We start from the raw sequence: 113,229 nt of genomic DNA, 5'->3' as shown, positions 1-113,229 counted from the left end.
CGACCGCGGAGCCTGCCGGGCGACGCACGTCGTTGGCGCCGTACAGGTAACCTTCGCGCACTTTGCCGGAAACCGCCGAATCGTTGCCGGAGTTGGCCGGGCTGACGCCCGCCGCGCCCGGCAAACCGACCAGAATCAGTTCGGCGGCGCCCCATGGCGTTTGCTCGACCATCTTATAGCCCATGCCGCTCAGCAGCTTCAGCGTATCGGCGGAAACGCCGCGCTGTTCGTAGTACACCTCATCCGGCAACCATTGGTGATGGATGCGCGGTGCGTCCACCGCTTCCTGCGGCGCCATACCGTGGTCGATCACGTTCAACGCGGTCTGCAGGGTAATGGTGATGATGCGTGAGCCGCCCGGCGAGCCCAGCACCATAAAGATCTTGTTGTCCTTGGTCACCAGCGTCGGGCTCATCGACGATAGTGGGCGCTTACCGGGGGCAATGCTGTTGGCGGTGCCTTGCACCAGCCCGTACAGGTTTTTCTCGCCCACTTTCACCGTGAAGTCGTCCATCTCGTCGTTGAGGAAGAAGCCGGTGCCCGGTGCGATCACCACGGCGCCGAAGCGGCCGTTGACGGTATAGGTGGTGGAGACCGCGTTGCCGTCGTGGTCGACGATCGAATAATGGGTGGTTTCCGGCTTCTCATGCGGTTCCATGCCGGGCTGTACGTTTTCCGACGGCGTGGCCTTGTCCGCGACGATTTTCTTGCGGATCTGCTCGGCGTAGCTCTTGCTCACCAGCCGGTCGATCGGGTTCTTGATGAATTCCGGGTCGCCGAGGTAGGTGTTGCGATCCATGTAGGCATGGCGCATCGCTTCGGTCATGGTGTGAATGGCCGCCGCCGAGTTGAAGCCCATGCTTTTCAGGTCATAGCCTTCCACCACGTTGAGGATTTCGCACAGCGTGACGCCACCGGAGCTGGGAGGCGGCGCCGACACGAACTTGTAGCCGCGATAGCTGCAGGTGATCGGCGGCGTTTCGGTGACCTTGTAGTCGGCGAAGTCGGCGGCGGTCAAAATGCCGCCGCCCTGTTTGGCCGCCGCCTCCACCGCCTGTGGGATCTTGCCTTTGTAGAAGGCGTCGGTTCCCCCTTTGGCGATGGCTTCCAGCGTATTGGCCAGATCGGTTTGCACCAGTTTGTCCCCCGGCTGCAGCGGGCTGCCGTCCGGGCGCAGGAAGATTTTGGCCGACTCGGGATCCTGTTTGAAGCGTGCGACGGTGGTGTCGAGAATATCGGTATCGGCGCGGGTCAGCACAAAGCCTTCGCGCGCCAGCTTGATCGCCGGCGCAAGCACCTGTTCGCGGCTCAGTTTGCCGTACTTCTCACGCGCGGTTTCCATTCCCAGCACGGTGCCCGGCACGCCCGCCGCCAGATAGCCGTACAGGCTGGCGTCTTTCTTCACCTTGCCGTCGGCATCCAGATACATGTTGGCGCTGGCCGCCGCCGGCGCAGTTTCGCGGAAGTTGATGAAGGTATCGGTACCGTCCGCCAGGTGGACGGTCATAAAGCCGCCGCCGCCGATGTTGCCGCAGCAGGGGTTCACCACCGCTTGCGCATAGCCGACCGCCACGGCGGCGTCGATGGCGTTGCCGCCCATTTTCAGGATATCCACCCCGACCTGCGAAGCCAGATGCTGCGAGGTGACCACCATGCCGTTTTTGGCTTCCACCGCTGGGTTGGATGCCGCATACAGGCTGCCGCTGACCAGCAGCGCCGCCATGGTCAGGGGTTTGCTCCATTTCTGTAAAAACATAGTTATTCCTACCCTGTCAGTTTTTTATTGTGTTGTGTTTGCTTGCTGCTGTTCGCTTGCAAAGCGCGAGCCAGCGTTATTGATAGTAGCCGCAGATGGGCATTCACGCGGCGAACTGGGCGGGAAATGTGAGCGGAAACAGGGAAATAAAGCACTGAAGGCGGGCGGTCTGCCCCAAAAAGGGGCATAAAAAAACCGGCCGCGTGGGCCGGTTGATTCACTATCAGGCTGAAATTACAGCTTGGCAGCGTTTTCAGACAGGTATTTTGCCACGCCGTCTGGGGAAGCGCCCATACCTGCTTTGCCTTTTTCCCACTGAGCCGGGCACACTTCACCGTGCTCTTCGTGGAATTGCAGCGCGTCAACGGTACGGATCATTTCGTCGATGTTACGGCCGATTGGCAGGTCGTTAACAACCTGAGCACGCACGATGCCGTCTTTGTCGATCAGGAAGGAGCCGCGCAGCGCAACGCCAGCTTCCGGGTGTTCGATGCCGTAAGCTTTCTGGATTTCACGCTTAACGTCAGCAACCATTGCGTATTTCACTTCACCGATGCCGCCTTTGTCGACAGGGGTTTTACGCCATGCGTTGTGGACGAATTCTGAGTCGAAGGAAACGCCAACCACTTCAACGCCACGCTTCTGGAACTCTTCATAGCGGTGATCGAAAGCGATCAGCTCGGAAGGGCATACGAAGGTGAAGTCCATTGGCCAGAAGAACAGCACGGCTGGTTTACCGTTCAGGTGCTTCTTCAGGTTGAAGTTTTCAACGATTTCGCCGCTACCCAGTACGGCAGCTGCAGTGAAGTCAGGGGCTTGACGAGTTACCAGGACCATAATTACTCCTGTAATAGGTGTTAAAGGGTGGATGTAAAAACAAGGGCCAGTATAGGGGCCACGACTTGGCGAATAAAGGGCAAAAGACCAATCGATGAGATAGCTTTTACCTATTAAATTCATTAATTAAATTTGACAGGCTTTAAAAATAACCTTTTCCCACAAAAGGGCAAGCGGCAAAGCGTAAATTCTTGCAAGGCGCTGCAATTTCAAACGCTTGAGCTTGACCTCAGAGCGTTTTTTCCTTCGCCTGCTGCATCATTTGTGGATAAAACTGCCAGAATTGTGTTTCAAGCTGATGATAGTGTCGCTCGACGTCGGCGAACGAGCCTGCCAGGGCATCGAGGCGCGGACGGCGGCTGGCCATGCCCTGCAATACCCGGGCGATGAACGGCAATTCGGCGTAGCGTTCCAGCCAGCGTTCCGGCCACAGATAGCCGTTCAGGTTCTGAAAGCGTGGCGGCGTGAGCGGCAGGTAAGGTTCGATCTGGCTGCGGGCTTCCTGGGTAAACTGGTGCAGGTCGCGTGAGGGCTCCAACTGCTGCCAGTGGCGCGCCAAAAAATGGTCCCACACCACGTCGAGGGTGATCGGCGCCACGCGGCGGTAGGGGGCGCTGAAATAGTCGCGGCAGGCTTTGACCTGCGGCAGGCTGTCGGTCAGCACGTCGACGCGACGGTGCATCATGATGCCGGCCACCACGTCGGGCTGGTAGTCGGCGGCGGGGTTGCCGCGCACGAAATCGGCCAGCAGGTTGCCCAGCAACGAGCTGTCCGCCAACATGGCCAAATGAAGATGAGCGAGAAAATTCATCCCTCAACTATACCCGAAGTCAGGCAAATCCTCCTTATTTCTTGCCGCTGACCGCCCCCGGCTTTAGACTAGGCCGCCTGTTTTTTACCAACCAGCCCTAAATTGAAGAAGTGAATACCCATGCGCGTCGCTGATTTTTCGTTTGAACTTCCCGAATCCCTGATTGCCCACTACCCCCAGGCCGAACGCAGCGCATGCCGCCTGCTGCAGCTGGACGGGCCGAGCGGGGCGCTGACGCACGGCGTATTCACCGATCTGCTGGACAAGCTGGAAGCCGGCGACCTGCTGGTGTTCAACAATACCCGCGTGATCCCGGCGCGCATGTTCGGCCGCAAGGTCAGCGGTGGCAAGATAGAAGTGCTGGTGGAGCGCGTGCTGGACGACCATCGCGTGCTGGCGCACGTGCGCGCGTCGAAAGCGCCCAAGCCGGGGGCCGAGCTGCTGTTGGGGGATGACGAGAGCATCGCCGCCACCATGGTGGCGCGCCACGAGACGCTGTTCGAGCTGCGCTTCAACGACGAACGCGATGTATTCACCATTCTCAACGCGGCCGGCCACATGCCGCTGCCGCCTTATATCGCTCGCCCGGATGAAGACGCCGACCGTGAGCTGTATCAGACGGTCTACAGCGAGAAACCGGGCGCGGTCGCCGCGCCGACCGCCGGCCTGCACTTCGACGAACCGCTGCTGGCGGCGCTGCGCGCCAAAGGCGTGGAAATGGCGTTCGTGACGCTGCACGTCGGCGCCGGCACCTTCCAGCCGGTGCGCGTGGAAACCATCGAAGATCACGTGATGCACGCCGAATACGCCGAAGTGCCGCAGGAGGTGGTGGATGCGGTACTGGCCTGCAAAGCGCGCGGCAAGCGCGTCGTGGCGGTGGGCACCACCTCGGTGCGTTCGCTGGAAAGCGCCGCTGCGGCCAGCAAAGAGGCGCTGATTGCGCCGTTCTTCGGCGACACCAGCATCTTTATCTATCCGGGCTATCACTACCAGGTGATCGACGCGCTGGTGACCAATTTCCACCTGCCGGAGTCCACCCTGATCATGCTGGTGTCGGCCTTCGCCGGCTACAAAAATACCATGAACGCCTATCAGCAGGCGGTGGCCGAGCAGTACCGCTTTTTCAGCTACGGCGATGCGATGTTCATCAGCCGTAATCCGCAGGCGGAAAACGAGTCCGTCGGCGGTTAATTTCCCGGGCTGCGCCCACGGTGCGGCCCCGTTTCAACGACATCAGACTGTTTCTCTGATGCTGGAGGCTTTGTGAAGTACGAACTACAAACTACCGATGGCCGCGCACGCCGCGGCCGCCTGATTTTCGACCGTGGCGTGGTGGAAACCCCGGCCTTTATGCCGGTCGGCACCTACGGCACGGTCAAGGGCATGACGCCGGAAGAAGTGAAAGAAACCGGCGCGCAGATCCTGCTGGGCAACACCTTCCACCTGTGGCTGCGCCCTGGCCAGGAGATCATGAAGCTGCACGGCGATCTGCATGATTTCATGCAGTGGCCGGGCCCGATCCTCACCGACTCCGGCGGTTTTCAGGTGTTCAGCCTGGGGGCGATGCGCAAGATCAAAGAGGAAGGCGTGTACTTCCGCAACCCGATCAACGGCGACAAGGTGTTCCTGAGCCCGGAAAAATCGATGGAAATCCAGTATGACCTGGGTTCCGACATCGTGATGATTTTCGATGAATGTACGCCGTACCCGGCCGACTGGGACTACGCCAAGCGTTCGATGGAAATGTCGCTGCGTTGGGCGCAGCGCAGCCGCCAGCGTTTCGACGAGCTGGAAAATAAAAATGCGCTGTTCGGCATCATTCAGGGCGGCGTTTACGAAGATTTACGTGATGTTTCCGTCAAAGGGCTGGTGGATATCGGCTTTGACGGGTACGCTGTGGGCGGCTTGGCTGTAGGCGAGCCGAAAGAGGATATGCATCGCATTCTTGAACACGTTTGCCCGCAAATTCCGGAAGATAAGCCACGCTATTTGATGGGCGTCGGCAAGCCGGAAGATTTGGTGGAAGGCGTGCGCCGCGGCATCGACATGTTCGACTGCGTCATGCCGACCCGCAACGCCCGCAACGGCCATTTGTTCGTGACTGACGGTGTGGTAAAAATCCGTAATGCCAAGCACAAGGATGATACTTCTCCGCTGGATAAGGACTGTGATTGCTACACGTGTCGCCATTACAGCCGCGCCTACTTGCACCATCTCGACCGTTGCAACGAAATATTGGGTGCTCGACTGAACACAATTCATAACCTGCGTCACTACCAGCGCCTGATGGCGGGTTTACGCCAGGCTATCGAAGAGGGTAAATTAGAGCAGTTTGTTGCGGATTTCTATGGTCGGATCGGCAAGCCGATTCCGCCTTTAAACGCTTGATCTAATAATTGATAACTTAATGAGGGAATTTCAATGAGCTTTTTCATTTCTGACGCCGTCGCATCCGCAGGGGCTCCGGCTCAGGGAAGCCCGTACTCTCTGATCATTATGCTGGTGGTGTTCGGCCTGATCTTCTACTTCATGATCCTGCGCCCACAGCAGAAACGCGCGAAAGATCACAAGAAGCTGATGGACTCCATCGGTAAAGGCGACGAAGTGCTGACCACCGGCGGCCTGATCGGTCGTGTGACCAAAGTGGCCGACACCGGCATCATCGCCATCGCGCTGAACGACACCACGGAAGTGATGATCAAGCGTGACTTCGTGGCGGCCGTTCTGCCGAAAGGTACCATGAAGGCCCTGTAATCTTTTTTCCCGAAGGGAATTGCCGTGCTAAACCGTTATCCTTTGTGGAAGTATCTGATGTTGATCGTCGTGATCCTCGTCGGTCTGCTTTATGCGCTTCCCAACATCTACGGTGAGGATCCGGCCGTACAAATCACTGGCGCGCGCGGTGTCGCCGCCAGTGAAACTACGCTGGACCAGGTCCGTACCGTATTAGAAAAAGACAACATCGCGAGCAAGTCGATTGCGCTGGAAAATGGCGCTATCCTGGCTCGCTTTAAAGATCCTGACGTTCAGCTGCGCGCCCGCGAAGCGCTGGTGACCGAGCTGGGTGACAAATTCGTCGTGGCGCTGAACCTGGCGCCGGCCACGCCGACCTGGCTGGCCATGCTGGGCGCAGAACCGATGAAACTCGGCCTGGACCTGCGCGGCGGCGTGCACTTCCTGATGGAAGTGGACATGGACACCGCGTTGAGCAAGCTGCAGGAACAGACCATGGATACCCTGCGCAGCGAGCTGCGCGAGAAGGGCATTCCTTACGCGTCTATCCGCAAGCTGGACAACAACGGCGTGGAAGTTCGCTTCCGTGACGATGCGGCTCGCGACCAGGCCATCAGCTATATCGGCCCGCGTCAGCGCGATCTGGTGCTGTCCGCCAACGGCGCCAACACCATGAAAGCGAACCTGACGGACGCCCGTCTGAGCGAAGCGCGTGAATACGCCGTCCAGCAGAACATCACTATCCTGCGTAACCGCGTCAACCAGCTCGGCGTCGCCGAACCGCTGGTGCAGCGCCAGGGCGCTGACCGCATCGTGGTCGAGCTGCCGGGCATTCAGGACACCGCGCGCGCCAAAGAAATTCTGGGCGCCACCGCGACCCTCGAATTCCGTCTGGTGAACACCAATGCGGACGCCACCGCGGCGGCCAATGGCCGCGTGCCGGGCGATTCCGAGGTGAAATATACCCGCGACGGCCAGCCGATCGTGCTGTACAAGCGCGTGATCCTGACCGGTGACCACATCACCGACTCCACCTCGAGCACCGACGAATACAACCAGCCGCAGGTTAACATCTCGCTGGATAGCGCCGGCGGCACGTCGATGTCCAACTTCACCAAGGACAACATCGGCAAGCCGATGGCGACCCTGTTCGTGGAGTATAAGGACAGCGGTAAGAAAGACGCCAACGGCCGTGCGGTGCTGGTGAAACAGGAAGAAGTGATCAACGTGGCGAACATTCAGTCGCGTCTTGGCAACAGCTTCCGCATCACCGGTATCGGCAACCCGAACGAAGCGCGTCAGCTTTCGCTGCTGTTGCGTGCGGGTGCGCTGATCGCGCCGATTCAGATCGTTGAAGAGCGCACCATCGGTCCAACCCTGGGTCAGCAGAACATTACCCAAGGTCTGGAAGCCTGTCTGTGGGGCCTGGTGGCGTCCATCGTCTTCATGGTGGTCTGGTACCGTAAGTTCGGCGTGATCGCCACCACGGCGCTGGTCGCCAACCTGGTGCTGATCGTCGGCGTGATGTCCCTGTTGCCGGGGGCGACGCTGACCATGCCGGGCATTGCCGGGATCGTGTTGACGCTGGCGGTGGCGGTCGACGCCAACGTACTGATTAACGAACGTATCAAGGAAGAGCTGAAGAATGGCCGGTCCGTTCAGCAGGCAATCCATGAGGGCTATAAAGGCGCGTTCTCCAGTATCGTCGACGCCAACATCACCACGCTGATCACCGCGGTCATCCTGTACGCAGTGGGCACCGGTTCGATCAAAGGCTTTGCGATCACCACCGCGATCGGTGTGGCGACGTCCATGTTCACCGCGATTGTCGGTACCCGTGCCATCGTCAACCTGCTTTACGGCGGCAAACGCATTAACAAGCTGTCTATCTGAGGAGTGCGTTGTGGCACAGGATTATACTGTTGAGCAACTCAACTACGGCCGTAAAGTCTACGACTTTATGCGCTGGGACTATTTGGCCTTCGGCATCTCGTTGCTGCTGTTGGTCGCGTCGATCGTCACCATGTCGGTGCGCGGGTTTAACTGGGGTCTGGATTTCACCGGCGGTACGGTGATTGAAATCAACCTGGAGAAGCCGGCTAACCTTGACCTGATGCGCGACACGCTGGAGAAGGCCGGGTTCCAGGATCCGATCATCCAGAACTTCGGCAGCAGCCGCGACGTGATGGTGCGCATGCCACCGGCGACCGGCACCGCAGGCCAGGAACTGGGCAACAAGGTGATCGGCGTGATCAACGACTCGGTGGATAAAAACGCCACCGTGAAGCGCATCGAGTTCGTCGGCCCGAGCGTGGGCAGCGAGCTGGCGCAAACCGGCGGCATGGCGCTGCTGGTGGCGTTGATCTGTATCCTGATCTACGTCGGTTTCCGCTTCGAATGGCGCCTGGCGCTGGGGGCGGTTATCGCGCTGGCGCACGACGTGATCATCACGCTGGGCGTGCTGTCGCTGTTCCACATCGAGATTGACCTGACCATCGTCGCTTCCCTGATGTCGGTTATCGGTTACTCGCTGAACGACAGCATCGTGGTCTCCGACCGTATTCGTGAGAACTTCCGCAAGATCCGCCGCGGTACGCCTTACGAGATCATGAACGTGTCGTTGACCCAGACGCTGAGCCGTACGCTGATGACTTCCGGTACTACCCTGATGGTGGTGCTGATGCTGTACATCTTCGGTGGCGCGATGCTGCAAGGCTTCTCGCTGGCGATGCTGATCGGCGTGTCGATCGGTACCGTTTCCTCCATCTACGTCGCGTCCGCGCTGGCGTTGAAGCTGGGGATGAAACGCGAGCACATGCTGCAGCAAAAAGTGGAAAAAGAGGGCGCGGATCAGCCTTCGATTCTGCCTTAACCGCCGCAGTATTCAGCGAAATGAGAAGGAGCGCCAATGGCGCTCTTTTTTTTGCTTTGGGTTTCAGCGTTGCTGCACCACCGCCGGTTGGGCGGTGGCCACCAGACTGTGCAGACGGATATAGCCGAGCTGTTCCGGCGTCAGGCCGCTGAAGCGTAGCTCGAAGTCCTGACCGGGTTTCGGCAGCAGCGAGTCGGCGCTGGCGATCGGTTGCGACAGCGCTTCGGCGGTCAACGGCCGGCCGGTGGCTTCATCCAGTTGACCCCATTCCACCACCGCGTTGAACGGCGGCAGCGTGGCCTGTGAGAGGATGCGCACATGCAGCTGCGCCTGCGTGCCGTTGGCTTCGCTCTTGATGTGGCTCAGTGAAACGCTCAGTTCGCCGAGGCTGCTCTGCAAACGGGCGGCGTTCCGGGCTGCCGGCAGCAGGTAGACGCCGTTGTCGGAGTGCTGATTGAGCAAATTCTGCCGCTCCAGTGCGGTGGTTTGGTCGGTCAGTACGCTCACTTTCTGGTTCAGCGCGGCGACCTGATGGCGCAGCTGAGGCACGGCGGTGTTGTGCGCGCAGCCCGCCAGCAAAATGGCGGCGGCGAGCAGGGCGATTTTAGGGTAACAGGTTGTCATGACGGCGATTTCCTATGCTGAGTCTCCTGCTATCAAGCTTAGTCCGCATAGTGGTGAAAGTCATATCGCTGCCACCTTCCCGCCGCCTGTCGCAACAAATGGCCGCCGCCCTTTGTTGTGGCTGCACTTCGGGTTAAACTGCATTTATCTATAAAAAACGTTTATCAGGACGTGTTATGCATTGCCCTTTCTGCGCCGCCGTTGATACCAAAGTCATCGATTCCCGCCTGGTGGGGGACGGTTCGCAAGTGCGCCGCCGCCGCCAGTGTCTGGTATGCAATGAACGCTTCACCACCTTCGAGGTGGCCGAGCTGGTGATGCCGCGAGTGATTAAAAGCGATGAGGTGCGCGAGCCGTTCAACGAAGACAAACTGCGTCGCGGCATGCTGAAAGCGCTGGAAAAGCGCCCGGTCAGCTCGGACGATGTGGAAAACGCCCTTAATCATATCAAATCCCAACTGCGCGCCACCGGCGAACGCGAAGTGCCGACCAAGTTAGTCGGCAATCTGGTGATGGACGCGCTGAAAAAGCTGGATAAGGTGGCCTACATTCGCTTCGCGTCGGTGTACCGCAGCTTCGAAGACGTGCGCGAGTTCGGTGAAGAGATTGCCCGCCTGCAAGACTAAAGGATCTTTCATGCATCACGACGAATTTTACATGGCGCGCGCCTTCGAACTGGCGCGGCTGGGGCGTTTCACCACCGCGCCCAATCCGAACGTCGGCTGCGTTATCGTGCGCGACGGCGAAATTGTCGGTGAAGGCTATCATCTGCGCGCCGGCGAGCCGCATGCGGAAGTGCACGCGCTGCGCATGGCGGGCGACAAGGCGCGCGGCGCCACCGCCTACGTGACGCTCGAGCCGTGCAGTCACCACGGCCGCACGCCGCCCTGCGCCGATGCGCTGGTGGCCGCCGGCGTGACGCGGGTGGTCGCGGCGATGCAAGATCCCAATCCTCAGGTGGCGGGGCGCGGCTTGTACAAGCTGCAGCAAGCCGGCGTCGAAGTCCGTCATGGCCTGATGCTGGCCGAGGCCGAAGCGGTCAACCTGGGCTTCCTCAAACGCATGCGCACCGGTTTCCCCTATGTGCAGCTGAAGCTGGGCGCGTCGCTGGACGGCCGCACGGCGATGGCCTCCGGCGAAAGCCAGTGGATCACCTCACCCGAAGCGCGTCAGGACGTGCAGCGCCTGCGCGCGCAGAGCGCCGCCATTCTCAGCACCAGCGCCACCGTACTGGCGGACGATCCGTCGCTGACGGTGCGTTGGGATGAGCTGGACGCCGAGACGCAGCGCCTCTATCCGCGCGAAAATCTGCGCCAGCCGCTGCGCATCCTGCTCGACAGCCAAAATCGCATTACCCCGCAGCACCGCGTGGTGCAGCAGCCGGGCGCTACCTGGCTGGCGCGTCTGCAGGCGGATGAACAGGCCTGGCCGCAAGAGGTCGAACAGTTTATCTGCCCGGCGCACGGCGGCGGCATCGATCTGGTGGTGATGATGATGCTGTTGGCCAAGCGCCAGGTGAATTCAATCTGGGTAGAGGCGGGCGCAACGCTGGCCGGCGCGCTGCTGCAGGCTGGCCTGGTGGATGAGCTCATTTTGTACATCGCGCCGAAACTGTTGGGCGATAATAGCCGCGGCCTGTGTCATCTGCCGGGCCTGGAACGGCTGGCCGACGCGCCGGAATTCGTCTTTAGCGACGTGCGTCAGGTTGGCCCCGATCTGCGTTTGCGCCTGCGGGCGAAACACTGAATCTCGCGCCCGCGCGCCGGTTTTACAAAAGCGCCGCGCAGGCGATGAAAGAATATGATAGAATCCGCCCCCCTGCGGGGTATTGAACCCATTTTTAAGGAAAGCCCATGAAAGTTATCGAAGGTGTTGTTGCTACTCCAAATGCCCGTGTGGCGATCGCAATTGCACGTTTTAACAATTTCATCAACGACAGCCTGCTGGAAGGTGCCATCGACGCGCTGAAACGCATTGGTCAGGTTGCTGACGACAACATCACCGTTGTCTGGGTCCCGGGCGCTTACGAGCTGCCGCTGACGGCGAGCGTATTGGCCAAAACCGGCAAATACGACGCGGTTATCGCGCTGGGCACCGTTATCCGTGGGGGCACCGCGCACTTCGAATATGTAGCGGGCGAAGCCAGCTCCGGCATCGGCAACGTTGCGATGAATGCCGAAATCCCGGTTGCCTTTGGCGTGCTGACCACCGAAAGCATCGAACAGGCGATCGAACGCGCCGGCACCAAAGCGGGCAACAAGGGCGCTGAAGCCGCGCTGACCGCACTTGAAATGATTAATGTTATCAAAGCTATTAAAGCCTGAATTTAGTTAAGGGGAATTCCGTGAAACCTGCTGCTCGTCGCCGCGCTCGTGAGTGCGCTGTTCAAGCGCTTTACTCTTGGCAGTTGTCTAAAAACGACCTTGCCGATGTTGAACACCAGTTCCTGACGGAGCAGGATGTCAAAGATGTTGACGTCGCCTATTTTCGCGAGTTGCTGTCCGGCGCGGCAGTGAATGCAGGTATGCTGGACGAACTGATGGCGCCTTACCTGTCGCGTCAGCTCGAAGAGCTGGGCCAGGTGGAGCGCGCGGTGCTGCGCGTCGCGCTGTTTGAACTGAAAATGCGCGAGGATGTCCCTTATAAGGTGGCGATTAACGAAGCGATCGAGCTGGCGAAAACCTTCGGCGCGGAAGACAGCCACAAGTTTGTGAACGGGGTGCTGGATAAAGTGGCGCCAACCCTTCGCAAGAAAAAGTAAAACATTAAGGCCGGCATTCCCGGCCTTAATTTCTTCTAGTGGAATATCGATATGGCATGCGGCGAATTTGACCTCATTGCCCGCTATTTTGACCGGTTTAAGCGCGTGCGCCGGGATGTACAGTTGGGCATTGGAGATGACTGCGCACTGCTGGCAGTGCCGGAAAAACAGCTGGTGGCCGTCAGTACCGATACGCTGGTGGCGGGCATTCACTTCCTGCCGGACATCGATCCGGCCGATCTCGGTTACAAGGCGCTGGCGGTCAATCTGAGCGATCTGGCTGCGATGGGCGCCGATCCTGCGTGGCTCTCGCTGGCCCTGACCCTGCCGGAGGTGAACGAGCCGTGGCTGAAGGCCTTCAGCGACAGCCTGTTCGATCAGCTCAACTATTACGGCATGCAGCTGATTGGCGGCGATACCACGCGCGGCCCGCTGAGCATGACGTTGACCATTCAGGGGCTGATCCCGGCCGGCCGGGCGCTGACCCGCAGCGGCGCGCGCATCGGCGACTGGATCTATGTGACCGGCACGCTGGGCGACAGCGCCGCCGGTCTGGCGATCCTGCAGGATCGCCTGGCGGTGACGGATGCGGCGGCGCGCGATTATCTGGTCGCGCGTCATCTGCGGCCGCAGCCGCGGGTGTTGCAGGGGCAGGCGCTGCGCGATCTGGCCAGCTCGGCGATCGACATCTCCGATGGCCTGATTTCCGATCTGAAGCATATCCTGAAGGCCAGCGACTGTGGCGCACGCATCGTACTGGACGAGCTGCCGATGTCGCAGGCGCTGAGCAGCCACGCCGATGCCGAGCAGGCGCTGCGTTGGGCGCTGGCGGGCGGCGAAGATTACGAGCTGTGCTTCACCGTGCCGGAGATCAACCGCGGCGCGCTGGAAGTGGCGCTGAGCCACCTTGGAGCCGACTACACCTGTATCGGCCAAATTGGCCCGCTGTCTGAAGGTATTCGCTATTATCGCGACGATGAGGCGGTAGAGCTGGACTGGGCCGGCTTCGATCATTTCAACGCGGAGCCGGGCACCGATGGATGAAGCCAAGCGCCGGCTGCGGATGAGCAATCCGTGGCACCTGCTGGCCACCGGTTTTGGCAGCGGTTTGTCGCCGGTGATGCCGGGCACCATGGGATCGCTGGCGGCGATCCCGTTCTGGCTGCTGCTGATCCAACTGCCGTGGCAGCTTTACTCGCTGGCGGTGATGTTCAGCATTTGCATCGGCTTCTATATTTGCCATCGCACGGCAAAAGACATGAAGGTGCACGATCACGGCAGCATCGTCTGGGACGAGTTCGTCGGCATGTGGATCACGCTGATGGCGTTGCCGGTCAACGATTGGCGCTGGGTCGCCGCCGGTTTCGTCATCTTCCGCATTCTGGATATGTGGAAGCCGTGGCCGATCCGCTGGTTCGACCGCAACGTGCATGGCGGCATGGGTATTATGGTCGACGATATTATCGCCGGCGTGCTGTCCGCCGGCATCATCTACCTGATTGGGCACCACTGGCCGATCGGGCTGTTCTGACAGACGGGCGCGCTGTTTCGCGCCCGCTTCTCTTTATTCAAACCCTGTCACCCGGTGCGGCACGTAAGCCGTCTCCAGTTCCGCCACCTCTTGCGGCGACAAACTCAAATCGACTGCGGCGATGGCGTCGTCCAGCTGTTCGCTGCGCGAAGCGCCGACGATCGGTGCGCTGACCGCCGGCTTGTTCAGCAGCCAGGCCAGCGCGATCTGCGCGCGTGACACGCCGCGTTCCTCGGCGAGGCTGGCGACGCGCTCGGCGATAATGGCGTCAATGCCTTCGGTTTCCTCGTACAGGCTCTTGCCGAACTGGTCGGAAACCAGCCGCGCGGTGGTTTCGCCCCAGGGGCGGGTCAGGCGGCCGCGCGCCAGCGGGCTCCACGGCAGCACGGCGATGCCTTCGGCGGCGCACAGCGGGTGCATCTCGCGCTCTTCTTCGCGCTGGATCAGGTTGTATTGATCCTGCATGCTGACGAAGCGCGTCCAGCCGTGCAGATCGGCGGTATACAGCGCTTTGGCGAACTGCCAGGCGTACATCGAGGAGGCGCCGATGTATCGCGCCTTACCGGCTTTCACCACGTCGTGCAGCGCTTCCAGCGTCTCTTCCAGCGGCGTTTCGTAATCCCAGCGATGGATTTGCAGCAAATCGACATAGTCGGTGCCCAGACGCCGCAGGCTGTCGTCGATGGATTGCATGATCTTGGCGCGCGACAAACCGCGCTCCAGGTTGCTCAGCGGGAAATACACCTTGGTGGCGATCACCACCTCCTCGCGGCGCGCATAGTCGCGCAGTGCCCGGCCGAGGATCTCCTCGCTGCTGCCGTCGGAATAGCTGTTGGCGGTGTCGAAAAAGTTGATGCCGGCTTCCAGCGCCTGTTTCAGCAGCGGACGGCTACTCTCTTCAGGCAGCGTCCAGGCGTGATTGCCGCGGTTCGGTTCGCCGTAGGTCATGCAACCCAGGCAGATGCGCGAGACGTTCAGATCGGTGTTGCCCAGTTTCAGGTACTTCATGCTTGCCTCCCATTCACAGCTCAGACAGTAACTGTAGCGCGGATCCCGAAGGGCGGAAACGAAAACGCCCCCGCAGGCGGGGGCGTTTGTCAGGTGCAGGCGGTGATTACTGCGCCTGCCAGGTTTCGATTTGGCGCTGAATACCGGCGGCGTCCAGCCCCAGATCGGCACGCAGCTCTTCCTGGCTGCCCTGCGAGACGAAGCTGTCCGGCAGGCCGAGGTTCAGCACAGGCACCGGGCGGCGTTTGGCCATCAGCAGTTCGTTAACGCCGCTACCGGCGCCGCCCATGATCGCGTTCTCTTCCAGCGTGACCAGCGTTTCATGGCTGGCGGCCAGTTCGAGCACCAACTGCTCGTCCAGCGGTTTGACGAAGCGCATGTCGACCAGCGTGGCGTTGAGCGCTTCCGCCGCTTGCGCGGCCTCCGGCAGCAGGGTGCCGAAGTTGAGAATGGCGATCTTTTCCCCCTGACGGCGCACCACGCCTTTGCCGATCGGCAGCAGGCTGAGCGGCTCCAGCGCAGCGCCGGTGCCGGTGCCGCGCGGATAGCGCACGGCGCTCGGGCCATCGTTATAGTGATAGCCGGTATACAGCATCTGCCGGCATTCGTTCTCGTCGCTTGGCGTCATGATCACCATGGTCGGGATGCAGCGCATGAACGACAGATCGAACGCCCCCTGATGGGTCTGGCCGTCGGCGCCGACGATGCCGCCGCGATCGATGGCGAACATCACCGGCAGGTTTTGGATCGCCACATCGTGGATCAACTGGTCGTAGGCGCGTTGCAGGAAGGTGGAATAGATCGCCACCACCGGCTTGTAGCCGCCGATCGCCAGCCCGGCGGCGAAAGTGACCGCGTGCTGCTCGGCGATCGCCACGTCGAAATATTGCTGCGGGTAGTCGCGAGAGAACTGCACCATGCCGGAGCCTTCGCGCATCGCCGGCGTGATCGCCATCAGCGAGCTGTCTTTGGCGGCGGTTTCACACAGCCAGTCGCCGAAGATTTTCGAATAGGTCGGCAGACCTCCGGCGCTTTTCGGCAGCGTGCCGCTGGCGGGATCGAACTTCGGCACCGCGTGGAAGCTGATCGGATCCTTCTCCGCCGGCGCGTAACCACGGCCTTTCTTGGTCATGATGTGCAACAGCTGTGGGCCTTTCAGATCGCGCATGTTTTTCAACGTGGCGACCAGGCCCTGTACGTCGTGCCCGTCTACCGGGCCGATGTAGTTGAAGCCCAGCTCTTCGAACAGCGTACCCGGCACCACCATGCCTTTCAGGTGCTCTTCGGTGCGTTTCACTAGCTCCTTGATCGGCGGCACGCCGGCCAGCACTTTCTTGCCGCCTTCGCGCAGGGTGGAGTAAAGCTTGCCGGACAGCAGCTGCGCCAGGTGATTGTTCAGCGCGCCGACGTTTTCCGAGATCGACATCTCGTTGTCGTTCAGCACCACCAGCATGTCCGGATTGATGTCGCCGGCGTGGTTCATCGCTTCGAACGCCATGCCGGCGGTAATGGCGCCGTCGCCGATCACACACACCGTGCGGCGGCCTTTGCCTTCACGCTCTGCCGCCACCGCCATGCCGAGGCCGGCGCTGATCGAGGTCGATGAGTGGCCGACCGACAGCACGTCGTATTCGCTTTCGGCGCGCCACGGGAAGGGGTGCAAGCCGTTCTTTTGCCGAATGGTGGCGATGCGGTCGCGACGGCCGGTCAGAATTTTGTGCGGGTAGGCCTGGTGGCCGACGTCCCACACCAGATGATCGAACGGCGTGTTGTAGACGAAATGCAACGCCACCGTCAGTTCGACGGTACCCAGCCCGGAGGCAAAGTGGCCGCTGGAACGACTGACGCTGTTCAGCAGGTATTGCCGCAGCTCATCGCACAGCTTCGGCAAGCTCTCTTTGGGCAGCAAGCGGAGTTCCTCGGGGTTTTCCGCTAGCGCCAGGGTTGGGTATTTGGCTATATCAAGACTCATTCGATACTCATATCAGAGGAGTTAACGTCACACGTTAATTGTCGCGTTCAATAATGAAGCTGGCTAACGCTCGCAATGGCGCTGTGTTATAAGATTGCGCTGCCAAAGTGTCCAATGCAGCTAATGCTTCCTGATAGAGATCCCACGCTTTTGCTTTCGCGCTGTCAAGCCCGAGTAACGCCGGGTAGGTACTCTTTCCGTGTTGTTGGTCCGCTCCCTGGCGCTTGCCGATTTTCTCAGTCTCGCCGACAACGTCCAAAATGTCATCCTGAACCTGGAACGCCAGGCCGACCGCGGCGGCGTAACGATCCAGCTGCGGCAGCGCCGCTCGCCCGGCTTCGCCGGCGCTCAGCGCGCCCAAGCGCACCGCCGCGCGGATCAGCGCGCCGGTTTTGTGGCGGTGGATCTGCTCTAGCGCCTGCAGATCGACGCGCTTGCCTTCGGCTTCCAGATCCAGTGATTGGCCGCCGCACATGCCGGCTACGCCGCTGGCGGTCGCCAGTTCGGAGACCATCGCCAGCCGATCGCGCAGGGCCACGTCGGGCATCTCGGCATCGGCCAGGATCGAAAACGCCAGCGTTTGCAGCGCATCGCCGGCCAGGATCGCGTTGGCTTCGCCGAATTTAATGTGGCAGGTCGGCTGGCCGCGGCGCAGATCGTCGTCGTCCATCGCCGGCAGATCGTCGTGGATCAGCGAGTAGGCATGAATGCATTCTACCGCTGCCGCCGGCGCATCCAGGTTGCTCAGCGACACGCCGAACATCTGGCCGGTGGTGTAGACCAGGAACGGGCGCAGGCGCTTGCCGCCCAGCAAGGCGCCGTGACGCATCGCCGCCACCATGTTGCCGTCGTTGAACGGCAGCGGGGCGATGAAGTCCAACAGCGCGCGATCGGCACGCTGGCGGAAAATCTGCATTTGATCGGCAAAAGCGGCCGATGGGGCGATCTCAGACATGTCGGTTACTCGGTATCCGGTGTAAAAGGCGTCAGCGCCGCATCGTCGGCGCTGTCGTTAAGGAGTATCTGCACACGCTGTTCCGCCTGTTGCAGTTTCTGCTGGCCTTGACGCGCCAGCTGTACGCCACGTTCGAACTCGTTCAGCGCGTCTTCCAGCGGCAATTCGCCTGACTCCAGACGCGTCACGATGCTTTCCAGCTCGCCGAGGGCGCTTTCAAAGCTGGCAGTTTGCTCTGTACTGGCTGATTGTGCTGGTTTTTTCGGCATAATTTTCTTTTTACGTCATCATGTGAACCGTGGCGCCAGAGCCTATCCTAGCGGATCTTGATTAGCAAATCATGGCGCTCATGTGTGGTTTTGTGCGCAGAGCACGGCGATATGGTGATATACTCCGCGCCGTAATTCTTATCTGACAACAAAGACCGCCATGAAGTTTATCATTAAATTGTTCCCGGAAATCACCATCAAGAGCCAATCTGTGCGCTTGCGCTTTATCAAGATTCTCTCGACCAATATTCGCAACGTCCTGAAGCAGTATGATGAAACGCTGGCGGTCGTCCGTCACTGGGATCATATCGAAGTTCGCGCCAAAGATGAAAACCAGCGGCCGATCATCGCCGACGCCCTGACGCGCATTCCCGGCATCCACCATATTTTGGAAGTGGAAGACCGCGCTTATACCGACATCCACCACATCTTCGAGCAGACGCTGGAAGCCTACCGCGCCCAGTTGGAAGGCAAAACCTTCTGCGTGCGCGTCAAGCGCCGCGGCAAGCAGGCGTTCAATTCGCAGGACGTAGAGCGCTACGTCGGCGGCGGCCTGAACCAGCATATCGAGAGCGCGCGCGTTAACCTTAGCCGCCCGCAGGTCACGGTAAATCTGGAGATTGAAGACGACAAGCTGATGCTGGTCAAACGCCGCCTCGAAGGCATCGGTGGTTACCCGGTCGGCACCCAGGAAGACGTACTGTCGTTGATTTCCGGCGGTTTCGACTCGGGCGTCTCCAGCTATATGTTGATGCGTCGCGGTTGCCGCGTGCACTTCTGCTTCTTCAACCTGGGCGGCGCTGCGCACGAGATCGGCGTGAAGCAGGTGGCGCACTACCTGTGGAACCGCTTCGCCAGCTCGCACAAGGTGCGCTTCGTCGCCATCGACTTCGAACCGGTGGTGGGCGAGATCCTGGAGAAGGTCGACGATGGCCAGATGGGCGTGGTGCTCAAGCGCATGATGGTGCGCGCCGCTTCGCAAGTGGCCGAACGCTACGGCGTGCAGGCGCTGGTGACCGGCGAGGCGCTGGGGCAGGTCTCCAGCCAGACGCTGACCAACCTGCGTTTGATCGACAATGCGTCCGATACCCTGATCCTGCGTCCGCTGATCTCGCACGATAAAGAGCACATCATCAAGCTGGCGCGCGAAATCGGCACCGAAGACTTCGCCAAAACCATGCCGGAATACTGCGGCGTGATTTCTAAGAGCCCGACGGTGAAAGCGGTCAAGGCCAAGATTGAAGAGGAAGAGAGCCACTTCGATTTCAGCATTCTCGACCGGGTGGTGAGCGAAGCGAAGAACGTCGATATTCGCTCTATCGCCGAGCAGGCGCAGGAGCAGGTGACCGAGGTGGAAACCGTCGCGGCCTTCGGCGCCGACGAGGTGATCTTGGATATCCGCTCCAACGACGAGCAGGAAGAGAAGCCGCTGCAGCTGGAACAGGTTGAAGTGAAAGCGCTGCCGTTCTACAAGCTGAGCACCCAGTTTGGCGATCTGGATCAGAGCAAAACCTACCTGCTGTATTGCGAGCGCGGCGTGATGAGCCGCCTGCAGGCGCTGTACCTGCTGGAGCAAGGCTTCAGCAACGTGAAGGTTTATCGCCCGTAACGCACGGAGCGGCATAAATGAGAAGGGCTGAACCGGTGTTCAGCCCTTTTTTTATCGGCAAGCCGCTCAGTCGCGGAAGTCGTACATTCCCGGGATCAGCACCAGCTGCGCGGCGATCTCCGCCGCCTTGGCTTTACCAAGCAGCAGGTCTATCAGCTTCAGCGCGAACTCCATCGCGGTGCCCGGCCCCTGGCTGGTGAGCAGGTTGACGCGGGCATCGTACACCACGCGGCGCTCCATCCATTTATCCGCCGGTATCTGGTCTTTCAGGCCCGGGAAGCCGGTCATGTTGCCGATCGGGAACAGATCGTGGTGTTGCAGCACCAGCGCCGGCGCCGCGCAGATGGCGGCGACGATGTTGCCCTGCAGATGCATTTGCCGCACCTTCTCCACCAGCAGCGGGCTGTCGCGGAAGCATTCCGCGCCTTTCAGGCCGCCGGGCAGCACGATGGCGTCGAACGGCTCATCGACGATCGCCACCAGCGGCGCGTCGGCCAGCAGCTTGACGCCGCGCGAACAGACGATAGTCAGCTCGCCGTCGCCGGCAACGCTGGCGGTAGTGACTTTTACGCCCGCCCGCACCAGCAGGTCGATGGTGGTGACGGCTTCGGTTTCTTCGCTACCAGGTGCCAGGCAGACCAGCGCCGATACGCTCATATTCATTTTCCTTTCGTTTAATCAATTCAAACAGCCGCGCATTCTCCGGCAGCGTGAGGCCGTGGCTGCGCGCGCGGCGCAGCAGGTAACCGGTGATGTAGTCGATCTCGGTGTGCCGCTGGCTGCGGATGTCCTGCAGCATCGACGAAATGTTGTCGGCGGTGCTGTGGATCACGTCCATCACGTATTGCATCAGGCCTTCACAGGAGGTGTGGTAGCCCTCCATCGCCATCACGCTGGCGACTTCACGGCACAGCGTTTCGATCTGTTCCGGGTAACGCTGCAGGTCGCCGTTGCGGCAGCCGTACAGCGCCGTCAGCGGGTTGATCACGCAGTTGACCGCCAGCTTGCGCCAGTTGGCCGAGGCGATATTGTTGTGCCAGGCGACGTCAGGCAGTGCCTGATGCAGCACTTCCGCCAGGTGGCTGAGGTGTTGGGCGGCCGGCGAGGTTGGGCCGATGTGGGTGATGCCGGTGGCGACGTGGATAATGGTGCTGCCTTCGTGGCGCGCAGCGTGGGTGGTGGTGCCCTGCAGGATGGGCTGGCCGTTCGGCGGCAGCTCTTCCTGGGTGCCCATGCCGTTGTGCAGCAGCAAAATAGCGCACTGGGGGTTCAGCTTCGGCAGCAGCGCGCTGACCGCGCTGGACACCTGCCAGGCTTTTAGCGTCACCAGCAGCAGCTCGCTTTGCGCAAGATGCTCCGGATCGTTGGTGGGCAAATTGCGATTGAACGAGACGCCTTCCGGCTCTATCACGTTCACTGCGCAAAAAGGCTGTGGCACTCTTAGCCATCCCTGTACATCGTGGCCCTGCTGATACAGCCGGGAGAGCCACAGTTGTCCGAGCGCGCCGCAACCAAGAATGGTTATTTTCATTCAGTCTCCTTGGAAACACGGGAATACCGCTCAATTACCGTGAATTAACTATAGGCTTTATGGCAGCCCGAAGCGCTATCCCTGCGTGCGTTCAGCAGATTTTGTCTGAGGCGGCAAAGCGGTTATCATGCTCGGCATCAAAATCGCCTAAGCTATTAGGCACTCATTCAGGAGGAAGAAGTATGCCATCTTTCGACATCGTTTCCGAAATTGATATGCAGGAAGTGCGTAACGCCGTTGAGAACGCTACCCGCGATCTCGGTACCCGCTGGGATTTTCGCAACGTGCCGGCCAGCTTTGAGCTAAACGAGAAAGACCAAAGCATCAAGGTTGCCACCGAGTCTGATTTCCAGGTGCAACAGCTGCTCGACATTCTGCGCGAAAAGCTGAGCAAGCGCAGCATCGACGGCGCTGCGCTGGAGATCCCGGAAGAGTTTACCCACAGCGGCAAAACCTACAGCGTGGAAGCCAAGCTGAAGCAGGGGATTGAAACCTCTGTGGCGAAGAAAATCGTCAAGCTGATCAAAGACAGCAAGCTGAAGGTGCAGGCGCAGATCCAGGGTGAAGAAGTACGGGTGACCGGCAAGTCACGCGACGATTTGCAGAGCGTGATGGCGCTGGTGCGCGGCGGCGATCTGGGGCAGCCGTTCCAGTTCAAGAACTTCCGCGATTAATCTCTACGGGGCCGGCATTGCCGGCCCTAATTCTTTACAGCGAATTGACCAGCGCTTCCAGCTGACCGCGATTGGTCTGCTTAGTATCCACCTTGACGTAGGCGCTGCGCTCTTCCGGCACGACGATCGCCTCGGCCACACCGGGCTGCGCCTTCAGGCGGCTTTCCAGCGCCGAATCCTTCACCGCCAGTTCCGACAGCGTAATGCGCAGGCTGCTGACATACGGCGGCTCTTTCATGGTGCTGCTGACCAGGAACCAGACGGCGGCCAGCACGGCGCCGGCGATAAACACCAAGCCCGCCCCCTGCAAACCGTACAGCCAGCCTCCGAGGCTGCCGCCGATCGCCACGCCGATAAACTGGCTGGTGGAGTAGACCCCCATCGCGGTGCCCTTGTAGCCGGCCGGTGATTCTTTGCTGATCAGTGAAGGCAGAATGGCTTCCATCACGTTGAAGGCCATGAAGAACAGCTGCACGCCGGCGATGATGCCCCATAGATGAGCGCCGGAGAGCCACAGCAGCACTTCGGCGCAAAACAGCACCGCCACGCAGCCCATAAACACCTGCTTCATGCGGCGATATTTTTCGGCATAGATGATGAACGGCACCACGGCGGCGAACGACACCAGCATGGTCACCAGGTAGACGATCCAGTGCTCGCTGGCCGCCAGCCCGGCTTTCTCCATCGCCAGCGGCAGCGCCACGAAGCTCGACATCAGCAGGATATGCAGGCACATGATGCCGAAGTTGAGCTTCAGCAGGCGCGAGTTGCTCAGCACTTTGCGGAAGCTGCCGCGCACGATGCTGGACTCGCGGTTCAACAGATGGGTGTCGGCGGAAGGTACTACTGCCAGAGTGATGACGATGCCGGCCAGCGCCAGCACGGCGATCATCCAGAACAACGCATGCAGGCCCAAGGCATGGGTGATGATGGGGCCCAGAACCATGGCGATGGCGAAGGTGATACCGAAGCTGACGCCGATGAACGCCATCGCTTTGGTGCGGTTCTGCTCGCGGGTCAGATCGGAGAGCAGCGCCATTACCGCGGCGGCGATGGCGCCGGAGCCTTGCAACGCGCGACCGAGGATCACGCCCCAGATAGAGTCTGTGACGGCGGCGATCACGCTGCCGAGGGCAAAGATCAGTAGGCCGCCGACGATCAGCGGCTTGCGGCCGATGCGATCGGACACCAGGCCGAACGGGATCTGAAATACCGCCTGTGCCAGGCCGTAAATGCCGATGGCGATGCCGATCAGCGCTTCGCTGGCGCCGTTGAGCGCCATGCCGTAGGTGGTTAGCACCGGCAGTACCATAAACATGCCGAGCATGCGCAGGGAGAATACGGTGCCCAATCCCCAGGTGGCGCGGCGCTCCTGCGGGGTCATTGAATTATCGTTCACATCAAACCTCGGTAAAAACCATGCCATCAGACGTTGCGACAGCGCCTGATGGCATGATTTCTGTAAAGCTGCGTCATTTTAGTGTGCGGGGCAGGGGGGGTAAATCGAATGTTGTTTAACAGATATTACAGTTTGACCGCTTTTCGGCGTGACAAATAAAATGGGCCGCAAAAGCGGCCCATTCACAGATGATTTGGCTTACCAAACGTAGGTCACCAGCGCTTCAGGCGCCGCCGTGGCGCTGAAGTCGATCGACATCATCACGCTCAGCGAGGTGATGGCGACGATGGAGAACACGAACAGTTTACGCGCCCAGACGCTGTCGTTTTCGGTCTTGTAACCGCGCAGCGCCATGCCCAGCCACCATACGCTCACCGCCGCAGCGACGATCAGGTACTTGTAGCCGGCATAACCAACCAGGGTCAGCATCAGCGTGGCGATCATAAATGCCAGGATGTAGACCGTGATGTGGTTCTTGGCGACGGAAATGCCTTTCACCACCGGCAGCACCGGAATGTTGGCCGCCTGGTAATCTTTAAAGCGGAAGATAGCGATCGCATAAGAATGCGGCATCTGCCACAGGCTAAAGATAGCCAGCAGGATCAACGCGCCGGCGTCGAACTCGTTGGTCACCGCGCAGTAGCCGATAACCGGCGGCGCGGCGCCCGACAGGCTGCCGATCAGCGTGCCGTAGACCGAGTGGCGTTTCATGTACAGGCTGTAAACGCCGACATAAACCACGAAGCCCATCACCGCCAGCCACATGGCCAGCGGGTTGGCTGCGATATACAGCAACGCAAAGCCCACAATACCCAAAGCGGTCGCATAAACCAGGGTGACACTCGGCGCGATCAGGCCTTTTACCAGCACCCGATTCTTCGTTCTCTCCATTTTCTTGTCGATGTCGCGGTCGATGTAGTTGTTAAACACACAGCCCGACGCGACCACCAACGAGACACCCACCAGGGTGGCGAGAAACAGGGGATAGTCGATGCTCCCTTTGGAAGCGAGCAGGAATCCCCCGACGACAGAAATTAAATTGCCGAAAATAATTCCTGGTTTAGTGACTTGCAGGTATTGCTTAATCATCACGTGCAGCTCAGCTCTTAATCGACCATCATATTGATGTTGAGGTTGTACATAATCCAGAGTGAACCTACAACAACGATACCGATGATCATAGCGGTGAACAGCAATGCCACCAGGTTCCAGCGCTCTTCCGATGAGGTGTTCATGTGCAGGAAGTAAACCAGGTGAACAATCACCTGGATAACCGCCATACCGACAACAACCGCCAGGATGGTGGAATGAGAGGCGGAGCCGTTCATTACCATCGCAAATGGAATTACCGTCAGGATGATCGACAGGATAAAGCCGATCAGGTATGACTTCACGCTGCCGTGGCTTGCGCCGCCGTGAGAGGTTTCATGGGATGAATGGCTCATTACATAACCCCCAGCAGGTAGACAACGGTAAATACGCAGATCCAGACCACGTCCAGGAAGTGCCAGAACAGGCTCAGGCACATCAGGCGGGTTTTGTTGGTCGCGGTCAGGCCGAACTTGCTCACCTGAATCATCAGCACGATGATCCAAATCAGGCCAGAAGTCACGTGCAGACCGTGGGTGCCGACCAGCGCGAAGAAGCTGGACAGGAACGCGCTGCGATCCGGACCGAAGCCTTCGGCGATCAGGTGATGGAATTCATAGATTTCCATCGCCACGAAGCCCAGACCAAACAGGAAGGTCAGGAACAACCAGGTGTTTACACCGCCAACTTTACCTTTGTTCATGGCGATCATCGCCATGCCGTAGGTGATGGAGCTGAACAACAGCAGGAAAGTTTCGACCAGGACAAACTTCAGGTCGAAGATGTCTTTGCCTGAGGGACCGCCAGCGGTCCCGTTCACCAGGACTGCATAAGTCGCGAACAAGCTCGCAAACAAAATACAGTCGCTCATCAGGTAGATCCAGAATCCGAAGACTTTGGTCTCTCCTGCGTCGTGGTGCCCATGCTCTGCATGGGCTGCGTTATGATTGGTCAGAGTTTCAGTTGACATGGTTCACGCCTGCTTTACGGATTTGTTCGTAGTGTTGGTTCTCAATGCGCTCGATTTCATCAACCTGCACATAGTAGTCAACATCGTGATCGAAGCTCTTGCCGATCCAGACAACGATCATACCGATGAAGCCGGCCAGAGCCATCCACCAGATTTCCCAAATCATTGCGAAACCGAATACCAGGCTGAAGAAGGCGATGATAACGCCGGCGCCGGTGTTCTTAGGCATATGAATCGGTTCGTATTTAGCCGGTTTCTTATACGCTTCGCCTTTTTCTTTCATGTCCCAGAACTCATCACGGTCATGGATCTGTGGCACTACGGCAAAGTTATAGAACGGCGGTGGAGACGAGGTTGACCACTCCAGAGTACGAGCACCCCATGGGTCACCGGTCAGATCGCGGTTCTGTTCGCGGTCACGGATACTGACGAAGATCTGGGTCAGCTGGCACAGGATGCCGCAGGCGATCAGCGCCGCACCGCCGGCTGCAACCAGCAGCAGAGGGTGGAACTCAGGGTTGATGTTCTGGCTGATACGACGGGTCATGCCCATAAAGCCCAATGCGTACAGCGGCATGAAGGCGGTGAAGAAGCCGATGATCCAGAACCAGAACGCGCGGATGCCCCATTTTTCGTTCAGCGTGAAGCCGAAGGATTTCGGGAACCAGTAGGTCAGGCCCGCGAAGCAACCGAACACCACGCCGCCGATGATGACGTTGTGGAAGTGAGCGATCAGGAACAGGCTGTTGTGCAGCACGAAGTTCGCGCCCGGTACCGCCAGCAGAACGCCGGTCATACCACCCACGGAGAAGGTGATGATGAAGCCAACGGTCCACAGCATCGCGGAGTTGAGCTTGATACGGCCCTGATACATGGTGAACAGCCAGTTGAAGATTTTCACCCCGGTCGGGATGGAAATGATCATGGTGGCGATACCGAAGAAGGCGTTAACGTTCGCGCCGGACCCCATGGTGAAGAAGTGGTGCAGCCAGACGATGAACGACAGAACGGTAATCGCGATGGTTGCCCATACCAGTGAGGTATAGCCGAACAGGCGTTTTCTGGAGAAGGTTGCGGTGACTTCGGAGAACACGCCGAACACCGGCAGAACCAGGATATACACCTCTGGGTGACCCCAGGCCCAAATCAGGTTGATGTACATCATCATGTTGCCGCCCATATCATTGGTGAAGAAATGGGTGCCCAGATAGCGATCCAGGGTCAGCAGCGCGATGGTGACGGTCAGAATTGGGAAAGAAACGATGATCAGGACGTTAGTACACAGTGCCGCCCAGGTGAACACCGGCATCTTCATCAGAGGCATGCCAGGGGCGCGCATCTTCAGAATGGTGGCGAAGAAGTTCACGCCGGTCAGCAGGGTACCCAGACCGGAAATCTGCAGACTCCAGATCCAGTAATCGACCCCGACGCCAGGACTGTACTCTTTACCCGACAGCGGCGGATACGCCAGCCAACCGGTCTGAGCGAACTCACCGACCCCCAGGGAGATGTTGATCAGCACAACGCCCACCACGAAGAACCAGAAGCTCAGGGAGTTCAGGAACGGGAAGGCAACGTCGCGCGCACCGATTTGCAGCGGCACCACGACGTTCATCAGGCCGACCACGAAAGGCATCGCCATGAAGAAGATCATGATAACGCCGTGCGCGGTGAAGATCTGGTCGTAGTGGTGCGGCGGCAGGAACCCGGCTTCGCCGGCGGACGCCAACGCCTGCTGGCTACGCATCATGATGGCGTCGGCGAAGCCGCGCAGCAGCATGACCATCGCCACGACGATGTACATGATACCAATTTTTTTATGGTCGACCGAAGTCAGCCATTCGCTCCACAGCCACTTCCATTTGCCGAAATAGGTCAGCAGCGCCAGCACTGCCAGGCCCCCGACAATAATTGCGGCTACGGTGACCATGATGATCGGTTCGTGGTACGGAACCGCATCAAGTGTTAATTTTCCCAACATCAGTTATTCCTCGGCTCCGGCGTGAGCAGCATGTTCACCCATGTCCATACCTTGGCTCATGTCCATGCCTTCGTGCGCGCCAGCGCCCTTGTGCATATCCATGTCGCCCATGAATTTGGCAATTGTTTCTTTGAACAAATTCGGTTTGACAGCGGCAAAGTACTCAACCGGGTTGTTTTCACTCGGCTCTGCCAGTTTGTTAAAGTCGTCGGTGGTGTTCAGGTTTTTAGACGATGCCTTCACCTTGGCCACCCACTGATCGAAGTCGCCTTCGGTCGGGGTAACGATCGCGGTGAATTTCATACCGGAGAAGCCTGCGCCGCTGTAGCTGCTGGAGATGCCCTTGTAGGCACCGGCTTCGTTGCCGATCAGGTGCAGTTTGGTCTGCATGCCGGCCATCGCATAAATCTGTCCACCCAACTGCGGGATAAAGAACGAGTTCATTACCGAGTTAGAGGTGATCTTGAATTCGACTGGAACATCTTTCGGGAAAGCCAGCTCATTAACGGTCGCAATGCCTTGTTCCGGGTAGATGAACAGCCATTTCCAGTCGAGCGACACCACTTCGATCGTCATCGGCTTCTTGTCGGTGACAATCGGCTTGAACGGGTCGAGTTCGTGGGTAGTCTTCCAGGTAATGGTGCCAAGGATGGCGATGATAATGATAGGAATGGTCCAGACGACCGCTTCGATCTTGTTGGAGTGGGCCCAGTTCGGACTGTACTTGGCGTCTTTGTTGGAAGCGCGATACTTCCAGGCAAAGGCGAACGCCATGAAGATAACTGGCACCACCACGATCAACATCAACGCGATTGCAGTGATAATCAGTGTCCGTTGCTCAACACCAATTGCTCCTTTGGGATTCATCAAAACCATATCGCAACCACTGAGCAATACAGTGGCTGCGATTAATGACAGCATCCCAATACTTTTATTGTATTTCTTAAGTCTCATCTAACGACCTCAATAACAAAGGCTCAATTGTCGTTTCATGTGTGCGGGCATTTTACGGGAAGGTTGCAGTACTGTAAACATGCTTAAGGGAGTGTCAGCGGCTTGTTGACACTTTCTGTTAAGGGGGTCACAGATGTAACCCTGCGTGACAATTTACTAATGACAACAACGCGTTGGCACGCTGAATCGTGACGAGCAGCCCGTATGTTAAGGAAAACTAAAGGTATGATGAATTTGGCGAAGAAATGCGCGGCGGGGAAATACGCAGAAAAGGTTTATTTAATGTAAAATAATTGTGTCTTAAAGGTGAATTTAATTTTATTTCCGAGCGCCGCAGTCGGATAAAAAAATAATTTCCGCGCCGATTATCTTTTTTTAGCGAAATAAATATACCCTCGGATCGCTTTTTTTTCGGCCGGCGAAATCGCCGGCCGGTCAGGTTATGCCAAACGGGTGCGGCGCAACGCCAGGTAATCCAGCGTGCTGCCCATTGCGACGCCGAGCAGGCTCAGCGCGGCGCCGACCTGCAGCAGCCGATCGGCCAACAGCGGTGCCTGTGCCCAGTCCAGCGCATTGGCGATCAGCAACAGCAACCACAGACCCAGCAACGAACAGCCTAGCGTCAGCAAGCGCAGAGCCCAACGGTAAGATTCTGAAAACTCGGTGCGCGGCATAAAGTCACCATGCTGCTGGGTGTGTTCCAGCGTCTGGCGGCAGATGCCGAGCAACAGCAAGCCCGGCAGGGCGGCGGCGATCGAGAACAGATAGAACAGCGGCCAACCATGGGCTTCGACGAACCAGCCGGCGATCGGGCCGACATAGACGCGTCCTACGGCGGACAACGCCGACAGCAGCGCGAACTGAGTGGCGGAGAACGAGCGGTTGCACAGCGTCATCAGCAGTGCCACGAAGGCCGCGGTGCCCATGCCGCCACACAGGTTTTCGAGGAAGATGGCGCTGCCCATGGTGAGCAGACTCTTGTCGGTCACCGCCAGGATCCAATACCCGAGGTTGGAGACTGCCTGCAGGACGCCGAACAGCATCAGCGCACGGAACAGGCTGAGACGCTGCATCAGCACACCGCCGAACAGGGCGCCGACGATGGTAGCGAACAGGCCGAGGGTTTTGTTCACCAGCCCGACTTCACCAGCGTCGAACCCCACGCCGCGGATCAGGAACGTGGTGCTCAGGCTGCCGGCGAAGGCGTCGCCCATTTTGTACATCACGATCAGCAGCAGGATCAGCCAGGCGTTGTTGCGGCCGAAGAAATCGCGCAGCGGCGCGACGACCGCCTGTTCCATAGTGCGCGGCGCCGGGATGCTTTCGTCCGGCTCCGGCGCCAGCAGTGTGGCGGCCACGCCGATCAGCATCAACCCGGCCATCAGCCAGTAGGTGGCTTGCCAGCCGAAATAGCGATCCGCCAGCCACAGCGCCAGGCCGCCGGAAACCAGCATCGCCAGCCGATAACCCAGTACCGATATCGCCGCACCCGTGCCGCGCTCTTCGGCTTTCAGCAGGTCGGTTTTATAAGCGTCGAACACGATATCTTGCGAGGCGGAGCAGAACGCCACCAGCACCGCCAACGCCGCCAGCCACCACAGGTGCTGCGCGGGTTGCATGAAGCCCATCGCCACGATCGCGACCACCAGCAGTAACTGGCTGATCAGCAGCCAACCGCGGCGCCGTCCAAGGAACGGCGGGGTATAGCGGTCCATGAACGGCGACCAGAGGAATTTGAAGACATAGGCCTGGCCCACCAGCGAGAAAATGCCGATGGTCTTCAGATCGATGTTTTCAACGGTCATCCAGGCTTGCAGCGTGCCGGAGGTCAATGCCAGCGGCAGACCCGACGCGAAGCCCAGCAGCAGCAGAATGGCGGAGTTACGCTGGGTGAAGATGTTCAGATAGTGTTTCGACATGAGTTCCCTGTCTGCGCCGCCCGATCCGCCGGGCGGCGCAAGGTGCGGTGATTAGCGCGCGTTTTGCTTGATGAAATCGTTGACGCTGGTGTCCTGTGCCATGTCGGCGATCACGTCGCCCAGCACGGAGTTGACGGCGTCGGTGATCTTCTCGTTGGTCGCCGTGAAGGCGCCCTGCACGTTATAGGTCGAGCGGTAATTCTTCACCTGCTTGTTGCCGTTCTTCGCCTGGGCGATGATCGAGATGTCGGCTTTGGTGGTGATGTTGTAGCGCAGGTTGCCTTCGGAGACGTCCGCGTACAGGTTATTGACGACAATCTGCAGCGCCACCGGGCCGTCGGCGCCGATCATGTAGCCGCGTGCGCCCATCTGTTTCTCCAGCACTTCCTGCAGCAGGAAACGCAGATCGCGCGATGGCGTCAGCGTGACCAGCTGGCCGTCGCGGTTTACCTTGGCCAGCGCCTGGTCGGTACGCTGATCCGCACCGTTGATGCTGACGGTGATGCCCTGCAGGGTAGGATCCTGCTGCGGCAGAACGATTTTCGGCGTGACGTTCAGGGTGTTGCTGCTGGTTGCGCAGCCGGCCAGCAGCAGGGCGGCCAGCAAAGGAAGACAAAGTTTCTTTAACATGTTTTCTGTCTCATTCTCGATGGATTTAGCAATAATCAGAGTGGGATAGCCGACAACAAATTGCCGACATCATAGCATCGCCGCCGTGCGGTGGAAGCGCGGAAGGCGCCAGAGTGACAAATTTTTACCTGCCGTTGATAAAAACACGCTTTTTTGTCCCGCTCAATCGGATAATCCCCCAAGCGACGGGGATAGCGCTCATCATTTGACCGCAGAAAAGAGAAATTTGTCCCTGCGATGGTCTAAACGGGGGAAAACCGGCTAATATTGAACTAGATGGGCACGGTCCTCTGCCGGTGTTGTAAGGAGATCCTATGATTCGCGAGCAAATAGAAGCAAAGTTAAGGGCGGCGTTTGAGCCCGCGTATCTGGAAGTCGTTGATGAAAGCTATCGTCATAACGTTCCGGCGGGTTCAGAAAGCCATTTCAAAGTGGTATTGGTCAGCGATCGCTTCGTCGGCGAACGTTTTTTGACGCGTCACCGCTCCATCTACGGGGTGCTGTCGGAGGAGCTGGCGGACGGCGTACACGCGCTGGCGCTACACACCTATACGCTCAAGGAGTGGGAAGGGTTGCAGGATACCGTGCCGGCCTCGCCGCCGTGCCGCGGCGCTGGGACGCTGGCCTGAGGGGGAAATTTTCAGGTATCAGTGGAACTTTGCCCTTGAATTAGGGTATTACTACTGACGAATTTTGAAACGGCCTGCGGGCCGTTTCTGTTTTTGACGACGACACGGCCGACGCGCAATGTGGCCAACGTTCGGTCTGTTTTGGCGGCCTTTTGGCGATCGAATCGGCAAAAGTGTGAGTTTTAGCGCGCCTGCGCCGCCTAGCTTTCCTCGACTCGCCACGCATGCGCCGCTATAATGTCGCGTCTTATTTTTCCGGAATGGTTTCGGGACGCTTCTGTCATCAGGGAACTCGGTTCTTATCTGTAGCCGTCCTGGTTCTTGGAACGGAGTTGACCGAGCACTGTGATTTTTTTGAGGTAACAAGATGCAAGTTTCAGTAGAAACCACTCAAGGCCTTGGGCGCCGTCTCTCTATTACTGTACCGGCTGATACTATCAAGCAGGCGGTGAAGAAAGAGCTGATCAACGCAGCGAAAAGCGTGCGTATCGACGGCTTCCGCAAAGGCAAAGTGCCGATGAACATCGTGGAACAGCGTTACGGCGCTTCTGTTCGTCAGGACGTGCTGGGCGAAGCGATGCAGCGCAGCTTCGTTGATGCGATCATCAAAGAAAAGATTAATCCGGCCGGCGCACCAAACTACGTGCCGGGCGAGTACAAAGAAGGTGAAGACTTCACTTTCGCCGTTGAATTCGAAGTGTATCCAGAAGTTGAGCTGAAAGGCCTGGAAAACATCGAAGTTGAAAAACCTGTGGTCGAAGTGAACGACGAAGACGTCGACGCGATGCTGGACACCCTGCGCAAGCAGCAGGCGACCTGGAAAGAAACCGATCGCGCAGCGGAAGCTGAAGATCGCGTGACCGTTGACTTCACCGGTTCTATCGACGGTGAAGAGTTCGAAGGCGGCAAAGCGTCTGACTTCGTGCTGGCAATGGGCCAGGGCCGCATGATCCCAGGCTTCGAAGAAGGTCTGGTCGGTCACAAAGCGGGCGAAGAGTTCTCCATCGACGTGAACTTCCCGGAAGATTACCACGCGGAAAACCTGAAGGGCAAAGCGGCCAAATTCGCTATCGTGCTGAAGAAAGTTGAAGAGCGCGAACTGCCGGAACTGACCGAAGAGTTCATCAAACGTTTCGGCGTGGCGGACGGTTCCGTTGCCGGTCTGCGCACCGAAGTTCGCAAGAACATGGAGCGCGAGCTGAAAGGCGCCGTGCGTAACCGCATCAAGTCTCAGGCGATCGATGGCCTGGTGAGCGCGAACGAAATCGACGTGCCTGCTGCCCTGATCGACGGCGAAATCGACGTACTGCGTCGTCAGGCTGCACAGCGTTTCGGCGGCAACGAGAAGCAAGCGCTGGAACTGCCACGCGAGCTGTTCGAAGAGCAAGCGAAACGCCGCGTAGTGGTTGGCCTGCTGCTGGGCGAAGTGATCAGCACCAACGATCTGAAAGCTGACGAAGACCGCGTGAAGACGCTGATCGAAGAAATGGCTTCTGCCTACGAAGATCCAAGCGAAGTCATCGAGTTCTACAGCAAAAACAAAGAGCTGATGAACAACATGCGTAACGTGGCTCTGGAAGAGCAAGCGGTTGAAGCCCTGCTGGCAAAAGCGAAAGTGACAGAAAAAGCCACTACCTTCAGCGAGCTGATGAACCAGACTCAACAGGCGTAATGCCGGCGTGCCGGGCGCAATGAACGGCGCCCCCGGTTTCGCCTGGCGAACCGGCGCACGATGAAAAAGCCCGCAACCTCAGGTTGCGGGCTTTTCTTTTTGCCACGTTGCTGATTAATCTCAGGTTAAACGGGGCAATATGCACTATATTTACCCTGTTGCCTGGGGAACTGGCTGGCATGATAACGGTCAGATTAACGGCATCGTTTTCGGCGCGCGGAGAAAATCGGCCTCTGGGCTTGAAATCGCGCCGGGCTCCCCCAATCTGTAAAGAATAATTCTGGGGCTGTTTGCCAAAGTGCGCGGGATGAAATAACCGTCGGGTACGTGTGGCGCGGGTCGAATGCTTGAGCATAGTCATCATGGCCGTTCTCAAGTAGAATCGGCGTATTAGGGTGACACCCTGGCCGCCAAGGCAATTTCTATTAGGAGACGGTAATGTCATACAGTGGCGAACGAGATCAATTTGCACCGAACATGGCGCTGGTGCCGATGGTGGTAGAGCAGACTTCACGCGGGGAGCGTTCTTACGACATCTATTCCCGCCTGCTGAAAGAGCGCATCATTTTCCTGACCGGCCAGGTGGAAGATCACATGGCCAACCTGATCGTGGCGCAAATGCTGTTCCTCGAAGCGGAAAGCCCGGAAAAAGACATTTACCTCTACATCAACTCGCCGGGTGGGGTAATTACCGCGGGCATGTCGATTTACGACACCATGAAGTTCATCAAGCCGGACGTCAGCACCATCTGTATGGGCCAGGCGTGCTCGATGGGCTCCTTCCTGCTGACCGCCGGCGCCAAAGGCAAGCGTTTCTGCCTGCCGAACTCGCGCGTGATGATTCACCAGCCGCTGGGCGGCTACCAGGGCCAGGCTACGGACATCGAAATCCACGCGCGTGAAATCCTCAAGGTGAAAGCGCGCATGAACGAACTGATGGCCGAGCATACTGGCCAGCCGCTGGAGCAGATCGAACGCGACACCGAGCGCGATCGCTTTATGACCGCGGAAGAAGCCGTGGAATACGGCCTGGTTGACGGCATTCTGACACACCGCAGCTAGAACCACGCGGCGCCGATGGACTATAGTAATCAGAGTGGGCAGGGGCTCGCTCTGTTGTAGCCCCTCGGCGTTCCCGATATGAGTTTGGGCGCACTGCCGCCGTGATTTTCCTGCGGGACAAGACTAAAGAAGAGGTTTGACTGATGACAGATAAGCGCAAAGACGGTTCAGGAAAGCTGCTGTACTGCTCTTTTTGCGGCAAAAGCCAGCATGAAGTGCGTAAGCTGATTGCCGGGCCGTCAGTGTATATCTGCGATGAATGTGTCGATCTGTGTAACGACATTATTCGCGAAGAGATTAAAGAAGTTGCCCCGCATCGTGAGCGCAGTGCGCTGCCGACGCCGCACGAGATCCGCCACCACCTGGATGACTACGTCATCGGCCAGGAGCAGGCGAAGAAAGTGCTGGCGGTTGCGGTGTACAACCACTACAAACGCCTGCGCAACGGCGATACCAGCAACGGTATCGAGTTGGGCAAGAGCAACATCTTGCTGATCGGCCCGACCGGCAGCGGTAAAACCCTGCTGGCGGAAACGCTGGCGCGTTTCCTGGACGTGCCGTTCACCATGGCCGACGCCACCACGCTGACCGAAGCTGGTTACGTGGGCGAGGACGTGGAAAATATTATCCAGAAGCTGTTGCAAAAATGTGACTATGACGTGCAAAAAGCGCAGCGCGGCATCGTTTATATCGATGAAATCGATAAGATTTCCCGCAAGTCCGACAACCCGTCGATCACGCGTGACGTCTCGGGTGAAGGCGTGCAGCAGGCGCTGCTGAAGCTGATTGAAGGCACCATCGCCGCGGTTCCGCCGCAGGGCGGGCGCAAGCATCCGCAGCAGGAGTTCCTGCAGGTCGATACCTCCAAGATCCTGTTTATCTGCGGCGGCGCATTTGCCGGCCTGGATAAGGTGATCGGTCAGCGCGTCAACACCGGCTCCGGCATCGGCTTCGGCGCGACCGTCAAGGGCGAGTCCGAGAAGGCGACCGAAGGCGAACTGCTGCTGCAGGCCGAACCGGAAGACCTGATCAAATTCGGGCTGATCCCTGAGTTCATCGGCCGTTTGCCAGTCGTGGCGACCCTGAGCGAACTGAGCGAAGACGCGCTGATTCAGATCCTGAAAGAGCCGAAGAACGCCCTGACCAAGCAGTACCAGGCGCTGTTCAACCTGGAAGGCGTGGAGCTGGAGTTCCGTGACGAAGCGCTGAACGCCATCGCCAAGAAAGCCATGGCGCGCAAAACCGGCGCCCGCGGCCTGCGTTCCATCGTGGAAGGCGCGCTGCTCGACACCATGTACGATCTGCCGTCGATGGACAGCGTAGACAAAGTGGTGATCGACGAGTCGGTGATCGCCGGCCAATCCAAGCCGCTGCTGATTTACGGCAAGCCGGAAGCCCAGGCATCTGGCGAATAATTAGCCAGTCAAACCAGAGCGTTATCAGCAAAATGGGGGATTTCATCCCCCATTTCTTTTTCCTGCATTCTTGCCGTTGAATGTAAGAGATTCATCCCCATATACTCATTAACCAGATTTTATGAAACGTTAGATGCTTGCGTCTCATGAGATTCCCCCTCAACCTGGCGGAAATTAAACTAAGAGAGAGCTCTATGAACCCTGAGCGTTCCGAACGCATTGAAATCCCCGTCCTGCCATTGCGCGACGTGGTGGTTTATCCGCACATGGTGATCCCGTTATTTGTTGGCCGGGAAAAATCGATTCGGTGCCTCGAAGCCGCAATGGATCACGATAAGAAGATCATGCTGGTGGCACAGAAAGAGGCCTCAACGGATGAACCTGGCATTAACGACTTGTTCTCGGTTGGCACCGTAGCGTCGATCCTGCAGATGCTGAAGCTGCCGGACGGCACGGTAAAAGTGCTGGTCGAGGGGCTGCAGCGCGCGCGCATCACTACGCTGTCCGACAGCGGTGAGCATTTCGCCGCGCAGGCGGAATACCTGGAGTCGCCATCGATCGACGAGCGCGAGCAGGAAGTGCTGGTGCGCACCGCGATCAATCAGTTTGAAGGCTATATCAAGCTGAACAAAAAAATCCCGCCGGAGGTGCTGACCTCACTGAACAGCATCGACGACGCCGCGCGCCTGGCGGACACCATCGCTGCCCACATGCCGCTGAAACTCAGCGACAAGCAGTCGGTGCTCGAGATGTCCGACATCACCGAGCGTCTGGAATACCTGATGGCGATGATGGAATCGGAGATCGACCTGCTGCAGGTTGAGAAACGTATCCGCAACCGCGTCAAGAAGCAGATGGAGAAGAGCCAGCGCGAGTACTATCTGAATGAGCAGATGAAGGCGATTCAGAAAGAACTGGGCGAAATGGACGACGCGCCGGACGAGCACGAAGCGCTGAAGCGCAAGATCGATGCGGCGAAAATGCCGAAAGAGGCGCGCGAGAAAACCGAAGCGGAACTGCAAAAGCTGAAGATGATGTCGCCGATGTCGGCGGAAGCGACCGTGGTGCGCGGCTACATCGACTGGATGCTGCAGGTGCCGTGGAATGCGCGCAGCAAGGTGAAAAAAGACCTGAACAAGGCGCAGGAAGTGCTCGATACCGATCACTACGGCCTTGAGCGCGTCAAGGATCGCATCCTCGAGTACCTCGCGGTTCAGAGCCGCGTCAGCAAAATCAAGGGGCCGATCCTGTGTCTGGTGGGGCCACCGGGCGTGGGTAAAACCTCACTGGGGCAGTCGATCGCCAAAGCGACCGGTCGCCAGTACGTGCGCATGGCGCTGGGCGGCGTGCGTGACGAAGCGGAAATCCGCGGTCACCGTCGTACCTACATCGGTTCGATGCCAGGCAAACTGATCCAGAAGATGGCTAAGGTTGGGGTGAAGAACCCGCTGTTCCTGCTGGATGAGATCGACAAGATGTCTTCCGACATGCGCGGCGATCCGGCTTCCGCTCTGCTGGAGGTGCTGGATCCGGAACAGAACGTGGCGTTCAACGACCACTACCTGGAAGTCGATTACGATCTGTCCGACGTGATGTTCGTTGCCACCTCGAACTCGATGAACATTCCTGCGCCGCTGCTGGACCGTATGGAAGTGATCCGCCTGTCGGGTTACACCGAGGACGAGAAGCTCAACATCGCCAAGCAGCACTTGCTGCCGAAGCAGCTTGAGCGCAACGCGCTGAAAAAAGGCGAGCTGACGGTCGACGACAGCGCCATCATCGGCATCATTCGCTTCTACACCCGCGAAGCCGGGGTGCGTAGCCTGGAGCGTGAAATCTCCAAGCTGTGCCGTAAAGCGGTGAAAACGTTGCTGATGGACAAGAAGCTCAAGCATATCGAGATCAACGGCGACAACCTGAAGGATTACCTGGGCGTGCAGCGCGTCGATTACGGCCGTGCGGATACCGAAAACCGCGTGGGCGAAGTCACCGGGCTGGCGTGGACGGAAGTGGGCGGCGATCTGCTGACCATCGAAACCGCCTGCGTGCCGGGCAAAGGCAAGCTGACCTACACCGGTTCCCTGGGTGAGGTGATGCAGGAATCGATTCAGGCGGCGCTGACCGTGGTGCGTGCGCGCGCGGAGAAATTGGGCATCAACGCCGATTTCTACGAGAAACGCGACATCCACGTGCACGTGCCTGAAGGGGCGACGCCGAAAGACGGCCCGAGCGCCGGTATCGCGATGTGCACCGCGCTCGTCTCCTGCCTGACCGGCAACCCGGTACGCGCCGATGTGGCGATGACCGGCGAGATCACGCTGCGTGGTCAGGTGTTGCCGATCGGCGGCCTGAAAGAGAAGCTGTTGGCGGCGCATCGCGGCGGCATTAAAACCGTGCTGATCCCTTACGAGAACAAGCGCGATTTGGAAGAGATCCCGGACAATGTTATCGCCGATCTGGAGATTCATCCGGTGCAGCGAATCGATGAAGTTTTGAACATTGCGTTGCAAAACCCGGCCTTCGGCGCACTGCCGGTAGCGGCAAAATAGTGACGAATCGCAAAAACCATTGATAAAACTTATACTGGCAAGCCATTTCGGACTTGCCAGTATTTTTTTGTACCGCTAAGTTAGATCTCTGTCGGCCCGCGTTTTGCCACCCAGTCGGTGGCTTGCCAAGGTTCGATGGGATTGATATAACAGCTGCGCTGTCGCAACCGTAGGGATTTTTCGGTGCGACGATAGAATTCTAGAGGGGATGATAGAGTGAATAAGTCACAACTGATCGACAAGATTGCCGCAGGTGCTGATATTTCCAAAGCGGCAGCGGGACGTGCTTTAGACGCAGTAATCGCTTCCGTTACCGACTCTCTGAAAGCAGGGGATGACGTGGCTCTGGTAGGTTTCGGTTCCTTCACCGTGCGTGAACGTTCGGCTCGTACCGGCCGCAACCCGCAGACCGGTAAAGAGATCAAAATCGCGGCAGCCAAAGTACCGGCCTTCCGTGCAGGGAAAGCGCTGAAAGACGCTGTAAACTGATTTAGCGTCTAACCGTTTAGCGTAACAGGGTTTTGTAATAAACAATCACCTGACGCAGCGGTGCTGGTAAGGTAAGATACAAGGCGCATCGGACTGATGCGCTTTTTTTATTTTTGTCGCAGGGAACGCGCCTGCACAAGGGTTGTTAATCCACATCACAGCGGAGTGTTGTCACACTATGATGGACAATTTACGCGCGGCTGCCAATCACGTCGTGCTCAAAATCATCCTGGCCCTGATCATCCTGTCATTCGTTCTGACCGGGGTGGGTAACTACCTGATCGGCGGCTCCGGCGATTATGCTGCGAAAGTAAATGGTCAGACGATCGAACGCGCTCAGCTGGAACAGGCTTTCCAAAGCGAGCGTAGCCGCATGCAGCAGCAGCTGGGTGACCAGTTCTCTGCGCTGGCCGGCAACGAAGGCTACATGCAGCAGATGCGCCGTCAGGTGTTGTCCCAGTTGATCGACAACATGCTGCTTGATCAGTATGCCAAGAAGCTGGGCCTGGCGGTCAGCGACGATCAGATCAAGGACGCCATCCGCAAGGCGCCTTACTTCCAGACCAACGGCCAGTTTGATAACGCCAAATACCTCGACCTGATCGGCCGCATGGGCTACACCGCCGACAACTTCGCGCAGTCGATGCGCCAGCAATTGGTCAATCAGCAGGTGATCCAGGCCTTCGGCGATTCCGGCTTCGTGCTGCCGTCTGAATCGCAAGCGATGGCGGCGTTGGTGCTGCAGGAGCGCGACGTGCGCCTGGCGACTATCGATTTGAAAGCGCTGCAGGCGAAACAGAGCGCCGGCGACGACGAACTGAAGGCGTATTACGATCAGAATAAAAACAGCTTCATCGCACCGGAGCAGGTGAAGGTGAGCTATATCCCGCTGGACGCCGCGTCCATGCAGGACAAGGTGAAAGTGAGCGAAGAGGACATCAGCGCTTACTATGACCAGCACAAGAGCAGCTATGGCCAGCCGGAGCGTAAAAACTACAGCGTGATCCAGCTGAAAACCGAGGCGGAAGCCAACGCGGCGCTGGACGAGCTGAAGAAGGGCGCCGATTTCGCCACCCTGGCGAAAGAAAAATCCACCGACATCATTTCACGCCGTACCGGCGGTGAGCTGGGTTGGCTGGAGCCGGAAACCACCGCCGACGAGCTGAAACAGGCTAACCTGACCGAGAAAGGGCAGCTGTCCGGCGTGGTAAAATCCTCTGTCGGCTTCCTGATCGTGCGTTTGAACGACATCGAACCTGAGAAACTGAAACCGTTGAGCGAAGTGCATGACGCTATCGCCAAGCAGGTGCAGCAGGAGAAAGCGGTAGACGCGTATTACGCGCTGCAGCAGAAGGTGAGCGAAGCGGCGACCAGCGACAACGAATCTCTGGCCTCGGCTGAAGAAGCGGCCGGCGTGAAAGCGGCGCAAAGCGACTGGTTCACCCGCGACAACATTCCCGCCGCGCTGAACTTCAAGCCGGTCGTGCAGGCGATCTTCGACGGCTCGCTGATCGGCGAGAACGGTGCGCCGGGCAGCAACTCTGACGTTATCACCGTAGACGGCGACCGCGCCTTCGTGGTGCGCGTGAGCGGCCACAAGCCGGAAGGCATCGAACCGTTCGACCAGGTGAAAGACCGCGTGGCAGATCTGGTGAAGCGCAACAAGGCGCTGCAGGAAGCGAAACTGCAGGGCGATAAGCTGCTGGTTGAGCTGAAGCAGGGCAAGGGCGACGAGGCGATGAAAGCTGCCGGCCTGAGCTTTGGCGCCGTGCAGAAGATGGCGCGCGCGCCGGAAGACAGCCAGCTGGTGGAGAGCGTGTTCGCGCTGCCGCACCCGCAGGACGGCAAACCGGTGTACGGCATGTCGCAGGATCGCCAGGACAACGTGGTGCTGATCGCACTCGATGCGGTGAAGCCAGGCACGCTGCCGGAAGACGAAATGAAAACCTTCGTCGGCAAGATGGAAGAGGGCGCGACCGGCGTTTCCTTCGATTCGCTGCTGGCGAGCCTGCGTAAAGAAGCCAAAATCAAAATGGGCGCCGCTGAGCAACAGCCGCAGTAATCGCCGCATTTTTCTGCAACGCAGTGCAACAAACAAAGGCCGCTTTCGCGGCCTTTTCCACATCTGATATCCGCCGATTGCTGAATATCCGCCGCCGCGGCAAGGTAGCCGTGCTGTCACACACAAGGAGGATACAGCATGCAACATACAGAGAAAAAAGCGTTATCAGGTTACCGTCATCACGTCAAAGCGGCGCTGACCGCGCTGTTGTTATGCCTCGCGGGGCCAGCCGCCGCGGTAGATAAAGCCGATGCGCCGGCGCCGATGCTCTCAACACCGGCGGGCAATGGCGGGCAATCGGTGATGACCAAGGCAACCGAAGAGGCGGCGGTCAGCATCAATCAGGCCACCGCCGAACAGCTGGCTGCCGCCCTGAGCGGCGTCGGTCTGAAGAAGGCGGAAGGCATCGTGCGCTACCGCGAACAGAACGGGCCATTCACCCAGGTTGAGCAACTGCAGGAGGTGCCGGGCATCGGGCCGGCGCTGTTCGAGAAGAACCGCACTCGGCTGAAAATGTGATCCCGGTCGCGGCTGCGCGGCAAAATGCCGCTGAGGCAACGGCGACTCTGCTACATTTTACAGGTCTTACCAGTTTGGCGCGTTGACCAAACGGGCGAGGGAGCCTCTGCGGCTCCCTCTTTCTGTAATCACCAGGCAGGAGCGATCGTTCCCTATGCAAACCTTTATCAAAGTTCGCGGTTATCACCTTGATGTTTACCAGCACGTTAACAACGCCCGCTATCTGGAGTTTCTGGAAGAGGCGCGCTGGGAGTGGCTGGAAAACGAGGCCGGGTTCCGCTGGATGACGGAAAACAACATCGCTTTCATCGTGGTGAACATCAATATCAATTACCGCAGCCCGGCAGTATTGGGGGATAAGCTGCGTATCGACAGCCAGATGGTGCAGCTCAACGGCAAGAGCGGGGTGCTGAGCCAAAAGGTGACGCAGGATCCGGCGGGGACGTCGGTGGCCGACGCGCTGCTGACTTTCGTGTGCGTCGATCTGAAAACGCAGCGGGCGCTGCCGATTGAAGGCGAATTGCGCGAGCACCTGGAGGCGCTCACGCTGAAGGAAAACCCGCAGTAAACTCACGGGCGGCAGAGGTTGCCGCCGTCACTGCCTCAGGCCAGAGCGGCCTTCTGTTTCAACGCCGCCATCACTTCCGCCTGGTTGGCCCGGTATTGCATCAGGCCATTGGCGCGCAGGTTGCAGGCAGCGCATTCACCACAGCCGTCACCCTTGATGCCGTTGTAACAGGTCAGCGTATCCTGCCGCACGCGATCCAACTGGTGGTAATAATCCGCCAGCGCCCAGGTCTCGGCCTTGTTCAGCCACATCAGCGGCGTTTCGAAGCGGATATCGCGAGCGATGCCCAGCACCACCGCTTTGTTCAGCGCTTTAACGAACTCGTCGCGGCAATCCGGGTAGCCGGAGAAATCGGTTTCACATACGCCGGTGATCACCGCTTCCGCTTCCACCTGGTAGGCGTAGATCGCCGCCAGCGTCAGGAACAGGATATTGCGGCCCGGCACGAAGGTGCTCGGCAACGCATTTTTCTGATTGGGATCGTAGGCGGGAACCGGAATATTGTCGCGCGTCAGGCTGCTGACGGCCAGCTCATTGAGCAGCGTTACGTCCAGCACCTTGTGCGCTTTGGCGCCGAGGGCCACCGACAGCTCTTGAGCCACTTCAATCTCGGCGCGATGGCGCTGGCCATAATCGAACGTGACGCAGTGAACTTCGTCATACTGTTGCAATGCCTGGATCAAGCAGGTCGTGGAGTCTTGTCCACCGCTGAAAACGACAACCGCGCGCTTCATAAAATCACCTTTTTGGACTTTGGCCATTCCCGATACACATGCGGGCGGCAGGATAAAAATTGCGTTGCGGCGACAATAGTAGCAGAAAGGGCCGCCAGGCGCAGGGCGGTTCGGCTCAGGTCGGTGCGTCGTCTACCGGCGGCGGCAGCCACGCCTGGCAAAAATCGAACCAGCCGTGCGCGGTCAGCGTCACGCCATGCATGCGCGGCGGCGCGCTGATCTGATACTGGTAGTGGAACAGCGGCGTGATGATGGCGGCGGCCATCAGCCGTTGGTAATAGGCCTGCAGCCGCTCGAAGCGCGGTTGCTGCGCCTGCAGCTGCTGGATCTGCTGCAGCGTCTCCTGTTGCTGCTGCCAGCGGCTTTCCGTCAGGATGCCGCGCCACAGCGTATCCTGCCGCAGCCAGCTCTCCAGCGTCGCCTCAGGCGCTTCGCCGATCAGGTTGTCCGCCAACAGCAGGTCGGCCTGGGCGATCTGTTCCTCGCTTTGCCAGCGCTTGCCGGCGTAGTAGCGCACCTCCAGCTCGCAGCCGTGCTGCGCCAACAGCTGTTGCAGCGCGACCGTCACCGTTTCCAGCTCGACCGGCGGCCGATACAGCAGCGTCAGCCGGGCAGGCAGGGGGACATCTTCTTCAATCTGTTGGCTGGGAATGCGCCAGCCGGGCAGCATTTCATGGCTGGGGGTGATCACGCTGTTGGGGATCGGCAGATGGTTCAGCAGGCCTGACTGCTGGATCAGCATCAGCAGCTTTTGCCCCTGGGCTTCGCTCAGCACGCCGTGGCGCAGGTTCAGCGCCAAATAACACCAGCCCAGGCTCATGCTGCGCTGTACCGGCCGGGCCTGCGCCAAATCGTCTTGCTGACCGATGGTGATGCGCACCGGATGCTGGCAGCTGGCGTCGGCGCCGGCGGTGGGCAGATCGGGGGTGATCCAGTATTCGATGGTGTCCAGATACGGATGCTGCAGATGGTAACCGGCGTGCTGTTCTAGCCGCACCAGCTGCGGTTCATTCAACGTCAGTTTGAACGGGCCGGCGCCGATGGCCGGCAGCTCCGGATGGGTCATCAGACAAGGCAGCTCCGCCAGCCGGTGGGCCAGCCAATAGTCCGGCAACTGCAGATCAAACTGAATGCACAGCGGATGCGGCAGGCTGATGTTCGCGACGTTGGCCAAGCTGGGTTGGCTACGCGGGTGGCGCTGCAGTTTTTCCAGCGTTTGCAGCAACTGGTGGCCGGTCAGCGGTTCACCGTTGTGCCAGCGCAGCTGGCTGCGCAGAAAGAAGCGCCAGCGCAGGCCGCGATCGTCAATCTGCCAGTGGTGCGCCAGATCGGGCTGCGGTTCCGGGTTACCGGTCACCAGGCGCGTCAGCCCGGCGTGCAGGGTCGACACCAGATGTTGTTCGGCACGGCCGGTCAGCGTGAGCGGGTCGAGCGCTTCCAGCGTGCGGTAATAGGGAATGCGCAGCGTCGGGCTGCCGGCCTGCCATTGCCCGCCGAGGTGCGGGCTGAGCAGATCCTGCAGGTGCTGCGGATCGAGTTGCGCCATCTCCAGCGCCCCCTGATGGTTGCCCTGTTGCAGTAGCTGTTGCAGTAGCTGCGCGCGCAGTTCATCCGGGGTTTTCAGGCAGTGCAGGCGAGCGCGTTTGCCGCGGCCGGGCTGCGAATGCCAGCTCAACCAGCCTTGATCCTGCAGTTGCTGCACCAGCGTGCGGGCGTGCCGCTCGCTGCAGTAGAACATCGCCGCTAGTTCGCCGATGGTCACGGCGACCGGCGCGCTGCCGAGCTGATGGTACAGGCGTTGATATTGGCTGAGACGGTGAACCAGGCGCATGAGTAGAAATCCGGAACAGTTTTCTCAAATTGTTCACTATTACTTCCGCAAATGCCATCCCATACTGCAGTGATTGTAATCGCGTTCACATTCAGAGGTCTCTATGTATCGCCTGGCAGCTTTCGATATGGACGGCACGCTGTTGATGCCGGATCACCGGGTTGGCCCGGAAACGCTGGCGGTGCTGAACCAGCTGGTGGAACGGGAGATGGTGGTGACGTTCGCCACCGGACGGCACTACCTCGATGCGCAACCGATCATGGCGCAGCTGGGGCTGCAGGGCTACCTGATCACCGGCAATGGCACGCGGGTGTATGACAACCGCGGCCAACAGCTGCATGCCACCGATCTGCCGGCGGCGGTCGCCGAAGAGGTGCTGCATCATCATTGGCGCACCTGCGCCAGCATGCATGTGTTCCGCGACGAAGGTTGGCTGACCGAATTCCCCGTGCCGGAAGAGATGCTGCGGGCGCATCACCTGAGCGGCTTTCGTTTTCAGTTGGCCGACGTGCGCCGCCTGCCGGCGTTCGGCAACAGCAAGGTGTGTTTTGTCGCGCCGCATGAGGAATTGCTGGCCTTGCAGGTGCAGCTGCGGGCACAGCTGGGTGGTGAGGCCGATCTGTGCTTTTCCGCCTACGACTGCCTGGAGGTGTTGCCGCTCGGTTGCAACAAGGGTACGGCGCTGGACCGGCTGAGCCGCCATCTGGGGCTGACGATGGCCGACTGCATGGCGTTCGGCGACGCAATGAACGACAAAGAGATGCTGGGGGCGGTGGGGCACGGCGTGGTGATGGGCAACGCCCTGCCGCAGCTGAAATCCCTGCTGCCGCAGCTACCGGTTATCGGCCATTGCCAGCAACAGGCGGTGGCCCACTATTTACAACATTGGCTGCGTTCACCTTGCCTCACCTATTCCCCCGAAGAATGAGGTTCTCCTTACAGCCGGCCGGGTATGACTACCCGGCTTTTTTTTACCTAACGCCTGGCGTTACAAATCCGCCAGCTGCGCCAGATACGGCTGCAGATCGCCGATGTTGTTGCTGACCCATTCCGGGTTGTAATAGGTATCCAGGTAACGCTCACCGCTGTCGCACAGCAGGGTGACGATCGATCCTTGCTCGCCGTTTTCCCGCATCTGCTTCGCCAACTGCAGCGCACCCCAAACGTTGGTGCCGGTAGAGGCGCCAACCTTGCGGCCCAGCACGCCTTCCAGCCAGTGAATGGTGGCGACGCTGGCAGCATCCGGCACGCGCAGCATGTTGTCGACCACCGATGGGATGAACGACGGCTCGGCGCGTGGGCGGCCGATGCCTTCGATACGGCTGCCGCAGCTGCCGATCAGGGTGCGATCGCCGTGGTGGAAGCAGTCATAGAACACCGAGTTTTCCGGATCGACCACCGTCAACCGGGTGTCGTGCCCCTGATAGCGGATGTAGCGCCCCAGCGTGGCGGAGGTGCCGCCGGTGCCGGCGCTCATTACGATGTGTTTCGGCACCGGGAAGGGTTCGCGCGCCATCTGGCGGAAGATGCTGTCGGCGATGTTGTTGTTGCCGCGCCAGTCGGTGGCGCGCTCGGCGTAGGTGAACTGATCCATATAGTGGCCGTTCAGCTCTTTCGCCAGCTGTTCGGAGGCGGCGTAGATCTGGGCGGCGTGATCGACGAAGTGACAGCGGCCGCCGTAAAAGGCGATCTGTTCCACCTTGCGGCGCGCGGTGCAGGACGGCATCACCGCGATGAACGGCAGGCCGATCAGGCGAGCGAAGTAGGCTTCGGACACCGCGGTGCTGCCGGAGGAGGCCTCGATAATGGTGGTGTTCTCGGTGATCCAGCCGTTGCACAGGCCATAAAGGAACAGCGAGCGCGCCAGGCGGTGTTTCAGGCTGCCGGTCGGGTGGGTGCTCTCATCTTTCAGGTACAGGCAGATGCCGGGAAACGCCGGCAGGTTCAGGCGAATTAGGTGCGTATCGGCGGAGCGTTGAAAATCCGCTTCTATTTCACCGATAGCATATTTTACCCAAGAGTTTGTCATGATTTGGCCTCAGAATAGGGGGCTGATTTATGGCGTAGCATAGCCTGTCGGAGGGAAAAAAGGATTGCCATTTTTCCTGTTTAATCGCCTAATGAGAGAAAATTTTTCTCCTGGTGGCCGCTATGTTAGATAAAACAGACCGTAAGCTGCTGTGCATGCTGCAGCAAGATTGCACCCAGTCGCTGCAGGCGCTGGCGGATGCGGTCAATTTGACCTCGACGCCGTGCTGGAAACGCCTGAAGCGTCTGGAAGACGAGGGCTATATCCGCGGTCGGGTGGCCTTGCTGGATAATGAAAAGCTCGGCCTGGGGCTGACGGCGTTCGTGCTGATCAAAACCCAGCAGCACAGCAGCGAGTGGTATCAGGCTTTTGTGCAGCTGACCAGCCAGATGCCCGAGGTGCTGGCGTTTTACCGCATGGCGGGAGAGTACGACTACCTGATGCAGGTCGAAGTGGCGGACATGAAAAGCTACGACGGCTTTTATAAGCGTCTGGTGAACGGCGTACCGGGCCTCATCGACGTCACCTCGAGCTTTGCCATGGAAAAAATCAAATACACCACCGCGCTGCCGGTGCCGGAGTGAAAAGTTCACCGGACGGGCGGCTCAACGGTGGTATCCTGCTCTGCTGAAGCAGAAAAAGAGACAAATCCCATAAAACCCTGGAATCAAACTGCGTGAGATTATTTGCTCAAATCGGCTGGTACTTCCGCCGGGAGTGGCGCCGCTACCTCGGGGCGGTGGTGCTGCTGATCTTCATCGCCATCCTGCAACTGCTGCCGCCTAAGCTGGTCGGCATCATCGTGGACGGCGTCACCGAAAAACAGATGTCCACCGGCGTGCTGATGGCCTGGCTCGGGTTGATGATCGGTACCGCGATCGTCGTTTACCTGCTGCGCTATGTGTGGCGGGTGTTGCTGTTCGGCGCGTCCTACCAGCTCGCGGTCGAGCTGCGCGAAAACTTTTACCGTCAGCTCAGCCGGCAAAACCCCGCGTTTTACCTGCGTCACCGCACTGGCGATCTGATGGCGCGCGCCACCAACGATGTGGATCGCGTGGTATTCGCCGCCGGTGAAGGCGTGCTGACGCTGGTGGATTCGCTGGTGATGGGGTTGGTGGTGTTGGTGGTGATGAGCACCCAAATCAGCTGGCAACTGACAGTGCTGGCGTTGATCCCGATGCCGTTGATGGCGATCGCCATCAAATATTACGGCGATCAGCTGCACCAGCGCTTTAAATCGGCACAGGCGGCGTTTTCCAGCCTGAACGATCAGGCGCAGGAAAGCATGACCAGCATCCGCATGATCAAGGCCTTCGGGCTGGAAGATCACCAATCCAACCGCTTCGCCGAGGTGGCGGCGCAGACCGGGGCCAAGAACATGCACGTGGCGCGGGTGGATGCGCGCTTCGATCCGACCATTTATATCGCCATCGGTGCGTCTAACCTGCTGGCTATTGGCGGCGGCAGCTGGATGGTGGTGAACGGTTCGCTGACGCTCGGGCAACTGACCAGCTTTGTGATGTATCTCGGCCTGATGATCTGGCCGATGCTGGCACTGGCCTGGATGTTCAACATCGTCGAACGCGGCAGCGCGGCCTACAGCCGCATCCGCAGCCTGCTTGATGAGGCGCCGGCGGTGCAGGATGGCCCACAGGCGCTGCCGGCCGGGCGCGGCGTGCTGGACGTGGATATCCGCGCGTTCCACTACCCGGAAAACCCACACCCGGCGCTGCATGACGTGACGCTGACGCTGAAACCGGGGCAGATGCTGGGGCTGTGCGGGCCGACCGGGGCCGGCAAGTCGACGCTGTTGTCGCTGATCCAGCGTCAGTTCGACGTCGACCAAGGGCAGATCCGCTATCACGGCCTGCCGTTGCCGCAGGTCAAACTCGACGACTGGCGTTCGCGACTGTCGGTGGTGAGCCAAACGCCGTTCCTGTTCTCCGATACCGTGGCGAACAACATCGCGCTGGGCCATCCGGGCGCGACGCAGGCGCAGATCGAACAGGCAGCGCGGCTGGCCAGCGTCCATGAGGACATTCTGCGGCTGCCGCAAGGCTATGACACCGAGGTGGGCGAACGCGGCGTGATGTTGTCGGGCGGGCAGAAACAGCGCATCTCCATTGCGCGTGCGCTGCTGCTGGATGCAGAGATCTTGATCCTCGACGACGCGCTGTCGGCGGTGGACGGCCGTACCGAACACCAAATCCTGCACAACCTGCGCAGCTGGGGGCAAGATCGCACGGTGATCATCAGCGCGCACCGGCTGTCGGCATTGACCGAAGCCAGCGAGATCCTGGTGATGCAGCACGGCGGTGTAGCGCAGCGCGGCGATCCGGCGGCGCTGGCGGCGCAGCCGGGCTGGTATCGCGATATGTACCGTTATCAGCAGCTGGAAGCGGCGCTGGACGAAGCGCCGGAAAACGGCGAGGAGGCGTTGGCCGATGAATAAAGTGCAAAAGCTGTGGCCGACGCTGAAGCGGCTGCTGGCCTACGGCTCGCCGTACCGCAAACCGCTGGGGCTGGCGGTGCTGATGCTGTGGATAGCGGCGGCGGCGGAAGTCGCCGGGCCGATCCTGGTCAGCTATTTTATCGATAATTACGTCGCCAAAGGGCAACTGCCGCTGATGATTGTCGGCGGGCTGGCGGCGGCCTACATTCTGCTGGAGCTGCTGGCGGCGGCGCTGCACTACTTCCAGGCGCTGTTGTTCAACCAGGCGGCGGTGGGCGTGGTGCAGCGGTTGCGTACCGACGTGATGGACGCCGCGCTGCGCCAACCGCTCAGCGCCTTTGACACACAACCGGTCGGGCAATTGATCTCGCGCGTTACCAACGACACCGAAGTGATCAAGGATCTGTACGTGATGGTGGTCTCCACGGTGCTGAAAAGCGCCGCGCTGATCGGCGCCATGCTGGTGGCGATGTTCAGCCTCGACTGGCGCATGGCGCTGGTGGCTATCTGCATCTTCCCGGCGGTGTTCGTGGTGATGGGCATCTATCAATACTACAGCACGCCGATTGTGCGCCGGGTGCGCAGTTATCTGGCGGACATCAACGACGGTTTCAACGAAGTGATCAACGGCATGGGCGTGATTCAGCAGTTCCGCCAGCAGGTGCGCTTCGGCGAGCGCATGAGCGCCGCCAGCCAGTCGCATTATCTTGCGCGCATGCAGACCCTGCGGCTCGACGGTTTTCTGCTGCGGCCGCTGCTCAGCCTGTTTTCGGCGCTGGTGCTGTGCGGCCTGTTGATGCTGTTCGGCTTCAGCGGCGAGGGCGTGATTGGCGTCGGCGTCCTCTACGCCTTCATCAACTACCTGGGGCGTCTGAATGAACCGCTGATCGAGCTGACGTCACAGCAGTCGATCCTGCAGCAGGCGGTGGTGGCCGGCGAACGCATTTTCGAGCTGATGGATCGCAGCCAGCAGAGTTACGGTGCCGACGATCGTCCTCTGGCCGGTGGCCGCATCGACATCACCGATCTGAGCTTCGCTTACCGTGCGGACAAAAAGGTGCTGCAGCATATTTCGCTGGCGGTGCCCTCACGCGGCTTCGTGGCGCTGGTCGGGCATACCGGCAGCGGCAAGAGCACCTTGGCCAACTTGCTGATGGGCTATTACCCGGTCAGCGAGGGGGAAGTGCGTCTCGATGGACGCCCGATATCCAGCCTGTCGCACCGCACGCTGCGTCAGGGCGTAGCGATGGTGCAGCAGGATCCGGTGGTGATCGCCGATTCGGTACTGGCCAACGTCACGTTGGGGCGTAACATCGAGGAAGACGCCGTTTGGCGGGCGCTGGAAACGGTGCAGCTGGCGAGTCTGGTGCGCGGCTTCCCGCAGGGTATCCACACCCGCCTGGGGGAGCAGGGCAATAACCTGTCGGTCGGGCAGAAACAGCTGCTGGCGATGGCGCGGGTCTTGGTGCAGGCGCCGCAGATCCTGATTCTCGACGAGGCGACCGCCAACATCGATTCGGGCACCGAGCAGGCTATCCAGCGGGCGCTGCGTGCGATCCGCGAGCACACCACGCTGGTGGTGATCGCCCACCGCCTCTCAACCATCGTCGATGCCGATTCCATTCTGGTGCTGCATCGTGGCCACGCGGTGGAGCAGGGCAACCATCAACAGCTGCTGGCGCAGCAGGGGCGCTACTACCAGATGTATCAACTGCAGCTGGCGGGCGAGCAGTTGGCGGAAGCGGTGCGCGAGGAGAGCCAACTCGCCTGATCCCACGGGCCGCATTCGCGGCCCTTATTTTTCCCAACGCACCACAAGCAGGCAACTCGCCCAAGCTACGCCCCCTTTCTGCACTTTTTCGACGCGATGCGCACCAAATTAGTGCGCATTATTTAACCCATTCAAGGTATCGGCGCTGCGCTGCGTCGCGGCGGTGCCCGCGTGTGCGCTAATCCGCTGAATCGTCATGCAAAATTAAATTTGGCACAGCCCTTGCTACATATGACGCGTACCAGGGGTGAGTTTGGGCTTAATTCGTGGAGGGGCAATATGAAGCTGGTGACCGTGGTAATCAAACCGTTCAAGCTGGAGGATGTGCGCGAGGCTCTGTCCTCCGTGGGCATTCAGGGGTTGACCGTAACCGAAGTGAAGGGCTTTGGCCGCCAGAAGGGGCATGCCGAGCTGTATCGCGGCGCCGAATATAACGTCAACTTCTTGCCCAAGGTCAAAATCGATATCGCTATCGCCGACGATCAGTTGGATGAAGTGGTTGATGTGATTAGCAAAGCCGCCTACACCGGTAAAATCGGCGACGGCAAAATTTTCGTTGCCGAGTTGCAACGCGTGATCCGCATTCGCACCGGCGAAACCGACGAATCGGCACTGTAACCACGAACTCAGTTAAGCAATGGGGATGGATTGATAATGAAAAGACTGTTATCCATGTTGGGCCTGAGTTCGGTAACCCTGGTTCCTTCTTTGGCCCTGGCCGCCCCGGCGGTCGCCGATAAGGCCGACAACGCCTTTATGATGATCTGCACCGCGTTGGTGCTGTTCATGACGCTGCCGGGCATCGCGCTGTTTTACGGCGGCCTGCTGCGCGGCAAAAACGTGCTGTCGATGCTGACGCAGGTCACCGTCACCTTCGCGCTGGTCTGCGTGCTGTGGGTGCTGTATGGCTACAGCCTGGCGTTCAGCGAAGGCAATGCGGTGTTCGGCGGATTCGAGACGGCGATGCTGAAAGGCATCGGCATCGACAGCGTCACTGGCAGCATCAGCCAGATGATCCACGTCGCTTTCCAGGCCTCCTTCGCCTGCATTACCGTGGCGCTGGTGGTGGGGGGCTTCGCCGAACGCATTCGCTTCTCGGCGGTGCTGATCTTCGCGATCCTGTGGTTCACCCTGTCTTACCTGCCGATCGCGCACATGGTGTGGGGCGGTGGCTATCTGGCCACCGACGGCGCGCTGGACTTCGCCGGCGGCACCGTGGTACACATCAACGCCGCCAGCGCGGGGCTGATCGGCGCCTATCTGCTCGGCAAACGCGCCGGCTTCGGTAAAGAGGCGTTCAAACCGCACAACCTGCCGATGGTGTTTACCGGGGCGTCCATCCTGTATATCGGCTGGTTCGGTTTCAACGCCGGTTCCGCCAGCGCGGCCAACGGCATCGCGGCCCTGGCATTCCTCAACACGGTGGTGGCTACCGCGGGCGCCATTCTCTCCTGGACCTTCGCAGAGTGGGTGCTGCGCGGCAAGCCTTCGCTGCTGGGCGCCTGCTCTGGCATGATCGCCGGGCTGGTTGCGGTGACGCCGGCGGCGGGCACCGTGGGCGTGGGTGGGGCGTTGATCATCGGCCTGGTGGGCGGCGTTGCCGGCCTGTGGGGCGTCGTGACGTTGAAGAAATGGCTGAAAGTGGACGACACCTGCGACGTGTTCGGCGTGCACGGGGTGTGCGGCATTGTCGGCTGTCTGCTGACCGGCGTGTTCACCGCTTCTTCCCTCGGTGGCACCGGCTATGCCGAAGGCGTGACGATGGGCCATCAGGTGTGGATCCAGCTGCTGAGCGTCGTGATTACGCTGGTGTGGTCAAGCGTCGCCGCCTTTATCGCCTTCAAGATTGCGGGCGCGATGGTGGGGCTGAGAGTACCGGAAGAGCAGGAGCGCGAAGGGCTGGATGTCAACAGCCACGGCGAGAGCGCCTACAACCAATAAGACTCGAAGCAGGGCAGTGCGCGAAAGACTAAAATAATGATGAAGCAAAAAGGGGCGATGGAAACATCGCCCCTTACTTTATATTGCGGATTAGGCGTCGCGCTGGCGAATCACCCCTTCCTGCACGGTGGTGGCGACCAGTACGCCGTCGCGAGTGTAGATCTGGCCGCGCACAAAGCCCCGTGCGCCGGAGGCGGAGGAGCTCTCCACCGCGTACAGCAACCAGTCATCCATACGGAACGGACGGTGGAACCACATTGAGTGGTCAATGGTGGCCACCTGCATGCCCGGCTCGAGGAAGCCGACGCCGTGTGGCTGCAGCGCCGTCGGCAGGAAGTTAAAGTCCGACGCGTAGCCCAGCAGATATTGGTGGATGCGCTGATCGTCCGGCATGCTGCCGTTGGCACGGAACCACACGTAGCGATGCGGCTCTTCCACGCTGCCTTTCAACGGATTGTGGAATTTCACCGGGCGCATTTCGATCGGCTTCTGGCCGATAAATTTTTCGCGCACTTTTTCCGGCAGCATATGCGCCAGCTTCTGGGCGATCTCTGACTCGGACAGCAGCCCTTCTGGAGGCGGCACGTCCGGCATCAGGTTCTGGTGCTCGAAACCGGTTTCCGGGCTTTGGAAAGAGGCGGTCATATAGAAAATAGGTTTGCCGTGCTGAATAGCGCTGACGCGACGGGCGCTGAAGCTGTTGCCGTCGCGCAGGGTTTCTACGTCGTAAACGATGGGTTTGCTGCTGTCGCCCGGGCGCAGAAAGTAGCTGTGGAACGAGTGCACGCTGCGCTCGTCCGGCACCGTCTGCTTGGCGGCGTAGAGCGCCTGGCCGACAACCTGTCCACCGAACACCTGGCGCAGCCCCAGATCTTCGCTTTGGCCGCGAAACAGCCCTTCTTCGATTTTCTCCAGATCCAGCAGATCAAGGAGGTTTTGCAATGCCTGGCTCATAAAATTGTTACCTTTCTAATAATCATTTTGCGCAGTGTGCGGAATATCACGGCGTGGCGTCAACATTTTGCATTACAGGGCCGATGAGAATGCTCTTAATCGTGGGCGCCCTGGGCTGTTTAAGTGATTAATAGGCGGGGTAAAGTGGATTTATCAGTGTTTTGTGCTAGGTTTAATAAGTGCGGTGGTGAAAGCCACCAACATGTTGATAATAAAAAAGGAGACCGATCCATGAAACTCTGGCAAATCGTAGGCGGTGCCGCGGCACTGACGATCACGCTGGCAGGATGCGCGCAAAAGAGTGCTGATGTGCCTACACAGGCGGCCGGTAATCCGGCGGCTGCGCAAACGCAGATTCAAGGCCCGGCGGTGACAGGTTCGGTTAATATACGTCAGCGTATTGCGCTGCCGCCGGACGCCGTACTGACGGTCACCCTCTCTGACGCCTCGCTGGCGGATGCACCGTCCAAAGTGATTGCACAGCGCGCGATACGTACTGAAGGGCAACAGGCGCCATTCAACTTTACGCTACCGTACAATCCGTCCGACATCCAACCGAATGCGCGTATCATTCTGAGCGCGGCGGTGACGGTCAACGGGCGACTGATGTTTATTACCGACACTATCCAGGAAGTGGTTAACCGCAACGGTACTCGCGCCGATCTGCTGCTGGTTCCGGTTCAGGGTGTACCGATTCAGGCTGCGCCAACCGCCATGCAGTAAATTTCCTGCGGTACAGCAAGATGAAATCAACAGCCTTTGCGCTTCGGCCAAAGGCTGTTTTGTTTTACCAGCGCCAGCCGTAGCGCTCGAAATCGACCGTGCTGTGCGGGCCGAAAATAATCCCTTCCGCCAGCAGTGCCTGCCGTTGCCGTTGAAAATCCTCCCCCTGCTGCGAGATCTGTCCGTGCCGGTTGATCACCCGGTGCCAGGGCAGCGCGCTGCCTTCCGGCAAACGCCGCAGCACGCCGCCAACCTGGCGCGCGGCGCGCGGTGAACCGGCCAGCCGGGCGACTTCGCCGTAGGTGGTGACTTTGCCGTAAGGAATGGCGGCCACGATGTGGAATACCCGCTGGCTGAAAGAGGCGTCTTCTGGTTGCATATTGCTGTTCCTGCGCGAGTCAAAACCCAGGCGAAGAGTGTGCCACAGTGCAGGTGGGTAAGAAAACAGCGGTTAGCCCCGGTTGGCTTGCTATTTGGCGGGGCATCGCCGATAATGCCCACCGCTTCAGAGTACAGAAGCCGTCAATGGGGGCCCTGTTGGTTCTCCCGCAACACTAACTTGTGAACTCGGTCAGGTCCGGAAGGAAGCAGCCGCAGCAGGTGACGTGTGTGCCGGGATGTAGCTGGCAGGGTCCCCACCCATTTGGCCTTCGCCAATCCGCACTTTCGCCGTCTCTCTTCTACTCATCGATTATCCCTTTCTGCCATCAGGCAGAGCGACAAGGCATTTCTTTTCTTCCCGCCCTCAATTCTTTTGGATAATGAATTAGCGGTTCTGGATGCAAGCATAATGAGGGGGCGATGGCGTAACCTGTCTCGATTTAAAAAGAAAATTGCTTCCAGGCAATATTATTATTGAAAGGGGGAGTGCAAATGAAGTTTTACTGTCAATAGGAAAAGTACGTATTCAGCTTGAACATTGAAGCCGATAAAAGCATCGGCTCAACGCGTTGGGGGTCTGATTATCTGACATATTTCCAAACGGAGGTGGGGATTTTGTCATACAGTTTGTTCATGGTGAGCTCTGCCAGACGGTGATCGGCCGCTGAGTAAAACAGCTCCAGTTCATCATCGGAAAGCTCGTACTTATTTTTCTCAATAACACGTTCGAGAGTATCAATCGTGGTGCATTTACGTAAACGCATCAGATAGTCGGTTTTAGTCATGGTGGCCTTTAGTTTAATAACCGTAAAAATAGCTCGGGAATAATTATCCCTTAAGTTTTCATTGTCGTACAGATGTCCTCTCCTGAGAACATTCTGAATAATCTCGCCTTGGTTTTTTGCCAGCGGCGCAGGTCGGAATCATTGATACCGTAACTGCTGAACAGCGTATAGGTATCATCGAGATATTCTTCGACTAACTCCGACAGGTCAGATTCGTCCATGTATTTAATTTTATAGCTCATCACAAACGAAGCGATATGTTCGATCAACTCATTAAGCTGCAGGTTGACGGAGGACGTCGGATCGTTGACCCACCCATGATGACTGTCTCCCAGGGTAGCGATACCTTCATCATACAAATTTTCGCACAAGAATTTGAGCTGAGCAATGTCGTGTCGCTTAGGCGAATACTCATCCATATCATCCCCTCCGTAAGTCTTAATTGCGGTGTGATAACACTATGTGAGTAAGCTGATTTACATCATGGACGGAGGCAGCTTAACGGTCTTTAAATAAACTTCCCGTAAAGTGAATATAAATCATTTTTTCGCGTTTGGCCTGTAGTTATTACGTAAACTTACAATTCATCCGCTGTTGATGGACGTGAGTTATCAATGATGTCGAAGATTAAACCCCGTTCTGTCACACGGAACCGGACGCTATCGCTGAGAGTGTCTTCGCTGTTGATATCCAGGCAGGCATTAAAAATGCCCCACTTATAACGATAACTCATTGAATAATCGCTACCACCCTGTTGCACTATATCAAGTATTTCTAATGAATCTTCGGCATAGCGTGCGCTTTCAGAATAAAAACTGAGTCCGCTGGTCAGCGCCGGCACTAACTCCGCTATATTGTCATTAATCACTTTCTTTAATTTGTTAACAGAAAGTGCGTTGACATCCAGGTTACAGGCAAGGGTAACAAGCATTAATCTCGGCCAACAGCAATGTTATCTGCTTATCTTACTCCTTTTCCTCCCTCGTCGGTAAATTTTTCGATTTACCGCTGTTCTTTACCTTACGCCAACATTTCAACCGAATGGGAATATCCCTGGATTTGATAAGGAGGCTTGGGGGGAAAGTGCCGCTGCGCGAGAGATTGTTACGTTCCGTTGCATTATTGTCGCGCCATAGCTTGAGATGCGACAGTCTATGTGATGTTATATTATAACTATAAACCCATCATTTTTGGCTACGACATTGACTCCCACTTCGCAACATGACGCCACGCCGTCACTGAATTCGTTGTTCACCACCTCTGCTGCCGCGCGTTGCGCAGGTGCCGTTATGCTGCTGGCCCTGCTGTGGCTCGGCATCTTCTGGGCGGTGTCGCCGCCATGATTACCTTGCGTCAGCTGGCGATAGGCTATGGCGCCACGCCGCTTTTCCCGCCGCTGAGCGGGCAGTTTACCGCCGGATCGCTCACCGCGGTGGTGGGCGTCAACGGGGCAGGTAAGTCGACGCTGCTGAAAACCTTCGCCGGATTGTTGCCGCCGCTGGGCGGCAGCCTGAGTTTTATCGGCGGAAAGCCGCCGCGCAGAGCTTATCTACCGCAACAGGCTGAGCTGGATCGGCAATTCCCGATTGCGGTAAGCGATCTGGTGGCGATGGGCTGTTGGCCGCAAAGTGGCATGTTCGGCGGCATGAACAAGCGTGCGGCGAGCCAGGTCAATGAGGCGTTGGCGAGCGTTGGCATGAGCGCGCTGGCGCACACTCCGGTGGGTGAACTGTCCGGCGGCCAGCTGCAGAGGGTGTTGTTTGCGCGCCTGCTGGTCCAACAGGCGCCGCTGATTTTGCTGGATGAACCTTTCACCGGTATCGACAGCGCCACCACGCAAATTTTGCTGCAGGTGATTGCGCAACTGCACCGGCAGGGGAAAACGGTGATCGCCGTGCTGCACGATATGTCGATGGTCGCCGAGCATTTTTCACAGGTACTGTTGCTGACGCCGCAGGCTTGCCACTGGGGCGCGGCCAAGCGGGTGCTGGAACAGGTGCCGAGGTATCACGCCGCCGCACGGCAGCCGGATCTGCGGGCGGTGGCGCCATGATGTTGTTGCATGGGCTTATCGATCCTTTCCTCTCTTTCGGTTTTATGCGCCGCGCGCTCATGGCCTGTCTGGCGTTGTCGCTCAGCGCCGCCCCGCTGGGCGTGTTTCTGCTGCTGCGCCGCATGAGCCTGGTCGGGGACGCATTGTCCCACGCGGTGTTGCCGGGCGCGGCGATCGGTTATCTGATCTCCGGCATGTCGCTGGTGGCGATGGGGGTGGGCGGTTTTATCGCCGGGTTGGCGGTGGCGATGCTGTCCGGCCTGGTGAGCCGCCGCACGCCGTTAAAAGAAGATGCCAGCTTCGCCGGGTTCTATCTGGGGTCACTGGCGCTGGGGGTCACGCTGGTCTCGCTGCGCGGTTCCAGCGTGGATCTGCTGCACGTGCTGTTCGGTTCGATTTTGGCGGTGGATGCGCAGGCCATGCTGATGGTCGGTGCGATCGCCTCGGTTTCGCTGCTGGCATTGGCGGCGCTGTACCGCGCGTTAGTGATCGAATCCTTCGACGTCACTTTTCTGCGCGTCAACGCCCCGCGCCGGTTGGCGCTGATCCACGGCCTATTTCTGGCGCTGGTTGTGGTCAATCTGGTGGCGGGATTCCAGATCCTCGGCACCCTGATGTCGGTGGGGCTGATGATGCTGCCCGCCGCCAGCGCGCGCTTCTGGGCGCGCAATCTGCCGCAGACGCTGGCGACGGCGATGGGCATCGGCGCGCTGTCCAGCGTGATTGGGCTGGTGTGGTCCTACTATGCTTCGCTGCCTGCCGGCCCGGCGATCGTGCTCAGCGCCAGCGTCATCTTTTTCGTCTCGATCCTGTTTGGAACGCGCGGAGGCATTTGCGCCTTCGCGCGCCGTTGAGAAGTGCCATTTGCAAGGAGAAAGTATGAAACGTTTACCTATATCGCTGGCGGTTGCTGTTCTGCTGGCCAGCCCATGGGCGATGGCGAAGACCGTCGACGCCGTCGCCAGCTTTTCCATTCTGGGTGATATCGTCAAAGAGGTGGGCGGCGATCACGTTAAGGTCAGCACGCTGGTGGGGCCGGATGGCGATCCGCACAGCTTCGAGCCTTCGCCGCAGGACGGCAAGAAGCTGGCTCAGGCTGATGTGGTGTTCGTCAGCGGTCTGGGGCTGGAAGGGTGGATCGATCGCTTGGTCAGCGCTTCGGGTTATAAAGGGCAGGTGATCACCGCTTCACAGGGGATCAGTACCCGCCAGATGGAAGAGGACGGCAAACCGATTACCGATCCCCACGCCTGGAACAGCATGAAAAACGGCGTACAGTACGCTACCAACGTGATGAACGCCCTGATTGCCGCCGATCCCGAGGATGCCAACTATTTTCGCCAGCGCGGAGCCGAATACATTCAGCAGCTGCAAAAGCTGGACCAGTGGGCCAAAACCCAGTTCGCGGCAGTGCCGCCACAGAAACGTAAGGTGCTGACCAGCCATGATGCGTTTGGCTACTTTGGGCAAGAGTACGGCGTCACCTTCCTTGCCCCGGTCGGGTTTTCCACCGAGGCCGAAGCCAGCGCCAGCGACGTGGCCAATCTGATCAAGCAAATCAAACAGGAAAAGGTCAACGCTTACTTTATCGAAAATCAGACCGATCCGCGGTTGGTGAAACAGATCGCCGCCGCCACCGGCGCCAAGGCGGGCGGCGAGCTGTACCCTGAAGCGCTCTCCCGCGCGGGCGGCCCGGCGGCCACCTATGAGCAGGCGTTCAAGCACAATGTCGACGCGCTGCTGAGCAGCATGAAGTAATCTCCGCCCCCGCCTGCCGGCGGGGGACGGCTTGCAGGCACTTTCTCGCCATAAAAAAAGCCCCGTTGAGCAGCAACGGGGCTTTGCGACAGATGACACTTTGGAGTTAACGCTTTTTCTTACGTCCCTGTACCGCTTTGAATCGCGGATTGCTTTTACAGATCACATAGATGCGGCCACGACGGCGCACGACTTTGCAATCAGGGTGGCGGTTTTTCGCCGAACGCAATGAACTCAATACCTGCATGGGATTTCCTTGTTACTTATTGCCGATAAAGCGGCCAAAGCGCTGCTGGAAGCGCGCCGTGCTGCCTTCTTTGGAATAGTCTTTCTGCTTGCCGGTGTAATACGGATGCGAAGCAGAAGAGACGTCAAGGGTGACATACGGCCAGCTTTCGCCGTCCAGCTCGATGGTGCGATCGGTTTTGATGGTCGATCCCACTTTGAAGTAGGCATTGGCGCTGACGTCGTGGAACACCACGGTGCGATAATCGGGATGGATGCCGGGTTTCATAATGGCTCTCTCGTGTAATGTTATACTATAACAATAATTATGCGCCGACCTGGCATCGCGATCAAGCGCAAATTGCACACAAGAGTGAATTAATGAGAACGGTTTGCATTAAGCAACTGAAGCAAAAGAAAAAGGCCGCATGCGCGGCCTTTTCGATTATCGGGTGGAGCTCACATCACTGAGCGATCAGTGGTGCTCTACCGGATGGCTGTGTTCCAGGTCCTCGTTCTTCTTGCTGAAGCGGCGGCGAACCACCACGAAGAACACCGGTACGAAGAAGATCGCCAAGACGGTGGCGGTGATCATCCCGCCCATTACGCCGGTACCTACCGCGTTCTGTGCGCCGGAGCCTGCACCGCTGCTGATAACCAGCGGCAGAACCCCGAGGATGAAGGCCAGAGATGTCATCAGGATTGGGCGCAGACGCATACGCACCGCTTCCAACGTCGCTTCGATCAGACCTTTGCCTTCTTTCTCCATCAGATCCTTGGCGAACTCAACGATCAGGATGGCGTTCTTCGCCGACAGGCCTATGGTGGTCAGCAGCCCCACCTGGAAGTACACGTCGTTGTTCATGCCGCGCATCGTCGCGGCCAGCAACGCACCGATAACCCCCAGCGGCAATACCAGCATGACCGAGAACGGCACGGACCAGCTTTCATACAGCGCTGCCAGACACAGGAACACCACCAGAATCGAGATGGCGTACAGCGCCGGCGCCTGGTTGCCCGACAGACGTTCCTGATAGGACATACCGGTCCAGTCGTAACCGATGCCGCTTGGCAGTTTGGATGCCAGCTGTTCCATCAGGTTCATCGCTTCACCGGTACTCTTGCCCGGTGCGGCCTGGCCCAGAATTTCCATCGACGGCAAGCCGTTATAGCGTTCCAGACGCGGTGAGCCGTATTCCCATTTCGCCGAAGAGAAGGCGGAGAATGGCACCATCTGGCCGCTCGTACCGCGCACGTACCATTTGTTGATGTCTTCCGGCAGCATACGGAACGGCGCCTCGGCCTGCACGTACACCTTCTTCACACGACCGCGGTCGATGAAGTCGTTGACGTACGAACCACCCAGGGCGGTGCTCAGCGTGCTGTTGATGGTGGTGATGCTGACGCCCAGCGCCTTGGCTTTCTCCTGATCGACGATCAGTTTGAACTGCGGCGTATCTTCCAGGCCGTTCGGGCGCACGCCCACCAGCACGTCCGGATGCTGAGCAACCATGCCCAACAGCTGGTTACGCGCTTCGGTCAGTTTTTCGTGCCCCAGGCCGCCCTGGTCAATCAGCTCGAAGTCGAAGCCGGTTGCGGTACCGAGTTCGATAATCGCCGGCAGGTTGAACGGGAACACCAGGCCTTCTTTAATCTGCGAGAACGCACCCATGGCACGGCCTGCGATCGCCTCGACCTTGTTCCCGGCCCCTGGACGTTCACCCCAGTCCTTCAGGCTGACGAATGCCAGGCCGTTGTTCTGGCCGTTACCGTTGAAGCCGAAGCCCGCGACGGTAAACACCGAAACCACGTTGTCCTTTTCCTTGTTCAGGAAGTAGTCGGAGACTTCTTCCAGCACTTTGTTGGTTCGGGACTCGGTGGCACCGGCAGGCAGCTGCACCATGGTCAACAGGATGCCCTGATCTTCGTCCGGCAGGAACGAGGAAGGCAGGCGCAGGAACAGCAGGCCCATGCCAACCACGATCAGCAGGTAGATGATCAGGTAGCGACCGGTGCTGCGCAGGATGTTGCCCACGCTGTCGGTATAGTGATGCGTGCTCTTCTCAAACATGCGGTTAAACCAGCCGAAGAAGCCTGTTTTAACCCCGTGATCGCCTTTCGGGATCGGTTTGAGCATGGTGGCGCACAGCGCCGGCGTCAGGATCAAGGCCACCAGCACCGACAGCGCCATCGCGGACACGATGGTGATCGAGAACTGGCGATAGATAGCGCCGGTTGAACCGCCGAAGAACGCCATCGGCACGAATACCGCCGACAGCACCATGGCGATACCCACCAGCGCGCCCTGGATCTGGCCCATCGATTTACGGGTAGCTTCTTTCGGCGGCAGCCCCTCTTCGGACATAACGCGCTCGACGTTTTCCACCACCACGATGGCGTCATCCACCAGCAGGCCGATCGCCAACACCATGCCGAACATCGTCAGGGTGTTTATCGAGAAGCCAAACGCGGCGAGGATCGCAAAGGTCCCCAGCAGTACTACCGGCACCGCGATGGTTGGGATCAGCGTCGCGCGGAAGTTCTGCAGGAACAGATACATCACCAGGAATACCAGGATGATGGCTTCGATCAGCGTTTTCACCACTTCGTTGATGGAGATTTTAACGAACGGGGTGGTGTCGTACGGATAAACCACTTTCATCCCTTGCGGGAAGAAGGGCGCCATCTTGGCCAACTCGTCTTTCACACCTTTGGCGGTGTTCAGGGCGTTGGCGCCGGTTGCCAGTTTGATACCCAGACCGGCGGCCGGCTTGCCGTTGTAGCGAGCGGTAACGGCATAGCTTTCCGCGCCGCGCTCGATGTGAGCGACGTCGCGCAGGCGCACCTGGGAACCGTCGGTATTTACCTTCAGCAGGATCTTGCCGAACTCTTCCGGCGAAGTCAGACGGGTCTGCGCGATTATCGAGGCGTTCAACTGCTGCCCCGGCACCGGCGGCAGGCCGCCCAGCTGGCCTGCGGCGATCTGGTTGTTCTGCTCGGTGATGGCGGAGGTCACGTCCGTGGTCGTCAGCTGGAAGTTGTTCAGCTTGTTCGGATCCAGCCAGATACGCATCGCGTACTGGGCACCGAACAGCTGCACTTCACCCACGCCGGACGAACGGCTGATCGGGTCCTTGATGTTGGACGCCACGTAGTCCGCAATATCGTCCTGAGTCATGTTCGGATCGTCGGAAACGAAGCCGGCCACCATCAGGAAGCTGCTGCTGGATTTTTCTACTTTCAGGCCCTGTTGCTGAACTTCTTGCGGCAGCAACGGGGTGGCCAACGACAGTTTGTTCTGAACCTGAACCTGCGCGATGTCAGGATCGGTGCCGGAATCAAACGTCAGGGTAATGGTGACGCTACCAGAGGAATCACTGGTGGAGGACATGTACATCAGGTTATCGATACCGTTCATGTTCTGTTCGATAATCTGCGTGACGGTATCCTGCACCGTTTTGGCATCTGCGCCCGGGTAGTTGGCGGAAATACTCACCGCCGGCGGTGCAATAGTGGGATACTGCGCGATTGGCAGTTTCATTATTGCAAGCACCCCCGCCAACATGACGATGATGGCGATTACCCAGGCGAAAATCGGGCGATCTATAAAGAACTTAGCCATGTATTACAGGCTCCTTTTTATGACTTCTGCGCTTCAGACTGCGGCTGTTTTTGCGCCTGAGTGTCAACTTCCTGCACTTTTACCTGCGCGCCCGGATGCACTTTCATCAGGCCGGAGACGATCACGCGATCGCCGGATTTCAGGCCATCGGTCACCAGCCATTTGTCGCCGATCGCCTGGTCGGCCTTCAGCGTGCGCAGCTCAACTTTGTCGTCTGCCCCTACCACCAACGCCGTCGCGTCGCCGCGCGGGTTGCGGGTAACGCCTTGCTGAGGCACCAGCAGCGCATCGCTGCGCACGCCTTCGTCCAGACGGGCGCGTACGAACATGCCCGGCAACAGCGTATCGTTCGGGTTAGGGAACAGGGCGCGAATGGTGATGGAGCCAGTGGTTTCATCGACGGTGACGTCAGAGAACTCCAGCGTGCCTTCCTGCGCGTATTCGGTGCCGTTTTCCAGCATCAGTTTCACTTTTGCCTTGCCGTTTTCCTGCTTCAGCGCGCCGCTGGCCAGCTCTTGCTTCAGGCGCAGGAAATCAGTGCTTGACTGGGTGACGTCGACATACATCGGATCCAGCTGCTGCACGGTAGACAGTGCGGTTGCCTGGCCGTTGCTGACCAGTGCGCCTTCGGTCACGGCGGACTTGCCGATGCGGCCGGAGATCGGAGAGGTCACCTTGGTGTACGCCAGGTTGATGCGCGCGGTTTCCACGGCGGCCTTGGCGGCCACGACGGCGGCGTCCGCCTGCTGCAGCGTGGAGACGGCGTTGTCGTAGTCCTGTTTACTGATGTAGCTCGTGCCCAGCAATGGCTTGTAGCGGTTTACCGTCACGCGTGCGATGGAAGCGCTGGCCTGTGCTTTGGCCAAATCGCCTTTCGCGCTGTCGTAGCTGGCTTGATAGGTTGCGGGATCGATTTGGTACAGAGACGTCCCGGCCTTGATATCGCTGCCTTCAACGAAGTTGCGCTTCAGGATGATGCCGCTGACCTGAGGGCGAACTTCGGCGATACGATACGCAGCGGTGCGGCCAGGAAGATCGGTAGTAATGTTGAGAGGCTCAGCCTTCAAGGTGACTACGCCCACTTCAGGCGCCTGTTGTTGGGCGCCTTGCTGTTGGGTTTCTTTATCGTTACATCCTGTTAGCACTAAGCTGCCTGAAAGCATCAGAACGGCCGCCAGAGGCGTTAACCCTCTGTTTTTGTTCATAGAAAAACCTCAAGTGTCCGATTTCAAAATGATCAATGGATCACAAGCTTTAAAACCCATTGCTGCGTTAATTATATGTGCGTGCTATGGTACATACATTCGCGAATGTATGTAAATCACACTCCCCCTAAATAACAATGCCATGGCACGAAAAACCAAACAGCAGGCGCAAGAAACCCGACAGCAAATCCTTGATGCTGCGGTGAGAGAGTTCTCTGAACGTGGCGTTGCTGCAACGTCACTGACAGATATTGCCACCGCTGCCGGGGTTACGCGTGGAGCCATCTACTGGCACTTCAAGAATAAGGTAGACCTGTTTAATGAAGTTTGGGAATCTACCGAGCCGAAAATTGACCAGCTCGAAACAGAGTATCAGGCAAAGTTTCCCGATAATCCACTGCGGGTTATCCGAGAAATTCTGATTTACATTCTGACGTCTACGGTTGAAGACGGCCGTAGGCGGGCGTTGATGGAAATTATATTCCACAAATGCGAGTTTGTCGGTGAAATGATGCCGCTGCTGGATTCGCGCAAGGTGCTGTACCTCGCCGGCTATGAACGCATCGAAGCGGTGCTGTATAACTGCATTCACCACGGGCAATTGCCCGCCGATTTACATACCCGCCGTGCGGCGATCATCCTGCGCGGTTATATCACCGGCCTGATGGAAAACTGGCTGTTTATGCCGGAAAGTTTCGATCTGCGGGCCGAAGCCGAAGCGCTGGTGGACGCGTTTTTGGAGATGCTGCAGTTTTGCCCCACCTTGCGCCTCAAACCCGACGCGGTGACGCCTGACGCCGACCGCCTTCCTTTATAAGGAGAGATTTCATGTCATCAGTTGTTCTTATTGCCAATGGCGCCGCCTATGGCCATGAATCCTTGTTCAATGCGCTGCGGTTGGCCATCGCCATGAAAGAGCAGCAGAGCAGCCTCGACCTGCGGCTGTTTCTGATGTCCGACGCGGTGGTGGCCGGGCTGGCCGGACAGCAGCCGCACGAAGGGTACCATCTGCAGCAGATGCTGGAGATCCTCACCGCGCAGCAGGTGCCGGTCAAGCTGTGCAAGACCTGCGCCGACGCGCGCGGCGTCAGCCGCTTGCCGCTGGCGGACGGCGTGGCGATCGGCACCTTGGTCGAGCTGGCGCAGTGGACGCTGGCGGCGGAGAAAGTGCTGACTTTCTGATTTCGCGACAACGAGACATCACCGGCAACGTTTTTGTTGTTCGTTGCCCGCCGGCGGTCGTGATAATCTTCAGGCTTCTTTACCGATCCGAAGCCAAATCATGCATCGCTGGTTGACTCTGCCTTCTCTGACGCCGCTCACGTTTGTCGGCGCATGCCGGCGGCGCATCGCCGCCGTGACACTCCTTTTCCTGATTTTTGCGTGTTGCTTGCCGGCACAGGCGGCGCTGAACGGCGATCTGCCGCAGCGCAGCGAAGTGCAAAGCCAGCTGGAAACGCTGAACAAACAAAAAGCCCTGACGCCGGTCGAAAAGCTCTCCCAGCAGGATTTGACCCGCACGCTGGAACTGCTGGATGCCATCGAGCGCAACCGGCAAGACGTCGCACAGCTTAAACAGCAGGTGCAGCAGGCGCCGGCGAAGCTCAATCAGGTCACCGCCGAACTGGATGCGCTGAAGCAGCCGACGGACAACGCGGCCGCGCGCGCCGCGCTGTTGCCGCTGTCGCTGCGCCAGCTGGAAAGCCGGCTGTATCAAACGCTCGACGAGCTGCAAAGCGCGCAGGAGAGCCTCTCGACCTACAACAGCCAACTGGTGTCGCTGCAAACCCAGCCTGAACGGGTGCAGAGCACCATGTACGCCGCTTCGCAGCGCCTGCAGGAGATCCGCAGCCAGCTCAGCGGCCAGACGCCGGGGCAAGATTCGCTGCGCAATAGCCAGCAGGTCATGCTGGCCACCGAACAGGCGCTGCTCAACGCGCAGTTGGAGCTGCAGCGCAAGAGCCTGGAAGCCAACACCACGCTACAAGATCTGCTGCAAAAACAGCGTGATTACACCACGGCACATATCGATGCGCTGGATCGGTCGGTGCAGCTGCTGCAGGAGCTCGTCAACAGCAAGCGCCTGACGCTGTCTGAAAAAACCGCCAAAGAGGCGCAGAACCCGGAAGACGCCACCGATATCCAGCACGATCAGCTGGTCAGCAAGCAGCTGGACGTCAACCGACAGTTGAGCCAACAGCTGATTGCCGCCACCGAAGAGAGCAACACCCTGTTCCAGCAGAATATTCGGGTCAAAAACTGGCTCGATCGCGGTCTGCAGGCGGAACGTAACCTGAAAGAGCAGATCCAGGTGCTGAAGGGCAGCCTGGTGCTGTCGCGCATTCTGTATCAGCAGCAGCAGAGCCTGCCGCAGGGCACGCTGCTGGCTGATATAGACACGCGCATCGCCGATCTGCGGCTGGAGCAGTTCGATATCAATCAGCAACGCGACGATCTGTTCAAGGGTGAGGATTACATCAACCAACTGGTGGCCGAAAGCAAGGAAAAGGCCGGCCCGGAAGTGATCGACGCACTGAACGAGATCGTCGACATGCGCCGCGAACTGCTGGATCAGCTGAACAAGCAGCTCAGCAACCAGCTGTCGCTGTCGATCAACCTGCAGATCAACCAACAGCAGCTCACCAGCGTCTACGGCTCGCTGCAGGATACGCTGACCCAGCAGATTTTCTGGGTCAACAGCAACAAGCCGGTCGATCTGGCGTGGCTGAAGGCAATGCCGGAGGCGGTGCGCGATCAGCTCGCCGGGCTCGATATCAAATTCGACGGTGGCAAGCTATTGCAGGGCGGCTTGAATGCGCTGGTGTTCCTGATCCCGTTGCTGTTGGCGATCGGGGTATTGCGCTGGCGCTACCGGTTGATCGACAGTCATTTGCAAAAGCTGGCCAACGACGTGGGGCAACTGAAGCGCGACGGCCAGCTGCACACGCCGAAGGCCATCGCGCTGACCTTGCTGAAGGTGTTGCCTGGCGCCGCGCTGCTGCTCGGCGTCGGTTTCTGGATGTATCGCGCGGATTTGGGTATCAGCGACTTTATTTGGGCGTTGTCGCAGCAGCTGGCGTTGTCGTGGCTGGTGTTCGGCTTCAGCTATCGCATGCTGAAACCGGGCGGCATCGCCGAGCGGCATTTCAACTTCGGCGCTAACCTGTGCGCGCATTACCGCCGCCAGACGCTGCGGCTGGGGCTGGCGCTGCAGCCGCTGATCTTCTGGTCGGTATTGGGCGAGAAAGCGCCGCTGCGTCTGGTGGAAGACGTCATCGGCCAGATCGTGGTGATGTTGACGCTGGCGCTGCTTGCGGTGCTGGTGTTCCCGCTGTGCCGCGACAGCTGGCGTGAAAAGGGCTCGCATGCCGTGCGGCTGGTGGTGGTGACCGCGCTTGCCGCCACACCGCTGATCCTGCTGGGGCTGATGTTCGCCGGTTACTTCTATACCACGCTGCGGCTGGCCAGCCGCTGGATAGACAGCCTGTATCTGTTCTTCCTGTGGAATATCGTGTATCTGACTGCCCTGCGCGGCCTGAGCGTGGCGGCGCGGCGTTTGGCCTACCGGCGCGCGCTGGCGCGGCGGCAAAACGTGGTGAAAGAGGGGGCCGAAGGCGGCGAAGCGGTGGTGGAAGAGCCGCCGCTAGCGCTCGATCAGATCAACCAGCAGTCGCTGCGCCTGACCACCCTGGTGCTGTTCGCCATCTTCGCCAGCGCCTTCTACGCCATTTGGTCGGATCTGGTGACGGTCATCGCTTACCTGGACAGCATCACGCTGTGGCATTACACCAGCACCGTGGCGGGCAGCAGCGTGTCGCAGGCGGTGACGCTGGGTAACATGATGGTGGCGATCGCCGCGGTGATCGTCGCTTATGTGCTCACCCGCAACTTGCCCGGCCTGCTGGAGGTGGTGGTGCTGTCGCGGCTGCAGCTGCGGCAGGGGGCGTCTTATGCCATCACCACCGTGCTCACTTACCTGATCACCGCCGTGGGCGCCGTGGTTGCGCTGGGATCGCTGGGCGTATCCTGGGACAAACTGCAATGGCTGGCCGCCGGTCTGACGGTCGGGCTTGGCTTTGGCCTGCAGGAGATCTTCGCCAACTTCGTCTCCGGCCTGATCATTCTGTTTGAACGCCCGATCCGCATCGGCGATACCATCACCATCGGCACCTTCTCCGGTTCGGTCAGCAAGATCCGCATTCGCGCCACCACCATTACCGACTTCGACCGTAAAGAGGTGATCATTCCGAACAAGGCGTTCGTCACCGAGCGGCTGATCAACTGGTCACTGTCCGACACCATCACCCGCGTGCTGATCAAGGTGGGCGTGGCCTACGGTTCCGATCTCGACAAGGTGAAAAAGGTGCTGCTGCAGGCGGCGCACGACAACCCGCGGGTGATGACCGATCCCGAACCGCAGGTGTTCTTCCTCAACTTCGGGGCCAGCACGCTGGATCACGAACTGCGGCTCTATGTACGGGAACTGCGCGATCGCAGCTACACGGTGGACGAACTGAACCGCTCAATCGACCGCTTGTGCCGGGAAAACGACATCGACATTGCCTTCAATCAGCTGGAGGTGTATCTGCATAACCAGCAGGGCAATGAAGTGCAGGAAGTGAAAAGAACGCTCTCGCCGGATGAAGGCGGCCAGACGGCGGGCTGATGTGCGTTGAAAGATGGAAGGGACAGCGGGCTGTCCCTGATTACTGTCCGGCAGGCAAATAGGGAGAGGTGACGCCGGCGCGCTGCAGCTTTTCCTGATAATCCCGTTTGACGATATCCAGTGCTGCCAACGCGGTAGCCGGATCGATCTCGTTGCATTCCAGCAGGTAAATCAAGTCTACCGCCAGCTGCAGTTCGGGTGAGGCATTTTCCAGAGACATAGCACCTGCGCTTATTAATTAATGGGATGAAAAACTCGTGTCTCGGCAGAGTATAGTGAACCCGGCGCGCAACCGGGAATAATCATTAAAATATTGTGATAAATCTTCAAAAACCGTTTTCTTTGCGCTCGATATTGCGCTCGATGCGCGCCAGCGCCTGACGGCAGCGCATCAGTCTCCCCTCCAGCGCCGCCAGCTCGTGCTGCAGCTTTTGCTGCGCCGCCAGTGTGGTCTGGCGCCCCAGCAGGCTTTCCCGATCCTGAATCATGGCGATCAGCCGGCGTTCGTAATCCTGGTGCTCGGCCAGCTTGTGGTACAGATCGGCCTCGGGGGCTTCCTTCGGCTGATTCTTGCGCCGTAGCGCCTGGGTTGCCAGCTCGCGCTGCAGGGCAGAGATTTGGGCAACCAGTTTTTCGGCCAGAAAGGCCACCTGGCTGGCGCGGCTGTCGTTAGCGGCGTTTTGCAGCTGGGCGAAGTTTTTCTCCACCTCGGCCAGGTAGTCGCGCAGCCGCGTGCCGCGGTTGGCGAACAGGGCGGCGTCGAAGCGCGCCTGCGGGATCGGGGCGTCGCCGCGCGGAGTGACTTCGGCCGCCAGCGCCGCGATCTGCTGCGCCAACACCTGTAATAGACGCTGAGTGCTCACATAAGCTCCCTCTTGATTTCAACAGGCGTAAGCTTGCCCGCGATGCCGCCCTGAAACAAGCGCCGCATGCATATTCCGCCGGCGCGGCGCCGATGCTACAGTAAGCCGCAACCGATTGAGGAGCGAAGAGCCGCATGAAGCGAGGGTTATTGATCATTTTGGGCTGGCTGGCGGTGGTGCTGGCGACGTTGGGCGTGGTGCTGCCGCTGTTGCCGACCACGCCGTTCCTGCTGTTGGCTGCCTGGTGCTTCGCCCGCTCTTCGCCGCGCTTTCATCACTGGCTGCTGTACCGTTCCTGGTTTGGCCCTTATCTGCGCCACTGGCAGCAGCATCGCGCGCTGCCGCCGGGAGCGAAGTGGAAGGCGGTGCTAGTGATCGTGCTGACCTTCGCCTGCTCGCTGTGGCTGGTGAAAATCTGGTGGGTGCGCGGTCTGTTGCTGCTGATGTTGGCTATTTTGCTGACCTTTATGCTGCGCCTGCCGGTTATTGACCTGTCGCAACAAAAACAGCGCTGATTGTGCGCCGCTGGTTGCATTTGTCCGCCAGTTTGCATAGATTTGGGCGTTTTCGTGCGCGGATCGCCTGCCATTCCTTCTCCGGTGTGTTTCACCCAGAGGCGGCGGGTGAGCGGCGCGCCGGTTTTCAGGCAGCTTTATCAGGCAACAATTATGACCGCTACTGCGCAGCAGCTTCAGTTTATTAAAGACAGTATCAAAACCATCCCGGATTATCCGAAGCCGGGCATCCTGTTCCGCGACGTGACCAGCCTGCTGGAAAACCCGTTGGCCTACGCCGCCAGCATCGAGCTGCTGGTTGAGCGCTATCGCGAAGCGGGCGTGACCAAGGTGGTGGGTACCGAAGCGCGTGGTTTCCTGTTCGGTGCGCCCGTCGCGCTGGCGCTGGGTGTCGGTTTCGTGCCGGTGCGCAAACCGGGCAAACTGCCGCGTGCCACGCTCAGCGAAAGCTATGAGCTGGAGTACGGTACCGACAAGCTGGAGATCCACACCGACGCCATCAACGCGGGTGACAAAGTGCTGGTGGTGGACGATCTGCTGGCGACCGGCGGCACCATCGAAGCAACCACTAAACTGATCCGCCGTCTGGGCGGTGAAGTGAAAGACGCCGCGTTCATCATCAACCTGCCGGATCTGGGCGGGGAAGCGCGTCTGAACAAGCTGGGTATCGACTGCTACTGCCTGGTGGACTTCGCCGGCCATTGATGCGGCATCGCCCCTTGGGCACAACGGCCTCGCGGATCGCCGCGGGGCTGTGTTAGCATGACCCTCCAGATTACTCGACTTCTCCGGTATTAATGAGCTATCAGGTTCTCGCCCGTAAGTGGCGCCCTCAAACGTTCGCAGACGTGGTCGGCCAGGAACATGTCCTGACCGCGCTGGCCAACGGCCTCTCGCTGGGGCGGATCCATCACGCCTATCTGTTCTCGGGCACCCGCGGCGTGGGGAAAACCACCATCGCGCGCCTGCTGGCCAAAGGCCTGAACTGTGAAACCGGCATCACCGCCACGCCGTGCGGCCAATGCGACAACTGCCGTGAGATCGAACAGGGGCGTTTCGTCGATCTGATCGAGATCGACGCCGCTTCCCGAACCAAGGTGGAAGATACCCGCGATCTGCTGGACAACGTTCAGTACGCGCCGGCGCGCGGCCGCTTCAAGGTCTACCTGATCGATGAAGTGCACATGCTCTCGCGCCACAGCTTCAACGCGTTGCTGAAGACGCTGGAAGAGCCGCCATCGCACGTGAAATTCCTGTTGGCCACCACCGATCCGCAAAAATTGCCGGTGACCATTCTTTCCCGCTGCCTGCAGTTTCACCTCAAAGCGCTGGACGTCGATCAGATCCGTCAGCAGCTGGAAACGGTGCTGACGGCGGAGCAGATCACCAGCGACGCCCGCGCGCTGCAACTGCTGGCGCGCGCCGCCGACGGCAGCATGCGCGATGCGCTGAGCCTGACCGATCAGGCGATCGCCATGGGGCAGGGGCAGGTGACCGCCGCCACCGTCAGCCAGATGCTCGGCACGCTCGATGACGAGCAGCCGCTGGCGATCCTCGAAGCGCTGGTCAGCGCCGACGGCGAAAAGGTGATGGCGCAGGTCGCGCAGGCCGCTTCGCGCGGCGTGGACTGGGAAAACCTGCTGGTGGAGACGCTGGCGTTGCTGCACCGCATTGCGATGGTGCAACTGCTGCCTTCGATGCTCGACAACCACTACGCCGCCGTGGAACAACGGCTGCGTGAGCTGGCGCGCACTCTGCCGCCGGCCGATGTGCAACTCTATTACCAAACGCTGTTGGTGGGCCGCAAAGAGCTGGCCTATGCGCCGGATCGTCGCATGGGGGTTGAGATGACTCTACTGCGTGCGCTGGCGTTTCACCCGAAAGCGGTGATCCCGGAGCCGGTGGCGTTGGTGCAGACCGCGCCGGCGCCGATGGCGCAGCCGCAGCAGGCCACATCGCCACAGCCGCCGCAGTTTCAGGACGTGCCGCCCCCGTTAGGGCAGCCGGCCGCGCCGCAGCGACAATCATCGACCCCTTTACCGGATGCCACCGCCCAGCTGTTGAAAGCGCGGTCCCAGCTGCAACGGCAGCAGGGAGCATCCACACCAAAAAAGAATGAGCCGGCGGCGCCAGGAATAGCGCGGCCGGCAAACTCGGCGCTGGGGCGTTTGGCTTCCGTGACCGAGCGTAGCCAGCAGCGCCTGGCGGAGAAGAAGGTGCCGGAAAAACCGGCGAAGCCGGAAGCCTATCGCTGGCGCGCGCAGACCGAGCCGGAAGCGGCGCCGGAACCGTTGGCGACGCCGAAAGCGCTGCGCACGGCGTTGGAGCACGAGAAAACGCCGGAGCTGGCCGCCAAGCTGGTGGTGGAATCGCTGGAGCGCGACGCCTGGGCGGCGGAAATCGATAAGCTCAAGATCCCGAAACTGGTGCAGCAGCTGGCGTTGAACGCCTTCAAGCAGCAGCCGGAACCGGGCAAAATTAACCTCCATCTGCGGTCTTCGCAGCGCCATCTGAATTCGCCTTCGGCGCAGAAGACGCTGGCCGAAGCGCTCGGCGAGCTGTACGGCAGCCCGGTTGAGCTGACCGTGGTGGAGGACGATAATCCGGCGGAGCGCACCCCGCTGGAGTGGCGACAAGCCATCTATGAAGAAAAGCTGGCGCAGGCGCGCCAGTCCATCGTTGCGGATACCCATATCCAGACGCTGTGCCGGTTCTTCGACGCGGATCTGGATGAAGAGAGTATCCGCCCCCTTTAAACGCCGCGCGAGGTGCGCGGCCCTAGCGACGAGAGACGACTATGTTTGGTAAAGGCGGTCTGGGCAACCTGATGAAGCAAGCCCAGCAAATGCAAGAAAAAATGCAGCAGATGCAGGAAGAAGTCGCCAAATTGGAAGTGACCGGCGAGTCTGGCGCAGGCCTGGTGAAAGTCACCATCAACGGCGCACACAACTGCCGCCGCGTGGAGATCGATCCTAGCCTGATGGAAGATGACAAAGACATGCTGGAAGATCTGATCGCCGCCGCGTTTAACGACGCCGCGCGCCGCATCGAAGAGACTCAGAAAGAGAAAATGGCCTCCGTTTCCAGCGGCATGCAGTTGCCGCCTGGCTTCAAGATGCCGTTCTGATGCAAACCAGCCCGCTCCTTGAATCCCTGATGGAGGCGCTGCGCTGCCTGCCGGGCGTCGGCCCGAAATCGGCGCAGCGCATGGCGTTTCAATTGCTGCAGCGCGATCGCAGCGGCGGCATGCGCCTGGCGCAGGCGTTGACGCGCGCGATGTCGGAAATCGGCCACTGCGCCGACTGCCGCACCTTCACCGAGCAGGACATCTGCACCATCTGCGCCAATCCGCGCCGTCAGCAAAACGGCCAGATTTGTGTGGTGGAAAGCCCGGCGGATATTCACGCCATCGAGCAGACCGGCCAGTTCGCCGGGCGCTACTTTGTGCTGATGGGCCATCTGTCGCCGCTAGATGGCATCGGGCCGGGGGATATCGGTCTCGATCGCCTGGAGCAACGGCTGGAAAAGGAAAGCATCACCGAAGTGATCCTCGCCACCAACCCGACGGTGGAAGGGGAAGCGACTGCCAACTACATCGCCGAGATGTGCGGCCAGTATGGCGTGCTCGCCAGCCGCATCGCCCACGGCGTACCGGTGGGCGGCGAGCTGGAGATGGTCGACGGCACCACGCTGTCGCATTCGCTGGCCGGGCGTCACGCCATCAAGTTCTGATGTTTTCCCGGACGGGGCCACTCGGCCCCGTCGTTTTTTTGCCAAAAATTTCCCGCCGTCCGCTTGAAAAACAAGACCCTGACCCTCATCTGATCCTCATTGTTCGATTTTGGTAGCCATTGTCTTTTGAGGTAATCAATGAGTATGAAAGGTCAAGAAACCCGCGGGTTCCAGTCTGAAGTAAAACAGCTGCTTCATTTGATGATCCATTCGCTGTACTCCAACAAAGAAATTTTCCTGCGCGAGCTGATTTCCAACGCCTCTGACGCCGCCGACAAGCTGCGCTTCCGCGCCCTGTCCGCGCCAGAGCTGTATGCCGGCGACGGCGAGCTGCGCGTGCGCTTGTCCTTCGATAAAGAGCAGCGCACCCTGACCATCGCCGATAACGGTATCGGCATGCGCCGCGAAGAAGTGATCGAAAACCTCGGCACCATCGCCAAATCGGGCACCAAAGCGTTCCTGGAATCCATCGGTTCAGATCAGGCGAAAGACAGCCAGCTGATCGGCCAGTTCGGCGTCGGTTTCTACTCGGCGTTCATCGTGGCGGACAAAGTGACCGTGCGCACCCGCGCTGCCGGCGCCGCCGATGACGAAGGCGTGTTCTGGGAGTCCGCCGGTGAAGGCGACTACACCATCGCCGACATCACCAAAGAGACCCGCGGCACCGAAATCACCCTGTATCTGCGCGAAGGCGAAGATGAGTACCTCGACGCCTGGCGCTTGCGCTCGGTGATCGGCAAATATTCCGATCACATCGCCCTGCCGGTAGAGATCGAAAGCAAGAACGAAGAAGACGGCACCGTCACCTGGGAGAAGATCAACAAGGCGCAGGCCCTGTGGACCCGCAGCAAGGCTGACGTCACCGACGAAGAGTACAAAGAGTTCTACAAGCACATCGCCCATGATTTCACCGATCCGCTGAGCTGGAGCCATAACCGGGTGGAAGGCAAGCAGGAGTACACCAGCCTGCTGTATATCCCGGCGCAGGCGCCGTGGGACATGTGGAACCGCGATCACAAACACGGCCTGAAGCTGTACGTGCAGCGCGTGTTCATCATGGACGACGCCGAGCAGTTCATGCCGAACTACCTGCGCTTCGTGCGCGGCCTGATCGATTCCAACGATCTGCCGCTGAACGTGTCGCGCGAGATCCTGCAAGACAGCCGTGTGACGCAGAACCTGCGCGGTGCGCTGACCAAGCGTGTGCTGCAGATGCTGGATAAGCTGGCCAAAGACGACGCCGAAGGCTACCAGAAATTCTGGCAGCAGTTCGGTCTGGTGCTGAAAGAAGGCCCGGCGGAAGACAACGGCAACCAGGAAGCGATCGCCAAACTGCTGCGCTTCGCGACCACCCACGGCGACAGCTCGGCGCAGACCGTGTCGCTGGAAGAGTACGTCGGCCGCATGGCGGAAGGGCAGGAAAAGATTTACTACATCACCGCCGACAGCTACGCCGCCGCCAAGAGCAGCCCGCATCTGGAGCTGTTCCGCAAGAAAGGCATCGAAGTGTTGCTGTTGTCCGATCGCATCGACGAGTGGATGATGAGCTACCTGACCGAGTTCGACGGCAAGCCGTTCCAGTCGGTCAGCAAAGCGGATGAAACGCTGGATAAACTGGCGGATGAAACCGAAGAGCAGAAGGCGGCCGAGAAGCAGCTGGAACCGTTCATCGAACGCGTGAAAACCCTGCTGGGCGAGCGCGTGAAGGATGTACGCCTGACGCACCGCCTGACCGATACGCCGGCGATCGTGGTGACCGACGCCGACGAAATGAGCACCCAGATGGCCAAGCTGTTCGCCGCCGCCGGTCAGCAGGCGCCGGAAGTGAAGTACATTTTCGAGCTTAATCCCGAGCATGCGCTGGTCAAACGAGCATCCGACGTGGGCGATAACGAACATTTCGCCGAATGGATCGACCTGTTATTGGATCAGGCTCTGCTGGCAGAACGCGGCACGCTGGAGGATCCGAACTTGTTCATCCGTCGCATGAATAAGTTGCTGTCCGCTTAAAAGCTGAAGATATGTGCCCTTAACGACACCGTTAGGGGCGTATTTCCGGTTTTTCCCCGCTTTTTCTTGCCTTTTGTTCGTCCGTTTTTTTGCACATTCCGCAATCGATTTCCTTCGCGCGCCTTGAGCCTGCCCCCCCTGAAATGGTATCGTTGAGCGTTTTCGCAATTTTATAAAAACTACATAGCAAGGGGATTTACGCAATGCGTATCATTCTGCTGGGCGCTCCGGGCGCTGGTAAAGGTACTCAGGCTCAATTCATCATGGAGAAATACGGCATTCCGCAAATCTCCACCGGTGACATGTTGCGCGCAGCCGTGAAGGCCGGCAGTGAACTGGGCAAGCAGGCGAAAGAGATCATGGACGCCGGCAAGCTGGTGACCGATGAGCTGGTGATCGCGCTGGTCAAAGAGCGCATCACGCAGGAAGATTGCCGCAAGGGCTTCCTGCTGGACGGCTTCCCACGCACCATTCCGCAGGCTGACGCGATGAAAGAAGCCGGCATCAACGTGGACTTCGTGCTGGAGTTCGACGTGCCGGACGAGCTGATCGTTGACCGCATCGTTGGCCGCCGCGTACACGCGCCGTCCGGCCGCGTCTACCACGTGAAGTTCAACCCGCCGCAGGTGGAAGGCAAAGACGACGTGACCGGCGAAGAGCTGACCACGCGCAAGGACGATCAGGAAGAGACCGTGCGCAAGCGCCTGGTGGAATACCATCAGATGACTGCGCCGCTGATCTCTTACTACAGCAAAGAAGCGGCAGCGGGCAACACCCAATACCGCAAAATCGACGGCACCCGCAAGGTGGCCGAAGTGAGCGCAGAGCTGGCGACTATCCTCGGTTGATAGCAAACTGGCTGTGCATGACGCCGGGCCTGTGGTCCGGCGTTTTTTTTGCCGTTTTCCCGCCAAATTGTGATCGCGGCAGCTTGTTGCGGCCGTGCCCGTTAATCGCCCGCGCCAAATGGCGTATAACAAGCCTGCGTTTTCACCCTCAGCAGGGAGCCGGGCATGCTCAGACAAACCAATCTTCTGGCGGAAGCCACCGCGCGCCAGATCGTCCAGCGGGCGATGGGCATCATCAGCCATTCCGTCAACGTGATGGACAGCAACGGCGTGATCATCGCCTCCGGCAACCCGCAGCGCCTGTTCCAGCGTCATGAAGGCGCGGTGCTGGCGCTGGCGGAGAACCGGGTGGTGGAAATCGACCGCGCCACCGCCGAACACCTGAAGGGCGTGCGGCCCGGCATCAACCTGCCGTTCAGCTTTCGCAATCAGCGGGTGGGGGTGATCGGCATCTCCGGCGAGCCGGCCGAGGTGCGCGCCTATGCCGAGCTGGTGAAGATGGCGGCGGAGATGATGGTGGAGCAGGCGGCGCTGCTGGATCAGCACCAGTGGGAAAAACGTTACCGGGAAGAGCTGGCGAATCAGCTGCTGCAACCGCAGCCGAACACCGCGTCGCTGGAGGCGATGGCGGCGTATCTGGGATTGGATCTGCGCCAGGCGCGCATCGTCTGGATCGTCGAGCTGCAAGAGGCGCAGCCGCACCTGCTGCGTGAGCTGTTGGCGGAGCTGGAGGCCACCCAGCGCGACGCGTTGATCGCCATTACCGGCTTCAATGAAATGACCCTGTTGCGCCCGGCCTGCATGGCTCAGGGCGAATGGAGTTTGAAGCTGGAGCGCCAGCAGGCGCAGCGTTTGCAAAACCAGCTAAAACACCGCTTTCGGGTGCGGCTGATCGTCGGCGGTTTTTATGACGATCCGCAAAGCGCCTACCGTTCCAGCCTGACGGCGCGTGCCACCCAGGCAATGGCGCAGCGCCTGAAACTGCGTCACGCCACGCTGTTCTACCACGACTATCCGCTGCCGTCGCTGCTGTGCGATCTCGGGGAGGACTGGCGAGCGCAAGAGCTGGGGCGCCCCTGGCGGACGCTGGGCGAACAGGATGAAAAAGGCGTGCTGCGCGCCACGCTGCGCCACTATTTTTCGCAGAATTGTGATCAGACGCAGGCCGCCGCGCAGCTGCATATTCACGTCAATACCCTGCGCTACCGCCTGCAGCGCATCGAAGCCATAACTGGCATGAAAATCAATCAATTAACCGACGCTCTGCGGTTGTATATCGGCATGCTGATGCACGACTGAGTTGTGCCAACCCACAAATTTCGCGCCGTTCCTTCGGCAATTTTTTGTTGTTTCCCCTCAGGTCAACGCCGGGCGCGCGGGATATGTTGGCCTGCACATCAACCACGGAGAAAACAACAATGACAACCGTATCCACTCTGGGAGCGCTGGTGGCGTTAGCCGTCGCCATCGTTCTGATTCTACGCAAGGTGCCGCCGGCTTACGGCATGATTGCCGGCGCGCTGGCGGGCGGGCTGTGCGGCGGCGCCGATCTGGTGCAGACCGTAACGCTGATGATCGGCGGGGCGCAGGGCATCACCAACGCCGTGATGCGCATTCTGGCGGCGGGGGTATTGGCCGGGGTGCTGATCGAATCCGGCGCGGCGCACACCATCGCCGAAACCATCGTGCGCAAAGTGGGCGAAACCCGCGCGCTGCTGGCGCTGGCGGTGGCTACACTGATCCTGACGGCGGTGGGGGTGTTTATCGATGTGGCGGTGATCACCGTCGCGCCGATCGCGCTGTCGATCGCCCAGAGGGCCGGCATTTCACGCGCGGCGATCCTGCTGGCGATGATCGGCGGCGGCAAGGCCGGCAACGTGATGTCTCCCAACCCGAACACCATCGCGGCGGCGGACAACTTCCACGTGCCGCTCACTTCGGTGATGATGGCCGGCATCGTGCCGGGGCTGTGCGGCCTGGTGGTGGCCTATCTGCTGGCGCGCCGCCTGAGCGATAAAGGCGGCAGGGTGATGGCTGAAGAGCTGACTCAGCATGCCGAAGGGGCGCGGCCGGGCTTCGCTGCGGCGATCAGCGCGCCACTGGTGGCGATCCTGCTGCTGTCGCTGCGGCCGATCGCCGGTATCGCCGTCGATCCGCTGATCGCGCTGCCTGCTGGCGGGTTGGCGGGCGCGCTGCTGATGGGGCGCATCCGCCAGTGCAATCAGTTTATGGTTTCCGGCCTGTCGCGCATGGCGCCGGTGGCGATTATGCTGCTCGGCACCGGCACGCTGGCGGGCATTATCGCTAACTCGGCGCTGAAGGATGTCTTGATTAACGGTTTGACGCACACCGGGCTACCGGCCTGGCTGCTGGCGCCGCTGTCCGGCGCGCTGATGTCGATGGCGACCGCCTCGACCACCGCCGGCACCGCCGTGGCTTCCGGGGTGTTCAGCTCCACGCTGCTCGAGCTGGGGGTGAGCGGATTGGCCGGTGCGGCGATGATCCATGCGGGCGCCACGGTGCTGGATCACCTGCCGCACGGCAGCTTCTTCCACGCCACCGGTGGCAGCGTCAATATGGCGGTGCACGAGCGGCTGAAGCTGCTGCCGTATGAAACGCTGGTGGGGTTCACCATTGCGGCAATCTCGGCGCTGATGTTTGGCGTATTTAACCTGGCGGGATAAGGAACAGTGATGAAAACGCTGAAAAAAGTGGTTATTGCCCCGGATTCTTTCAAAGAGAGCCTGAGCGCGCTCGGCGTCGCTGACGCCATCGAGCGGGGATTCCGCCAAATTTACCCGCAGGCGCACTACGTGAAGCTGCCGATGGCGGACGGCGGCGAAGGCACAGTGGAGTCGATGGTGGCGGCCACCGGCGGCGAAATCGTCCAGGTGACGGTCACCGGGCCGCTGGGGGAGTCGGTGTTGGGATTTTATGGCCTGCTGGGCGACGGCGAAACCGCGGTGATTGAAATGGCCGCCGCTTCCGGGCTGCATTTGGCGCCGCCCAACCGGCGCGATCCGCGCATCACCACCAGTTACGGCACCGGTGAGCTGATGCTGGCGGCGCTGGAGCGCGGCGTGAAGGCGATCATTCTCGGCATCGGCGGTAGCGCCACCAACGACGGCGGCGCTGGGATGATGCAGGCGCTGGGCGTTAAATTGCTGGATAAGGATCGCCGGCCGCTGCCGGTGGGCGGTGCGGCACTGGCGCAGCTGGCGCATCTCGATCTCGCCGGGCTGGACGCGCGTTGGCAACGGGTGAGCGTAACCGCCGCCTGCGACGTGGATAACCCGCTGTGCGGCGAAAAGGGCGCGTCGGCGGTGTTCGGGCCGCAGAAGGGGGCGACGCCGGAGATGGTGGCCCAGCTCGATGCGGCGCTGCATCACTATGGCGAACTGCTGGAGCGGGAAACCGGCCGCGCCGTGCTGACCCAGCCAGGGGCGGGCGCGGCGGGCGGCATGGGGGCGGCGCTGCTTGGCATGCTCGAAGCGCGCTTGCGGCCGGGCATCGAGATTGTCACCGAAACCCTGCGCCTGGATGAAGCGGTGCGCGATGCCGACTTGGTGATCACCGGCGAAGGGCGGCTGGACAGCCAGTCGATCCACGGCAAAACGCCGATCGGCGTGGCGCGAGTGGCCAAGCGTCACGGCGTGCCGGTGATCGCCATCGCCGGCAGCCTGACGCCGGATTATTCGGTGGTGCATCAACACGGCATCGATGCGGCGTTTTCGGTGCTCGATCGCATCGTGACGCTGGAAGACGCGCTGGCGGACGCCGATCGCAATCTGCAGGTGACGGCGCGCAACGTGGCGGCGGTATGGCAACTGGCGCAAGGGGGAAGCCCACAGGGATAGCCTGTTGCTGTTATCGGTTCCGACGCAGGACTTTTCCGTTACAATAGCTGGCATTAATGGCTGCTGACATCCCGACCCAGAACGGAATGCCGGCCGGAAAGGAAATGAGGGGAACTGAGATGAAGCAAGAGAAACACGGCGTATTGCTGGTGAACCTGGGCACACCAGATGCGCCGACCTCGTCGGCGGTCAAACGCTATCTGAAGGAATTCCTCAGTGACGATCGCGTGGTCGACACGGCGCCGCTGATCTGGTGGCCGATCCTCAACGGCGCGATCCTGCCGATCCGCTCGCCGCGCGTGGCGAAGCTCTATCAGTCGGTGTGGATGGAAGAAGGCTCGCCGCTGCTGGTATACAGCCGCCGCCAACAGCGGGCGCTGGCGGCGCGCATGCCGAATACGCCGGTGGAGCTGGGAATGAGCTACGGCTCGCCAAGTTTGGCGGAAGCCATCGACAAGCTGCTGGCGCAAGGTGTGACCAACCTGGTGGTGCTGCCGCTCTACCCGCAATACTCCTGTTCCACCAGCGCGGCGGTATGGGATGGCGTAGCGCGAGTGCTGAAAGGCTATCGCCGCTTGCCGTCGGTGGCCTTCATCCGCGATTACGCCGAACACCCGGCCTATATCGCCGCGCTGCAGCAAAGCGTGGAGCGCTCGTTCGCCGAGCACGGCCAGCCGGATCGGCTGGTGTTGTCGTTCCACGGCATCCCCAAACGCTATGCGCGCCTGGGCGACGACTACCCGCAGCGCTGCGAGGATACGCTGCGTGCGCTGAGCGCCACGCTGCCGCTGGCGCCGGAGCGCGTGATGATGACGTACCAATCGCGCTTTGGCCGCGAGCCGTGGCTGACGCCATACACCGATGAGACCCTGAAGGGGCTGCCGGCACAGGGCGTGAAGCACATTCAGCTGATTTGCCCCGGTTTCTCGGCGGACTGCCTGGAAACGCTGGAAGAGATCAAAGAACAGAACCGCGAGATCTTCCTCAAGGCCGGCGGCGAGAAGTTTGAATATATCTCGGCGTTGAACGACGAGCCGGCGCATATCGATATGATGCAGCAGCTGGTGGCGCAGCGCCTGTAATCATCCATAATCTGTCTATTAGATGCATCGTGATCGGGCGGGGATGTGTTAACATTCTCCGCTTGTTAAACCGTCACCACCGCCAATCACATGAAATTTCCTGGTAAACGCAAGTCCAAACACTATTTCCCGGTGAGCGCCCGCGATCCGCTTCTGCAGCAGGCTCAGCCCGAAAGTGAAATCAGCACCTCGTATATCGTCGGCATCGATCAGACGCTGGTGGATATCGAGGCGAAAGTGGACGACGCTTTTGTCCAGCGCTATGGCCTGAGCCTGGGCCACTCTCTGGTGATCGAAGACGACGTCGCCGAGGCGCTGTATCAGGAACTGAACGAAAACAACCTGGTTACCCATCAGTTCGCCGGCGGCACCATCGGTAACACCATGCACAACTATTCGGTGCTGGCGGACGATCGCTCGGTGCTGCTCGGCGTGATGTGCAGCAACGTGAAAATCGGCAGCTACGCCTACCGTTACCTGTGCAATACCTCCAGCCGTACCGATCTCAACTATCTGCAGGGCGTAGACGGCGCCATCGGCCGCTGCTTCACGCTGATCGGGGAAAGCGGCGAGCGCACCTTCGCCATCAACCCTGGCCAAATGAACCAGCTGCGCCCGGAAAGCATTCCTGAAGAGGTGATCGCCGGCGCGTCGGCGCTGGTGCTGAGCTCTTATCTGGTGCGCTGTAAGGAGGGGGAGCCGATGAAGGCCGCCACCCTGCAGGCGATCGAATATGCCAAAAAACACGACGTGCCGGTGGTGTTGACGCTGGGCACCAAGTACGTGATCGCCGACAACCCGCAGTGGTGGCGCGACTTCCTGAAGGAAAACGTGACGATTCTGGCGATGAATGAAGACGAAGCGCTGGAGCTGACCGGGCTGAGCGATCCGCTGACCGCCTCGGACATGGCGCTGGAGTGGGTGGATCTGGTGCTGTGCACCGCCGGTCCGAACGGCCTGTATATGGCGGGCTACACCGAAGAAGCCAACAAGCGTCAGACCCAGCATCCGCTGCTGCCGGGGCATATCGCCGAGTTCAACCGCTACGAATTCAGCCGCGCTATGCGCCGCGAGCACTGTGAACATCCGCTGCGCGTTTATTCGCACATCGCGCCTTATATGGGCGGCCCCGAGAGGATCATGAACACCAACGGCGCCGGCGACGGCGCGCTGTCGGCGTTGCTGCACGATATCGCCGCCAACGGCTATCACCGCCACAACGTACCGAATTCCAGCAAGCACGTGCGCAGTTACCTGACATACTCCTCATTGGCGCAGGTGTGCAAATACGCCAACCGCGTCAGCTACCAGGTGTTGAACCAGCATTCGCCACGACTCACTCGCGGCCTGCCGGAGCGCGAAGACAGCCTGGAAGAGTCTTACTGGGAGCGTTAACCCGCTGAAAAAGAAAAGGTCCGGCATGCCGGACCTTTTTTTGTGCGCGCGTGGCGTTTCAGATCGGGCAGCCGCCCATTTTTTCTTCTTCGCTCAGGGTGTCCAGCTGCAGGATGTTCAGCATGCTGTTGGCGATCTCCCGTTCGCCCATCACTACCTGATTGGCGCCGCGATCGGTGATGTAGGCCACCTCGTCGTCGTAGTGGGCGCGGGCGATGATCTCGATGTTCGGGCGCTTGGCGCGCGCCGAGGCGACGATCTCGCCGGCCTCATAGCCGTTGGGGATAGTCAGCAGCAGCCAGCGTGCGCAGTCGAGCCGCGCCAGATCCATCACTTCCGGATTGGCGGCGTTGCCCAACACCGTCTTGATGCCTTGCTCGCGCAGCGCTTCCACCCGCGGGCGGGAGTTTTCGATCACCACCAGCGGAATGCCCGCCTCGGCCAGTTTGCCGCCCAGCAGGCTGCCGACGCGGCCGTAGCCGACCACCAGCGCATGGTTGCACATCTCTACCGGGATCTGCTTCTCTTCTTCCACCGCCTCTTCGAGGATTTGCTCTTCGATGGTTTCGGTCTTGGCCAGATAGCGCTCCAGCAGGGTGAACAACAGCGGGTTGAGCATGATCGACAGGATAGCGCCTGCCAGCACCAGATTGCGACCGTGTTCCGACATCATGCCGAGCGTGATGCCAAGGCCCGCCAGAATAAAGGCGAACTCGCCGATCTGTGCCAGGCTGGCGGAGATGGTCAGCGCGGTGCGCTTGGAGTGGCCGAACATTTTCACCAGCAGGAACGCAGCGGCGGATTTGCCGAACACGATGATCGCCAGCGTCGCCAGCACCGCCAGCGGTTCGTTAATCACGATCATCGGATCGAACAGCATGCCGACCGAGACGAAGAACAGCACCGCGAACGCGTCGCGCAGCGGCAGGGTATCGTGCGCCGCGCGGTGGCTCAGTTCGGACTCGTTCAGCACCATGCCGGCGAAGAAGGCGCCCAGGGCGAAGGAGACGTCGAACAGTTTCACCGCGCCGTAGGCGATGCCGAGCGCCAGCGCCAATACCGCCAGGGTGAACAGTTCGCGCGAGCCGGTGCTGGCGGTTTTCGACAGGATCCACGGTACCAGACGGCGGCCGACCACGATCATCAGCGCGATGAAGGCGATGACCTTGCCGATGGTCAGCGCCAGCTCCATCAGCAGTTGGCCGCTGCTGGCGTTGTTGTTGCCCAGCATGTTGCCGAAGGCCGGCAGTAACACCAGCGTCAACACCATCGCCAAATCTTCGACGATCAGCCAGCCGATGGCGATTTGCCCGCGCTGGCTGTCGATCAGCTGCCGTTCCTCCAGCGCGCGCAGCAGCACCACGGTGCTGGCGGTGGAGAGACAGAGGCCGAACACCAGCCCGGAGATCAGATCCCAGCCAAGCAGCTTGGACAGCCCCATGCCGAGCAGGGTAGCGACGGCTATCTGCGCCACGGCGCCGGGTATGGCGATAGATTTTACTGCGAGGAGGTCTTTCAAAGAGAAGTGCAGGCCAACACCGAACATCAACAGGATAACGCCGATTTCCGCCAGTTCCGGCGCCAGTGAGGTATCAGCAACGAAACCGGGGGTGAACGGGCCGGCGAGTACCCCTGCGGCCAGATACCCCACCAGAGGGGAGATGCGCAGGCGGTTCGCCAGCATGCCGAGGAGGAAGGCGAGTACTAACCCTCCGACGATGGTGGTAATGAGCGGTGTTGAATTATGCATCCATACTCCTTCTGGCTATGCATCGCGGCACGGGAGAAACGCAACAAAGTTACGAAAAGATACATTTAGTTTATTGCATTTGTTCGCGGCTTGCTTGGCTAATTTGGCCTTTTTTGTAAAAAAGCAGAGGATTTCACTTAAGGCGGGGCAATAAGGGAGTTTTGTGTCAGATAAGCCAAATAACATTGATTTATCCGTAGGATAACCCGGATGAATAAATAATTTCATCCGGGCGGTTCGCGGGGTTACTGCGGTTTATGCTCCATATTGGGCAGTAGCGCGGTGATAATGCCGATCAGCGGTAGGAAAGCACAGATTTGGTAGACCAGTTCGATACTGGTTAAATCGGCGACATAACCAAGAACTGCCGCGCCTAACCCGCCCATACCGAAAGCAAAACCGAAGAATAAGCCGGAAACCATGCCGACTTTACCGGGGATAAGCTCCTGAGCGTAGACCAGAATGGCGGAGAACGCCGAGGCGAGAATAACCCCGATGATCACCGTTAAAATGCCGGTCCAATAGAGTGATGCATAGGGTAAAACAAGGGTAAATGGCGCAGCGCCGAGAATAGAGCCCCAAATAACGTATTTACGCCCTATCTTATCGCCAAGAGGCCCGCCGATAATGGTGCCAGCCGCTACTGCGAACAGGAAGGCGAAAAGATGAATTTGCGCATTCTGCACTGAAACGCCGAACTTATGTATCAGATAAAAGGTGTAATAGCTGCTAATGCTGGCCAGATAGAAGTATTTGGAGAAAATCAGCACCAGCAGAATGCCCAGTGAGTAGGCAACGGTACGTTTTGGCAGCGGTTTCAACACCGAAGGGCTTTTCGGCAGCCCTTTAGTTGCCCGATGCTGATGTTGATACCATTTGCTGACCTGCAGCAATACCACGATCGCCAGCAGTGCCGCCAGCGTGAACCAGGCGACGTTGCCTTTGCCGTAAGGCGCGATGATCAGCGCGGCCAGCAGCGGGCCGAGCGAGCTGCCGAAGTTGCCGCCGACCTGGAACAGCGACTGCGCCAGGCCGTGTCGTCCGCCGGAGGCCATGCGCGCCACGCGCGAGGATTCCGGGTGGAAGACCGATGAGCCGGTGCCCACCAGCGCCGCCGCCAGCAGCACCAGCGGGAAGGTGCTCGCCACCGACAGCAGCAGCAGGCCGGACAGGGTAAAGCCCATGCCGATCGGCAACGAGTAAGGCTGCGAGTGTTTATCGGTGTAATACCCGATCAGCGGCTGCAGCAGCGAGGCGGTTAGCTGATAGGTCAGGGTGATCATGCCGATCTGCACGAAGCTGAGGTGAAAATCGGCTTGCAGGATCGGGTAGATCGCCAGGATCAGCGACTGGATCATATCGTTGAGCAGGTGAGACACGCTGATGGCGCCAAGGATGGAGAAGGCGGTTCCCTTCACCGCACTGCCCTTGGCGGGCGGCATCGCGCTTTGGCTACTGTCGGTCATATTATTATTAGCCTGAGAAGTTGTTGAGCACAGAGATGACATCTTAGGCAGGGCGCCCAATTTTTACCATATCTGAAATAATCAGACTCACATCGCAAAAATTTGAAATCAGCTGTCATTAATTCGCGCTACAATTCCGCCCTCATCATAAAAGCTATTGAATACACGGAGATCCGCCATGCGTTTTTCGCTGAAAACCACCGCATGCGCGCTGGCCGTTTCCCTGACGTTGCTGTCGGGGGCCGCCAGTGCCTGGGAAAAGGATAAGACCTACGCCATCACCATTCTGCATACCAACGATCATCACGGTCACTTCTGGCAGAACGATCACGGCGAATACGGTCTGGGCGCGCAGAAAACGCTGGTGGACGGCATTCGTCAGGAAGTGGCGGCGCAGGGCGGCAGCCTGCTGTTGCTGTCCGGCGGCGATATCAACACCGGCGTGCCGGAATCGGATTTGCAGGACGCCGAGCCGGACTTCCGCGGCATGAACCTGGTGGGCTATGACGCGATGGCGATCGGCAACCACGAATTCGACAACCCGCTGAGCGTACTGCGCCAGCAGGAGAAATGGGCAACTTTCCCGCTGCTGTCCGCCAATATCTATCAGAAAAGCACCGGCCAACGCCTGTTCAAGCCTTACGCTTTGTTCGACAAGCAGGGCATCAAGATTGCCGTTATCGGCCTGACGACCGACGACACTGCTAAGATTGGCAACCCGGAGTACTTCACCGACATGGAGTTCCGCGTGCCGGCGCAGGAAGCGAAGCAGGTGGTGGAGCAACTTCGCAAGGACGAGAAGCCGGACGTGATTATCGCCGCCACCCACATGGGGCACTACGATAACGGCGAACACGGCTCGAACGCGCCGGGCGACGTGGAGATGGCGCGCAGCCTGCCGGCCGGATATCTCGACATGATCGTCGGCGGCCACTCACAGGATCCGGTGTGTATGGCCGGCGACAACCGCAAACAGGTGGATTATGTGCCGGGCACGCCGTGCTCGCCGGATCGCCAGAACGGCACCTGGATCGTGCAAGCGCATGAGTGGGGGAAATACGTGGGTCGCGCCGACTTCGAATTCCGCAACGGCGAGCTGAAGCTGGTGCATTATCAGCTGATCCCGGTAAACCTGAAGAAGAAGGTGGAGAAGGCGGACGGCACCAGCGAGCGGGTGTACTACACCCAGCAGATTGCGGAAGATCCGACCATGATGAAGCTGCTGACGCCGTTCCAGGATAAGGGCAAGGCGCAGCTGGGCGTGAAGATCGGCAGCGTCAACGGCAAGCTTGAAGGCGATCGCAGCAAGGTGCGCTTCGTGCAGACCAACCTGGCTCGGGTGATGCTGGCGGCGCAGAGGGAGCGCGCCGACGCCGACTTCGCCGTGATGAGCGGCGGCGGGGTGCGCGATTCGATTGAAAGCGGCGATATCACCTACAAGAACGTGCTCAAGGTGCAGCCGTTTGGCAACACGTTGGTGCATGTCGATATGAAAGGCCGTGAGGTTGAACAGTATCTGGCGGTGGTGGCCAACATGAAGCCGGACTCCGGCGCCTACGCCCAGTTCGCCAACGTCAGCCTAGTGGCGGACGGCAAGGGCGTCAGCGAGGTGAAGATCAACGGCCAGCCGCTGCAGGCGGATAAAACCTACCGCATGGCGACACTGAACTTCAATGCGCTGGGCGGCGACGGCTATCCGAAGCTGGACGGGCTGCCGAGCTACGTCAACACCGGCTTTATCGATGCCGAAGTGCTGAAGCAGTACATCGAGAAACACTCGCCGCTGGATGCGGCGGCCTACGAGCCAAAGGGCGAGATCGTCTATCGATAGAGGTGTAGCGGAACGGCGTTCTCGCTTGTCGCGGGGGCGCCGTTCCCGCCTTCGCGAGCCTCCTCTCCATCAACGCCTTCTGTCGGCGTTGCCGTTTTAGACGGTGTCTTACTTTCGTCTCTCCATATACGCCCTCGCTGGGCAACCCATCATATTCTTGAAAAAAGTGGCGAAGGCGCTGTCGCTGGAAAACGCCAGCTGGCCGGCGACCTCGGATTGGCTCAGCCCTGCGGCCAACATCTCTATCGCTTTGATCAGGCGCCATTGCTGACGCCACTGTTGATAACTGAGACCGGTTTCACGGCGGAAAATCCGGCTGATGGTTTTCTCGGAAGCGCCGCTATAGCGCGATAGCTCGTGCAGCGGCGGAAGCATGTCCAGATTGGTCAGATGGCGCAGGCGCCGGTCGCTGGGCAGCGGCAGCAACGTCAGTTCGCGCGGTGCGGCGGCGATCTCGTCGAGGCAGACCGCCAGAATATTGGCGTGAGGCCCGTGCTGCCAGTCGGTGTCGAAAGCGGCGAACGCGATGCGTTCCAACACCTCGCGCAGCAGCGGCGAGGCTGTCAGTACGGCAAGCTGCGCAGGCAGACAGGCATAGCGATCGGCGTCGAGATAAAGCGAACGGTAACCGACGACGCCGTTGACCTGAACGCGGTGAGCCACCTGCGGCGGGATCCAGGCGACTCTGCCCGGCGGCAGCATACAGATGCTTTGGTTGAGCGTGATGCGCATGCTGCCTTGCTGACAGAACAGCAACTGCCCCCTGTCATGCCAATGCGTGCCCGAGTCGTGCTGCGCCAGTTCGGCGGCGATCCCGAGTACCCCGTTGTCGAGCGTATCCGGATTAAAACTGTCCTGCGCCTGAAGCCACGCCATAGTATGTCCGATTTTGTAAATTTATTGTCTTTTATATTGTAATCGGTACCGGGGAGCTGATGCTACCTTGTGCAGCCTATTCTTGGCTACAGGATCTGTTATGCAACGTAAACTGACGCTGACGTTGGCGACGTCGATGATGATGTTTCCCCAGGTGGTGGAGACCATCTACAGCCCGGCATTGACGCACATTGCGCACGGTTTCCGGGTCAGTGCGGAGATGGCGGCGCAAACGCTCTCTTGTTACTTTTTCGCTTTTGCGCTCGGCGTGGTGGTATGGGGGCGGATGTGCGACGTCATCGGGCGGCGTCCTACCATTTTGGCCGGGCTGACGCTCTATCTGCTGGCTTCTATCATCGCGCTGTTCAGCGGCAGCTTCAGCGTGCTGCTGGCGGCGCGTGTGCTGGCCGCCTTTGGCGCGGCGGTCGGTTCGGTCGGGACGCAAACGGCGATTCGCGATCGCTTCGACGGTTATGAGTTGGCGCGGGTGTTCTCGGTGATGGGGATCGCCATGGCGATCAGTCCGGCGGTTGGCGTGTTGAGCGGCGCAGTGCTGACTTACTATTGGGGCTATCAGGGGGTGTTCGGCGGTTTGGCGCTGTTGGCGGCGCTGTTGTTGGGCTATACCGGTTGGCAACTGCCGGAGACGCGTCCGCAACAGGTGGTGAAGAGTTCATTTTTCGGCACGCTGGGGCGGATGATCAAGGACGGGGATATTTGGCTCAGTGCGCTGTTGGTGGCGTTGTTCAATATTTGCATGTTCAGCTATTACCAACTGGCGCCATTCCACTTCTCAGCGTTGGGATTGCCGACGCAGTGGTTCGGTTATACCGGTTTGGTATTGGCGGTCGGAGTGGGTATCGGCGCGGCGATCAACAAGTTTTTGATCGGCAAACGCTGGCTGTTCCCCGCACTGTTGATGCTGGCCTGCGCGCTGTCGCTGACCGGCGGCCTGCTGGTATTGCTGCTGGAAGGGACCTTGTGGTTTGTTCTGCCGATGATGCTGGTGGTGATGGCGTACGGCATCGCCATTCCCAATATTCTGGCGCGCGCGCTGCGCCATTATAAAGACTGCATGGGCACTGCCGGCGCCATCCTTGGCCTGATGTATTACCTGATGCTCGGCGGTGGCCTGGTGCTGGCGGGGCTGTCGCTGCACCTGGGTGCCGTGCTGTCGCTCTGCAGTCTCTGCGTGCTGCTGTTGGCGTGGCGGGTGGCGCACAACGAGCGTCGTTTGGCGTTGCCTGCGCGTAGCTGAATGATAAACGGGGCGGACATTCTCGCCACCGCTGCCTTCCAATGATAGCCTGAGCGACAATTTGGTTTTGATAACGCAAACAGGAAGATGACATGTTGAAAACCGCAGGCTGGCTGCTGCCCGCCATCCTGGCGCTGGCGGGGTGTTCGTCATCCGGCCAAGGTCATGAGCAAACGCTTAGCCAGGCGCTGGCGGCCCTCGGCCAGGACAAGGCGCTGGTTGGGGCGTCGAGCGGCGTGATGGTGCGCGATGCCGAGAGCGGCACCGTGCTGTATCAGGCGCACGCGGAGCAGCGTTTGGCGCCGGCTTCCAACATGAAGATGTTCACTTCTCTGGCGGCGTTCGGCGTGCTGGGGGCGGATTACCGGTTTGAAACCCGGCTGCTGACCACCGGTGAACAGCGCGGCAACACCTTGCAGGGGGATCTCTATCTGCAGGGCAGCGGCGATCCGACGTTGCATCCTGACGATCTCGACACCTTCGCCGCCACGCTGGCGCAGCGCGGCGTTCGCCAGATTCATGGGCGGCTGATCCTGGACGCCAGCGCGTTCGATCAAACGCCATTCGGCGCCGGCTGGAGCTGGGACGATGAACCCTTTGCCTTCGCTGCACCGATCTCGGCGCTAAACTACGCCTTTACCCCCGGCGGCGATATCAACGTGGTGCGGGTGGATGTGCAACCGGGCGCCCGCGCCGGTGCGCCGGGGCGGGTGAGCTTCTATCCCGCCAATGACGCGGTGACGCTGGTCAACCGTACCAGCACCGGCGGCGACACCGCACTGACGTTCGAGCGCCAACCGGGCAGTAACCGGGTTGTGGTCAGCGGCACCATTGCCGCGCAGGCGGAGGCTCGTTCGCGATTGATCACTGTCGATCAACCCACCCGCGTGGTTGGTGCCTTACTGCAAAATGCCCTGCGCGCGCACGGCATTACCCTGCACGGTAATGCTGAAGAGGGTGTGACGCCGGCCGGCGCACAGCTGCTGGCGCAAAAAACCTCGCCGCCGCTCTCCCGCCTGATCGTCACCTTCCTGAAAGTGTCCAATAACGGTTACGGTGAGGTACTGACCAAAGCGATGGGCCGCAAGACGCAGGGTAAGGGGGATTGGGCCGCCGGCCTGCAGGCGATCGGCCAGTTTGTGCAAAGCCAGGGCATCGAGGCCGGCGCGTACCGTCAGGTGGACGGTTCCGGGCTGTCGCGCATGAACCAGATCACGGCGCAGCAGCTGACACTGCTGCTGCTGGCGGCCAGGAAACAGCCGTGGTTCGCCGACTGGTATCGCGCTTTGCCCGTCGCGGGCCAGCCGGGGTTGCTGGTAGGCGGCACGCTGCAGAGTCGTATGGTGAAGACGGCGGCGGCGGGCCGCGCCCACGCCAAGAGCGGCTCCATGACCGGGGTCTCGTCGCTCAGCGGCTATGTCGACTCGGCGACCGGACGGCCGCTGGCGTTCGCCATTATCAGCAACAACTATCTGGTGCCCGGCGCGGAGGTGAAGGCGCTGGAGGACCGCCTGGTGGAAACGCTGGCAGCCTGTGATGCCACGGTGGTGTGCCGCTGAGTACGCTGCGTCAGTCGCGTTTGGCGATGTCGGCGAAGCTGCCGGCCAGCAGGCGGCACAGATCGGCGGCGGCCAACTCGATGTCCAGCCCGCGTTTACCGCCGGAGACGTAGATGGTGGCGAACGCTTGTGCCGGGCTGTCGATCACCGTCGGCAGCCGTTTTTTTTGCCCCAGCGGGCTGATGCCACCCACCAGATACCCGGTGACGCGCTGCGCCAGCTGCGGATCGGCCATCTCGGCCTTTTTGGCGCCGAGGGCGCGGGCAACCTTTTTCAGATCCAGCTGGGTGGCGACCGGCGTGACCGCCACCGCCAGGTGTTTGGCGTCGCCGTTCAGCGCCACCAGCAAGGTTTTGTAAACCCGATCGGCATCCAGCCCCAGCTTTCTCACTGCCTCATCGCCGAAGTTGGTTTCGTCGCTGTCGTGGTGATAAGGATGAAGGGTAAAGGTGACCTTTTGTTTCTCAAGCAGAACGACTGCGGGCGTCATGATGTGTTGTCCAAAATGTCCCCAGCGGGGAAGGGGTGATAACCAGTCTTAAAAATACAAAAATCCAACCTGCACGGCAACCTGAGCGGCTGTTACATAAAGCGGGTTGCCAAGATATTCACCGGGTTGCTACCCTGTTTACTGTAACCGTTAACACGGTTGCTATGCGTATAACTAGAATACAAGAAATTCCTCTTTGACTGGCCAATAGCGATATTGGCCACTTTTTTACCCCTGTGGCTGCAGCATCGCCGGCAGGTTATCCTCGCCATACAGGTGCAATGCGCCAACCGCCACCACATAGTCCCCGGCCGGCAGCGCCTCCAGCTGACGCCGCCAGTCGCGATTGCGCTGATGCATCAGCACGTCGTACAGCCCAGCGCTGAAGGTGGCCGGCAGCGTGTCCAGCGTGCCGCGCGGTTTGGCGTCCAGCCACCAGCTCACCATGGTTTGCAGCAGCCGCGCGTTGGTATGCCAGTGTTCCAGCGTATCGCGCAGCAGTGCGATGCCGCCTTCCGGCAGCTGTTCCAGCATTGCCAACTGCTGCTGCGCCCCTTCAAGTTCGATCACCGGTTTGTCCTGCGCCCGGGCGGCCTGCAGCAGCTGATAATCTACGCCGTACTCTGCGCGCAGCCCCAGACGCTGAGCCTGCCGCGCCTGCATCATCAGCGCCACCTGCCAGCCGGGCAGGGTGGCGAAGGCGTGCGGATCGGCGCCCAGTTCGTGGCACAGCGCCAGCAGCTGTTGATACTCTTCGGCGGACAGGCGCTGTTCCAGCTCCGGCTGCTGTTCGGCGTGGTCGAAAGGGGAGGCGGCGCCGGTGATATCGGCTTCGACGATCAGCGCGTCGGCCTGTTGCAGCCGGGCGGCCAGCCGGGGCGGCAGCGGCGACATATCGACGGTGCCCATATGGATGCTGCCCACCAGATGCAGCCGACGTTCGCCCGGCAGGGTGATGTCCAGCGCCGGATAAGCGTAACTTTTGGGCGAGATCAGGCCGAGAAAGGCGGCGAGGCGGCGTAACAGTTGACCCATACGGCGTGGCTCCTGAATAACGGGTGCGCGTTTTCGCGTGCAAGGCGAGGGAAAATCGTCATTCATGCTAAACGCTATCCGCCGCGCAGGGAAGCCCGGAAAACAGCGGGGCGCCTTGACGGCGCCCCGGAGCTTACTTCCTGGGTTTAAAACGCAGCAGCCGGTTGGCGTTGCTGACTACGGTAATCGACGACAGCGCCATCGCGGCACCCGCCACCACCGGGCTGAGCAGTGTGCCGGTCAGCGGGTAGAGCACGCCGGCGGCGATTGGAATGCCCAGCGTATTATAGATAAAGGCGCCGAACAGGTTCTGCTTCATGTTGCGCAGCGTGGCCTTCGACAGCTCCACTGCATCCGCTACGCCATTCAGGCTGTGGCGCATCAGGGTGATGGCAGCGGTCTCGATGGCGATGTCGCTGCCGCCGCCCATCGCGATGCCCACGTCGGCCTGCGCCAGCGCCGGGGCGTCGTTGATGCCGTCGCCGACCATCGCCACGCGTTGGCCCTGCGCCTGCAGCTGTTTGATCGCCGCCGCTTTGCCGTCCGGCAGCACGCCGGCAATCACCCGATCGATACCGGCCTCTTTGGCGATGGCGTTGGCGGTCACCGGGTTGTCGCCGGTCAGCATCACCAGCTGATATCCCTGCTGGTGCAGGCGCTGCAGCGCCGCGACGCTGTCCTCGCGTAGCGGATCGCGAATGGCGAACAGCGCGGCCGGTTTACCGTCAACGGCCAGCAGCACCGGCGTCACGCCGCGTTCGGCCTGGGCGCGCATCGGCGCATCCAGTTCGGCGGTCGCGACCTGATGCTGTTCCAGCAGCGCGGCGTTACCCAGCAGCAACTGCGCGCCGTCGATCTCCCCGCTGACCCCGGCGCCGCGCAGGGTGCGGAACTGCGCCACCTGCGGCAGCGTTTGCCCGGCGGCGCGTTCCATGATGGCGCGCGCCAGCGGGTGGTTGGAGCCTTGTTCCAGCGCGGCGGCCCAGCCGATCGCCTGCTGCTCGCTGACCTGATTGAAGGTCAGGATCTCCACCACCTGCGGTTTCCCTTCGGTCAGGGTGCCGGTTTTGTCGAACACCAGGGTGTCCAACTGGCTGGCCTGTTGCAGGGCGTCGGCGTCGCGCACCAGCACGCCGAATTCCGCCGCGCGGCCCACGCCGGAGATGATCGACATCGGCGTTGCCAGGCCCAATGCGCATGGGCAGGCGATGATCAGCACCGTGGTGGCGATCACCAGCGTATAGACCAGCTGCGGCTGCGGGCCGAAGAAGTACCACATCGCTGCGCTGAACAGGGCGATCGCCACCACCGCCGGCACGAACACCGCCGAGACGCGGTCAGCCAACTGGCCAATCGCCGGTTTACTGCTCTGCGCCTGACGCACCAGTTTGATGATGCGCGCCAGCGTGGTTTGGCTACCGATGGCGGCGGCGCGGAACAGCACGCTGCCGTCGTCGACCACCGTCCCGGCATGCACCGTATCGCCGGGGCCTTTCTGCTGTGGCACCGCTTCGCCGGTCAGCATCGCTTCATCGAGCCAGACTTCGCCCTGCACGATTTCACCGTCGACCGGCACGCGATCGCCGGTGGTCAGCCGCAGCGTCATGCCGAGCTGCACCTCCGCCAGCGGGATATCGCGTTCGCCGTCGTCGGTCACCAGCCGCGCGGTGGGCGGTGTCAGATCCAGTAACCGCTCCAGCGCCTGTGAAGAACGCTGACGAGCGCGCTGCTCCAGCGCATGGCCGAGGTTGATCAAACCGATGATCATCGCGCTGGCCTCGTAATAGAGGTGGCGCGCTTCCATCGGGAAGAAATCGGGCCAAATGTTGACGGCGATCGAGTAAAGCCAGGCGGCGCCGGTGCCGAGTGCCACCAGGGTATCCATGGTGGCGCTGCCGTTCATCAGCGCGCGCCAGGCGTTGCGGTAGAAGTGCTCGCCGGCAAACACCATCACCGCCAGGGTGATGACGCCGACCAGCAGCCAGGGGCGCTGGGTTTCCGGCGTCAGCGTCATGCTGCCGCCGAACAGCCCCCAGGCCATCAGCGGGATACCCAACGCCAGCCCCAGCGCCGCCTGCCAGCTAAAGCGCTTCATGTTGGCGCGTGCGGTCTGCTGTTGGCGTTCGCGACGTTCTGTCTCGTCCTGAATCATCTCGGCACCGTAGCCGGCTTTTTCCACCGCCGCTACCAGTGCCTGCGCATCGGCGGCGCCGGTGACCAGCGCACTGCGCTCCGCCAGGTTGACGCGCGCGTGTTCAACGCCGGGGACGCTTTGCAGCGCATGCTGCACTTTATTGACACAGCTGGCGCAGGTCATGCCGCTGAGCAGCAGCTGTACGCTGTCGTCCGCGTTGTCGGTTGCCGGAAGGGGAGGCTGCGCCGCTGGCTGAACGTCCGGCAACGAAGGTGTTGCGTCAGTCAACGGCTCAGTTTTTGGGACGACGGCACCCGCCACGCTGGCGTGATAACCGGCATCTTCCACCGCGGCGATCAGCGCCTGCGGATCGGCATCGCCGTACACTTTCGCGCTGTCGATCTCGACGTCGGTGGCGAACACGCCCGGCACGGCTTCCAGTGCCTTGCGGGTGGTGCCGACGCAGTGCATGCAGCTCAGGCCGCTCAGCTGCAGCTCGGTGTCGGCGTGCGGCGCGACTTCGGCCTGATAGCCGGCGGCGATCACGCTGTCGATCAGCGCGTTGTCCGGTGCGTCGCCGGTCACTTTGGCGTAATGCACGTTAACTTCGGCTTTTTCGACATCGCTGCGGCTTTCCAGGGCTTTTTTCACCCGCTGCGCGCAGTTCATGCAGGACAGCCCCTGCAATGCCAGCATAGTGGTGTGTGACATGATTGAACTCCTTGCTTAAAGGGCGGTGTTGCAACGGTCACCGCAGGATCGACTTTTACTCAACGCAGAGCTTAAACCTTCCAGCAAGGTTAAGGTCAACAGACTTTTTTATCGATGATGAAAAAAGTGCGCCGTCGCCCTTTGCGGTTACCACCCGGCCCCCAAGGCTTTATAAAGACCGATCATGGCCTGAACATCGTTCAGTTGGTTAAGCGCGAGCGCATCCCGGGTTTGATAGGCGCTGCGTTGTGCGGTAAGCACGGGCAGATAGCCGCTGAGCCCCTGACGATAGAGCCGGGTGGCGCGAGTGAGTGCAACTCGGCTATCGCGTTCGGCGGCGGACAAGGCGGCGTGCCGCAACCGTTCGGTTCTCAGGCCGGACAACGCGTTTTCCACATCCCTGAAGGCCAAATGTACCTGCTGTTGGTAAATGAGGCGCTGCGCTTCGGCTTCTGCTCGCGCCTCCTGCACTGCAGCGTTGTTTTTTCCGCCGTTGTAAACGGACTGCTGGACGGAACCACTCAGCACCCAGGCGAAGCTTTGGGCGGAAAAGAGCTGATGCAGCAGGCTGGCGGTAGTATCCAGGCCCAACGGGATGGTGAATCTGGGAAAATCAGCAGCGATCGCAACGCCGATCCCGGCATTGGCGGCAGCTAGGCGACGTTCCGCCGCCCGGATATCCGGGCGCCGTCTTACCACCTCCGAAGGCAGCGAGAGCGGTAGCGCGGGCGGTACGGTGAGCGCTGCTTCTTGACGGTTCAACATGCCGCGCTGCGTTGCGGGAAAATCGCCGATCAGGACGCCGATAGCATGCATCAGGCGCTCGGCTTCGCCAGCGAATTCAGGCACTCTGGCCTGGTTGATTTCACGCTCCGCACGGGCCTGAGCGACTTCTGCCGCCGTGCCTAAACCGTGAGAATAGGCTTTGACCGCCAGCCTTTCCGCCGTCGTCAATGCCGCCAGGTTGTCCTGGGCGATCGACAGACGTTGTTGGGTGGTGCGCAGCGCCGCGTAGTCGTCGGCGAGTTCCGCCAGCAGGCTGACCAAAATGGCGCGCCCGTCATTTTCCACCGCCTGCACTTGGGCATCGGCGGCCTCCAGCGAGCGCCGCCGTCCGCCGAAGACGTCAATTTCCCAACTGGCTTCCAGGCCGAGCCGATAGGTTTTAGAACGCGCCGGTGTGGGGGCGTTATCCAATTTTGTCGACCATTGTGCCGTCGTGGTTTCTGCCCCGGCGTTGATTTCTGGTTCGAGCAAGCCGGCGGAACGTTCCCTTTCGGCGCGCGCCTGTAACAGCCGCTGGCGCGCTATCGCCAGATCCTGGTTATGCAGCAGCGCGCTGTCGACAAGCTGATTCAAGACGGGATCGTTGAACAGGCGCCACCAATGGGCCAATTCTTGTTCCTGCGCGTAATGGGTGCTTTCCGTTGTCGACCAGCCGGCGGGATGGGCGGGCGGTTCAGGCCGATAGTCGGGGCCAACGGCAGCGCAGCCGCCAAGTTGCAGGATAAGAAACGTGATGCCTGCCATTGTCAGATAGCGACAACTGTTTGATAAATGATTCATGTGCATCCTTTTACATCATGGCGTGCAGCCAATCGGTCAGGCGTCCGTGTGCCACGTTTTCCTGATCCGGGGGCGTAATATCGATGCTGGCGGTCATCCCCGCGGCGAGCAGAACGTTGGCGGGCAGGTCGTCGAGCGCGATGCGCACTGGGATGCGTTGAGCCAAGCGTATCCAACTGAAGGTTGGCGTGACGGTCGGTAAGCCGTTATCGCCCAGGTTGCCATTGTCGTCGGAAATGCCGCGTCCGATAGAGGCGACATGGCCCGCCAGCGGTTTGTCGCTGCCCATCAGACGGATGCTGGCCGGTGCACCGACGGTGATACGACGCAGCTTGGTCTCTTCGAAATAACCGGTAACCCGGAAACTGGTGGCATCGATCAAGGCTATGTTGGCCTGGCCGACGAGTGCATAGTCGCCTTGGCGCAAACGAAGGTGGGTGATGAAACCGTCCGCAGGCGCGCGCAACACGCTGCGCTCGAGGTTCAACTGGGCGATATGCAAGGCGGCCTGCGCCTTTTGCATGTCCGCCTGGGCGATGGCGACGCTGCGTCCGGCGCGGCGGATATCTTCCAGGGGCACGATCTCGTCGAGGCCCCGGCGCCGTTTCGCTTCTTCCTGGCGTTGGTGCAACGTTTCTTCGGCTGCGGCAAGTTGGGCGTTTGCCTGGGTTTCAGCCAGTTTGAAACGCTGCGGATCGATGCGGTACAGCACATCGCCGCGTTTGACGCGTTGGTTATCCTCGACGGCGACCTCCAGGACGGTGCCGGCCACTTCCGGCGCGATGCGCACAACATCCGCGCTGACCCGGCCATCGCGGGTCCAGGGGGCGATGACATAAGCCTTCCAAAGCGCGACCACCAGCGATAGCGCGGCGGCACAGGCGCCGAGCGTGAACAGAATTCTGAATAATTTATTGACGGGCAAGGACATGGCGAAACTCTTTGCATTAAACGTAAAGGATTAAGGCTGCCAACAGCATCAGCGAAACGGCGAATTCGAACAGGGCGGGATGCCATACCCACCGCAGCAATCCGCTGCGCGCCAGCAGCGCCCTGACGGTGATATAGATAGGGAGCGTGACGCAGGCATAGATGAAAAAAGGCGACACATAGGTTTCGGCGATGGCGAACTCACTCATGGAGGCGTTCCTGCGCGGGCAGCGCGTTGAAATAGTGGGCATGGCGCTGGATCAGCCAAAAAATATCGGCGAAGGCCGCCATGGTTTTTTGAATGTCTTGCCGCTGCTGCGGATAGCGTTCTGCCATGCCTGCGAGCTGGCGTGCGGTACGCCGGGCATGGCGTATTGTGCGGGAGGACGAACCTGCGGTGGCGGCAAGACGCACCATCCCCCGCTGGGCCACGGTGTGCGGCGTAGGGGGCAGTCGGCGAGAGGCGAGCGTTTTTTTGATCCGCAGTACTTCTCGCCCAACGTGGATCGCCGCCAGCGCGGGGGCGAGCTCCGCGGCTATCCGTTGCGGGCTGCTTTTGAGCATCGCGCCAAGCTGCGCTATTCGGTGCTGTTGGCGTTGTTGCCAGACGACGGCGTCCGGAGATTTGCCTCGCAGAAGCGCCAATGTTTCGTTGCGCACGCGATGGCGTAAACGCTCGATGTCTCTTTCCGGGTTGCGTGGCAGAAGCAGCTGAAAACTCAACACGGCGAAAGCGGTCGCTGCGATCCAGGCGACGCTGTAATTCAGAAAATCATGCAGGTTGTAATGCATGGGATTGTCGGCGGCGGCCAGCGTGTTGAATCCAACCAGATACGCCAGGCCCGCCAGCATATGCCGAGGTAGCGTGGTCGCGTAGATCCCAGGTAGCCAGAACAGCGCCAGCGTGATGACCAGCAACGGGAGGCCGTCAAGATGCGGGAGGATGCCGAATGCGCAGACAAACGCCGCCGGCACGGCGTACATAGTGCCTTTCAGAAACTGCCAGGCGCCGGCGGCCGGGTTGCCCATGGTAGCGACCAATGCGCAATAAGGCGCCAGGACGAGCAACATCATGTCGCCATAATTCCAGCCGCTTTCCAGCCAGAAAAAACCGGCCAGAACAAGGGTCAGCATGGCGCGAAAGCCGTTCTGCGCGGCGCTGGCTAACGGGCGGTGAAAATGTACCGTCCGTCTTTTTTTCAGCGGTGCGCGTGGGCGATCGATCGCTGACAGCCCGACCAACGCGGCCAGATAATCGTCCACCTGCTCCAGCTGTCGATCCGCGGCAATGAGCAATGCCGCCTCTTCCCGCATATTTGGCAAATTCAATGCGTCACGCTGTTCGATAAGATGCGCGCGGGCTGCCTGTAAAATGGTGACGGCGCGCCGTGCACCATCGGCGCCCTCCGCTAAAGCATCGCCGGCGCTGAGCCAGGCGGCCTGCAGCGGCGAACTCAACGCCTTCAGGGCTTCTGGAGGGCAGTCCTGCGGCGTTGGCCCGCCGGCCAGTGCGCTGAAAAGCGAAGACATGGCATCGCGAATCGCCGCTGCGCGTTGTGCAAGCTCTTTTGACTCGGCTTTGCCCAGAGCCAGCAGGTCGTCGATGCTGTAGATATCGCTCATGATGTGCACCCTGGCCGGCTCGGCGGCGGGCGTGCTGTCGCCGATGATCTTCGCCGTGTTCGCCGCCAGGCGAGCGTAGTGAGCGGCCAGTTTCTCGCGCATGCCGCGTGCGCTGAATAAAGAAACCACCAGGCCGAGGCAAACGACTCCGATAGCCACCGTTGAACCGCGACCAATGACGTGCTCAAAGGTCTTTTCCGGGTGCCCCATCGCGCCATAGGTCGCCAGCCCGACGGTATAGCCCGCGACGACGGCGCCAGAACCTTTGAAATGACGCAACAGCGTCATGGCAGCAACGCACAACCCCATCCAACAGCCAAAGGCGATGATGAAAAGCAGCGGCATTTGGCCGAATAACGACATCAGCAACAGCGCGGCCAGAATACCGATCAGCGTGCCGATCAGGCGCCAGCTGCCTTTGCCGATGACGGCTCCTTGCGTTGGATTGATCACCAATAGCACGGTGGAAGCCGCGGAATAAGGCATATCCAGTTCGAGCTGGTAGGCGACGGCCAGCGCCAGTCCCGCAGCGGCAATCGAACGGACGATATAGGCGCACCGTGGCGTAATGAAGTCCAGATGCGACAGCAGATTGATGAATGGCGCTCTTGTCTGGCGAAGGTGGGGGGCGGGCGGCATGCGAAACTTCCTCATCGACGGTGGCATAACGACGAGGGGAGTGTAAAAGTGGCCGCAAAAAGGCGGAAGTTGCCATATTGCACGCCAGACGTGCGTTAAACGCACGTCTGCGGGCGGTTATGTTATACGCGATTCTGTAAGTGTACGGATGGTGCGCCTCAGCCACTGGTGAGCCGGATCGTGCTGGTGGCGCGGATGCCAGGTCTGCGTGATAAGTATATCTGCCAGGGCTACCGGCAGTTTGAACGTGGCGATGTCAAGGCCGGCTTGCCGCGCGGCGTGAGCGAGCTGTTCCGGTAAGGACAGAATAAAGTCGGTCGCGTTCAGAGCCAGCAGGGCGCTGCTTGGCGTAGGGACCACCAACGCCACCTTTCTGGCTAACCCGTGCCGGGCCAACGCTTCATCCAGCGGGCCATGGTTTTTGCCGCGGCGCGATACGCCGATATGTCCCCAGCGGACAAGGCTCGCCGGCGTGATATCCTCCGCGAGAATCGGATGATTCGCGCCAACCACGCCGACCATGTGAGTGGAAAACAAGGGCTGAACGTGCATCTCTTTGCCGAACGGGCGCGATGCGCTGATGAAGTGGTCGATTCGTCCGGTGCGAAGCGCTTCGTTGTCGACATCGTTTTCTTCAGGGGTAAAGCACAGCGTCGCGCAAGGCATCTGCGTTTGCATGATGTCGAGCAGTTTGCCGGCATAGATGCCAATGAAAATGTCGTTGGCCCGGACGTTGAAACGCGCTTCCAGCCTGCGTAAATCGATATCGCCGCTTTTTGCCAGAACCGCGGTGGCTTGTTGCAGGGCATCTTTGAGCTGGTCGCGGATCTCGATGGCGCGCGGCGTTGGCACCAGTTCTCGCCCTGAAGGCACCAGGATCGGATCGCCGACGGTGTGTCGGATGCGTCCCAGCGCGCGGCTCATCGCCGGCGGGCTCAGATTCATGCGTCGCGCAGCGCCGACGACGCTACCTTCCTCCAGCAACGCTTCAAGGGCATACAACATGTTCAGGTCGGGGCGCATCGATATCAATACTCCGAATGAGAATCGCTCTTATTCCGAGAGTATGCGGAAAAAAAAATAAGTTTTATAGCCAATAACAGGCGGCCAAGTGGGATGAGAAGGGAAAACTACAGACGCCATTGACGAAAGCTTTCATTCGTTTACTTAATTTTCCGTATAGTGAGTTGGCCTGGAGACGGCAGGGCGAGTTCGTTAAAATTAAAGCGGCTTTCACTTGAGAGCGGTTTGGGAGGAGCAAATGAATATTAGCGATGTCGCGAAAAAAACCGGGTTAACCAGCAAGACGATTCGTTTTTACGAAGAGAAAGCGCTGATTACCGCCCCGATCCGCAGCGACAACGGTTACCGCCACTATTCCGCCAAGCATGTCGAAGAGCTGACGCTGCTGCGTCAGGCGCGGCAGGTGGGCTTCAACCTGGACGAGTGCCGCGAACTGGTGGCGTTGTTCAACGATCCGGCCCGCCACAGCGCCGACGTGAAGGCACGCACGCTGCAGAAGGTGGCGGAGATCGAAAAGCACATCAGCGAGCTGGGGAACATGCGCCAGCGCCTGCTGACGCTGGCGGAACAATGCCCGGGCGATGAGGGGGCGGAGTGCCCCATCATCAATAACCTGGCGGGGTGTTGTCGTTCTAATTAACGGCTGATGGCGCGGATCACCAGCGTGACCCCTTCCACCGCCACCACTTCCACCTCGGTGCCGGCGGGCAGATCTTCCGCCGCCTGCGCGCGCCAGCTGCTGTCGCCGATATTAATGCGCCCCATACCGTTGTGCATCGGCTCCGTCAGCGTGGCGCGGGTGCCGATCAGCTGGCGGTTGCGCTGGTTGAGCACCGGCGACCCGCCGGATGCGGCTGCCGGGCGCCGACGCAGCCAGTACCACCACAGGTAAGCGACGACGACGGTCAGGACGGCGAAGATCATGCCTTGCCATGCCCAGGAAAGCGGCGGCAGTAGCCAGATCAGGGCGCCGACCAACAGCGCCGCCACACCGCTCCACAGCAGGTAGCCGCCGGCGCCGAGCATTTCCGCCGCCAGCAACACGCCCCCGAGAGAGAGCCAGAACCACAGCGGATTCGCCGCGATCAGTTCGAGCATGATTATTTGCCTTTGCTTTCTTTCAGCAGTTCGGTAATGCCGCCGATCGAGCCGAGCAGGCTGCTGGCGTCCAGCGGCATCATCACCACTTTGCTGTTGTTGGAGGAACCGATCTTCTGCAGCGCGTCGGTGTATTTCTGCGCCACGAAGTAGTTCACCGCCTGAATGTTGCCGCTGGCGATGGCGTCGGATACCAGCTGGGTGGCGCGCGCCTCGGCCTCGGCGGCGCGTTCACGCGCTTCCGCCTGCAGGAACGCCGACTGGCGTTCGCCCTCGGCCTTCAGGATCTGCGATTGTTTCTCCCCCTCGGCGCGCAGAATGGCCGCCTGACGCACCCCCTCTGCCTCCAGGATGTCGGCGCGCTTGGTGCGCTCGGCCTTCATCTGGGCGTTCATCGAGGCGATCAGTTCCGCCGGCGGCCGCACGTCGCGGATCTCGATACGGGTGATTTTCACCCCCCAAGGATTGGTCGCTTCATCGACGATGTGCAGCAGGCGGCTGTTGATGCTGTCGCGCTGCGACAGCATTTCGTCGAGCTCCATTGAGCCGAGCACGGTGCGGAAGTTGGTCATGGTCAGGTTGACGATCGCCTGTTCGAGGTTGCTGACCTCGTAGGCGGCGCGCGCCGGATCGACCACCTGGATGAAGCACACCGCGTCGATGGCGACGTTGGCGTTATCGCGGGAAATCACCTCTTGGGAAGGGATATCCAGCACCTGCTCCATCATGTTGATTTTGCGGCCGATGCGGTCCATGAACGGCACCACCAGGTTCAGCCCCGGCATCAGCGTTTTGGTGTAGCGGCCGAAGCGTTCTACCGTCCATTGGAACCCCTGCGGCACAATTTTGACGCCGGCGAACACCACAATCAGCGCGACGACGATCACGATGGGAATAAAAGTAAGCATGCAAACCTCCTGTCAGACATATGTAAACAGATATTACGTCAGCGCCGGAAAAATGCCTACTGATACCGCGACTTAATCCAGGGCGCTGACGCAACCCGCGAGCGGTGGATCCCGCGTCTGGAACAGAGTGTTGTCACGACAAGTGTGGCACAGCTGAAAAATAGGTATGCCTAAATGGCATGATTTCAATAATTTTTATTCATTTCATGCTGTTGCTCGCCTTGGCTAGAGTAAAAACACCCCCTGTATTTACCGTCAAAAAGTTGTCATTTTTATTTGCGACTATGCTTTTTGAAATGACATTTCGGCCAAGGATTGTTATGGATTCGCTCAGTGTTGATGAACTCGCCCAGAAGAAGGATCGTTGGTATCGCATTGTGGAGGAGATGTTGGCGGAAGCCGGCGTCGCCATCAACGGCCCGCGCGCCTGGGATATCCGGGTGCATAACCCGGCGCTGTTCAAACGCATTTTGCAGGAAGGCTCGCTCGGCTTCGGCGAAAGCTATATGGACGGCTGGTGGGAGTGCGAACGGCTGGACATGCTGTTCACCCGCATTCTGCAGGCCGGCGTCGATGAACGGTTGCCGAAAAGCCTGAGCGACATCGCGCGCATCGCCTATGCCCGGCTGTTCAATCGCCAATCGCGCAAGCGTGCCTGGCAGGTGGGCAAAGAGCACTACGACATCGGCAACGACCTGTTCCGGGCGATGCTCGATCCTTATATGCAATACTCCTGCGGCTACTGGAAAGAGGCGCAGACGCTGGAGCAGGCGCAGCAGGCCAAGCTCAGGATGATCTGCGAAAAACTGCAGTTGAAACCGGGCATGACGCTGCTGGATATCGGTTGTGGCTGGGGCGGATTGGCGCAGTTTGCGGCGCAAAACTACGGCGTCTCGGTGCACGGCGTGACCATTTCGGCCGAGCAGCAGAAGCTGGCGCAGGCACGCTGCGCCGGGCTGGACGTCGAGATCTTGCTGCAGGATTACCGCGATCTGGATCGTCAGTTTGATCGCATCGTGTCGGTCGGCATGTTCGAGCACGTCGGGCCGAAAAACTACGAGACCTACTTCAGCGTCGCGGCGCGCAACCTGAAGCCCGACGGTCTGTTCCTGTTGCACACTATCGGTTCCAATCAAACCGATCTCAACGTCGACGCCTGGATAGACAAATACATCTTCCCCAACGGCTGCCTGCCTTCGGTGCGGCATATCGCCGAGGCCAGCGAAGGGCGTTTCGTGATGGAGGATTGGCACAACTTTGGCGCCGATTACGATCGCACGCTGATGGCCTGGCTGGAGAATTTCAAACGGGCGTGGCCGGATCTGATGGGCGGTTATTCCGAGCGCTTCGAACGCATGTTCACCTATTACCTGAACGCCTGCGCCGGCGCGTTCCGTTCGCGCAACATTCAGCTGTGGCAGGTGTTGTTCAGCCCGGCGGGCGTGGAGGGCGGGGTGCGGGTCTATCGCTAATCCCCGTCATATTTCAAGCTGGCTGCACGTTCGAGCCCTGGTCACTTAGTTATCTAAGCTCCCAGGGCTTTTCACATTTCCGCCTGGATGCAGCTTCAAGTATGACGGATATCAGTACAGCAGGGAGTACAGCTGGCGGCGATATTTAGCGGCCAGCGCGTCGCCGGTGCCGAGCGCGGCCAGAATGTCCATCAGGGTTTTGCGCGCGCTGCCGTTGGCGGCGGCCAGATCTTTCTTCAGATGCCCCATCAGCAGTTCCAGCGCTTCTTCGTTACGCCCGACCTGATGCAGCTGCAGCGCCAGCTGCACCGCCAGTTCGACGTTGTCCGGCTGCAGCTGCACCTGTTGTTGCAGCTGCTGGATTTCCGGCGTGTCCGCCGCCTGCTTCAACAGTTCAATCTGCGCCACCAGGCCCTGATAGCGGGTATCGCGATCCTGCAGCGGGATGGTCGCCAGCACAGCTTCGGCATCTTCGCTGCGGCTGAGGGCGATCTGGGTTTCGGCCAACGTCAGGCCGATGTCGCTGCGCTGCTGGCTGCTCTGCCAGGCGTCTTTCAGCAGCGGCAGCGCTTCGGCGGCGTTGCCGGCGGCCAGCAATTCTTGCGCCTGCGCCAGTTTCAGATCTTCTTCCTTCGGCAGGAAACGCTGCAGCAAGTCGCGGATCGCTTCTTCCGGCTGCGGGCCCTGGAAGCCATCGACCGGCTGACCGTCTTTAAACAGGTAGACCGTCGGAATCGAACGCAACCCGAATTGGGAGGCGATCATCTGTTCGGCGTCGCAGTCCACCTTGGCCAGAATGAACTGACCGGCGTATTCCGCCGCCAGCTTGTCCAGCACCGGCGTGAGCTGCAGGCAGTGTTGGCTGCGCTCGGACCAGAAGTAGAACAGCACCGGAATGGACATCGACTGTTCCAGCGTCTGGTGCAGGTTAGTTTCGTTAATATCAACAACAGCTTGAGCTAGCATCTTTTTTCTCTCTGATCGTGCGGAGCCATGGGGTGTAGATGGGGGCGCGCCGCCATTCTTCAACCCCGGCGGGCGAATTAAGCGTTGCTGCGCAGCAGCCAATCCAGGCAGCGGCCCGGCAAAATGCGGCGCAGCACGCTCATGGCGTGCGCCAGCAGGGTCACCGGGTAGCGCAATTTGGCGCGCGGGCTTTCCAGCGCGTGGCGCAATTTGGGCAGAATGGCCTCCGGCGGCAGCGTCAGGCGCTTGGCGATGCCGGGATTGTGCACCGGCTTGTCGCTCTGCGCCTGGTTGACGTTCTGGCTAAAGTGGGTGGAGATCGGCCCCGGTTCGATCAGGCTGACCTGAATGCCGCTGCCGTGCAGCTCCATGCGCAGCGCGTCCGACCAGGCTTCCAGCGCGAACTTGCTGGCGGCGTAGGCGCCGCGCCCGGCGCTGGAAACCAGGCCCATCACCGAACTGGTCTGAATAATGCGCCCTTCGCCGTGCGGCAACATCGCGGGCAACAACAGTTGGGTCAGTTGGTGGGTGCCGAACAGGTTGGTGGCGAACTGCCGCTCCAGCTGGCTGCGCGAAATGCGGCTGAGCGGGCCGTAAACGCCGAAACCGCTGTTATTGAACAGGCCGTACAGGCGGCCGTCGGTCAGCGCGATCACCTCGGCGGCGGCGCGCTCGACGCTGGCGCTGTCGTCCAGATCCAGCTCGATGCCTTCCAGCCCGAGCTGGCGCATGTTTTCCACGTCCTGCGGTTTGCGGCAGGCAGCCAGCACCCGGTAGCCGCGGTTGCGCAGATCCTGCGCCGCAATCAAGCCTATCCCGCTGGAACAGCCGGTTATCAATACCGCTTTTTGCATAACTTTACCTAGTGTACGACCCTAATTTAGTGAGACTCATGCTTTACTAGAGGCTCCAGGCGCTCCGCCATCCAGGTGGCGATAAACGGCTGGGCATCCCCATTGGGGTGCAATCCGTCATCCTGCATCCATTCCGGCTTCACCACCACCTGTTCCATATAGAACGGCAGCAGCGGAATGTTGAACTGTTTGGCCAGCGCCGGGTAGACGGCGCTGAACGCTTCAGTATAGCGGCGGCCGTAGTTCGGCGGGATGCGGATCTGCATCAGCAGCGGCTGCGCGCCGGCTTGCTGCACCAACGTGATGATTTGGCCGAGATCGCGCTGTACGTCCTGCGCCGGGAAGCCGCGCAGGCCGTCGTTGGCGCCCAGCTCGATCAGCACCCAGCGCGGCTGATGCTGTTTCAGCAGCGCGGGCAGACGCGCCAGCCCCTGCGCGGCGGTGTCGCCGCTGATGCTGGCGTTGACCAGCTGCGGCGCGCCCGATTTTTTCTGCCACTGTTCGGCCAACAGCGTCGGCCACGCCCGCTCGATCGGCAGGCGGTAGCCGGCGCTTAAACTGTCGCCCAAAATCAACAAGGTATCGGCGGCGGCAGCGCGTAAACTGAATAATCCCAACAGCAAAAGGAAGGGAAGATGCCAGCGGAAAACGTTCTTGAAGTTCATCATCTTAGTAAACACGTTGGTCAGGGTGAGCATCAGCTCACCATCCTTACCGGAGTCGAGCTGCTTGTCAAACCCGCGCAGACGATCGCCCTGATCGGCGAATCCGGATCGGGGAAATCGACCTTGCTGGGCATTTTGGCCGGGCTGGATGACGGCAGCGAAGGCGAGGTGCGCTTGCTCGGCGAGTCGCTGACCGCGCTGGACGAAGAGGGGCGCGCCGCGCTGCGCGCCAGGAATGTCGGCTTCGTGTTTCAGTCGTTCATGCTGGTGCCGACGCTGAACGCGCTGGAGAACGTGCAGCTGCCGGCGCTGTTGCGCGGCGAGAGCGACAGACAGAGCCGCGAGCAGGCGGTGCAACTGCTCGATCAGTTGGGGCTGGGGAAACGGCTCGATCACCTGCCGGCGCAGCTGTCCGGCGGCGAGCAGCAGCGCGTGGCGCTGGCGCGCGCCTTCAGCGGCCGACCGCGGGTGCTGTTCGCCGATGAACCGACCGGCAACCTCGATCGTCAGACCGGCGATCGCATCGCCGACCTGCTGTTTTCCCTCAACCGCGATTTTGACACTACCCTGATCCTGGTGACCCATGACGAAACCCTGGCGGCGCGCTGCCAGCGGCGGCTGCGGCTGCGTGAAGGCAAGCTGTGGGAGGAAGCATGATCTGGCGCTGGTTCTGGCGCGAATGGCGCTCGCCGTCGCTGCTGATCGTTTGGTTGGCGTTGACGCTCTCCGTGGCCTGCGTGCTGGCGCTGGGCAGCATCAGCGATCGCATGGACAAAGGGCTCAGCCAGCAGAGCCGTGACTTTATCGCCGGCGATCGGGTGTTGCGCAGCGCGCATCCGGTGCCGGAAGGCTGGCTGCTGGACGCGCAGCAACAGGGGCTGAAGGTGAGTCGTCAGCTGTCGTTCACCACCATGACCTATGCCGGCGATCGGCCGCAGCTGGCGGACGTGAAAGCCACCGATCTGGCCTATCCGCTGTACGGCAAGCTGGAAACGCGCCCGGCCAACATCCAGCCCGAACCGGGCAGCGTGCTGGTGGCGCCGCGTTTGCTGGCGCTGCTGAACGTGAAAGTGGGGGATTCGCTCGAGGTGGGCGACACCACGCTGCGCATCGCCGGTGAAATCATTCAGGAGCCGGACGCCGGTTTCAATCCGTTCCAGACCGCGCCGCGCATCATGATCAACCTGGCGGACGTCGATAAGACCGGCGCAGTGCAGCCGGGTAGCCGGCTGACCTACCGCTACATGTTCGCCGGCGCCGAGCCGGATATTCAGCGTTACGAAGCGCGGTTGACGCCGCAGTTGACGCCGGATCAGCGTTGGTTCGGGCTACAGGAGTCCGGCAGCGCGCTCGGCAAGTCGCTGCAGCGCTCCCAACAGTTCCTGCTGCTGTCGGCTCTGCTGACGCTGCTGTTGTCGATCGCCGCCGTGGCGGTGGCGATGAGCCACTATTGCCGCAGCCGCTACGATCTGATTGCGGTGCTGAAAACTCTTGGTGCCGGGCGCGGCGCGCTGCGTAAATTGATCGTCGGCCAGTGGCTGGCGGTGATGGCGCTGGCGGCGGTGTGCGGCGGGGCGATCGGGCTGGCGTTCGAAGCGCTGCTGATTCGCCTGCTGAAACCGGTGTTGCCGGCTGCATTGCCCGCCGCCGGCGCCTGGCCGTGGCTGTGGGCGCTCGGCGCGCTGGTGCTGATTTCGCTGCTGGTCGGGTTGCGGCCGTATCGCCAGCTGCTGGCTACCCAGCCGCTGCGGGTGCTGCGCCGCGATGTGGTGGCCAACGTCTGGCCGCTGCGCTACTTCCTGCCGGTGACGGTGGCGATCGTGGTGGCGCTGTTGGTGACGCTGATGGGGGCCAGCACGCTGCTGTGGGCGATCCTGGCGGGTATGGCGGTACTGGCGCTGCTGCTGGGCGGCATCGGCTGGGGCAGCCTGCTGCTGCTGCGCCGCATCACGCTCAAGAGCCTGGCGCTGCGGCTGGCGGTCAACCGCCTGCTGCATCAGCCGTGGGTGACCATCAGCCAGCTGGCGGCGTTCTCGCTGTCGTTCATGCTGCTGGCGCTGCTGTTGGTGCTGCGCGGCGATCTGCTCGAACGCTGGCAGCAACAGCTGCCGCCGGACAGCCCGAACTATTTCCTGCTCAACATGACCGAGGCGCAGGTGCCGCAGGTGAAAACCTTCCTGCAGCAGCACCAGATCAAACCGGAAACCTATTACCCGATCGTCCGGGTGCGCCTGACCGAGATAAACCAGCAGGTGGCGACCGAACGGGTGCATGAAGACGATCCGGGCGGCGAGGCGGTGAACCGTGAGCTGAACCTGACCTGGCTGGCCGAACTGCCGGATCACAATCCGTTGGTGGCGGGCAATTGGCCGCCGAAAAGCGGCGAAGTCTCGATGGATGAAGGTATCGCCGGGCGGCTGAAGATCACGCTGGGCGACACGCTGACCTTCAGCGGCGATACCCAGGCGTTCAGCGCCAAAGTCACCAGCCTGCGCCAGGTGGATTGGGAAAGCCTGAAGCCGAACTTTTACTTTATCTTCCCGCCGGGCGCGCTGGACGGCCAGCCGCAGACCTGGCTCACTAGCTTCCGCTACGACGGCGACGGCCAGATGCTGACCCAGCTCAACCGCCAGTTCCCAACGCTCAGCCTGCTGGACATCGGCGCGATCCTGAAACAGGTCGGCGGCGTGCTGCAACAGGTCAGCCGCGCGCTGGAGGTGATGGTGGTGCTGGTGGTGCTGTGCGGCGGCCTACTGCTGCTGGCACAGGTGCAGGTCGGCATGCGTCAGCGCCGCCAGGAGCTGGTGGTGTACCGCACGCTGGGGGCCGGCAAACGGCTGCTGCGCCGCACGCTGTGGTGCGAGTTCGCCCTGCTGGGGCTGGTGGCGGGCATCGCGGCGGCGGTAGGCGCCGAGGCGGCGCTGTGGCTGCTGCAGAGCCGGGTGTTTGACTTCCCGTGGACGCCGACGCCGGTGCTGTGGTGGGCGCTGCCGCTGGCCAGCGCGCTGCTGCTGTCGCTGTGCGGCGGCTGGCTGGGCGTGCGCCTGCTGCGCGGCCGGGCGCTGTTCCGCAGTTATGAGGGCTGATCTTGCTGTCGCAGGTCCGTTGCCGCCAAGCGTGGCCGGGCCTGCCGTTTTTCTTGGGCGCGTTACTGGTGCTATTCCTCTCATGCCTACCTTGAGTGAAATCGATTACATTTATGTTGTGTCAATACGGCTACCTTTGATAATCGGTGCAACGGATATCAGGTCAGTTTCGCCTATTTTATGCATTAATTTATAGGGTTATGCATAAATTAAGCGACTTTATCCACCTTGAAAAACAGCATATCCATTTTTAATGGAATGTAACCGTTTTCACTAATGTGATCGCACTCACTTATCTTCGACGCATTGCCTCCTATCATGTCGCACACTGATGACCGTTTTCTCCTGGAGGCTGTATGAGCGATACCGTCAAAGTGACACCGGCGGAGAAAAGCCCGACTCATGTCGGCATGACTTTTTTCGTCTGTTTTTTAGCCGCCTTGGCCGGCCTGCTGTTCGGTCTTGATATCGGCGTGATCGCCGGCGCCCTGCCGTTTATTACCGAGACTTTTCAGATCACCAGCTCTCAGCAGGAGTGGGTGGTCAGCTCAATGATGTTTGGCGCCGCCGTCGGCGCTATCGGCAGCGGCTGGATGAACTTCCGGCTGGGGCGCAAATACAGTTTGATGATCGGCGCTATCCTCTTCGTGGCGGGATCGCTGTGTTCTGCGTTCGCCCCCAACGTGGAGGTGTTGATCGTTTCACGTATTCTGCTGGGATTGGCGGTGGGGATCGCTTCTTATACCGCGCCGATTTATCTTTCTGAAATCGCGCCGGAGAAAATCCGTGGCAGCATGATCTCGATGTATCAATTGATGATCACCATCGGCATTCTGGCCGCTTACCTGTCTGATACGGCATTCAGCTATACCGGTGCTTGGCGCTGGATGTTGGGCGTCATCACCATCCCGGCCGGGCTGTTGTTGGTCGGCGTGTTCTTTTTACCTGACAGCCCGCGGTGGTTGGCCTCGCGCAATCGTCATGAGCAGGCGCGTCAGGTGTTGGAGAAGCTGCGCGACAGCAGTGCCCAGGCGCAGTATGAACTGAATGAAATTCGTGAAAGCCTCAAACTGAAGCAAAGCGGTTGGGCGTTGTTCAAAGGCAATAAAAATTTCCGCCGCGCGGTTTTCCTTGGCATTCTTCTTCAGGTGATGCAGCAGTTCACCGGGATGAACGTCACCATGTATTACGCGCCGAAAATTTTCGGTCTGGCGGGCTTCGCCAGTACGGAACAGCAGATGTGGGGCACGGTGATCGTCGGTCTGGTCAACGTGCTGGCCACCTTTATCGCTATTGGGCTGGTAGACCGCTGGGGCCGCAAGCCCACTTTGATCCTTGGGTTTATCGTGATGGCCGTCGGCATGGGGGCGCTGGGAACCATGATGAACATCGGCATGAACTCGGCGGCGGAGCAATATTTCGCCATCGTCATGCTGCTGATGTTTATCGTCGGCTTTGCCATGAGCGCCGGCCCGCTGATTTGGGTGCTGTGCTCAGAGATCCAGCCATTGAAAGGCCGCGATTTCGGCATCACCTGTTCCACCGCCACTAACTGGATCGCCAATATGATCGTGGGGGCGACATTCCTGACCATGCTGAATTCGTTGGGTAGCGCTCACACCTTTTGGGTCTATGCGGGGCTTAACGTGCTGTTTGTTTTCATCACGCTGGCGCTGATCCCGGAAACGAAAAATATTTCTCTGGAACATATTGAACGCAATCTGATGGCCGGCAAACCGTTGCGTAACATCGGCTCGCGTTGATCTTTGCGTGACTAGTCCTGATATAGGTTGACACTTTTCAGCCTGATAGCGCCCGATGAACCTCATCGGGCGTTTTGTATTTCAGCGACAAGTGCGGCCGCCGCGTGTTGTAGAGGTTCACCGACTCCCTGACCATCTTTCTTGCCTGCGCGATATCTTCTGGCCTGCCGAGCAGGTATTCCGTTTTGAGTATCCCGTTTATCCGTTCCGCCAGCGCGTTCTGATAACAGTCATACCCGTCCGT

103 protein-coding genes, 1 other RNA gene, 1 pseudogene and 1 other annotated feature (1 of these 106 only partly in view) are annotated in these 113,229 nt (G+C 59.9%); of the genes and pseudogenes, 56 read left to right on the top strand and 49 right to left on the bottom strand.

Annotation, left to right across the window (positions count from 1 at the left end; translation table 11 throughout):
* The 3 genes from ggt to ACJ8J5_RS21595 form a co-directional block, all read right to left on the bottom strand.
* Positions 1-1,756: the 5' portion of a gamma-glutamyltransferase gene (gene ggt, locus ACJ8J5_RS21605; RefSeq protein ID WP_060432547.1), read on the bottom strand. 8 nt of this gene lie to the left of the window's left edge; 1,756 of the gene's 1,764 nt are visible here — the first part of the coding sequence; it begins with the start codon at positions 1,754-1,756; the stop codon falls past the left edge of the window.
* Positions 1,757-1,990: 234 nt separating this feature from the next.
* Positions 1,991-2,593 carry a peroxiredoxin C gene (locus ACJ8J5_RS21600; RefSeq protein ID WP_004940403.1) on the bottom strand — a complete coding sequence of 201 codons (603 nt, stop codon included), beginning with the start codon at positions 2,591-2,593 and terminating at the stop codon, positions 1,991-1,993.
* 229 nt (positions 2,594-2,822) lie between these two features.
* On the bottom strand, positions 2,823-3,404 hold the full coding sequence (locus ACJ8J5_RS21595; protein WP_025301748.1) for an ACP phosphodiesterase: 582 nt from the start codon (positions 3,402-3,404) through the stop codon (positions 2,823-2,825).
* A 120-nt stretch (positions 3,405-3,524) separates the two neighbouring features.
* Between ACJ8J5_RS21595 and queA the strand changes: the two genes are divergently transcribed.
* From queA to secF, 5 genes are all read left to right on the top strand, one after another.
* Positions 3,525-4,595, top strand: coding sequence for a tRNA preQ1(34) S-adenosylmethionine ribosyltransferase-isomerase QueA (queA, locus tag ACJ8J5_RS21590; protein ID WP_004940394.1), 1,071 nt, complete (start codon positions 3,525-3,527; stop codon positions 4,593-4,595).
* A gap of 72 nt (positions 4,596-4,667) precedes the next feature.
* The gene (gene tgt / locus ACJ8J5_RS21585) at positions 4,668-5,792 is read left to right on the top strand and encodes a tRNA guanosine(34) transglycosylase Tgt (RefSeq protein ID WP_016928877.1); all 1,125 of its coding nucleotides are present in this window, start codon (positions 4,668-4,670) and stop codon (positions 5,790-5,792) included.
* Between the two features lie 33 nt (positions 5,793-5,825).
* Positions 5,826-6,158, top strand: a complete 333-nt coding sequence (gene yajC / locus ACJ8J5_RS21580; RefSeq protein ID WP_004940391.1) for a preprotein translocase subunit YajC — start codon at positions 5,826-5,828, stop codon at positions 6,156-6,158.
* Between the two features lie 24 nt (positions 6,159-6,182).
* Complete coding sequence (gene secD, locus ACJ8J5_RS21575) at positions 6,183-8,030, top strand: protein translocase subunit SecD (RefSeq protein WP_004940390.1); 1,848 nt, start codon at positions 6,183-6,185, stop codon at positions 8,028-8,030.
* A gap of 10 nt (positions 8,031-8,040) precedes the next feature.
* A complete protein-coding gene (gene secF, locus ACJ8J5_RS21570; RefSeq protein ID WP_004940389.1) occupies positions 8,041-9,009 on the top strand; it encodes a protein translocase subunit SecF in 969 nt (322 codons plus the stop codon).
* A 63-nt stretch (positions 9,010-9,072) separates the two neighbouring features.
* Here secF and ACJ8J5_RS21565 read toward each other — a convergent pair whose 3' ends face one another.
* On the bottom strand, positions 9,073-9,633 hold the full coding sequence (locus tag ACJ8J5_RS21565; RefSeq protein WP_414104758.1) for a DUF3251 domain-containing protein: 561 nt from the start codon (positions 9,631-9,633) through the stop codon (positions 9,073-9,075).
* A gap of 176 nt (positions 9,634-9,809) precedes the next feature.
* Between ACJ8J5_RS21565 and nrdR the strand changes: the two genes are divergently transcribed.
* From nrdR to pgpA, 6 genes are all read left to right on the top strand, one after another.
* The gene (gene nrdR, locus ACJ8J5_RS21560; RefSeq protein ID WP_004940387.1) at positions 9,810-10,259 is read left to right on the top strand and encodes a transcriptional regulator NrdR; all 450 of its coding nucleotides are present in this window, start codon (positions 9,810-9,812) and stop codon (positions 10,257-10,259) included.
* A 10-nt stretch (positions 10,260-10,269) separates the two neighbouring features.
* A complete protein-coding gene (gene ribD / locus ACJ8J5_RS21555) occupies positions 10,270-11,379 on the top strand; it encodes a bifunctional diaminohydroxyphosphoribosylaminopyrimidine deaminase/5-amino-6-(5-phosphoribosylamino)uracil reductase RibD (RefSeq protein ID WP_089195588.1) in 1,110 nt (369 codons plus the stop codon).
* A 107-nt stretch (positions 11,380-11,486) separates the two neighbouring features.
* Entirely contained in the window at positions 11,487-11,957 is a 471-nt protein-coding gene (gene ribH, locus ACJ8J5_RS21550; RefSeq protein ID WP_004940385.1) for a 6,7-dimethyl-8-ribityllumazine synthase, read from the top strand.
* Between the two features lie 20 nt (positions 11,958-11,977).
* Positions 11,978-12,394: a transcription antitermination factor NusB gene (gene nusB, locus ACJ8J5_RS21545; RefSeq protein ID WP_004940384.1), complete on the top strand. Its 417-nt coding sequence runs from the start codon at positions 11,978-11,980 to the stop codon at positions 12,392-12,394.
* 51 nt (positions 12,395-12,445) lie between these two features.
* Complete coding sequence (gene thiL, locus ACJ8J5_RS21540) at positions 12,446-13,438, top strand: thiamine-phosphate kinase (RefSeq protein WP_043135634.1); 993 nt, start codon at positions 12,446-12,448, stop codon at positions 13,436-13,438.
* Positions 13,431-13,925: a phosphatidylglycerophosphatase A gene (pgpA, locus tag ACJ8J5_RS21535; RefSeq protein ID WP_414104757.1), complete on the top strand. Its 495-nt coding sequence runs from the start codon at positions 13,431-13,433 to the stop codon at positions 13,923-13,925. The genes thiL and pgpA overlap by 8 nt, the downstream gene beginning before the upstream one ends.
* A gap of 33 nt (positions 13,926-13,958) precedes the next feature.
* Here pgpA and ACJ8J5_RS21530 read toward each other — a convergent pair whose 3' ends face one another.
* The 4 genes from ACJ8J5_RS21530 to xseB all read right to left on the bottom strand — a co-directional run bounded on the left by ACJ8J5_RS21530 (position 13,959) and on the right by xseB (position 18,129).
* The gene (locus ACJ8J5_RS21530) at positions 13,959-14,933 is read right to left on the bottom strand and encodes an aldo/keto reductase (RefSeq protein ID WP_025301752.1); all 975 of its coding nucleotides are present in this window, start codon (positions 14,931-14,933) and stop codon (positions 13,959-13,961) included.
* Between the two features lie 106 nt (positions 14,934-15,039).
* Positions 15,040-16,905, bottom strand: coding sequence for a 1-deoxy-D-xylulose-5-phosphate synthase (gene dxs / locus ACJ8J5_RS21525; RefSeq protein ID WP_414104756.1), 1,866 nt, complete (start codon positions 16,903-16,905; stop codon positions 15,040-15,042).
* 34 nt (positions 16,906-16,939) lie between these two features.
* The gene (gene ispA / locus ACJ8J5_RS21520; RefSeq protein WP_043135638.1) at positions 16,940-17,860 is read right to left on the bottom strand and encodes a (2E,6E)-farnesyl diphosphate synthase; all 921 of its coding nucleotides are present in this window, start codon (positions 17,858-17,860) and stop codon (positions 16,940-16,942) included.
* A 5-nt stretch (positions 17,861-17,865) separates the two neighbouring features.
* Positions 17,866-18,129 carry an exodeoxyribonuclease VII small subunit gene (gene xseB / locus ACJ8J5_RS21515; protein ID WP_025301755.1) on the bottom strand — a complete coding sequence of 88 codons (264 nt, stop codon included), beginning with the start codon at positions 18,127-18,129 and terminating at the stop codon, positions 17,866-17,868.
* 160 nt (positions 18,130-18,289) lie between these two features.
* On the opposite strand from xseB, the gene thiI reads away from it, so the two are divergent.
* On the top strand, positions 18,290-19,738 hold the full coding sequence (gene thiI / locus ACJ8J5_RS21510) for a tRNA uracil 4-sulfurtransferase ThiI (protein WP_141970671.1): 1,449 nt from the start codon (positions 18,290-18,292) through the stop codon (positions 19,736-19,738).
* A gap of 66 nt (positions 19,739-19,804) precedes the next feature.
* Here thiI and yajL read toward each other — a convergent pair whose 3' ends face one another.
* Both yajL and panE read right to left on the bottom strand, forming a co-directional pair.
* Positions 19,805-20,395 carry a protein deglycase YajL gene (gene yajL, locus ACJ8J5_RS21505; protein ID WP_043135643.1) on the bottom strand — a complete coding sequence of 197 codons (591 nt, stop codon included), beginning with the start codon at positions 20,393-20,395 and terminating at the stop codon, positions 19,805-19,807.
* Positions 20,358-21,269: a 2-dehydropantoate 2-reductase gene (panE, locus tag ACJ8J5_RS21500; RefSeq protein WP_060432552.1), complete on the bottom strand. Its 912-nt coding sequence runs from the start codon at positions 21,267-21,269 to the stop codon at positions 20,358-20,360. The genes yajL and panE overlap by 38 nt, the downstream gene beginning before the upstream one ends.
* A 182-nt stretch (positions 21,270-21,451) precedes the next feature.
* On the opposite strand from panE, the gene ACJ8J5_RS21495 reads away from it, so the two are divergent.
* A complete protein-coding gene (locus ACJ8J5_RS21495) occupies positions 21,452-21,943 on the top strand; it encodes a YajQ family cyclic di-GMP-binding protein (protein ID WP_025301759.1) in 492 nt (163 codons plus the stop codon).
* Between the two features lie 34 nt (positions 21,944-21,977).
* Here ACJ8J5_RS21495 and ACJ8J5_RS21490 read toward each other — a convergent pair whose 3' ends face one another.
* The 8 genes from ACJ8J5_RS21490 to ACJ8J5_RS21455 form a co-directional block, all read right to left on the bottom strand.
* A complete protein-coding gene (locus ACJ8J5_RS21490; protein WP_025301760.1) occupies positions 21,978-23,342 on the bottom strand; it encodes an MFS transporter in 1,365 nt (454 codons plus the stop codon).
* 198 nt (positions 23,343-23,540) lie between these two features.
* Entirely contained in the window at positions 23,541-24,431 is an 891-nt protein-coding gene (gene cyoE, locus ACJ8J5_RS21485) for a heme o synthase (protein ID WP_025301761.1), read from the bottom strand.
* 17 nt (positions 24,432-24,448) lie between these two features.
* Complete coding sequence (locus ACJ8J5_RS21480) at positions 24,449-24,787, bottom strand: cytochrome o ubiquinol oxidase subunit IV (protein WP_016928864.1); 339 nt, start codon at positions 24,785-24,787, stop codon at positions 24,449-24,451.
* On the bottom strand, positions 24,787-25,401 hold the full coding sequence (locus ACJ8J5_RS21475; RefSeq protein WP_004940367.1) for a cytochrome o ubiquinol oxidase subunit III: 615 nt from the start codon (positions 25,399-25,401) through the stop codon (positions 24,787-24,789). Before ACJ8J5_RS21475 ends, ACJ8J5_RS21480 begins: the two co-directional genes overlap by 1 nt.
* Complete coding sequence (cyoB, locus tag ACJ8J5_RS21470; protein WP_025301762.1) at positions 25,391-27,382, bottom strand: cytochrome o ubiquinol oxidase subunit I; 1,992 nt, start codon at positions 27,380-27,382, stop codon at positions 25,391-25,393. The genes ACJ8J5_RS21475 and cyoB overlap by 11 nt, the downstream gene beginning before the upstream one ends.
* Before the next feature lie 3 nt (positions 27,383-27,385).
* On the bottom strand, positions 27,386-28,336 hold the full coding sequence (gene cyoA, locus ACJ8J5_RS21465; RefSeq protein WP_025301763.1) for a cytochrome o ubiquinol oxidase subunit II: 951 nt from the start codon (positions 28,334-28,336) through the stop codon (positions 27,386-27,388).
* A 440-nt stretch (positions 28,337-28,776) separates the two neighbouring features.
* Positions 28,777-30,255, bottom strand: coding sequence for a muropeptide MFS transporter AmpG (gene ampG, locus ACJ8J5_RS21460; protein WP_025301764.1), 1,479 nt, complete (start codon positions 30,253-30,255; stop codon positions 28,777-28,779).
* A gap of 51 nt (positions 30,256-30,306) precedes the next feature.
* Complete coding sequence (locus ACJ8J5_RS21455; protein ID WP_033634001.1) at positions 30,307-30,885, bottom strand: lipoprotein; 579 nt, start codon at positions 30,883-30,885, stop codon at positions 30,307-30,309.
* Positions 30,886-31,199: 314 nt separating this feature from the next.
* Here ACJ8J5_RS21455 and bolA point away from each other — a divergent pair, with 314 nt between their 5' ends.
* The 9 genes from bolA (at position 31,200) to ACJ8J5_RS21410 (ending at position 41,850) form a co-directional block, all read left to right on the top strand.
* Positions 31,200-31,514 (top strand): transcriptional regulator BolA, encoded by a 315-nt coding sequence (gene bolA, locus ACJ8J5_RS21450; RefSeq protein ID WP_004940361.1) that lies wholly within the window; start codon positions 31,200-31,202, stop codon positions 31,512-31,514.
* 367 nt (positions 31,515-31,881) lie between these two features.
* Positions 31,882-33,186: a trigger factor gene (gene tig / locus ACJ8J5_RS21445; protein WP_004940358.1), complete on the top strand. Its 1,305-nt coding sequence runs from the start codon at positions 31,882-31,884 to the stop codon at positions 33,184-33,186.
* Positions 33,187-33,624: 438 nt separating this feature from the next.
* Positions 33,625-34,248: an ATP-dependent Clp endopeptidase proteolytic subunit ClpP gene (gene clpP / locus ACJ8J5_RS21440; RefSeq protein ID WP_004940356.1), complete on the top strand. Its 624-nt coding sequence runs from the start codon at positions 33,625-33,627 to the stop codon at positions 34,246-34,248.
* A 143-nt stretch (positions 34,249-34,391) separates the two neighbouring features.
* A complete protein-coding gene (gene clpX, locus ACJ8J5_RS21435) occupies positions 34,392-35,663 on the top strand; it encodes an ATP-dependent protease ATP-binding subunit ClpX (RefSeq protein WP_004940354.1) in 1,272 nt (423 codons plus the stop codon).
* Between the two features lie 194 nt (positions 35,664-35,857).
* Positions 35,858-38,212 (top strand): endopeptidase La, encoded by a 2,355-nt coding sequence (gene lon, locus ACJ8J5_RS21430; protein ID WP_025301766.1) that lies wholly within the window; start codon positions 35,858-35,860, stop codon positions 38,210-38,212.
* Between the two features lie 216 nt (positions 38,213-38,428).
* Positions 38,429-38,701, top strand: a complete 273-nt coding sequence (gene hupB, locus ACJ8J5_RS21425; RefSeq protein WP_004940351.1) for a nucleoid-associated protein HU-beta — start codon at positions 38,429-38,431, stop codon at positions 38,699-38,701.
* Between the two features lie 178 nt (positions 38,702-38,879).
* Positions 38,880-40,763, top strand: a complete 1,884-nt coding sequence (ppiD, locus tag ACJ8J5_RS21420; RefSeq protein ID WP_414104755.1) for a peptidylprolyl isomerase — start codon at positions 38,880-38,882, stop codon at positions 40,761-40,763.
* Positions 40,764-40,901: 138 nt separating this feature from the next.
* Positions 40,902-41,282, top strand: a complete 381-nt coding sequence (locus ACJ8J5_RS21415) for a ComEA family DNA-binding protein (RefSeq protein WP_043135650.1) — start codon at positions 40,902-40,904, stop codon at positions 41,280-41,282.
* 154 nt (positions 41,283-41,436) lie between these two features.
* Positions 41,437-41,850, top strand: a complete 414-nt coding sequence (locus tag ACJ8J5_RS21410) for an acyl-CoA thioesterase (protein WP_049206198.1) — start codon at positions 41,437-41,439, stop codon at positions 41,848-41,850.
* A 35-nt stretch (positions 41,851-41,885) separates the two neighbouring features.
* Here the strand turns inward: ACJ8J5_RS21410 and queC are convergent, their stop codons facing one another.
* Together queC and ACJ8J5_RS21400 are read right to left on the bottom strand one after the other, a co-directional pair.
* Entirely contained in the window at positions 41,886-42,584 is a 699-nt protein-coding gene (gene queC, locus ACJ8J5_RS21405) for a 7-cyano-7-deazaguanine synthase QueC (RefSeq protein WP_049296013.1), read from the bottom strand.
* A 115-nt stretch (positions 42,585-42,699) separates the two neighbouring features.
* The gene (locus ACJ8J5_RS21400; protein WP_043135653.1) at positions 42,700-44,415 is read right to left on the bottom strand and encodes an SgrR family transcriptional regulator; all 1,716 of its coding nucleotides are present in this window, start codon (positions 44,413-44,415) and stop codon (positions 42,700-42,702) included.
* Positions 44,416-44,518: 103 nt separating this feature from the next.
* On the opposite strand from ACJ8J5_RS21400, the gene cof reads away from it, so the two are divergent.
* Positions 44,519-45,343, top strand: a complete 825-nt coding sequence (gene cof / locus ACJ8J5_RS21395) for an HMP-PP phosphatase (RefSeq protein WP_025301772.1) — start codon at positions 44,519-44,521, stop codon at positions 45,341-45,343.
* Positions 45,344-45,403: 60 nt separating this feature from the next.
* Here cof and ACJ8J5_RS21390 read toward each other — a convergent pair whose 3' ends face one another.
* Positions 45,404-46,444 carry a PLP-dependent cysteine synthase family protein gene (locus ACJ8J5_RS21390; protein WP_025301773.1) on the bottom strand — a complete coding sequence of 347 codons (1,041 nt, stop codon included), beginning with the start codon at positions 46,442-46,444 and terminating at the stop codon, positions 45,404-45,406.
* A gap of 122 nt (positions 46,445-46,566) precedes the next feature.
* On the opposite strand from ACJ8J5_RS21390, the gene ACJ8J5_RS21385 reads away from it, so the two are divergent.
* From ACJ8J5_RS21385 to amtB, 5 genes are all read left to right on the top strand, one after another.
* Positions 46,567-47,028 (top strand): Lrp/AsnC family transcriptional regulator, encoded by a 462-nt coding sequence (locus ACJ8J5_RS21385; RefSeq protein ID WP_004940330.1) that lies wholly within the window; start codon positions 46,567-46,569, stop codon positions 47,026-47,028.
* Between the two features lie 92 nt (positions 47,029-47,120).
* The gene (smdA, locus tag ACJ8J5_RS21380; RefSeq protein ID WP_414104754.1) at positions 47,121-48,896 is read left to right on the top strand and encodes a multidrug efflux ABC transporter permease/ATP-binding subunit SmdA; all 1,776 of its coding nucleotides are present in this window, start codon (positions 47,121-47,123) and stop codon (positions 48,894-48,896) included.
* The gene (gene smdB, locus ACJ8J5_RS21375; protein ID WP_060432558.1) at positions 48,889-50,667 is read left to right on the top strand and encodes a multidrug efflux ABC transporter permease/ATP-binding subunit SmdB; all 1,779 of its coding nucleotides are present in this window, start codon (positions 48,889-48,891) and stop codon (positions 50,665-50,667) included. The genes smdA and smdB overlap by 8 nt, the downstream gene beginning before the upstream one ends.
* A 279-nt stretch (positions 50,668-50,946) precedes the next feature.
* Positions 50,947-51,285: a P-II family nitrogen regulator gene (glnK, locus tag ACJ8J5_RS21370; protein WP_004940327.1), complete on the top strand. Its 339-nt coding sequence runs from the start codon at positions 50,947-50,949 to the stop codon at positions 51,283-51,285.
* A 36-nt stretch (positions 51,286-51,321) separates the two neighbouring features.
* On the top strand, positions 51,322-52,608 hold the full coding sequence (gene amtB / locus ACJ8J5_RS21365) for an ammonium transporter AmtB (RefSeq protein WP_038628958.1): 1,287 nt from the start codon (positions 51,322-51,324) through the stop codon (positions 52,606-52,608).
* Positions 52,609-52,698: 90 nt separating this feature from the next.
* Here the strand turns inward: amtB and tesB are convergent, their stop codons facing one another.
* The gene (tesB, locus tag ACJ8J5_RS21360; protein WP_016928847.1) at positions 52,699-53,562 is read right to left on the bottom strand and encodes an acyl-CoA thioesterase II; all 864 of its coding nucleotides are present in this window, start codon (positions 53,560-53,562) and stop codon (positions 52,699-52,701) included.
* 231 nt (positions 53,563-53,793) lie between these two features.
* Here tesB and ACJ8J5_RS21355 point away from each other — a divergent pair, with 231 nt between their 5' ends.
* Complete coding sequence (locus tag ACJ8J5_RS21355; protein WP_025301777.1) at positions 53,794-54,285, top strand: YbaY family lipoprotein; 492 nt, start codon at positions 53,794-53,796, stop codon at positions 54,283-54,285.
* Between the two features lie 64 nt (positions 54,286-54,349).
* Here ACJ8J5_RS21355 and ACJ8J5_RS21350 read toward each other — a convergent pair whose 3' ends face one another.
* Entirely contained in the window at positions 54,350-54,664 is a 315-nt protein-coding gene (locus ACJ8J5_RS21350) for an MGMT family protein (protein ID WP_025301778.1), read from the bottom strand.
* A 156-nt stretch (positions 54,665-54,820) separates the two neighbouring features.
* Between ACJ8J5_RS21350 and ffs the strand changes: the two genes are divergently transcribed.
* Positions 54,821-54,917, top strand: an RNA gene (ffs, locus tag ACJ8J5_RS21345) — signal recognition particle sRNA small type.
* 330 nt (positions 54,918-55,247) lie between these two features.
* Here ffs and ACJ8J5_RS21340 read toward each other — a convergent pair.
* The 3 genes from ACJ8J5_RS21340 to ACJ8J5_RS21330 all read right to left on the bottom strand — a co-directional run bounded on the left by ACJ8J5_RS21340 (position 55,248) and on the right by ACJ8J5_RS21330 (position 56,382).
* Entirely contained in the window at positions 55,248-55,451 is a 204-nt protein-coding gene (locus ACJ8J5_RS21340; protein WP_004940313.1) for an HHA domain-containing protein, read from the bottom strand.
* Between the two features lie 50 nt (positions 55,452-55,501).
* The gene (tomB, locus tag ACJ8J5_RS21335; protein ID WP_004940312.1) at positions 55,502-55,870 is read right to left on the bottom strand and encodes an Hha toxicity modulator TomB; all 369 of its coding nucleotides are present in this window, start codon (positions 55,868-55,870) and stop codon (positions 55,502-55,504) included.
* A 158-nt stretch (positions 55,871-56,028) separates the two neighbouring features.
* Positions 56,029-56,382 (bottom strand): hypothetical protein, encoded by a 354-nt coding sequence (locus ACJ8J5_RS21330; RefSeq protein WP_025301779.1) that lies wholly within the window; start codon positions 56,380-56,382, stop codon positions 56,029-56,031.
* A 408-nt stretch (positions 56,383-56,790) separates the two neighbouring features.
* On the opposite strand from ACJ8J5_RS21330, the gene ACJ8J5_RS21325 reads away from it, so the two are divergent.
* From ACJ8J5_RS21325 to ACJ8J5_RS21315, 3 genes are read left to right on the top strand one after another with little or no spacing between them, the layout of a single operon-like run.
* Positions 56,791-57,504, top strand: coding sequence for a metal ABC transporter ATP-binding protein (locus tag ACJ8J5_RS21325; RefSeq protein WP_414104753.1), 714 nt, complete (start codon positions 56,791-56,793; stop codon positions 57,502-57,504).
* The gene (locus tag ACJ8J5_RS21320) at positions 57,501-58,358 is read left to right on the top strand and encodes a metal ABC transporter permease (RefSeq protein WP_043135664.1); all 858 of its coding nucleotides are present in this window, start codon (positions 57,501-57,503) and stop codon (positions 58,356-58,358) included. Before ACJ8J5_RS21325 ends, ACJ8J5_RS21320 begins: the two co-directional genes overlap by 4 nt.
* Positions 58,359-58,383: 25 nt before the next feature.
* A complete protein-coding gene (locus ACJ8J5_RS21315) occupies positions 58,384-59,262 on the top strand; it encodes a metal ABC transporter substrate-binding protein (RefSeq protein WP_173889151.1) in 879 nt (292 codons plus the stop codon).
* A gap of 106 nt (positions 59,263-59,368) precedes the next feature.
* On the opposite strand, the gene ykgO is transcribed toward ACJ8J5_RS21315, so the two are convergent.
* From ykgO to sdeX, 4 genes are all read right to left on the bottom strand, one after another.
* On the bottom strand, positions 59,369-59,509 hold the full coding sequence (gene ykgO, locus ACJ8J5_RS21310; protein ID WP_004940304.1) for a type B 50S ribosomal protein L36: 141 nt from the start codon (positions 59,507-59,509) through the stop codon (positions 59,369-59,371).
* 12 nt (positions 59,510-59,521) lie between these two features.
* A complete protein-coding gene (locus ACJ8J5_RS21305; protein ID WP_004940303.1) occupies positions 59,522-59,776 on the bottom strand; it encodes a type B 50S ribosomal protein L31 in 255 nt (84 codons plus the stop codon).
* A gap of 186 nt (positions 59,777-59,962) precedes the next feature.
* The gene (gene sdeY / locus ACJ8J5_RS21300) at positions 59,963-63,109 is read right to left on the bottom strand and encodes a multidrug efflux RND transporter permease subunit SdeY (protein ID WP_414104752.1); all 3,147 of its coding nucleotides are present in this window, start codon (positions 63,107-63,109) and stop codon (positions 59,963-59,965) included.
* Between the two features lie 17 nt (positions 63,110-63,126).
* On the bottom strand, positions 63,127-64,314 hold the full coding sequence (gene sdeX / locus ACJ8J5_RS21295; RefSeq protein ID WP_025301784.1) for a multidrug efflux RND transporter periplasmic adaptor subunit SdeX: 1,188 nt from the start codon (positions 64,312-64,314) through the stop codon (positions 63,127-63,129).
* 142 nt (positions 64,315-64,456) lie between these two features.
* Here sdeX and acrR point away from each other — a divergent pair, with 142 nt between their 5' ends.
* The 3 genes from acrR (at position 64,457) to mscK (ending at position 68,980) form a co-directional block, all read left to right on the top strand.
* Entirely contained in the window at positions 64,457-65,131 is a 675-nt protein-coding gene (gene acrR / locus ACJ8J5_RS21290) for a multidrug efflux transporter transcriptional repressor AcrR (RefSeq protein ID WP_025301785.1), read from the top strand.
* An 11-nt stretch (positions 65,132-65,142) separates the two neighbouring features.
* Positions 65,143-65,496 carry a DsrE/DsrF/TusD sulfur relay family protein gene (locus ACJ8J5_RS21285; RefSeq protein ID WP_004940282.1) on the top strand — a complete coding sequence of 118 codons (354 nt, stop codon included), beginning with the start codon at positions 65,143-65,145 and terminating at the stop codon, positions 65,494-65,496.
* 100 nt (positions 65,497-65,596) lie between these two features.
* Complete coding sequence (mscK, locus tag ACJ8J5_RS21280) at positions 65,597-68,980, top strand: mechanosensitive channel MscK (RefSeq protein WP_060447639.1); 3,384 nt, start codon at positions 65,597-65,599, stop codon at positions 68,978-68,980.
* Between the two features lie 40 nt (positions 68,981-69,020).
* Here the strand turns inward: mscK and rsmS are convergent, their stop codons facing one another.
* On the bottom strand, positions 69,021-69,200 hold the full coding sequence (rsmS, locus tag ACJ8J5_RS21275; protein ID WP_016928837.1) for a pleiotropic regulatory protein RsmS: 180 nt from the start codon (positions 69,198-69,200) through the stop codon (positions 69,021-69,023).
* Positions 69,201-69,306: 106 nt separating this feature from the next.
* On the bottom strand, positions 69,307-69,843 hold the full coding sequence (priC, locus tag ACJ8J5_RS21270) for a primosomal replication protein PriC (RefSeq protein ID WP_025301787.1): 537 nt from the start codon (positions 69,841-69,843) through the stop codon (positions 69,307-69,309).
* 134 nt (positions 69,844-69,977) lie between these two features.
* Here priC and ACJ8J5_RS21265 point away from each other — a divergent pair, with 134 nt between their 5' ends.
* From ACJ8J5_RS21265 to ACJ8J5_RS21210, 12 genes are all read left to right on the top strand, one after another.
* Positions 69,978-70,358, top strand: a complete 381-nt coding sequence (locus tag ACJ8J5_RS21265) for a DUF454 family protein (RefSeq protein WP_043135674.1) — start codon at positions 69,978-69,980, stop codon at positions 70,356-70,358.
* 153 nt (positions 70,359-70,511) lie between these two features.
* Positions 70,512-71,063 carry an adenine phosphoribosyltransferase gene (gene apt / locus ACJ8J5_RS21260; RefSeq protein ID WP_414104751.1) on the top strand — a complete coding sequence of 184 codons (552 nt, stop codon included), beginning with the start codon at positions 70,512-70,514 and terminating at the stop codon, positions 71,061-71,063.
* 92 nt (positions 71,064-71,155) lie between these two features.
* Positions 71,156-73,114 (top strand): DNA polymerase III subunit gamma/tau, encoded by a 1,959-nt coding sequence (gene dnaX / locus ACJ8J5_RS21255; protein WP_060432561.1) that lies wholly within the window; start codon positions 71,156-71,158, stop codon positions 73,112-73,114.
* Positions 72,447-72,511: a sequence feature (DnaX frameshifting element), on the top strand. Its footprint overlaps the gene before it by 65 nt.
* A 41-nt stretch (positions 73,115-73,155) precedes the next feature.
* Positions 73,156-73,485 carry a YbaB/EbfC family nucleoid-associated protein gene (locus ACJ8J5_RS21250; RefSeq protein ID WP_025301790.1) on the top strand — a complete coding sequence of 110 codons (330 nt, stop codon included), beginning with the start codon at positions 73,156-73,158 and terminating at the stop codon, positions 73,483-73,485.
* Positions 73,485-74,090, top strand: coding sequence for a recombination mediator RecR (gene recR, locus ACJ8J5_RS21245; RefSeq protein ID WP_025301791.1), 606 nt, complete (start codon positions 73,485-73,487; stop codon positions 74,088-74,090). The genes ACJ8J5_RS21250 and recR overlap by 1 nt, the downstream gene beginning before the upstream one ends.
* Positions 74,091-74,234: 144 nt before the next feature.
* Complete coding sequence (gene htpG / locus ACJ8J5_RS21240; protein ID WP_414104750.1) at positions 74,235-76,100, top strand: molecular chaperone HtpG; 1,866 nt, start codon at positions 74,235-74,237, stop codon at positions 76,098-76,100.
* Between the two features lie 203 nt (positions 76,101-76,303).
* Positions 76,304-76,948 carry an adenylate kinase gene (adk, locus tag ACJ8J5_RS21235; RefSeq protein ID WP_025301793.1) on the top strand — a complete coding sequence of 215 codons (645 nt, stop codon included), beginning with the start codon at positions 76,304-76,306 and terminating at the stop codon, positions 76,946-76,948.
* 165 nt (positions 76,949-77,113) lie between these two features.
* Positions 77,114-78,247 (top strand): sugar diacid recognition domain-containing protein, encoded by a 1,134-nt coding sequence (locus tag ACJ8J5_RS21230; RefSeq protein WP_025301794.1) that lies wholly within the window; start codon positions 77,114-77,116, stop codon positions 78,245-78,247.
* A gap of 119 nt (positions 78,248-78,366) precedes the next feature.
* Complete coding sequence (locus ACJ8J5_RS21225) at positions 78,367-79,632, top strand: GntP family permease (protein ID WP_025301795.1); 1,266 nt, start codon at positions 78,367-78,369, stop codon at positions 79,630-79,632.
* 9 nt (positions 79,633-79,641) lie between these two features.
* Positions 79,642-80,805 carry a glycerate kinase gene (locus tag ACJ8J5_RS21220; protein ID WP_261425478.1) on the top strand — a complete coding sequence of 388 codons (1,164 nt, stop codon included), beginning with the start codon at positions 79,642-79,644 and terminating at the stop codon, positions 80,803-80,805.
* Between the two features lie 119 nt (positions 80,806-80,924).
* On the top strand, positions 80,925-81,887 hold the full coding sequence (gene hemH / locus ACJ8J5_RS21215; RefSeq protein ID WP_004940253.1) for a ferrochelatase: 963 nt from the start codon (positions 80,925-80,927) through the stop codon (positions 81,885-81,887).
* Positions 81,888-81,977: 90 nt separating this feature from the next.
* Positions 81,978-83,282, top strand: coding sequence for an inosine/guanosine kinase (locus tag ACJ8J5_RS21210; RefSeq protein ID WP_060432564.1), 1,305 nt, complete (start codon positions 81,978-81,980; stop codon positions 83,280-83,282).
* 58 nt (positions 83,283-83,340) lie between these two features.
* Here ACJ8J5_RS21210 and ybaL read toward each other — a convergent pair whose 3' ends face one another.
* Together ybaL and ACJ8J5_RS21200 are read right to left on the bottom strand one after the other, a co-directional pair.
* The gene (ybaL, locus tag ACJ8J5_RS21205; RefSeq protein WP_025301798.1) at positions 83,341-85,032 is read right to left on the bottom strand and encodes a YbaL family putative K(+) efflux transporter; all 1,692 of its coding nucleotides are present in this window, start codon (positions 85,030-85,032) and stop codon (positions 83,341-83,343) included.
* A 245-nt stretch (positions 85,033-85,277) separates the two neighbouring features.
* Entirely contained in the window at positions 85,278-86,498 is a 1,221-nt protein-coding gene (locus tag ACJ8J5_RS21200) for an MFS transporter (RefSeq protein WP_414104749.1), read from the bottom strand.
* A gap of 178 nt (positions 86,499-86,676) precedes the next feature.
* Between ACJ8J5_RS21200 and ushA the strand changes: the two genes are divergently transcribed.
* Complete coding sequence (gene ushA, locus ACJ8J5_RS21195) at positions 86,677-88,329, top strand: bifunctional UDP-sugar hydrolase/5'-nucleotidase UshA (RefSeq protein WP_025301800.1); 1,653 nt, start codon at positions 86,677-86,679, stop codon at positions 88,327-88,329.
* Between the two features lie 108 nt (positions 88,330-88,437).
* Here ushA and ACJ8J5_RS21190 read toward each other — a convergent pair whose 3' ends face one another.
* Complete coding sequence (locus ACJ8J5_RS21190; RefSeq protein ID WP_147823487.1) at positions 88,438-89,205, bottom strand: AraC family transcriptional regulator; 768 nt, start codon at positions 89,203-89,205, stop codon at positions 88,438-88,440.
* Positions 89,206-89,305: 100 nt separating this feature from the next.
* On the opposite strand from ACJ8J5_RS21190, the gene ACJ8J5_RS21185 reads away from it, so the two are divergent.
* Together ACJ8J5_RS21185 and dacB are read left to right on the top strand one after the other, a co-directional pair.
* Complete coding sequence (locus ACJ8J5_RS21185) at positions 89,306-90,463, top strand: multidrug effflux MFS transporter (RefSeq protein ID WP_414104748.1); 1,158 nt, start codon at positions 89,306-89,308, stop codon at positions 90,461-90,463.
* 92 nt (positions 90,464-90,555) lie between these two features.
* Positions 90,556-92,022, top strand: coding sequence for a D-alanyl-D-alanine carboxypeptidase/D-alanyl-D-alanine endopeptidase (gene dacB, locus ACJ8J5_RS21180; RefSeq protein WP_141997437.1), 1,467 nt, complete (start codon positions 90,556-90,558; stop codon positions 92,020-92,022).
* A 10-nt stretch (positions 92,023-92,032) separates the two neighbouring features.
* On the opposite strand, the gene ybaK is transcribed toward dacB, so the two are convergent.
* The 8 genes from ybaK to ACJ8J5_RS21140 all read right to left on the bottom strand — a co-directional run bounded on the left by ybaK (position 92,033) and on the right by ACJ8J5_RS21140 (position 102,173).
* On the bottom strand, positions 92,033-92,512 hold the full coding sequence (gene ybaK, locus ACJ8J5_RS21175) for a Cys-tRNA(Pro)/Cys-tRNA(Cys) deacylase YbaK (protein ID WP_049272291.1): 480 nt from the start codon (positions 92,510-92,512) through the stop codon (positions 92,033-92,035).
* A 228-nt stretch (positions 92,513-92,740) separates the two neighbouring features.
* Positions 92,741-93,547 carry a TraB/GumN family protein gene (locus tag ACJ8J5_RS21170; protein WP_025301805.1) on the bottom strand — a complete coding sequence of 269 codons (807 nt, stop codon included), beginning with the start codon at positions 93,545-93,547 and terminating at the stop codon, positions 92,741-92,743.
* Between the two features lie 133 nt (positions 93,548-93,680).
* On the bottom strand, positions 93,681-96,392 hold the full coding sequence (gene copA / locus ACJ8J5_RS21165) for a copper-exporting P-type ATPase CopA (RefSeq protein ID WP_414104747.1): 2,712 nt from the start codon (positions 96,390-96,392) through the stop codon (positions 93,681-93,683).
* Positions 96,393-96,539: 147 nt separating this feature from the next.
* Entirely contained in the window at positions 96,540-97,958 is a 1,419-nt protein-coding gene (locus tag ACJ8J5_RS21160) for an efflux transporter outer membrane subunit (RefSeq protein WP_080433002.1), read from the bottom strand.
* A gap of 10 nt (positions 97,959-97,968) precedes the next feature.
* Positions 97,969-98,889, bottom strand: a complete 921-nt coding sequence (locus tag ACJ8J5_RS21155; protein ID WP_173889320.1) for an efflux RND transporter periplasmic adaptor subunit — start codon at positions 98,887-98,889, stop codon at positions 97,969-97,971.
* 16 nt (positions 98,890-98,905) lie between these two features.
* Positions 98,906-99,097, bottom strand: a complete 192-nt coding sequence (locus ACJ8J5_RS21150) for a DUF1656 domain-containing protein (RefSeq protein WP_060432570.1) — start codon at positions 99,095-99,097, stop codon at positions 98,906-98,908.
* Positions 99,090-101,150 (bottom strand): FUSC family protein, encoded by a 2,061-nt coding sequence (locus tag ACJ8J5_RS21145; RefSeq protein ID WP_060432571.1) that lies wholly within the window; start codon positions 101,148-101,150, stop codon positions 99,090-99,092. The genes ACJ8J5_RS21150 and ACJ8J5_RS21145 overlap by 8 nt, the downstream gene beginning before the upstream one ends.
* Before the next feature lie 117 nt (positions 101,151-101,267).
* Entirely contained in the window at positions 101,268-102,173 is a 906-nt protein-coding gene (locus ACJ8J5_RS21140) for a LysR family transcriptional regulator (RefSeq protein ID WP_060432572.1), read from the bottom strand.
* Between the two features lie 238 nt (positions 102,174-102,411).
* On the opposite strand from ACJ8J5_RS21140, the gene cueR reads away from it, so the two are divergent.
* On the top strand, positions 102,412-102,813 hold the full coding sequence (cueR, locus tag ACJ8J5_RS21135) for a Cu(I)-responsive transcriptional regulator (RefSeq protein WP_025301807.1): 402 nt from the start codon (positions 102,412-102,414) through the stop codon (positions 102,811-102,813).
* On the opposite strand, the gene ACJ8J5_RS21130 is transcribed toward cueR, so the two are convergent.
* Both ACJ8J5_RS21130 and ACJ8J5_RS21125 read right to left on the bottom strand, forming a co-directional pair.
* The gene (locus tag ACJ8J5_RS21130) at positions 102,810-103,271 is read right to left on the bottom strand and encodes an NfeD family protein (RefSeq protein WP_025301808.1); all 462 of its coding nucleotides are present in this window, start codon (positions 103,269-103,271) and stop codon (positions 102,810-102,812) included. The two genes, cueR and ACJ8J5_RS21130, sit on opposite strands and share 4 nt — an antisense overlap.
* Before the next feature lie 2 nt (positions 103,272-103,273).
* Complete coding sequence (locus ACJ8J5_RS21125; RefSeq protein WP_004940203.1) at positions 103,274-104,179, bottom strand: SPFH domain-containing protein; 906 nt, start codon at positions 104,177-104,179, stop codon at positions 103,274-103,276.
* Between the two features lie 320 nt (positions 104,180-104,499).
* Here ACJ8J5_RS21125 and cfa point away from each other — a divergent pair, with 320 nt between their 5' ends.
* Entirely contained in the window at positions 104,500-105,651 is a 1,152-nt protein-coding gene (gene cfa, locus ACJ8J5_RS21120) for a cyclopropane fatty acyl phospholipid synthase (RefSeq protein ID WP_025301809.1), read from the top strand.
* 111 nt (positions 105,652-105,762) lie between these two features.
* Here cfa and ACJ8J5_RS21115 read toward each other — a convergent pair whose 3' ends face one another.
* From ACJ8J5_RS21115 to tesA, 3 genes are all read right to left on the bottom strand, one after another.
* Positions 105,763-106,617 carry a co-chaperone YbbN gene (locus tag ACJ8J5_RS21115; protein ID WP_173889324.1) on the bottom strand — a complete coding sequence of 285 codons (855 nt, stop codon included), beginning with the start codon at positions 106,615-106,617 and terminating at the stop codon, positions 105,763-105,765.
* Between the two features lie 77 nt (positions 106,618-106,694).
* Positions 106,695-107,471 carry an SDR family oxidoreductase gene (locus ACJ8J5_RS21110; protein WP_414104746.1) on the bottom strand — a complete coding sequence of 259 codons (777 nt, stop codon included), beginning with the start codon at positions 107,469-107,471 and terminating at the stop codon, positions 106,695-106,697.
* Between the two features lie 26 nt (positions 107,472-107,497).
* A complete protein-coding gene (gene tesA / locus ACJ8J5_RS21105) occupies positions 107,498-108,136 on the bottom strand; it encodes a multifunctional acyl-CoA thioesterase I/protease I/lysophospholipase L1 (protein ID WP_161800806.1) in 639 nt (212 codons plus the stop codon).
* Here tesA and ybbA point away from each other — a divergent pair.
* The 3 genes from ybbA to ACJ8J5_RS21090 all read left to right on the top strand — a co-directional run bounded on the left by ybbA (position 108,107) and on the right by ACJ8J5_RS21090 (position 112,985).
* Positions 108,107-108,793 (top strand): putative ABC transporter ATP-binding protein YbbA, encoded by a 687-nt coding sequence (ybbA, locus tag ACJ8J5_RS21100; RefSeq protein WP_025301812.1) that lies wholly within the window; start codon positions 108,107-108,109, stop codon positions 108,791-108,793. The two genes, tesA and ybbA, sit on opposite strands and share 30 nt — an antisense overlap.
* Positions 108,790-111,222, top strand: a complete 2,433-nt coding sequence (ybbP, locus tag ACJ8J5_RS21095) for a putative ABC transporter permease subunit YbbP (protein WP_025301813.1) — start codon at positions 108,790-108,792, stop codon at positions 111,220-111,222. The genes ybbA and ybbP overlap by 4 nt, the downstream gene beginning before the upstream one ends.
* A gap of 356 nt (positions 111,223-111,578) precedes the next feature.
* Positions 111,579-112,985, top strand: a complete 1,407-nt coding sequence (locus tag ACJ8J5_RS21090) for a sugar porter family MFS transporter (RefSeq protein WP_043135713.1) — start codon at positions 111,579-111,581, stop codon at positions 112,983-112,985.
* A gap of 11 nt (positions 112,986-112,996) precedes the next feature.
* On the opposite strand, the pseudogene ACJ8J5_RS21085 reads toward ACJ8J5_RS21090, so the two are convergent.
* Positions 112,997-113,229, bottom strand: a pseudogene (locus ACJ8J5_RS21085) (integrase core domain-containing protein); the annotation flags it as partial.

This window comes from Serratia sp. CY43202, assembly GCF_052168755.1.
GTDB lineage: Bacteria > Pseudomonadota > Gammaproteobacteria > Enterobacterales > Enterobacteriaceae > Serratia > Serratia bockelmannii.
Note: the sequence above shows the minus strand (reverse complement) of the source record. Positions and strands in the feature narration are given on the sequence as shown.

What these genes read in the sequence shown, in the direction of transcription:
- ACJ8J5_RS21565 (WP_414104758.1), bottom strand. Translation starts at nt 9,633, where the DNA reads ATGACAACCTGTTACCCTAAAATCGCCCTGCTCGCCGCCGCCATTTTG.
- ACJ8J5_RS21315 (WP_173889151.1), top strand. Translation starts at nt 58,384, where the DNA reads ATGAAACGTTTACCTATATCGCTGGCGGTTGCTGTTCTGCTGGCCAGC.
- ACJ8J5_RS21170 (WP_025301805.1), bottom strand. Translation starts at nt 93,547, where the DNA reads ATGGGTCAACTGTTACGCCGCCTCGCCGCCTTTCTCGGCCTGATCTCG.
- cfa (WP_025301809.1), top strand. Translation starts at nt 104,500, where the DNA reads ATGGATTCGCTCAGTGTTGATGAACTCGCCCAGAAGAAGGATCGTTGG.
- cyoA (WP_025301763.1), bottom strand. Translation starts at nt 28,336, where the DNA reads ATGAGACTTAAGAAATACAATAAAAGTATTGGGATGCTGTCATTAATC.
- amtB (WP_038628958.1), top strand. Translation starts at nt 51,322, where the DNA reads ATGAAAAGACTGTTATCCATGTTGGGCCTGAGTTCGGTAACCCTGGTT.
- ACJ8J5_RS21185 (WP_414104748.1), top strand. Translation starts at nt 89,306, where the DNA reads ATGCAACGTAAACTGACGCTGACGTTGGCGACGTCGATGATGATGTTT.
- ACJ8J5_RS21385 (WP_004940330.1), top strand. Translation starts at nt 46,567, where the DNA reads ATGTTAGATAAAACAGACCGTAAGCTGCTGTGCATGCTGCAGCAAGAT.
- ACJ8J5_RS21210 (WP_060432564.1), top strand. Translation starts at nt 81,978, where the DNA reads ATGAAATTTCCTGGTAAACGCAAGTCCAAACACTATTTCCCGGTGAGC.
- ACJ8J5_RS21155 (WP_173889320.1), bottom strand. Translation starts at nt 98,889, where the DNA reads ATGTCCTTGCCCGTCAATAAATTATTCAGAATTCTGTTCACGCTCGGC.
- queA (WP_004940394.1), top strand. Translation starts at nt 3,525, where the DNA reads ATGCGCGTCGCTGATTTTTCGTTTGAACTTCCCGAATCCCTGATTGCC.
- queC (WP_049296013.1), bottom strand. Translation starts at nt 42,584, where the DNA reads ATGAAGCGCGCGGTTGTCGTTTTCAGCGGTGGACAAGACTCCACGACC.
- tesA (WP_161800806.1), bottom strand. Translation starts at nt 108,136, where the DNA reads ATGAACTTCAAGAACGTTTTCCGCTGGCATCTTCCCTTCCTTTTGCTG.
- mscK (WP_060447639.1), top strand. Translation starts at nt 65,597, where the DNA reads ATGCATCGCTGGTTGACTCTGCCTTCTCTGACGCCGCTCACGTTTGTC.
- ACJ8J5_RS21250 (WP_025301790.1), top strand. Translation starts at nt 73,156, where the DNA reads ATGTTTGGTAAAGGCGGTCTGGGCAACCTGATGAAGCAAGCCCAGCAA.
- clpX (WP_004940354.1), top strand. Translation starts at nt 34,392, where the DNA reads ATGACAGATAAGCGCAAAGACGGTTCAGGAAAGCTGCTGTACTGCTCT.
- ACJ8J5_RS21140 (WP_060432572.1), bottom strand. Translation starts at nt 102,173, where the DNA reads ATGCGCCCCGACCTGAACATGTTGTATGCCCTTGAAGCGTTGCTGGAG.
- ACJ8J5_RS21410 (WP_049206198.1), top strand. Translation starts at nt 41,437, where the DNA reads ATGCAAACCTTTATCAAAGTTCGCGGTTATCACCTTGATGTTTACCAG.
- recR (WP_025301791.1), top strand. Translation starts at nt 73,485, where the DNA reads ATGCAAACCAGCCCGCTCCTTGAATCCCTGATGGAGGCGCTGCGCTGC.
- copA (WP_414104747.1), bottom strand. Translation starts at nt 96,392, where the DNA reads ATGTCACACACCACTATGCTGGCATTGCAGGGGCTGTCCTGCATGAAC.
- sdeX (WP_025301784.1), bottom strand. Translation starts at nt 64,314, where the DNA reads ATGAACAAAAACAGAGGGTTAACGCCTCTGGCGGCCGTTCTGATGCTT.
- lon (WP_025301766.1), top strand. Translation starts at nt 35,858, where the DNA reads ATGAACCCTGAGCGTTCCGAACGCATTGAAATCCCCGTCCTGCCATTG.
- ACJ8J5_RS21160 (WP_080433002.1), bottom strand. Translation starts at nt 97,958, where the DNA reads ATGAATCATTTATCAAACAGTTGTCGCTATCTGACAATGGCAGGCATC.
- ykgO (WP_004940304.1), bottom strand. Translation starts at nt 59,509, where the DNA reads ATGCAGGTATTGAGTTCATTGCGTTCGGCGAAAAACCGCCACCCTGAT.
- cyoE (WP_025301761.1), bottom strand. Translation starts at nt 24,431, where the DNA reads ATGATTAAGCAATACCTGCAAGTCACTAAACCAGGAATTATTTTCGGC.
- ACJ8J5_RS21090 (WP_043135713.1), top strand. Translation starts at nt 111,579, where the DNA reads ATGAGCGATACCGTCAAAGTGACACCGGCGGAGAAAAGCCCGACTCAT.
- cueR (WP_025301807.1), top strand. Translation starts at nt 102,412, where the DNA reads ATGAATATTAGCGATGTCGCGAAAAAAACCGGGTTAACCAGCAAGACG.
- ACJ8J5_RS21200 (WP_414104749.1), bottom strand. Translation starts at nt 86,498, where the DNA reads ATGACCGACAGTAGCCAAAGCGCGATGCCGCCCGCCAAGGGCAGTGCG.
- apt (WP_414104751.1), top strand. Translation starts at nt 70,512, where the DNA reads ATGACCGCTACTGCGCAGCAGCTTCAGTTTATTAAAGACAGTATCAAA.
- ACJ8J5_RS21225 (WP_025301795.1), top strand. Translation starts at nt 78,367, where the DNA reads ATGACAACCGTATCCACTCTGGGAGCGCTGGTGGCGTTAGCCGTCGCC.
- ushA (WP_025301800.1), top strand. Translation starts at nt 86,677, where the DNA reads ATGCGTTTTTCGCTGAAAACCACCGCATGCGCGCTGGCCGTTTCCCTG.
- ppiD (WP_414104755.1), top strand. Translation starts at nt 38,880, where the DNA reads ATGATGGACAATTTACGCGCGGCTGCCAATCACGTCGTGCTCAAAATC.
- ACJ8J5_RS21340 (WP_004940313.1), bottom strand. Translation starts at nt 55,451, where the DNA reads ATGACTAAAACCGACTATCTGATGCGTTTACGTAAATGCACCACGATT.
- ACJ8J5_RS21600 (WP_004940403.1), bottom strand. Translation starts at nt 2,593, where the DNA reads ATGGTCCTGGTAACTCGTCAAGCCCCTGACTTCACTGCAGCTGCCGTA.
- smdB (WP_060432558.1), top strand. Translation starts at nt 48,889, where the DNA reads ATGAATAAAGTGCAAAAGCTGTGGCCGACGCTGAAGCGGCTGCTGGCC.
- glnK (WP_004940327.1), top strand. Translation starts at nt 50,947, where the DNA reads ATGAAGCTGGTGACCGTGGTAATCAAACCGTTCAAGCTGGAGGATGTG.
- ampG (WP_025301764.1), bottom strand. Translation starts at nt 30,255, where the DNA reads ATGTCGAAACACTATCTGAACATCTTCACCCAGCGTAACTCCGCCATT.
- dnaX (WP_060432561.1), top strand. Translation starts at nt 71,156, where the DNA reads ATGAGCTATCAGGTTCTCGCCCGTAAGTGGCGCCCTCAAACGTTCGCA.
- acrR (WP_025301785.1), top strand. Translation starts at nt 64,457, where the DNA reads ATGGCACGAAAAACCAAACAGCAGGCGCAAGAAACCCGACAGCAAATC.
- ACJ8J5_RS21400 (WP_043135653.1), bottom strand. Translation starts at nt 44,415, where the DNA reads ATGCGCCTGGTTCACCGTCTCAGCCAATATCAACGCCTGTACCATCAG.
- htpG (WP_414104750.1), top strand. Translation starts at nt 74,235, where the DNA reads ATGAAAGGTCAAGAAACCCGCGGGTTCCAGTCTGAAGTAAAACAGCTG.
- ybbA (WP_025301812.1), top strand. Translation starts at nt 108,107, where the DNA reads ATGCCAGCGGAAAACGTTCTTGAAGTTCATCATCTTAGTAAACACGTT.
- cyoB (WP_025301762.1), bottom strand. Translation starts at nt 27,382, where the DNA reads ATGTTGGGAAAATTAACACTTGATGCGGTTCCGTACCACGAACCGATC.
- adk (WP_025301793.1), top strand. Translation starts at nt 76,304, where the DNA reads ATGCGTATCATTCTGCTGGGCGCTCCGGGCGCTGGTAAAGGTACTCAG.
- hemH (WP_004940253.1), top strand. Translation starts at nt 80,925, where the DNA reads ATGAAGCAAGAGAAACACGGCGTATTGCTGGTGAACCTGGGCACACCA.
- ACJ8J5_RS21190 (WP_147823487.1), bottom strand. Translation starts at nt 89,205, where the DNA reads ATGGCGTGGCTTCAGGCGCAGGACAGTTTTAATCCGGATACGCTCGAC.
- ribD (WP_089195588.1), top strand. Translation starts at nt 10,270, where the DNA reads ATGCATCACGACGAATTTTACATGGCGCGCGCCTTCGAACTGGCGCGG.
- tesB (WP_016928847.1), bottom strand. Translation starts at nt 53,562, where the DNA reads ATGAGCCAGGCATTGCAAAACCTCCTTGATCTGCTGGATCTGGAGAAA.
- ACJ8J5_RS21595 (WP_025301748.1), bottom strand. Translation starts at nt 3,404, where the DNA reads ATGAATTTTCTCGCTCATCTTCATTTGGCCATGTTGGCGGACAGCTCG.
- sdeY (WP_414104752.1), bottom strand. Translation starts at nt 63,109, where the DNA reads ATGGCTAAGTTCTTTATAGATCGCCCGATTTTCGCCTGGGTAATCGCC.
- thiI (WP_141970671.1), top strand. Translation starts at nt 18,290, where the DNA reads ATGAAGTTTATCATTAAATTGTTCCCGGAAATCACCATCAAGAGCCAA.
- ACJ8J5_RS21320 (WP_043135664.1), top strand. Translation starts at nt 57,501, where the DNA reads ATGATGTTGTTGCATGGGCTTATCGATCCTTTCCTCTCTTTCGGTTTT.
- bolA (WP_004940361.1), top strand. Translation starts at nt 31,200, where the DNA reads ATGATTCGCGAGCAAATAGAAGCAAAGTTAAGGGCGGCGTTTGAGCCC.
- tomB (WP_004940312.1), bottom strand. Translation starts at nt 55,870, where the DNA reads ATGGATGAGTATTCGCCTAAGCGACACGACATTGCTCAGCTCAAATTC.
- ACJ8J5_RS21115 (WP_173889324.1), bottom strand. Translation starts at nt 106,617, where the DNA reads ATGCTAGCTCAAGCTGTTGTTGATATTAACGAAACTAACCTGCACCAG.
- clpP (WP_004940356.1), top strand. Translation starts at nt 33,625, where the DNA reads ATGTCATACAGTGGCGAACGAGATCAATTTGCACCGAACATGGCGCTG.
- ybaL (WP_025301798.1), bottom strand. Translation starts at nt 85,032, where the DNA reads ATGCATAATTCAACACCGCTCATTACCACCATCGTCGGAGGGTTAGTA.
- ACJ8J5_RS21285 (WP_004940282.1), top strand. Translation starts at nt 65,143, where the DNA reads ATGTCATCAGTTGTTCTTATTGCCAATGGCGCCGCCTATGGCCATGAA.
- panE (WP_060432552.1), bottom strand. Translation starts at nt 21,269, where the DNA reads ATGAAAATAACCATTCTTGGTTGCGGCGCGCTCGGACAACTGTGGCTC.
- ACJ8J5_RS21305 (WP_004940303.1), bottom strand. Translation starts at nt 59,776, where the DNA reads ATGAAACCCGGCATCCATCCCGATTATCGCACCGTGGTGTTCCACGAC.
- ribH (WP_004940385.1), top strand. Translation starts at nt 11,487, where the DNA reads ATGAAAGTTATCGAAGGTGTTGTTGCTACTCCAAATGCCCGTGTGGCG.
- ACJ8J5_RS21475 (WP_004940367.1), bottom strand. Translation starts at nt 25,401, where the DNA reads ATGTCAACTGAAACTCTGACCAATCATAACGCAGCCCATGCAGAGCAT.
- dacB (WP_141997437.1), top strand. Translation starts at nt 90,556, where the DNA reads ATGTTGAAAACCGCAGGCTGGCTGCTGCCCGCCATCCTGGCGCTGGCG.
- ACJ8J5_RS21110 (WP_414104746.1), bottom strand. Translation starts at nt 107,471, where the DNA reads ATGCAAAAAGCGGTATTGATAACCGGCTGTTCCAGCGGGATAGGCTTG.
- nrdR (WP_004940387.1), top strand. Translation starts at nt 9,810, where the DNA reads ATGCATTGCCCTTTCTGCGCCGCCGTTGATACCAAAGTCATCGATTCC.
- ACJ8J5_RS21350 (WP_025301778.1), bottom strand. Translation starts at nt 54,664, where the DNA reads ATGCAACCAGAAGACGCCTCTTTCAGCCAGCGGGTATTCCACATCGTG.
- ACJ8J5_RS21125 (WP_004940203.1), bottom strand. Translation starts at nt 104,179, where the DNA reads ATGCTTACTTTTATTCCCATCGTGATCGTCGTCGCGCTGATTGTGGTG.
- ACJ8J5_RS21330 (WP_025301779.1), bottom strand. Translation starts at nt 56,382, where the DNA reads ATGCTTGTTACCCTTGCCTGTAACCTGGATGTCAACGCACTTTCTGTT.
- ACJ8J5_RS21230 (WP_025301794.1), top strand. Translation starts at nt 77,114, where the DNA reads ATGCTCAGACAAACCAATCTTCTGGCGGAAGCCACCGCGCGCCAGATC.
- cof (WP_025301772.1), top strand. Translation starts at nt 44,519, where the DNA reads ATGTATCGCCTGGCAGCTTTCGATATGGACGGCACGCTGTTGATGCCG.
- tig (WP_004940358.1), top strand. Translation starts at nt 31,882, where the DNA reads ATGCAAGTTTCAGTAGAAACCACTCAAGGCCTTGGGCGCCGTCTCTCT.
- ACJ8J5_RS21145 (WP_060432571.1), bottom strand. Translation starts at nt 101,150, where the DNA reads ATGCCGCCCGCCCCCCACCTTCGCCAGACAAGAGCGCCATTCATCAAT.
- ACJ8J5_RS21220 (WP_261425478.1), top strand. Translation starts at nt 79,642, where the DNA reads ATGAAAACGCTGAAAAAAGTGGTTATTGCCCCGGATTCTTTCAAAGAG.
- ybaK (WP_049272291.1), bottom strand. Translation starts at nt 92,512, where the DNA reads ATGACGCCCGCAGTCGTTCTGCTTGAGAAACAAAAGGTCACCTTTACC.
- yajC (WP_004940391.1), top strand. Translation starts at nt 5,826, where the DNA reads ATGAGCTTTTTCATTTCTGACGCCGTCGCATCCGCAGGGGCTCCGGCT.
- ACJ8J5_RS21480 (WP_016928864.1), bottom strand. Translation starts at nt 24,787, where the DNA reads ATGAGCCATTCATCCCATGAAACCTCTCACGGCGGCGCAAGCCACGGC.
- thiL (WP_043135634.1), top strand. Translation starts at nt 12,446, where the DNA reads ATGGCATGCGGCGAATTTGACCTCATTGCCCGCTATTTTGACCGGTTT.
- ACJ8J5_RS21150 (WP_060432570.1), bottom strand. Translation starts at nt 99,097, where the DNA reads ATGAGTGAGTTCGCCATCGCCGAAACCTATGTGTCGCCTTTTTTCATC.
- ACJ8J5_RS21390 (WP_025301773.1), bottom strand. Translation starts at nt 46,444, where the DNA reads ATGACAAACTCTTGGGTAAAATATGCTATCGGTGAAATAGAAGCGGAT.
- ybbP (WP_025301813.1), top strand. Translation starts at nt 108,790, where the DNA reads ATGATCTGGCGCTGGTTCTGGCGCGAATGGCGCTCGCCGTCGCTGCTG.
- ACJ8J5_RS21130 (WP_025301808.1), bottom strand. Translation starts at nt 103,271, where the DNA reads ATGCTCGAACTGATCGCGGCGAATCCGCTGTGGTTCTGGCTCTCTCTC.
- ispA (WP_043135638.1), bottom strand. Translation starts at nt 17,860, where the DNA reads ATGTCTGAGATCGCCCCATCGGCCGCTTTTGCCGATCAAATGCAGATT.
- yajL (WP_043135643.1), bottom strand. Translation starts at nt 20,395, where the DNA reads ATGAGCGTATCGGCGCTGGTCTGCCTGGCACCTGGTAGCGAAGAAACC.
- ACJ8J5_RS21325 (WP_414104753.1), top strand. Translation starts at nt 56,791, where the DNA reads ATGATTACCTTGCGTCAGCTGGCGATAGGCTATGGCGCCACGCCGCTT.
- ACJ8J5_RS21355 (WP_025301777.1), top strand. Translation starts at nt 53,794, where the DNA reads ATGAAACTCTGGCAAATCGTAGGCGGTGCCGCGGCACTGACGATCACG.
- ACJ8J5_RS21455 (WP_033634001.1), bottom strand. Translation starts at nt 30,885, where the DNA reads ATGTTAAAGAAACTTTGTCTTCCTTTGCTGGCCGCCCTGCTGCTGGCC.
- pgpA (WP_414104757.1), top strand. Translation starts at nt 13,431, where the DNA reads ATGGATGAAGCCAAGCGCCGGCTGCGGATGAGCAATCCGTGGCACCTG.
- dxs (WP_414104756.1), bottom strand. Translation starts at nt 16,905, where the DNA reads ATGAGTCTTGATATAGCCAAATACCCAACCCTGGCGCTAGCGGAAAAC.
- ACJ8J5_RS21265 (WP_043135674.1), top strand. Translation starts at nt 69,978, where the DNA reads ATGAAGCGAGGGTTATTGATCATTTTGGGCTGGCTGGCGGTGGTGCTG.
- ACJ8J5_RS21415 (WP_043135650.1), top strand. Translation starts at nt 40,902, where the DNA reads ATGCAACATACAGAGAAAAAAGCGTTATCAGGTTACCGTCATCACGTC.
- ACJ8J5_RS21530 (WP_025301752.1), bottom strand. Translation starts at nt 14,933, where the DNA reads ATGAAGTACCTGAAACTGGGCAACACCGATCTGAACGTCTCGCGCATC.
- ACJ8J5_RS21495 (WP_025301759.1), top strand. Translation starts at nt 21,452, where the DNA reads ATGCCATCTTTCGACATCGTTTCCGAAATTGATATGCAGGAAGTGCGT.
- rsmS (WP_016928837.1), bottom strand. Translation starts at nt 69,200, where the DNA reads ATGTCTCTGGAAAATGCCTCACCCGAACTGCAGCTGGCGGTAGACTTG.
- xseB (WP_025301755.1), bottom strand. Translation starts at nt 18,129, where the DNA reads ATGCCGAAAAAACCAGCACAATCAGCCAGTACAGAGCAAACTGCCAGC.